Here is a 113484-nt window from a genome sequence, read left to right on the forward strand (position 1 = left end):
GCGATGGCGTCTGCGGATTCGACATTGATGTGACAGGCAGATTGTCATCTGCCAGCAGGCTAGCTCCCACAGGGTTTTTTGTGGTGGGCGCAGCATTTGTGTACGGCAGATATCTCTGTGGGAGCCGGGCTTGCCCGCGATGGCGTCTGCAGATTCGATATTGATGTGGCAGGGGGAAGACAGTTGCTCCCACCCTGGACGCTCTTCAGTTCATGAACATTGTTGACCCGCGTTTTCTTGCTTCAGCACATCAAACAACGCCTGCGCCGCCGCCGACAACTCCACCCCAGGCTTGGTCAACACCCCGATCGCCCGCTCAATCACCGGGTCATGCAGGGTCAGGCAATGCGCACCCAGTTCGCGCATCTGCCCGGCGCACAATGCCGGGACCGCGCTGACGCCCAGCCCGCTTGCGACCATACGCCCCACCGTTGCCAGCTGATGGCTTTCAAACTCCACCGGCAATTTCATTCCACGCGCCTGAAGGTGCTCCTCGAGCATCACCCGTACGGTGGACGGGCGCTGCAGGGTGATGAACGGTTCCTGCAGCAGGGTCTTCCAGGCGATATCGTCAAGCCGGGCCAGCGGTGAATCCAGGGGCACCACCGCGACGAAGCGATCCATGTACAGCGGTGTGAAGGCCAGCGACGAGCTGGTGGTTGGCTCAAACGCCACACCCAGCTCGACCTGTCGATCCCGCACCATTTCCAGCACCTGCTCGTTGATCACGTCATTTACCGTGACATTGACCTTGGGGTAACGCGCACGAAATGTCTTGAGGATCGGTGGCAACAGGTTGCCGGCAAACGAGGGCATCGCGGCCAGCGTGACTCGCCCGCGTTGCAGGGTGAAGCGCTGGCGCAACTCATCCTCGGCGTTGTCCCAGTCGGCGATCAGGCGCCGCGCCAGGGGCACCAGAGCCTCACCTTCGGCGGTCAGTGCGACGTTGCGGGTGTTGCGCGCAAACAAGCGCCCGCCCAGGCCTTCTTCCAGCGCCTTGATGGTCAGGCTCAGTGCTGATTGCGACAGGTGCAGGCGCTCGCAGGCAACGGCGAAACTCAGGCTCTGGGCGACGGCGAGGAAGGCGCGGATCTGTTTGACGGTCATGTCGCTTGGCTCCTGGAATCTCGAGAGTGTGAGCTGCAAGCTTGTGGGTGCATGGCCTGCGTGAGATGGCGCCCTTGGAGTGGCTATCGCGAGCAAGCTTTGCTCCCACAGTGCAGGGTGGCTGTAGCAAGTGTCGGTGCCTGGCCTGCCTGCGATGGCGCCCTTGGAATGGCTATCGCGAGCAAGTTTTGCTCCCTCAGTGCAGAGTGGCCTTGGAAAATGGAAAACTCTATTAGTGAGTTTTATCTATTAATACTTGCTAAAAATCAACTTAACAAATCAATCTTGCGGCGAGACACTTCAGTCATTCGGCTAGCCAGCCGCCCATAAAGAATAAAAGAGGTGCATATGGCAGGTTTCGACAAGCGTGTGAGTTCCTACGAAGAAGCGCTGGCAGGTCTCGAAGACGGCATGACCGTCATCGCCGGCGGCTTCGGTCTGTGCGGGATTCCGGAAAACCTGATCGCCGAGATCAAGCGCAAAGGCACACGCGACCTCACTGTGGTGTCCAACAACTGTGGCGTCGACGGCTTTGGCCTGGGCGTGCTGCTGGAAGACCGGCAGATCAGCAAAGTAGTGGCCTCGTACGTCGGTGAGAACAAACTGTTCGAAGACCAACTGCTCAAAGGCGAAATCGAAGTCGTCCTGACGCCCCAGGGTACCCTCGCGGAAAAAATGCGCGCTGGCGGCGCTGGCATTCCAGCCTTTTTTACCGCCACCGGCGTCGGCACACCGGTTGCCGACGGCAAGGAAGTGCGCGAATTCCACGGTCGCCAGTACCTGATGGAAGAGTCCATTACCGGTGACTTCGCCATCGTCAAAGGCTGGAAAGCCGACCACTTCGGCAACGTGATCTATCGCCACACCGCGCAGAACTTCAACCCGCTGGCGGCCACTGCCGGCAAGATCACCGTGGTCGAAGTCGAAGAAATCGTCGAGCCCGGCAAGCTGGACCCGGCGCAGATCCATACCCCTGGCATCTACGTGGACCGGGTCATTTGCGGCACGTTCGAGAAGCGCATCGAACAGCGCACCGTGCGTAAGTGATCACCTGCCCCCGGCCCGAATTGAAGGAATAACAACAATGGCACTTTCCCGCGAACAAATGGCTCAACGCGTCGCCCGCGAAATGCAGGACGGCTTCTACGTGAACCTGGGCATCGGCATCCCGACCCTGGTCGCCAACTACATCCCCGAAGGCATGGAAGTCATGCTGCAGTCGGAAAACGGCCTGCTCGGCATGGGTCCGTTCCCGACCGAAGAAACCATCGATGCCGACATGATCAACGCCGGCAAGCAAACCGTGACCGCGCGCATCGGCGCGTCGATCTTTTCCTCTGCCGAGTCCTTCGCGATGATTCGCGGTGGGCATGTCGACCTGACCGTGCTGGGTGCCTTCGAAGTCGACGTGCAAGGCAACATCGCCTCGTGGATGATCCCCGGCAAGCTGGTCAAGGGCATGGGCGGCGCCATGGATCTGGTGGCCGGTGCAGACAACATCATCGTCATCATGACCCACGCCTCGAAGGACGGTGAGTCCAAGCTCCTGGCAAAATGCAGTCTGCCGCTGACCGGCGCCGGTTGCATCAAGCGCGTGCTGACCGACCTGGCTTATCTTGAAATCGAAAACGGCGCGTTCATTCTCAAGGAGCGCGCACCGGGTGTCAGCGTCGAGGAAATCGTCGCCAAGACCGCGGGTAAACTGATCGTGCCTGATCACGTTCCGGAAATGCAGTTCGCTGCGCAGTGAGGAATAATTCCATGCAAGACGTTGTAATTGTAGCCGCCACCCGTACCGCCATTGGCAGCTTCCAGGGTGCGTTGGCCAGTGTGTCCGCCGTGGACCTGGGCGCCGCAGTGATCCGTCAGTTGCTGGCGCAGACCGGGCTCGACCCGGCGCAAGTGGATGAAGTGATCATGGGCCAGGTGCTGACCGCCGGCGCCGGGCAGAACCCAGCGCGCCAGTCCGCCATCAAGGCCGGCCTGCCGTTTACCGTGCCAGCCATGACCCTGAACAAGGTCTGCGGTTCGGGCCTCAAGGCCCTGCACCTGGCCACCCAGGCGATTCGCTGCGGCGACGCCGAGGTGATGATCGCCGGCGGCCAGGAGAACATGAGCCTGTCCAACTACGTCATGCCCGGCGCCCGTACCGGCCTGCGCATGGGCCACGCGCAAATCGTCGACACCATGATCAGCGACGGCCTGTGGGACGCGTTCAACGACTACCACATGGGCATCACCGCCGAGAACCTGGTTGAGCAGTACAACCTGACCCGCGAGCAACAGGATGCCTTCGCCGCGGCCTCGCAACAGAAAGCCTCGGCCGCCATTGAAGGCGGACGTTTTGTCGATGAAATCACGCCGATCCTGATTCCCCAACGCAAGGGTGAACCGCTGTCGTTCGCCACCGACGAGCAGCCGCGAGCCGACACCAGCGCCGCCGCCCTGGGCAAACTGCGCCCGGCGTTCAAAAAAGACGGTTCGGTGACCGCCGGTAATGCTTCGTCGCTCAACGATGGCGCCGCGGCCGTAATGCTTATGAGCGCGGCAAAAGCCAAAGCCCTGGGGCTGCCCGTGCTGGCAAAAATTGCTGCCTATGCCAATGCGGGCGTTGATCCGGCGATCATGGGCATCGGCCCGGTCTCGGCCACTCGCCGCTGCCTGGACAAGGCCGGCTGGTCGATCGGTCAGCTTGACCTGATCGAAGCCAACGAAGCCTTCGCCGCGCAATCCCTGGCGGTGGCCAAGGACCTGGGCTGGGACATGAACAAGGTCAACGTCAATGGCGGCGCCATCGCCCTCGGCCACCCGATTGGCGCATCGGGCTGCCGGGTGCTGGTGACCTTGCTGCATGAAATGATCAAGCGTGACGCCAAGAAAGGCCTCGCCACCTTGTGCATCGGTGGCGGCCAGGGCGTGGCGCTGGCCATAGAGCGGGCGTAAAGCATTCAACAGGCGGCGCGGGGACCCACGAAGAACCGCGCAGCCTGGCAACACACCCGGTGTGACACCTGTCGCACCGGGCTCCACGCATCAGCAAAACGATCCCCTGCTCCACATCAACAAAACGATCCCCGTGCTCTACACATCAATAAAACATCCCCCTGCGGCAGCTCCTACGGGGAGTTGGCTACGCCCATCAATTGCTCGCGCAGCTGCGGATTGCGTGTTCGCGGGTCCAGCCAGATATCAAAAAACGCCCGGGCGAATGCCGGGTCGTTCACCTCGTGCTGCAAGCGCTGCCCGACATAAAACCGTGCCCCCTGCCCCGGCAGATACACCCCGGTGATCCGCGTTCCGGCCTGCACATCGACAAATGCCTGTTGCATCTGCTTCTGCCATGCCTCCAGTTGCGCGGCACTCACCGACTCGCCTGACAGGCGCCTGATTTCATCGACGCTGGCCTGAACCAGGTCGTCCCGGGAAATCTTGCGCTGGTAAATGAGTTCAAGGGCGAACGGCTGGTCGCTCGCCAAAGGCTTGGCTGCACTCCACAGGCGGGCGTTATAGACATCAAAACCAAACCAGCGAAATTCGCCGGCACCAATGATCCGCGCCCCAGGCAAAGCCTCCTGCCAGTTGGCCAGCGCATGACCGGCCAACAAGGCCAGCAGCCACAAGCTATGACGCAGAATGGATCGGGAGCGGTTCATGATGGGCTCGATTCAGCGCAGAGGATGCCCAAAATTTATACGCCAAAACCCAAACTGTACAAGCTTTGAATGTTGTATACAAAAACCGCAAAGCTATACAACAATCCGTCCGGCGCATGCTAACGTGGCAGTCTCACACAGGATGGAGACGCGTGCGTGCTATTGCTCAAACTGCTGGTCATTCCCGGATTTCTGCTACTCATCTCCCTGGCGGGCAAACGCTGGGGCCCCAGCGTAGCTGGGTGGCTGTCAGGACTGCCAGTGGTGGTCGGGCCGATTCTGTTCTTCCTGGCCATCGAACAAGGCGAAGCATTCGCCGCCCGCTCGGCCACCGCCGCGTTATCGGCCATGTTCGCGATGATCGCCTTTTGCGTCACCTATGCCCAGGTCGCACAGCGCAGCAACTGGCCGACCGCGCTAAGTCTTTCGTTAGCCGTGTGGGCCATGTTGGCGGTGGTGTTATCGTCGATCCCCGCGTCCCTGGTGTTTTCCACAATCGCCGCTGCGAGCGCGTTGCTGGCGGCGCCTTATCTGTTTCCGTCGGTGCAGCCCGTGATCTCAGGCACCGCCCCCAAGTCTGACAGACTGCTATGGCGCATGGTCGCCGGTGCCCTGCTGACACTGGCGGTCACCTTGTTGGCAAGTACCGTGGGCGAGCGCTGGAGCGGCCTGCTGGCGGTGTTCCCGGTGCTCGGCAGCGTAATGGCCGTGTTCTCCCAGCAAACCCGTGGGCCGGCGTTCACGGCTGCGTTGCTGCGCGCCACGGCGACTGGCATGTATTCGTTTGCCGCCTTTTGCCTGGTCCTGGCCCTGGCCTTGCCGACAATGGGCCTCAGCGCATTTGCCCTCGGCGTCGCGGTCTCGGTGGCCATGCTCGGTGTGACCCGGCGCCTGCTGGCAAAACCTGCGGTCAGCGTGCGCGCCCAGGCTTGCGACGAGTGACTGGCCGAGCACCGGTACTGGAGTGACTTGCACGTGGCATGGGATGATCGCGTCTGAACCGATCGCGGCTGACGCGCGACAACCCCTGGAGATCCCGAATGTCATTGTTGAGCAACAAAGCCGTTGTCCTGTTGCTGGCCGTCGCTGCCAGCCTGGGGGCCCTGAATGCTCAGGCGGCCAAGGCCACCAGCAGTTCCGCATCGTCGCAGAAGGTGTCGATGCTGGGCGGCAAGTTCATCTTTACCCTGCCCAAAGGCTTCGTCGCCACGCCATTGCCGGCCAGCTCATCGGGCGCCAGCGGGACCATGTACGCCAACGAAACCACCAAGACCGTGGTGATCGCCGCAGAAAACACCCTGCCCGAGGGTCTCAAGGTCAAGGACAATGACGGCGCCTTTCTCGACGGTACTGCGGCGGACTTTGACGCGGCGCAGCGCAAGGCCCTCCCCGACTACAACAAGTTGAGCGAGAAAAGCCTGACCCTCAAAAGCACTGGTCTGGGTGTGCGCCAGGTCGACAGCACGGCCACCCAGGGTGGTGGGCAAACCCTCAACACCACGCTGATGGCGGCCTCCGGCAACCACATGGCGGTGGTCCGGGTGATTTCCCGGCCCGGCGACATGGCGGCGCATGAAACCCTGATCAAGCGGATGCTCAGCGGTAAATAAACCTAAGGGTTTAGGCTTTGCAGCCAGGCGTTCAAGTCCTGCATTTCGGCTGCGCTGATGCTGTGACCCACCCCCGGATAGGCATGAAATTGGGGCTTGAGCGACAGGCTTTGCAGAAGGCTGTTGGCGTCTGTGCCATCGACGTAAGGCAGGCGTTTGTCTGCGGTGCCATGGCCGATGAAGATCGCCAGCTGCTGGCGTTTTTCATCGGGTTTGAGCTCGGCCTTGAGCACCGGCAGGATACGCCCGCTCAGCGCTGCAATGCCTCCCAGCGCCTGCGGATGACGCAGCGCCACCTCGTAGGACATGATCGCACCCTGGCTGAAGCCCACGAGGAACACCTTGTTCGGTGCGGTGCGGTATTTGCTGGCGGCTTGGGTGATGAAGTCCAGCAAAACCTGGCTGCTGTTTTTCAGGTCATCGGTTTCGCCGTTGTAGGCACCCTGGCCTTTTTGGCGGAACCACTGGTACCTGCCTTCTTCCATCACCATCGGCGCGCGTACCGACAGGTAGTTGTACTGCTCGGGCAATTGATCCTTGATGCCGAACAGGTCCTCCTCGTTACTGCCATAGCCGTGGAGGAAAATCACCAGGGGCAGATTGCGCGAATCGGCGTGGGTCTGCTCCAGGTATTGGAGCGGCAGATCGGCTTGCAGCGGGGTTTGGGCGTGGACGGCGGTGGACGCCAGGAGTGTCAGCAGAGCGAAAAACTTCAACATAAACCTTCCTTCACAGGAGCTCTTTTTCTAGACGACGATTTTAATAAGAAAGAAAAAATCATTAATCTCAAATAGGTAGAAAACAATTTGACACTCAACCTTGGAATGACTTGATGGGCAGTACTCTGAACCCGCTCTGCCAAACACACAAGCACGGGGTGACGCAAGATATCGGCTACCCGTTAGTCAAAATTATGAAAGGAGCTTTCGACTCTCGCGGCAATGATGCTCGTGAATCTCTGCTCTCGTAATTGCTGGTTGGCTTTGACAGGAGCAGTACTCACCAATGGTGGGCGGTCGATCCTGGGGTCGGGCGCGGTGTGCTCACCACACGCCGAAAGAAGCAAGCACAGAGCAATTGGGGTCAGGGTAAGGCGAGCGTATGTAGACTTCTCAAAACGGCAAATCAGGCATCACTGCCTTGCCTACGGTGTTTGCCGAAGGTTTGAACTGTGCAGTGGGCGGTCGAGTGCCCACTCAGTCTGTCGATCCTGAAGCGGGATTCTACCCAAGCAGGTTGTGCCAATAAAAGACTTGAAGAAGATGCATCGATTCTTTGTCTTCGCGCTGGGAGCCGCCAAGGAAGCGCTGACGTCCGTTACGCATTGATCCCGTTTCCGTTGGGATTGCAGGGACAACAGCAAATCTCGAAATCATCTTCACGCCCTCTCCAAGCAACTCATCACCATTAGCGGCTATGAGCCACTCTCGCAAGCGAGCGCAGTCAGGTTCCGATGAGAAGCACGACCGGACATGAGTCGATTGGATGGATCGCAGGAAATGTTCACCGTCGCTTTTAAGCATAAGAGCCGGAGTTCTCGCTAGCCAATCCCAGCTCCCTCATCAGGCTACGCAGCTTTCACGAGCCGATCTGCTAGCTATGTTGGTGCATTCTCTAAACCAGCTTGCGACAGGCTGCAAGGCCTTCACTCAGCGAAACGAGAAAATACCTATACAAAATGAAATTCTTGTATAGGTTCTCAGCAATGTATGTCACTCTGCCATCAGTCGGTTAGCATCCTCTGCTGCGCTAGTGCCTAGCCAGGCTGTCGTAACTTTCAAATGGGCGGTAGCGGTACACCAGTAGCCCTGACACGGATAGCAAAATGGAAGCACCAAGTCCTGCCCGTACAGGGTCTATCTAAGAGCTCCGCCCATGAAAAACTCAATCTCACTAGCCTCGCGCATAGGCCTTGGCTTCGCCGTAATTGTATCGTTGCTTATCCTAATCACCGCCGTGGGCATTCAACGGGTAGGCTTTATCCACTCCACCCTGGAACACGTGAGCGAAAATGCGGCGAAAATTCAACGCTACGCTATTAACTTTCGGGGGAGCGTGCACAACCGAGCTATTGCCATTCGGGACGCAGTATTAGTGGATAGTGATCAAGACTTAGCCGTCCATCTCAACGAAGTTACCAATCTAGAACAGGCCTACTCCGATTCAGCAACACCAATGGATCAGCTATTCGCAACTGCTGGTGTAACATCGCAGGAGCAACAGCTGCTAAGAGCGATTAAAGATATCGAAACGCAAACGCTCGCTTCCACTAAATCGGTAATCGCCCTGCGCCGCGCCGGAGATATCTCTGGAGCACAAGCTTTGCTGCTGCGCCAGACCTCAGGTGAATACAGCGAGTGGTTGAAACGCGTGAACGCACTGATTGACTACGAAGAAGCCTCGATCAAGAGCCAACTCACTGCTGTACAGGCCACTGCCAGTGAGTTTAGAGGACTGATGCTCATGGCAACCGGCATAGCACTGCTGCTGAGCATCATCCTGGCAATCTCTATCATCCGCTTCGTCAAGTCCACGCTGGGCGCTGAGCCGACTCAGGTTGCGCAGGCTATCCAACGGTTGGCCGCAGGCGATTTGCAACAAGTGATCGTTACCGATTATCCGAACAGCGTGATGGGCGTTCTGAAAACTGCTCTTAGCCGTTTGGCTGATACCATTAGTGAAGTACGTATAGCGGCCCAAGAGGTCAACAATTCATCTCGGCAACTGTTGACCACATCGTCCACCAATAACAATCAAATCAGCCTGCAGACCCGTGAAGCCGAGCAGGTGGCAACTGCAATTACGCAAATGGCGGCAACGGTCAATGAAGTTTCAGGCTATGCCTCTCAAGCAGCGGACGCGACGCGTCTAGCCGATGCTGAAGTTGTAAGCGGAAATCGCGTCGTTGCGGACACCACTCTCGCTATTGAACAATTGGCGGACACACTGGTTGAAACCACCAATACCGTAGAGCAGGTGTCCAAGCGCAGCGAAGAGATTGAAATAGTGATCGAGGTAATCAATTCAATTGCCACGCAAACTAACCTATTGGCGCTTAACGCTGCCATCGAAGCGGCCCGAGCAGGTGAGCATGGCCGAGGGTTTGCGGTTGTGGCCGATGAGGTGCGCTCTCTAGCTAATCGAACTCAGGAGTCGACGCGGGAAATTCGCGAAATGATCGGTACCCTGCAGAGCGGAACTGAAACTGCTGCACAAACCATGCGTAATAGTTGCGAACTGGTAAGCCACACCGTTTCGCAAACCCGCAATGCCCAGGCGGCGCTAGGTAAAATTAGCCAGCAAGTCGGCGCCATAAACCACATGAATGCACAAATCGCCAGCGCATCTGTCCAGCAAAGCGTGGTGGCCGAAGACGTTGCGCAAAATATCACGCGCATCCATAGCTCAACGGTGCAATCGGCAACTGGCTCTCGAGAAGTTGCGACGGCCAGTCAGGAGTTAGCGCAGCTAGCTGATCGCCTTACCCAGAAGGTCGCATTTTTTAGAGTGACTTAAACGCTACCAATTCCCCACAACAGCGCACTTCCCTGATCACATCGCCGCATGCTGCTAGAGAAGACCAGTGGTAGGTGGTTTCAAATGCACAGCTATTCAGGTTTTTCCTATCTGGTCGATACGCTGCACAGAGCACGCATTTTGCGGGCCGCCTATTGATGCCATGTCGAATCAAATTTGATGGTGGCATTTGGCTTCAGCTGAGCAATTATCGGCACCTACTTATCTCTCCGGCAAGGACTGCCCACTAAAATCGCTTTTGCTTGGAATCGGTATGGCCAGGATTTGCTCGCTTCTTTCGCTAGTTACAGCTTTGATATGTGCTGATGTTTGGGCTGGTATAGCCAAGCTTGAGGTCGAAATAAACGAGCAAAACGGCAATCCGCTGTCCGACGCGGTGCTCACTCTTCAAGGGCCAATTGGCCAGCCCTCAGCTCATCGAAACGCCGATATGGATCAGCGCTCTCAACAGTTCGCCCCGCATGTGCTGGCAGTGCATACCGGTACGCCTATCAAGTTCCCAAACAGCGACAACATCCGCCATCAGGTCTACTCGTTCTCGCCGGCAAAACGCTTCGAGCTACGTCTTTACGAAGGCACACCGTCCGACCCAGTCCTGTTCGACAAGACTGGTGTTGTGGTGCTTGGATGCAACATCCATGACTGGATGCTTGGCTACGTTTACGTCACTGACGATCCGCGCTTTGGCGTCACTGACGCTCAAGGAAAATTGACGCTTGATAACCTTCCCGTCGGTGTTTACCAGGTCACTCTCTGGCATCCACAACTCAAAGACATGCAGCCGCTCAGTGCAGGTTCTATAAAAGTACCTGTCGACGGTCTCAAGCAGACCTTTAACCTCACCCTGGAGCCTTTGTCTACGAACGCTCCAACCGCACCTGCACCGAGTACCTTCGGCGACGCGTTCAAGCGAGCTGCCCGTGAAACTGCGCAATAGTTTTCAGGCTCAAGTTACCGCAGTTCTGATCCTGCTTTTACTGGTGGTGATTGGCTCACTTTATTTCAGCGTAAAGGTTGCGACCAACTCAGCGGTGCGTAGCCAGGCCAATACTCAACTGGACGTCGGTACGCGAGTCTTCGAACGCCTGCTTGAGGTGCGAGGGCGACGCTTGGCAGACGGAGTGCAATTACTCGCAGCCGACTTCGGTTTTCGCGATGCGGTGGCCAGCAGAGATTCCGCAACCATACGTTCGGTGCTGCTCAATCATGGCAAGCGCATCAACGCCAGTGACATGATTCTACTCAGTATGGATGGAACAGTTCTCGCTAGCACTCTCGACGATGTGGCGGATGGCTCGCTGTTTCGTTTCGACCAAGCTCTGCGCGAAGCCCGGCGCATGCAACAAACTATGTTGATCGTGCCACTGCAGGGTAAGCCCCACTTGCTTGTTGAAGCGACAGTGCTCGCGCCTCTACCGATTGCCAGGGTGGTGATGGGCTTCAGCATGGACAGTGCATTTGCCCGGGAGTTGCGCTCGCTTACCAATCTTGAAGTGTCGTTTCTGGCAGTGGATAAACAACAGCCGGGGCCACTCGTCAGCACCCAACCTGACATTCTTGGCCCAAGTATCACAGGGCTGATGCTTAACACGTCTATGCGCGACGCGGTTCAGCTGACGGAGCACTTGGAGAATAATTTCCTGAGCCAGTCCTTGGTGTTGGCTGGCGGCGCGGATGGATATGACGGTCAAGTGATAGCTTTATTGCAAAGCCCACTCGATGCTGCCATGCGAGCGTTTGCTCCCCTTGATGAAAAAATCCTTGGCATTGCCTTGATAGCCTTGCTTGCCTCATTAGCGGGGGCTCTCCTATTGGCCCGAGGTGTGTCGCAACCCGTTAGATCTTTGGCCCTAGCAGCGGAGCGAATCGGCCAAGGCGATTATCAAACTCCCGTAATACTAAGGAGAAGTGACGAATTCGGATTACTGGCCAAAGCAGTCAACTCTATGCAGCGCGGCATCGCAGAGCGTGAACAGCAACTGGCTCACAACGCCCTGCATGATCCCCTCACTGGCTTGCCCAACCGCGCTTTAGCAGTAGAGCGATTAGGCAGCGCGATTGCCGCAACACGACCGATGGCATTGATCGTCTTGGGCATTCAAAACCTGCGGTCTATCAACGAAACAGCCGACCCTGAAACGGTTGATCAGTTGCTCCGCCAAACCGGTCAGCGCCTACAGGAATCGCTGCATCCCGGTGATACGGTAGCGCATCTGATCGCCGACGAGTTTCTGCTCTTGCTTGATGGCTTCGACAGTGATGCGGCAGTCGCAGTAGCTGACCGGATTCAGCAATTACTGCTTAAGCCTCAGCATATCAACGGTCACGATTTGGCTCTGGATTGCAGACTCGGTATAGCGGCATTTCCCGCTGATGGGCAAAGCGCGCAGACGCTACTGGAACGCGCCTCCATTGCCATGAAAGACGCTGCGCAGTTGCCCGGCCATTTACAAATTTATCAACACGGGCGTGACTTGGCCCACCGTCGACAGATCACTCTGATTCGTGACCTGCGCCACGCTGCCAGCAAAGGCGAGCTTCTACTGCATTACCAGCCGAAGTTGGATATCCGTAAAGGTCACGTCCGCCAAGCCGAAGCCTTATTGCGCTGGCAGCACCCGCAACTTGGAATGGTTTCGCCTGCTGAGTTCATTCCTTTGGCAGAACGTACTGCAAGCATCCAAGTGCTTACTAATTGGGTGATCAACGAGGGGATGCGCCAACTCTCCGAGTGGAATCAGCGGGGTCTTTGCTTGCAGCTTTCGCTAAACATTTCCGCCGATGACTTACTTAGCGATGAACTGGCCGCTCGCGTCTTGGCATTATTACGAAACTACCGCCTGCCAGCGGAGCAATTGATATTCGAAATCACCGAAAGCGCAGTCATGCGGGAGCCGGAGCGTGCATTAAAAGTCCTGCATCAACTGCGTGATTGCGGCATTAGCTTGTCGGTGGATGACTTCGGTACTGGCTACTCGTCCTTGGCTCACCTCAAGCGACTCCCTGTACAGGAGTTGAAAATTGATCAGTCCTTCGTCCGTGACCTGGATGAAACCAGTGAGGACGCCGTGATCGTCCGCTCGACCATCGAAATGAGCCATAACCTTGGTCTTAAGGTCGTTGCCGAAGGCGTCGAGTATGCACACAGCCTGCGCTTACTCGAACGCTGGCACTGCGATACGGCGCAGGGTTATCTCATCAGTCGGCCACTTACTGCCGCAGCATTTGAAGCCTGGGTGGCCTTGCCTCTTAACTTTCATACATCCATTGTTCATTGATCGCCATGACCTATCGTTTCTCTCTGCTGATCGGCTGTCTCATCGGCCTGAGCCTCCAAACCTCCCTCGCTGATAATGGACGGCTGATTGCCACAGGTGGTGCCAGTAGCCTCGAGGGTGCAGCAGGCGGAGGTATTACACCTTGGGCAATACTTACTGGCTACGGCGAAAAGAACGAGTGGGACGCGACCGCGTTCGCTACTACGGTCAATTTGCCGGACTATCGGCTGGATGTTGCTGGGTTAGCTTTGGCCTATGACAACCGTATCGAGCTGTCTTTCGCCCGGCAGCGTTTTGATCTGGGGTCTTTGGTTAGCAAACTGAATCTCCCTGAAGATAACCTAAGCCAAGACGTACTCGGGCTAAAGGTGCGTTTGTTTGGTGACGTGATCTACGACGATCTCCCGCAGGTGTCGCTAGGGTTGGAGTACAAACATCAGCGCGATTTTCTGATCTCGAGCCTGGTTGACGCTCAGCGTGACAGCGACACTGAGGGATATATAGCCGCAAGTCGCTTGTTCATGGGCGCAGCATTTGGCTACAACCTCTTGGTCAATGGCAGCCTGCGGTACAGCCGCGCCAATGAAACCGGGTTGCTGGGTTTTGGTGGTGACCGTCGAGACACTCGCAGTGTGCTCAAGGAGGGGTCGATTGCCGTGCTGTTCAACCCGCACTGGGCGCTGGGCGTCGAGTACCGGCAGAAGCCGGACAACCTGTCGTTCGCCGGGGAAAGCGATTGGGCGGATCTGTTTTTAGGATATTTCCCCAACAAGCATATGTCGGTGGTCCTGGCCTATGCACGCCTGGGGGAGATCGCCACGCTAGATAACCAAAACGGCACATATCTGTCCTTGCAGGGAAGTTTCTGATGCGATTGTTGCCACTGTTTCTCGTTTTGCTATTGAGTGCTTGTGCGCAAAAAGCTCCTAAGGATGACAGCCTTTATCAAGCCCTGGGCGCACATCTGGGGATCACTCGAATTGTTGAGGGCATGCTGCTAAACATTGCTCGGGACGAGCGAATCGTTGAGCGGTTTCGCAAGATCGATATCCAGCGGCTACGGGACAAATTGATTGAGCAATTTTGTGTTGAAGCGGGCGGCCCTTGTACCTATACCGGTGACAGCATGGCCGAGAGTCACAGGGGGCAAAATGTCAGCCGCAGTGACTTCAATGCGCTGGTCGAAGACTTGATTGCAGCGATGGATGATCTGGGGATCGCGGTGCCGGTGCAGAATCGTTTGATTGCGCGACTGGCCCCTATGCGCGGGGAAGTAATTGAAAAGTGAGCCGGAGATTCGCTTAGAGTTCTGCTAATCGTATAGGGAAGTGATGGAGCGATGCTATCTCACGTCCGTAAATGCGCAACCATCGGCTATCTCATTTATGGATGAGAGGTCTCCCGCCCACTCCCAGCCTTGTGCACGGAGGCGATTCCCGAATGAAGTAGGGAATAAGACACCGCATCATGGGAAATAACTCGATTGGCTGAGTGCTCAAGCACCACTCTGTTACCCCAGTAGCTTTAGCAAATAGTAAATCGCATTGTCCGCTACAGAATGCGAATAGCCTATGCGCAGGGTGATTATCCTCACCGGCCGGAGCCCATTGGGGCACTGCTTGACGAAATGGCTCACTGTTCTTCGTTTCACATAAAGCCACATGACACGAATTTCATTAGCGATTACGGTACAGAAGCACATCGGCATAACCGCATACCCGACTCAGCAACCGCACCGGCCTCCTCTGCCACAGTTGCCCTTTACCCCAGGCAAGAGCTTTGTCAGGTACGAATTTGTGCTGGGCCGGCAGCTAACTGCCGCCTCTGCCGCGCTGGATTTACCAGCGATGAGAGCAATCGAGATCACGGCTGAGCTATCCAAGGGCCGGGCATCACCGTTTACTCAGAATAAAACAGTGACGCCCATTGTAAGTCCAGATATTTCGGAATACCTTGTACAATACCTATACAACATTGGAAGCTTTGTACAATAATGGCCAATGGCATCTAGTGATGCATTTTGCGGGTGAATGCTCACTGCTCCGCCAAGAAATAAAAATTGTGCAACGCCGTGGCCAGGACGCCAAGCTGGTATTTTTTTGACATTAGGCATGCTGAGTTCGGCGCCAAGGCTTTGTGCGCCAATCTCGATCAGATGCAGTCGTCATTGCATGCGAGCTTTGCAGATGGCCGCTGGATTGCAATCCTAGACTCGACCCGATGGAGTGCCAACTGCCCACCTAGGTTTTTGAGTAATTGCACTGAAATGGGGGGCATCACTGCCGCTCCTCTCGTTAGTTGAACGTCTATGCTGCGTACGCCCCGATTTGAAATGGATATTCCATGCTGACGGGTGACGCCGCTGTAGAGAAAATCGCTGCGAGGTGTCAGCGCTAAAACTCAGGGATGGCAAACGGCCTAAATTGTAAAAAGCAGGCTCAACTATTTCCATTAAAAATCGCCAAGTTAAGAAGCTCGGCAATTTTAGGTTTAGAGAGATCCACCTCAACCTGTCAGGTGGTATCTGATATTAGTAAATTCACCAACACCAAGCCATTGTTGTTGATACTCTTAATTTGCGTTCAGTAACAGGTAGACGCGCGCCATCTCCAGTGCGACGTCTTGGCCACGTCATATGCCGATTACAATGTAGGAAACTTCTTGCACGTGCGCCTCAGACGCAAGCGCGCGAGCCACGCTCTTATTTCCTTTGCAATACTGGAGAACTCTGTGACGCTAAGTATTTCTCGTTTGATGGTTTTCTGTGCAGCAGGCTTGGTCGCAACCGCAGTGGGTTTGACCTTATTAATGCACACCCAAATCAATGACCTCGATGACATGGAGCTCAATAGCAAGCAGTTAGGAACCGCTCTTGAATCAACCCAAGAACTGCGTTACGACAGCGCACAAATTCAACAGTTTTATACTGATGCCAGCCTAACCCAAGACGCTGAACCCTTAGACGATGCGCAGAAATATTACACCGCATCGCTTCAGTTACTTGATGAACTTACGCCCATGGTTCCGAGCCTTTCCAGCCGTATTCAGGCTTTGCGCACTCCACTTGAGCAGCTTAACAGTACCGGTATGCTCATGGTGCAGGCCTATGCCCGTAATAAAGTTGATGGAGATAAAGTCATGGAAGACTTTGACCTGCGTTCAGCAAAAGTTATTTCCGACTTTGCCGCTTTTAGTGAGCCGCTGGATAAGCTATATCGTCAGCAGCTAACTGACAGTAAGGCTGAGCGCACAATGATTCGAACCACTAACCTCATCGCGTGGAGCACGGTCTTGGTCATTATGCTTGGGGCATTGTGGTTAATTGCCAATCGGGTACTACCGCCCATGCAGTCTTTGAGTAAGGCTCTGAGCGCGTTGAATGACGGTAGTGGCGACCTGAGCCGCACTATCAAATCGAATCGAAATGACGAAATTGGACAGGTTATCGAGCTGTTCAATGCGTTCCTTGGAAACCTACGCCTCAAAATCACCACAGTTGCAGATGTTTCAACGGGCCTGGAGCGCTCCGCCGAACAATTGCTCCGCGATGCTGGCGCGTCTCAGCGCAGTGCTACGGATCTGCAAGTCGAGGTGGAACAAGTTGCGGCGGCGGCTAATCAGATGGCCACCAACGTGCAGGGCGTGGCTACAAACGCCCAAGCCAGCGCGGCTCAAACTCAAGATGCCGATAAGCAGGCACAAGCGGCGATCACCGTCGTCAATGAAACTATCATCGATATTCGCGCCCTTGCAGATGAAGTGGGTCGTGCTGCGATTGTGATTTTCGATCTAGAAAGCCATTCACGCGAGATAGGTGGGGTACTGGAGGTGATTCGTACTATTGCCGAACAAACCAATTTACTGGCTCTTAACGCAGCCATTGAAGCCGCTCGTGCAGGCGAGCAAGGTCGTGGTTTTGCCGTAGTGGCTGACGAAGTGCGTACGCTCGCTAGCCGAACGCAAAAGTCTACTCAAGAGATAAACGGCATGATCGACCGCCTGCAAAAAGCTTCAAAACAAGCCGTAGAAGTAATGGACGATAGCCGTATCTTCGCGGAGCGCGGCGTGCAGCAGGCGATTAGCGCTGGCGAGGCGCTACAACGAATCAGCGGACTGGTGTCTTCTGTATCAGACATGAGCCTACAGATAGCTCAAGCTGCAAATGAGCAGGCCATGGTTACCGATGAAATTAATCGACGAATCAGCAGTGTGTCGGTCGTCGCGAACACCACTGCAGCGCTAGCGGAAAGCACTCTTAAGCGCGGACGCGAAAGCGGCGGAGACGCCGAGCGTTTATTGAAAATTGTGCATCAGTTCAAACTCTAATCCTGAATCGGCCCAGGTTTTCTAGAAACCTTGCAAACTCTTGAACGGCTTCGCATACCTCGCCCTCTCGAAGCTTGATATCGAAGGGAAGGACGATCCATTGTAACCGTCCGCCCAACACACCGTCCCGATCCCAACGCTTAGGGCAATGATGCCGAATCAATCCAAAATGGGCACCTGAAATGCCACATACCGGCACAATCTCACTCGTTTTGGCTAACGTCAATCCTCAGGGCGGTACCAGCATCGCCATGTTCGATTTCCCACCGGACTCGGTGATGCAGAACCCCATCGATGGTGTCCGGGCCTATGAAGAGTTGGGGGCGGCGTTGCCTGGCTTGATCGAAAGCTTTGAACCGGAAAATCCGGGCATGCACACCACAGCCACCATCGATTACGGAATTATTCTGGAGGGTGAGATATGGCTGGAGTTGGATAACGGTAAGAGCCGCATCGTGAAGGCGGGCGACATCGTCATTCAAAATGGTACACAAAAGCGGGCTGTAACTGCTTGAAAGGCAGGAGCAAGAGCAAGAGCATGTCAAAGAGGCGGGTGTCTAGAAAATGCAGGATTGGGGTGAAGCCTAACACTGTGAGGTATTCGGTGTTGTCCAAGCCGCCATCGCGAGCCTGCTCGCGAAGCGGACTTGCACCCACCGCAGAACCGGGCTATCAGTCGTTGATCAACTTCCCGACCCGAATCGGCTCGCGCCCCGCCACCTTCGCCTGCCATGTCCCGGGCTGGGTGTACCGCCCGCGATCAATGGCGAACAATACGCCACTGGTCCCGGCACACACCGTGGTAGCCCGATCATTCAACGGGTCCACCACTTCGAACAAAGGATCGCCCTTTTCAACCCACTCGCCCGCTTCGCGCAAAAAGCTCACCACGCCATGATGAGGCGCAAACAGATACTCGGTGCCCTCGAATGGCATGCCTTCACAGCATGTGTCCGGTGCTGCCGGCCATTGGCCCTTGATCACACCCTGCTCGGCGAGAAAGCCCAGTATTGCCTCGCAATTGGCCTGTGCCTGATCGACCCGGGTGTCGCCCATGCTCCCCAGTTCCAGTGTGGTGGCCAGGTTGGCAGGTGGAATAGCCGCTTCAGGGAACGCCCGCGCCAGGCGCAACCAGGGCGACGAACAGGACTCGTCGAACGAGCTGCCACCGGAATCTTCGCAGAGCAGTGCCACACCGGCCTGCAATCGCGACGCGAGGGACTGCCACTGCGGCCAGTGTTGCGGCAAGGCATACAGGTGAATCGCCGCCTCGAAATCGCAATGCAGGTCGAGGGTAATGTCGGCATCGCAGGCATGGCGCAGCAGCAGGCGATGCATGGCTTCGAGTTGCGACATGGGGGCGGGCAAGCCGTCCAGCACCTGGACCATGGCCTGGCGAATCAGGGCGATATTGGCGCCGGCATCGGTGCCCAACCGCTCACCGATCAATTGCCCGACCGGTGCGCTCAGTTCGACGAACGAACGGTTGAAGTTCTTGCCGCTACCCAGTTCAAAGCGGCCCATATGACTGCCTTGCACATGCTGATCGAGGCCAATCGGGTTGGCCACCGGCACCAGTTCGATCACCCCTTGCAGCTGCCCCCGGGCCTCGAGTTCGCCCAGGCGCTTTTTCAGTTCCCAGGCGGTACGCATGCCCGGCAATTCATCGGCATGCAGGCTGGCCTGGATGTACACCTTGCGCGTGCCCTCGCCATAACGAAATACACTGAGGGTGCGTTCGGTGCCCAGGTGGCTCCAGGGCAGTGAATGGTCGATGCGTTGCATGAAGAACTCCTGCGTTTGCAAAAAAAAATGGCAACCGCGCCAACGGTTGCCACTTTTTTAAACGGTTTGATTAATGACCGTAAACGTCAAAATCGAAATACTTGTCCTGCACTTGCTTGTACTTGCCGTTGGCGCGGATCTCGGTGATGGCGGTGTTGAATTTTTCCGCCAGTTGCGTATCGCCCTTGCGCACTGCAATACCTGCGCCGCCGCCGAAATACTTGGCGTCTTCGTAGGTGGGGCCGACAAACGCGAAGCCCTTGCCTGCGTCGGTTTTCAGGAAACCGTCGTCCAGGTTGACCGAGTCGGCCAGCATCGCGTCGAGGCGACCGGACACCATGTCCAGGTTGGCTTCCTGCTGCGAACCGTAGCGCACCAGGATGATGCCGGCAGGCTGCAGCACTTCAGTGGCGAAGCGGTCATGCGTACTGGCGCGCAGCACACCGACTTTCTTGCCCTTGAGTTCGGTCAGCGGATCCTTGACCTCGCTGCCCTCCTTCATCACGAAGCGTGCCGGGGTGTGGTAGTACTTGATGGTGAAATCGACGTTCTTCTTGCGGTCGTCGGTGATGGTCATGGACGACAGGATGGCGTCGATTTTCTTGACCTTCAGCGCCGGGATCAGGCCATCGAACTCCTGCTCGACCCAGGTGCACTTGACCTTCATCTGCTCGCACAATGCGTCGCCGATATCCACGTCAAAACCGGTGAGTTTGCCGTCAGGTGTCTTCATGGAAAATGGCGGGTAGCCGGCTTCAATACCGATACGGATCGGCTTGGCGTCATCAGCCACGGCGCCGAGGGACAGCATCGACAGTGCCAGGGCACCGAACATCACTAGCTTCTTCATTCACAACTCCTGTGTGCGGAGGTTTTTATTGGCAGCGTTCGATTGGTCGCTTTCGGTTGGAAAAAACCGAAGTGGCCGGCAGTCTAGAGCGGCTACAAGCCGTTAAATTACGTCCAGGCGACAAATATTTACAAGAACACTGCAAGAATGATCAGCGTGATGATCCGGTGTGGACGATCCGCGCCAACTGGCCAAATGGCCGGGTGGCGCGGTGCACTTATCGGGTTGCTGGCGGGCTCAACATTCGCAGCCAATGCCCGGGGTGACGACGCGCGGCACGGCAACATTCAGGGCAAATCCCTCATCCAGCCATCCGGTCACCCCGCCGATCATCTCCTTGACCGGGTAATCCAACGCGGCCAGCTTCACGGCAGCCTTGTTCGCGCCATTGCAATGCGGGCCGGCGCAATAGACCACAAACAGGCTGGTTTTGGGGTAGTGCGCCAGGCTTTCAGCCGTCAGCAATCGCCCCGGCATATTGATCGCCCCCGGCACATGACCGCGCTCGAACGCCCGTGGCCCGCGGACGTCGACCAGGATGAAATCCACTTCACCGGCCGCCTGGCTGCCGTAGACGTCGGAGCAATCGGTCTCGAAGGTCAGGCGATTGCTGAAATGCATGAGGGCGATGGCCGAGGGTGCAGCGGGGATTTCACGAACGAGGCTGGTCATGGGCAGTAGTCCTGGGTGTTGAGGGGTGTGGGATGACTTTATCGACAGCTCGCTTCGGGCTACAGTGGCGCACAAGACACTTACCGGGAAGTTTCCGCCAAATGCATTCCGCCCCTGGATCGGTCGCGATCCTGGCCTACGATGGCCTGTGCACATTCGAGTTCGGAATTGCCGTGGAGATCTTCGGCCTTGCCCGGCCGGAGTTCGATTTCCCCTGGTACACCCACTGCATTGTCGCCGTGGACCCGGGCCCGATGCGCGCCACGGGCGGTATCCGGGTGCTGGCCGATGGCGGCCTGGATCTGCTGCAAGAGGCCCGCACCATCATCATCCCTGGCTGGCGCGACCGCAGTGCCCCGGTACCCGAGGCGCTGTTGACGGCCTTGCGCCAGGCCCATGCACGGGGCGCACGGTTGTTGTCGATCTGCTCGGGGGTGTTCGTGCTGGCGGCCACCGGCTTGCTCAACGGCCACAGCGCCACCACCCATTGGCGCTACAGCAGCGAACTGGCTGAGCGCTTTCCCGAGATTCTGGTGGACCCGCAGGTGCTGTATGTCGATGCAGGCCAACTGATCACCTCGGCCGGCAGTGCCGCCGGTATCGATGCCTGCCTGCACCTGGTCGCCCGGGACTTCGGTACCCAGGTCGCCAACTCGGTGGCGCGGCGCCTGGTGATGTCGCCCCAACGCACCGGCGGCCAGGCGCAATTCATTCCGGCGCCGGTCAGTGTGGCGGCGCGCAGTGATCTTTCGCGGGTGATGCAATGGGCCCGCGAGCGCGTGCACCAGCCGCTGGAGGTGCGCGACCTGGCCAGTGAAGCGGCCATGAGCGAGCGCACCTTCCTGCGCCGCTTCACCGAAGCCACCGGCCTGTCGCCCAAGGCCTGGCTGCAACATGAACGGGTGGGTCGGGCGCGGGAGTTGCTGGAAGGCACCCGGGAGAATACCGAGCAGATTGCCGAGCGCTGCGGTTACCGGTCGGTAGAAAGCTTCAGGGTGGCGTTTCGCAGTGTCGTGGGGGTGCCGCCATCGGTGTATCGGGAGCGGTTTGGGCGTGGGCTTGCTCGCGAAGGGGCCGGCATGGACGGCGCCTGACTCAAGGCTTGCGCAACAGGTAGGTATCCATGATCCACCCATTGGCCAACCGAGCCGCCTTGCGCACCCGCTCGATTTCCTGCGCCACGTCCTCGAGCTTGCCGTGGATCAGCAGCTCATCCGGCGTCCCCAGATAAGCGCCCCAGTAAATCTCGGTCTGCGGATCTGCCACCTGGTGGTAGGCATCCTGGGCGTCGAGCATCACCACCAGGCTGTCGGCATCGCTCACCTGCCCCGCCGCCAGACGACGCCCGGTGGTGATTTCGATGGACTGGCCAATGCGATTGAGTGGCACCTTATGCCGGGCGCACAGGGCCTGGACGCTGGTAATCCCGGGGATGACTTCAAATTCGAACTCACAGCGGCCCGAATCGAGGATCGCCTGGAGGATCCTGATGGTGCTGTCGTACAACGCCGGATCGCCCCACACCAGGAAACCCGCGCACTCGTCGTCGGCCATCTGCTCATGGATCAGCCGCTCAAAGGTCGACTGCCTGGCCAGGTTCAGGTCTTCCACGCTGGCCCTGTAGTCCACCTCTCCCCGCTCCCGCTCGGGACTTGGGGCCTCGACGAAACGATAGGCCTTGTGGGTAATGTAGCGCTCGCAGATGTCGCGCCGCAGGTCGATGAGTTTGTCCTTGCTCTGACCCTTGTCCATGAGGAAAAACACATCGGCGCTATTCAGCGCCTTGACCGCCTGCAGGGTGATGTAGTCAGGGTTGCCGGCGCCGATGCCAATTACCAGGAGTTTTTTCATGGCTGCGATTCCTCATGCCCCTCGCCTGTTAAACGAAAACGCCAGCGCCCGTTGAACCGCAACTCGACGATCGACAGCGGTTCAACATCAATCTGGTTAAACGCCGAGCTTTGCAGGGCCCAGGTCAACGCCGCACGAATCACGAACGGATGGGTGACCGCCACTATGTGCCCGGGTGTCGCCTCAAGCGCGGTCAGCCAGGCCGCCACCCGGCGAGTGAGCGCGGCGACCGATTCGCCGCCATGGGGGGCCGAATCAGGATTCTGTAGCCAGGCCTGCAGCGCCTGGGGTTCGGCCTCGTGCACGTCATCAATCTGCGCGCCGCACCACCGACCGAAGTCGCAGTCGCGCAGCGCCTCCACAGTCTCCACTTCACGACCGAACAAACCAGCGGTTTGCCGTGCACGCAGCTCCGGGGCAGACAGGAGTCTTGACGAAGTTTTGAATTGGCGACTGCGGGAGCCCTGTGCAGATTGCCAATCCATTTCCAACGGCTCATTTGTAGGAAACCGCGCCAACTTTTGTGCGACGGTTCTCGCATGGCAGATCAAGGTCAAACGGGTCGCCCGCACTTGGGAATGCTCGCTGCAAAAAGTCAGGAAACGGTAACACGCTGCAGCTTGTCTGCAGGCGTTTTCTTGGGTGCAAGACGGCAGTGTCTGACACACGGATTGGCAAGTGGCCTACACGAACTACGACCATGCCTGTAGGCCTTTACTGACAGGCCTCAGGCCGTATTCAAGGGAGCAAAAAGCCTTGAAAAAATCACTAGACAGCCACGGCGCGTTGCATAAATACTGGATCCATCAACCTGTGAATTAAACGAAAAAACATCCAGCAGGAGCCCGGATGCCCTCTCTGAATCTTCAGAATAATGACCTCCTTCACCCCGTGATCTTTGTGGCATAGCGCTGCCGGCCTCAGCGCGTTTAACGACTCGCCGGGACCCTGCCAGCGTCGTGAAAAGCTGAAAAACATGAACAGTGGCGCCTGATACCGATCAGGTGAGCCGCCCCTGCAATGCGTGGAAACCGACAGTGACAGTCAGGTCGGGTGCTTGTCACCCGACCCTTTGATACAGGAGTGCATCCATGCTGGTCTTGCGTCCAGTCGAATTGAGCGATCTGCCCCAGCTGCAACGACTCGCCCGTGACAGCCTGCCGGGCGTCACGTCTTTGCCCGACGACACCGGACGCCTGCGCGAGCGGATTATCGGATCCTGCGATTCATTTGAAAAAGACGCCGCCGTGCAAGGACCGCAGAACTACTTCTTCGTGCTGGAAGACCTCGAGACCCAACGCCTGATGGGCTGTTCGGAAATTCTCGCCACGGCGGGTTTCGAAACGCCCTTCTACAGCCTGCGCCACCGGGATTACACCGCCGCCTCGCGGGAACTCAACGTCGAACATGCCGTACCCGCCTTGTCGCTGTGTCACGACCTGAGCGGGCACACCTTGTTGCGCGGCTTTCATGTCGAGGCGACCCTGGTCGGGAGCCGGTTCAGCGAATTGCTGTCACGGGCTCGCCTGATGTTCATCGGCGCTCACCGCCATCGTTTTGCCGACTCGGTGATTACCGAGATAGTCGGGTTCAGCGATGATGAGGGCCATTCACCGTTCTGGGATGCGGTGGGCAAACACTTCTTCGACCTGCCCTACACCGAGGCCGAGCGCCTGTGTGGCCTGCAAAGCCGGACTTTCCTGGCGGAGCTCATGCCGCATTACCCGATCTATGTGCCGATGCTGCCCCAGGCTGCGCAGGCCTGCATCGGCCGCATCCATCCCGATGGCCAGGAAGCCTTCGATATTCTCGAACGCGAGGGCTTCAAGACCAATCATTATGTCGATCTGTTCGACGGTGGGCCGACCCTGCATGCGCCTCTTTGCGCCATCCGGTCGGTGGCCCGGGGATTCACTGCCAGCGTCAGGCCGGTTACCGCCATCGATGCGCGCGGCCGATATCTGGTCAGCAATGACTCGCTCAGGGACTTTCGCGCGATCGTTGCCGACCTGGACGTGCGTGCCGGGCAACCTGTGGCGTTGCCCCTGCAACTGTGCGCCGCGTTGAATGTGCACGCCGGCAGCCTGATCCGCTTGGTCGCGCTGTGAACAGCCTTCGACGACCCACCCCAGGACGGGCGGCGGGAGCGCCGCAATGATCGTGCGCCCGGTCAGCGCCACCGACTTGCCTGCCCTGCTGGCGCTGGTCCGCCAGGCCGGTCCCGGGTTTACCGGCCTTGCGGCCAACGAAGATCGGCTGGCGCACCGGGTGCGCTGGGCCCGGCGCACCTTTGCCGAGCAGGTCGAACGCGCTGATGCCGATTACCTGTTCGTGCTCGAGGACGACGAGCAGCAAATCGTCGGCGTGAGCGCCTTGAAGGGCGCCGTAGGCCTGCGCGAGCCCTGGTACAACTATCGGGTCGCAATGACCCACAGCTCGTCGCCAGACCTGGGTATCGAGCGTCAGATCCCGACACTGGTCATGAATAACGAGATGACCGGGCAATCGGAACTCTGCTCGCTGTTCCTGCACCCCGACCTGCGCTCGGGCAGCAACGGCAGATTGCTGTCCCTGGGACGCTTGCTGTTCGTGGCCGAGTTCACCCATCTGTTCGGCGACAGGCTGATTGCCGAACTGCGGGGGCATGCCGACCTCGATGGTTGCTCGCCCTTCTGGGACAGCCTGGGCCGGCACTTTTTCAGGAAGGATTTCCACCATGCCGACCAGTTGTCCGGCATGGGCAGCAAATCGTTCATCGCCGAACTGATGCCCCGCCAGCCTCTCTACACCTGCCTGTTGACCGAGCAGGCCCGGGCGGTGATCGGCAAGGCCCACCCGAACACCGAACCGGCGCTGAGGATCCTCAGCGCCGAGGGATTTACCCATCAGGGTTACATCGACATCTTTGACGCCGGGCCGGTCATCGAGGCCCCGGTGTCCGACATCCGCACGGTACGCGAAAGCCAGGCGCTGACGCTGGCCATCGGCAGCCTGGACGGGCAGGCGCCGCTCTGGCTGATCCACAATCGCCGCCTGGAAAACTGCCGGATCACGGCGGCCCATGGGCGGCAGGTGGACGGCAGCCTGGTGGTCGATCGTCTCACTGCCAAGCGCCTGCAACTGCAACCCGGTGACTCGGTACGCGCCGTGCCACTGGTCGACCCGCTGCGAGAGGCGGCCGCCGCCTGATCGGCCCTGGCAAGGGCTTTGCCAGGGCACCCGGTAAATTCGTCATCATTCTTCCTGCGCTCGCGTGATAGCCTTTTGTTTCTTCGGCGTTGACACTTTTGCTCAAGCCCGTCCATTTCAATGGTGGAACTCATATGTCCAGGCTTTCTCATCAAGACTTACGCCGTAACTTCCGCGAGCTGTTCGCCTCCAATGCCTGCTACCACACCGCTTCGGTGTTCGACCCGATGTCGGCGCGCATTGCCGCAGACCTGGGTTTCGAAGTGGGCATTCTCGGCGGCTCGGTCGCATCGCTGCAGGTGCTGGGCGCCCCCGACTTTGCCTTGATCACCCTCAGCGAGTTCGCGGAACAGGCCACGCGCATTGGCCGCGTCGCTCAACTGCCGGTGATTGCCGACGCCGACCATGGCTATGGCAACGCGCTGAATGTGATGCGCACCATCGTTGAACTGGAGCGCGCGGGCATCTGCGCCCTGACCATTGAAGATACGTTGCTGCCAGCGCAATTTGGCCGCAAATCCACTGACCTGATCACGGTCGCCGAGGGCGTCGGCAAGATCCGCGCGGCGCTGGAAGCCCGGGTTGATTCGGAGATGGCGATTATTGCCAGGACCAACGCCGGCATTCTGCCCGTCCAGGAAATCATCAGCCGAACTCAGCAATATCAACGTGCCGGGGCGGACGGGATTTGCATGGTGGGTGTGCGTGATTTTGATCATCTTGAACAGTTGGCCGAGCACCTGACTGTGCCGTTGATGCTGGTGACGTATGGCAACCCGCTGTTGCGTGATGACAAGCGCCTGGCCGAGTTGGGTGTGCGGGTGACGATTGATGGGCATGGGGCGTATTTTGCGGCGATCAAGGCGACCTATGACAGTCTGCGTGAGCAGCGGCAGATTTTCACTCAGGCATCGGATTTGAGTGCTACCGAGTTGACCCATACCTATACCCAGCCTGAGGAGTATATTCGTTGGGCTGAGGAGTTTATGAGCGTCAAGGAGTGATGGCTGGCCCAGCGCGGCTAAACCGGCATCCTTGCCGGTTTCCCCGCTGCGCAATACCTGCGTTCGGCCAGCGTGGTTAACGGGGCGCCTGCGATCAAGAGCTTTGCCGTGGCGGCCTTCGGGCCGACCAAGGCGTCAAGCCGGCGCGCTGCGCTTATCTGATTGTGCGCACCCTCCGGGCTAGCTAGAACTGCGTAGGAGCTGTCGAGTGCAACGAGGCTGCGATCTTTTGGCGCTATCCCTGAGGGAGCAAAGCTTGCTCGCGATGCGGTTACAGCACCGCGCATCCAAAGTCGCTATACCGAATCCAGCAATTCCCACTCGGACCGGCTGTCATTGCTGCAGATAACCCGATTGCGCCCGGTGGTCTTGGCTTCATACAGCGCCTGGTCCGCATCATTGAGCCACAAGATGGCGTCTGTGTGGGTCGGGTTCAATGCTGCCAGGCCAATGCTCAGGCCGACTCTCAGCGCCGGTTCCTGTTCATGGCCCAATTTCGCAAAACGGTCGCGCAGTACATCCATGGCCGCCGCCGCGCTGCTCAGGGGCAGGTCTGGGAGGATCACGCAGAATTCGTCACCGCCGTAACGCCCGGCCAGGTCGGTTACCCGCAGGTTCTGCCGGAGCATTTTGCTCAGCTGGCGCAGGACGATGTCGCCGGCCACATGCCCGTAAGTGTCGTTGATCGCCTTGAAGTGGTCGATATCGATCAACGCAATCGCCCCGCCCTTGCCCTGCCGGCGGCACCGTTGAAACTCCAGTTCCAGCTGGTCTTTCCAGGCACCATGGTTGAGCAGGCCGGTCAGGCTGTCGGTGCGACTCAACGCCAGCAGCTCACGTTTGTGCTGGCCAAGTGTGTGGGCCTGGCGGAAACAGATCCAGCCCAGAGCCAAAGGATAAAGGCACAGCAGGGGCAAGGAGGCGTACAACTGCAGTTGGCTGGTTTCAGGCACGAAGGCAGGCGCGAAGATCAGCAGGCCGACGCCCAGGCCAAGGATCTGCGCCGCCGTGCCGGCCAGCAGGAAACGCAGCCCGCCAATTGCGACGTTGTTCATGGCCATCATGGAAATGGTCGCGGCGCTGGGCAGCGGATTGAATTGCATGGCGGCGACCCAGAATCCGCCGAGAAAGGCATCCACCAGGAGGTTACGCTGTTCGGCGTGGTAAGGAATTTTCCTGCGTCGGGCCCATTGATAAGCCACGTGTGGCCAGACCAGGCCGTTGAATAGCATCAGCGCCCAGACCCAATGCGGCGGATCGAGCGGGTACATGGCTGCGGCCACGCACAACAGGCCCAGGGCCAGGCCTAACGTTCGCGAGGTGTAGAGCCTGCGTGCCAGTGAAAGTCCTTTGACTCCCGATTTTTCCATGGGGCCTCTATGCCACTGAACAGAACCTGCTGACACCTGGGTTGCGTGTGTGCTGAAGTCTATCAGGGCAACGTTAAATAGCCATCACCGGCTGGCGGCCTGAATATCCCGACATTGATGGCAGGCGTGGGCCGAATGTTTGGCTATACATGAAGGGGCGCGCCATCAAAAAAGGAAGTCCATGCAAACTTTTAAAGTGCTGATCATCGGCAGCGGATTCGGCGGCCAGTGCGCGGCGATCAATTTGCTCAAGGCCGGCATCGAAGATTTCCGCCTGCTGGAACGGCGGGATTTCTTTGGCGGGACCTGGTGCCAGAATACCTACCCCGGCGCTGCGGTGGACGTGCCCTCGCCGCTCTATTCCTTGTCATTTGCGCCGTACCGCTGGACGCAGATGTTCGCCGAACAGGCCGAACTGCAACGCTACACCGAGTACGTGATCGAGCATTTCGGCTTGCGGGACAAGGTCGAACTGCAGACCAATGTCGAGCGCATCGAATGGGACGATGACAACAGGCGCTGGGTGGTGCACACCTCGCGGGGGATGTTCCAGGCGCAGTTCCTGATCAATGCCACCGGGCCGCTGAGCCAGCCGGTGGTGCCTCGCTTCGAAGGCCAGGAACGTTTCAAGGGCAAGACTTTTCACACCAATCAGTGGGACCACGCCTACGATTACCGCAACAAACGCGTGGCCATTGTCGGCAGCGGCGCCAGTGCTGCCCAGGTGATCCCGGCGATCGCGCCGCACGTTCAGCAACTGCATGTGTTCCAGCGCACTCCACACTGGGTGCTGCCCCGGGCAGATCGCCGGTTTGGCCGGTTCCAGCGCTGGCTCCTGGGCCTCAAGCCGGCCTACAAGCTGTTGCGCTGGATGATCTACTGGCAATTTGAAGCCCGGGTGATTGCCTTCAAGTACTCCCGGCCGGCGATCCGCCTGGTCCAGCAACAGGCGCTGGGTTTTCTCAAGCGCCAGGTGGCCGATCCCGAACTGCGGCGCAAGCTGACCCCGGATTACGCCATCGGCTGCAAACGGGTGATTGTTTCCAGCACCTTGTACCCGGCGCTCGGGCGCAGCAATGTGACACTGCACAGCCGCGAACAAGGGATTGCCCGTACTGACGAGAGCGGCATCGTGACCAGCGATGGCCAGCACATCGATCTGGACCTGATCGTCTGGTCCACCGGTTACGACGCCACCGACGGGGTGATTTCCTATCCGGTCTACGGAAAGAACGCGACGCGTCTGCAAGATGTCTGGGCGCAATACCCCCGGGCCTACCTCGGCACCAGCCTGCCGGGCTTTCCCAACCTGTTTATCGTCACCGGGCCCAACACCGGAATCGGCCACACCTCGGCACTGTTCATCATCGAATCGCAGATGAACTACATTCTCGACTGTATCGGCACGTTAAAAAAACAGGGTTTACGCAGCATAGAGGTGCGCCCTGAGGCGGAACGTACCTACACTGAAATGATCCACAGAGAAATGGAGCGCACGGTATGGAAGTCTGGCGGTTGCCACAGCTGGTATCACAGCAAGAGCGGTCATGTAATCGCCATGTTTCCGGGGTTCAGTTTCAGCTATCACCGGCTCACCCGGGCGCTGAAACCCGCCGATCACCTGCTCTCCTGATTCGTTAGATAGAAGGAAGACGCTGATGCTTTTATTGGTTGTCGCTATCGCTGTTTTCGTGGCCTGGAGCTGGTTGAGCTACCCCGCTATCGGTTACTTGCTGTATGACTTGAGCACCGCCATCGAAGCCAAGCTGTACCGGCTGCACAAGATCGTCGTGCCGATCCCCGAAATGACGGTCTCGACCTGGCAAGGTGGGCCATACGAGGCCACCAGCAGCGTGCTGATGCTGCATGGCTACAGCGCCGACAAGAACCTGTGGCTGCGCTTCGCCCGGCATTTTGTCGGCCAGTACCGGGTGATCATCCCCGATATTGCCGGCCATGGCGAAACCGGATTCAAGGCCGGTGGCGGCTACGACATCCCGCTCCAGGCCAAGCGCATGATCCAGCTGCTCGACGTCTGCGGCGTGGAAAAAGTGCATGTGATCGGCAACTCCATGGGGGGTTACATGGCGGCCTGGCTTGCCGCCCACTACCCGGACCGCATCGCGTCGGTTGCGCTGATCGACCCGGCCGGCGTCACTGCACCGGAGATCAGTGATCTGGAGCGGCAGCTGGGCAAGGGGCATAACCCGTTCCTGATTCATTCCCGGGAGGAATTCCGCCAGTTCTACGCCATGACCATGGCCAATCCGCCCTGGGTGCCGGGGGTGGTGCTGGATGCCTTTGCCCAACGCTATCAACAGTCTCGCGATGAGCTGGAGGAAATCTTCAGAGACTTTCGCGCCAGCCCGCCGATGGAGCCAAGACTGGCCGATATCAAGTGCCCGGCCCTGCTGGTGTGGGGGCGCAAGGACCGGCTGATCGATGTCAGCAGTGTGGCGGTCTGGAGCAAGGGCATTGCCGACCTGCGGGTGGAGATCGGCGAAGGCGTCGGGCATATGCCGATGGTTGAACAGCCCGCACACACGGCGCGACTGTATGGAGAATTTTTGGCATCCCAACGCTCGCACTTGCCGGTCTGACCCCTGTTTGCAGTCCGTGACAGAATGAAGTTCGGAAGATTCTTCGTTTGTCGGGGACGCTGAAGGCTGCGATCTTTTGCCCATCCTTCACGCCAGCGCCAGGAAAACCTTCCATGAGCCATCCGAGCTTCGTCAGCCCCGACCTGATCCGCCAACGCTTCTCCAAAGCGATGTCCGACATGTACCGCGAAGAGGTCCCGCTGTACGGCGCGCTGATGCAACTGGTGGAGCAAACCAACCGTCACGTGCTGCAAAGCGATCCACAGGTGGCCCGGCAACTGGACAGTACCGGCGAAATCCAGCGCCTGGACCTGGAGCGCCATGGCGCAATTCGCGTGGGCACGGCCGATGAACTGGCCACCCTGGCCCGCCTGTTTGCGGTCATGGGCATGCAGCCCGTTGGCTACTACGACCTGACCCCGGCGGGGGTGCCGGTGCACTCCACCGCGTTTCGCGCGGTGCACGAAGCCGCATTGCAAGTCAGCCCGTTTCGGGTGTTCACCTCATTGCTGCGCCTTGAGCTGATCGAAGATCAGGCACTGCGTACCTTTGCCCAGGCGGTACTGGATAAACGCAGGATTTTCACCCCGGCGGCGCTGCACCTCATCGAGTGCGCCGAACGCGAGGGCGGCCTTGGCGAAGAGCAGGCGCAACAATTCGTCGAGCAGGCGCTGGAAACCTTCCGCTGGCACCACAGCGCCACCGTCACCGCCGAGCAGTATCAAAAACTCAGCGCGCAACATCGCCTGATCGCCGACGTGGTGGCGTTCAAGGGCCCCCACATCAACCACTTGACGCCGCGCACCCTGGACATCGATATCGTACAGGCACAAATGCCCGACCACGGCATCACCCCCAAGGCGGTGGTCGAAGGCCCACCCCGTCGCCAGTGTCCGATTTTGCTGCGCCAGACCAGTTTCAAGGCGCTGGATGAGCCGATCGCCTTTACTGATCAAGCCGACAGTCGCGGCAGCCATAGCGCCCGCTTTGGCGAAATCGAACAAAGGGGCGCCGCGCTGACCCCCAAAGGGCGCGCACTGTATGACCGCCTGCTGAACGCGGCTCGGGATGAACTCGGCGAATTTCCCAACGAAAGCAACGCCACACGCTACAACACGCTAATGGAGCGGCATTTCAGCGAGTTTCCTGACACGCTAGAGGGCATGCGCCAGCAAGAGTTGGCGTATTTTCGGTACTTCGTCACGGACAAGGGCCGGGCTGCGGGAGCGCTGCAAACCATGGCGCTGGAGGACCTTCTACGCGATGACTATCTGCGGGTGGAACCGCTGGTTTACGAGGATTTCCTGCCGGTCAGTGCGGCGGGGATATTTCAGTCCAACCTTGGGGACGCTGCGCAAAGCCACTATGGCGAGCATTCGAACCGCCAAGCCTTCGAGCAGGCCTTGGGACGCGCAACCATTGATGAACTGGCGCTGTACGCAGAAACGCAGCGCCGTTCAATCGAGCAGTGTTTCGCCTGATTCCAGGTCACGCAACCTGGCGCTTTGGCGAAGGGTTAGCGCAGCTTGGCCAATAGCGCCTCGGCCACTGCCTCGGACGACGCCGGGTTCTGCCCTGTCAGCAGCAACCCGTCGGTCACCACGTAACTGGCCCAATCGTCGCCCTTGGAGTAGAGGCCACCGTTGGCCTTGAGCGCGTCCTCTACCAGGAACGGTACGACATCGGTCAGTTGCACCGCCTCCTCCTCGGAGTTGGTAAAGCCCGTCACCCGCTTGCCTTTGACCAGCGGTTGGCCGTCCGCGCCCTTGACGTGACGCAACACACCCGGCGCATGGCAGACCGCCGCGACGGGTTTTCCAGCCTGGTAGAACGCTTCGATCAGCGCGATCGACACCTTGTCTTCGGCCAGGTCCCACAGCGGGCCGTGGCCGCCGGGGTAAAAAACCGCATCGTAGTCCTCGGCCCTGGCGCTGCTCAGCAACGCGGTTGAAGCCAGGGCAGCCTGCGCAGCAGAATCCTTGCGAAAGCGCTCCGTGGCGGCGGTCTGCGCATCCGGCTCGTCGCTTTTGGGGTCCAGGGGCGGCTGACCGCCCTTCGGTGACACCAGGGTCAGCTGGGCGCCGGCATCCTTGAAGGCATAATACGGTGCAGCGAATTCTTCCAGCCAGAAACCGGTTTTCTTGCCAGTGTCACCCAACTGGTCGTGGGACGTCAGAACCATCAGGATTTTCATGTCGTAGTCGCTCCGGGTCGATGTGCCTGTTTCATTGACCATCAGCCAGGTCGGTTCGTTTCAGTCCCAACGGCGCAATTTTCAATTGTGCAAACCAGGCAATCTACAATTAGAGATGACACTCGAAATTTAAAGACAAAAAAGAGCGACCCTGTGATCGCCCCTGTTGTGAACGCCGCATAACCTTGCAATGACGGATGAAGAGGGGTTCGCCCAGTGCAGTGGCCTTGGCAATCCATGCACTGGTAAAGAGCCATGACACTGGGCGAACGAACACTATTTTAATATAGGTTTGAAGATAAATCGCCGAACCCAACATGAAATTTATCGACATGATATTTAACAGGATGTCACTTTAAATATCATGCAAACAAATTTTCGAATTCACCGGTCCGACCAATAAACTTACTGTCACAAACTGTGTGAAAGTTATGTTTGAATAATCATCAGGGATTGTCAGCCGTCTCCTGCGCAGTCGATTCCCCGCTGTCGGTGCCTTTGCCCTGTTCCTTGCGGCGATTGGGGTCAGTGGGCCGCAACGCATCATTATCGCGCTCGACTTCCCCGGGTGGCCGGGGCTCGTCAGGGTGTTCCGTCTCGGTTACCGGTTTCATTGCTGGCCTCCTCAGGCTCAGGATCGTCGACTGTCCCGGCCACGCTCACCGCAGTCATCAAATTGCGGCGTTCCCGGCAGGGGTTCGTACGGTAGAGAGCCGCAGGCGGGTTGGAGTTCCAAGCCGTTTGCGCGGCTAATACCCGGTCATTTCCAGGTAGCCCTGGCCGGCGTGGCTCCCGCTCAGGCGCACCGGTCCTTCCCAGTAGGGAATGCGCAAATCCATCCAGGCATTCGGGTTCAGCGCACGGAGGCGGATGTCGAGTTGCTTGCCCGGAATCCTGATCGACCAGCTGACGGGCATGGTGCGACCGGCCACTTTCGCTGTGCCCTCGGGCGCCAGGCTGATCTCGCTGGCGTGCAACGCCTGGGTGTGGCCCTGCGCATCGATCCAGGTACCGGTCAGGTAAGGCTCGCCGTCCTTTTGCCGCATGCGATAGAGCATCACCTGCTCGCCACTGTCCAGGTGCAGGGAGAACCAGTCCCAGCCCGTCTGGCTGGCGGTCAGTGGCTGGCTACTCCATTCCCGATCGAGCCACGCCGGGCCGCTGACCTGATAGCGGGTACCATCGATCTCCAGTTCGCCGCTGGCCTGGAAAAACGGCTGGCTGTAGTAGTACGACGCTTGGCCCTGTTCCGATTTTTGGCTGAAACCCTGATCGCCCTGCAATACCAACGGGCGTGTGGACGTCAGCCGCAGGTTGTAGCTGAAGTGCTTGTCCCGAGCGCTGAGTTGCAGGTCGGCCAGCGCATCGCGCCCCTGGCTGCTGAAGTGCCAGTCATCGATCCACGCATTGAACGGCGCCAGTGCGACGCCCGCCTGCGCCACCCCTCCCCGGGCATAACGCTCGGCGGCGTGGTGCGCGGTGGCCGAGGTCACTGCCGCGTGCCCCAGCCAGATCACCTGGCTGGCCCAGCCCGCCGCTGGCGGCCCGGCCTGCAGCGCGCTGCGGAACAAGGTCCATTGCACCCCGAACTCGCGGCCCTGGGCGTCCTTGAGGTTGGCGGTCACGTACCACCATTCGATGCGAAAACCATCATGGGGGCCGTGATCAGCCGGAAAGCTGAACAGCCGCCCTGGAACGACAGGGGTAAATGACGACGCTGCAGTGCCCAGACCGGCAAAACCTTTTCCGACCGGCGCCGGCTGATCACAGCCACTGAGCAGGATCAACAGCAGCACTGCGAGCTTAATCCTCATGAGCAAAAGTCCTCAGCAGATCCGCCGGTTGCGTGCGATACAACGAGTACAGCGGCCAGGCCGACGCCAGCAGTGTCGCCAGCAGGGCCAGCCCCATCAGTTGCAACAGCTGCCAAGGAAACACCCGCAGCGGCAGGCGCCAGCCGAACGCCTGGACATTGATCACGGCGTCCAGGCACCAGGCCAGGGCGATGCCCAGCGGCAATGCCAGGATCAGAGTCAGCACCGCCAGCAGCCAGGTCTGGCCCAGGTTGAGCAGCATCAGCTGGCGCCGTGTCACCCCCAGCGCCCAGAGCGGCGCCAGTTGCCCCAGGCGACTCTGGCTCTGGGTCAGCAGGCTGATGAACAAAGCGACGCCGGCAACCGCCAGGGTCAGGCTGTTCAGCGCGGCGGTCGCGGCAAAGGTGCGCTCGAACACCTGTGAGGACCAGTCCTTGAGCCGCGCCTGATCGACGATCCGATTGTCATCCAGAGCAAAGCGCGCCTGCAGCGTGGTGAGGAAAGACGGAATCGAGGCCGGATCGATTCGCAGGTTGAATCGACTGGGCGTCAGCTGTGGCCAATGTCGCAGCAGGTGTCGCTCATTGACCAGTACGTGGCCTTTGGGATTGCCGTAGTCGGCATAGATGCCGACGATCTGCGGCGACCAGGTTCCACCGGGCGTGGTCATTGGCAGCGAATCCCCCAGCCGGACCTTCAACCGGCGGGCCAGCTGTTCGCTCAGCATCACGCTATCGTCGCTCGCCAGGCGCTTCCATGGGTCGTCACCCTGGGCCTCCAGCAGCGGCCAGTGCTGGCGATAGGTTGGGTGGTCGATCACGCCAAAGACGTCCGTGGGCCAACCTTGCAGTTGCGTCGACACCTGCCAGTTGGGCAGCACCGCCTCGACCTGCGGTTGCTGTTTGAGCCAGGCGTACAACTCGACCGACTGCGCCGGGCTCTGTGGGTTGAGGTACAGCTCGGCGCTCAGGCGTTGTTCCAGCCAGTGACTGAAGGTCTCGCGAAAACCGCCGGTCATGCTCCCGGCGCCAATATTCGCGGCCAGCGCCAGCAGCAGCGCCATCAGTGCCAGGCTCAACGCCGGCAACTGCTGGCGGCAATCAGCGACGAACCATTGGCCCAGCACCGAGCGGCTGCGCTGCAATACTGCGTTCAACACCAGATTGAGCACCACCGGCAGCGCCAGCGCGGCACCAAGCAACAACGCAGCCAGCAACACAAAGCCGCTGGCCAGGCTATTGCCCAGGAACAATGCCAACAGCGCGATCACCGCTGCCAGCGCTGCGACCCAGCCCTGGCGGCGCAGCCAGCGCGCGTGGGCCTGGTGCCAGGCCTGGGGATCGGCCAGCGCCAGCAAGGGCAGGCGCGCCGCCCGCAACAGACTATGGGTACCGGCCAGCAACGCCCCGAGCAGGCTCAAGCCGATGCCACTCAACCACCACCACGGGCTCAGGTTCAGTTGCCCGGCGACTTCGGCGCCATACAGGCCCCGCAAGCTGGCGGCGACATCCGGCAACAGCACACTCGCCAGCAGATAGCCGCTGGCGACCCCGGCCACTCCACCGACCAGCGCCAAAGCGCCCAGCTCGACGACCAGGCAAGCGATCAACATCCGCGCACTGACGCCGCAGGCACGCAAGGTCCGCAGCAGACCACGGCGTTGCTCCAGGGCCAGGCCGATGGCCGCATGGACGATGAACAGGCCGACCACGAATGAAAGAAAACCCAAGGCATCGAGGTTCAGGTGAAAGCTTTCGGTCAGGCGCGCCAGATTGTTTTCTTCACCACTGCGCGTGAGTTGCAGCACAGCGCTGAACCGGTCCGGCAGCGGCGCGCTGAAATCCTTGGGCAACAGCAGGCGCGACACTTGACCGGGCTGGTCGAGAATCTGCTGGGCAAAGCCGATGTCCACCAGCAGTACGCCAGGCGCCATGTCGGCCTGGGCATGCAGCGGTGGCAAGGTCTGGCCGTTGGCACTGACCGGCCGTTCGCCCTCATGCAACCCCATGGCCCGCAACGTTTGCGGTGCGACCCAGGTGCTGCCCGGGGGCGTGAAAAACTCGACGATCTGCTCGATCGCCAGTGCCCGCCCGGCCACCGCAGAACCTGCCGGCAGCGACACCGGTTCAATGCCCATCAGTTGCAGTCGCTGTTGTTCCAGTCCCTTGAGCGTCACCCGTCCCTGCAGCACCGGCGAAACCGGCCAAGCAGCACGCCGCAGGTCCACAAACAGTTGCTGGGAAAATGTTCCCCCGCCCGGTGCACTGAGACTGGCCTGGGGTTCGCCCCCGATCAGCTCGCTGGCCCGGGCGTAACTGTCCCGTGCCTGGCTGTTCAAGGCCTGTACGCCCGTGAGCAGGCTGGTGGCAAGCCACAGCCCGGTCAGCACGCTGAAAAATTGCACCGGGTGTTGCCGCCAGTGGCTCAGCAGCGCGCGTAATGCCTGGTAGAAAACCCGCACCTCAGCGCCCGTCCGCGCCAGCCAGGCGACCACGGTGCAGCACCACTTTGTCGGTGAGGCGCGCCGCGACCCGAGGGCTGTGGGTGACCATCAGCAAGGTCGTGGGGCTGTCGTCGAGCAGTTCCAGCAGCAGCTTCAATACCTCATCGCTGGTGCCCTCATCGAGACTGCCGGTGGGTTCATCGGCGAGCAGCAATTTGGGTCTGGACGCCAGCGCGCGTCCCAGGGCAACTCGCTGCTGTTGTCCTCCGGAGAGTTGTTCAGGGTAGCGGCGCAGCAGATCCGCCAACCCCAGGCGCTGCACCAGGTGCGCTTGCCACTGCGGATCATGGCGCCCGGCCAGGCGCGCCTGAAATGCCAGGTTATCCTCCACGCGCAGGCTGCCGATCAGGTTGAACTGCTGGAACACCAGGCCGATTTCACTGCGGCGCCAGTTAGCCAGCTGTCGTTCGTTCATCTGCTCCAGCCGATACTCGCCGCTGGTGATGGTGCCGTGATCCACCTTGTCCAGCCCGGCGATCAGGTGCAGCAAAGTACTCTTGCCGCTGCCGGATTCGCCCATCAAGGCCAGGCTGCTGCCCGGTTTCAACATCAGGTCGACGCCTTGCAGCACCGGCAAGGGCCCTTGCGGCGTTGCGTAGCTTTTGAACACTGCGTGGACTTCAAGCATGGGTCGACCCGTTCGGTGAGCGTCGGCCAAGGATAGCGGCCTGGCAGGACTTTTGTCCGATCACGATTGCCCGGGTGCCGGGCGCCTGCGGCGACTGACGGCGATTTGCGTCCGGCCAATTCCCAGCTACAAATGACATGTGGGTTTAACTGTCCAAAATCTTGACTGTGGTTGTCATGGGTCGGACTTGGCTGGCTGGCGAAAGCTTTAGGGATGGTCAGGCGCATGGCTGAAGGCAAATACCGCTCGGACATCGATGGTCTGCGAGCTGTAGCGGTGATCGCGGTATTGCTGCACCACCTCAATACCAGCCTGCTGCCAGGCGGTTTTGTGGGCGTGGATATTTTCTTCGTGATCTCCGGTTTCCTGATCACCTCCCAGGTGTATTCCGAGGTCAGGCGCAACGCGTTCTCGCTGAAGGGCTTCTATCAGCGACGCATCAATCGTATCGTCCCGGCGCTGGCGACGGTGTTGCTGGCGACGGTGATCGTTGGCGCTTTTATCCTGTCCCCGGCCGACCTGATCCGGCTCAACGTCAGCGCCCTGCTCTCCCTGCTGGGCGTTTCCAACATCTATATCTGGATCAAGTACGGCAACTACTTCGCCGCCGATGCCGGCGAGGCACCTCTTCTGCATACCTGGTCGCTGGGCATCGAAGAGCAGTTCTACGTCATCTGGCCGCTGTTCATCGTGCTGGTTTATCGCCTGGCACCGCGTTATGTCCTGCCGATCCTGGGGATCGGCGTGGTGCTCGCAGTGGCCGTTTCCGAGTACGCGACGGGCGTCTTCGCCACGGCTGCCTACTACCTGCTGCCGACGCGTTTTTTCGAGCTGATGCTGGGCGGGGTGTTGGGGATCTACCTGCAGCAGCCCCGTATCATGGGCAAGCTGACCGCCCATGCCCTGGCGCTGGCGGGCTACCTGCTGATCGGTTTCGCGCTATTTGCCTTGAACGCGAAATCGACCTTTCCCGGACTTAACGCCCTGATCCCTTGCCTGGGTGCAGCGCTGTTGATTCTCGCGGGCAGCGGCGACAGGCACTCGCGATTGCTGACCTGCCGGCCAATGGTGTTTATCGGGCTGATTTCCTATTCGCTGTATCTGTGGCACTGGCCACTGATTGCCTACCTCAATTATCTGGAAATCCCGGTCGACATACCCGTCGGTGCGCTGCTGATCGCGGTGTCGATCGGGCTGTCGTGGTTGTCCTGGCGTTATGTCGAGGTGCCCTTCCGGCGCGCCGGCGCGAGCTGGCATTTTTCCCGGGTGTTCGTTCGCCGATTTGCGCTCCCGGCCCTGGGACTGGCTGCCATTGCAGTGCTGAGCGTCGTTTTCAACGGTTTCCCGCAACGTTTTGGTCCCCAGGTTTCAGCGCTGGAAGCGATGACCCAGAACAGGCCCAACGAAATTCGTCGCGGCTGTCATGTCACCAATGCGCTGTACAGCACAGGGCCTGATGATTCATGCCGCCTGGGCGCGAAAAAAGAGAGGTTGGACGGCATCATGATCGGCGACTCGTTTGCCAATCACTTCACGGGAATGGTCGATCTGCTGGCCAGACCCGACAATCTATCGATCATGGATTACACCATGGACTCGTGCCCGCCGATCCCCGGCTACGACGCCGATATGTCCCCGGTGTACGCCGCCCACTGCGCGAAACGCAACGAGCGAGTGTTCAGCCTGATCGAGCAGAACAAATACCCTTATGTGGTGTTGGCGGCGATCTGGCCAAAGGAAGCCGATGCCAGGGATATCGTTGAGGCGAGCATTCGGCGGGTGGTGGAGAGCAGCGGCCAGGTCATCGTGATCCTGAGCAACCAGCACATCGAAAAGGCCGCCAGTTGCCCGATCAGGCGCTTGATGTTTGGCTCCGAGCGCGATTGTTCGGTAGTCCAGAGCGCGCTCGCACCGTATTGGGCGGACGTGCGGGCGAAATTTCCCCAAGTGCGCTTTATCGACCCCAATCAGGTGATATGCCCGGCGGGGGTTTGCAGCCCGATCATTCAAGGGCAGTTGTTGTATCTGGACGATTCGCACCTGAATGAGGGCGGTTCGCGATTAATCGGCCGCACGCTGCTGGAGCGCGGATATTCGCTGCTGCATGATCCGGTGCGCACTGCACGCACGGAGATGCTCAAGGGGTCGTCCGCAGTGATGAACTGAAGCGCTGCTCGCTACCTAACGCGCCTTGGCATGAGGGTAGATGCAGTATCCGCGCGGTGATTGTTCGCGCGAATCACCTCGAATAACCGCAAGCTTTCTCCCCGAAGAGTTGCCGCCCGGCAACGCAGATTGCCAATAGTTTGTCGGCTATTTCTTGGCGCTGGCACATAGCCATTTTTGCGCAAGAAATGTCGGACTTTTTTACAAAGCGTCAAAAAAAAGTTGACTCAAATCTGACACACCTGAAGCGTCCAAATCCTCCCCAGAATCGCCCAGCGACCGTCTATCGTTTTCTTTGAACACCCCTCAAACCCCTCAAAACCGGGGCAAACGCAGCTGCGACAAGCACTTGATGGCATATCGCCCCCAGCCTTGGGGTTTGTCTTGCCGATGCAACACGTCATTTTGCTGACACGGATTTCCACGGCTGGGCTATACCCATTTTGACAGTCTAATTCTGATCCTCTCCACCGTCTTACGAGGCACGCCAAAATGGACGTGAGCGTATTTGGTACGGGCTACGTTGGCCTGATACAAGCAGCGGCACTGGCCGATGTCGGACATCGCGTCCTGTGCGTCGACATTGATCCGAACAAGATCAAGCAGCTGCAACAAGCGGTACCGCCGATCAGTGAACCAGGACTCTCCGGCACGCTGGAAGAGAACATCAAGGCCGGTCGTTTGCTGTTCACCACCCAGGCCAGCGATGCAGTGGAACACGCCGAGCTCATCTTCATCGCCGTGGGCACGCCCGCCGATGAGGACGGTTCCGCCGACCTCAGCCATGTGCTCAACGTGGCCCGTCAGATCGCCAGTTTCATGGAGGCCGATCGCACGTTGATCATCAAGTCCACCGTACCGGTCGGCACGGCGGATCAGGTGGTCGCCGCCGCCAGCGAAGAATTGCGACGCCGGGAAAGGACAATGTTTAAGGTACGGGTGGTGTCCAACCCGGAGTTTCTCAAGGAGGGCAGCGCGCTGGCCGACTGCATGCGCCCGGACCGAATTATCGTCGGCACCGACGACGAGCAGGCCCGCGAGCAGCTGAGCGAGCTCTACGCCCCCTTCTGTCGTAACCATGAAAAAATCATGTTCATGGACAATCGCAGTGCCGAGCTGACCAAATACGCGGCCAATGCGATGCTCGCCACTCGCATCAGCTTCATGAACGAACTGGCCAATCTCACCGAACTGCTGGGCGCCGACATCGAAGCGGTGCGCAAGGGCATTGGCTCGGACCCGCGCATCGGTTATCACTTTATCTACCCGGGCTGCGGCTTCGGTGGCTCATGCTTTCCCAAGGACCTGCGCGCCCTGCTGCACACCGCCGAACACAACGGCATGCCATTGCGCCTGCTGCGCAGCGTGACCGACGTCAACGACAGCCAGCGTCACATCCTCTTCGGCAAACTCAAAGCGCGATTCCCCGAAGGCCTGGCCGGCAAGTCCATTGCGATCTGGGGCCTGGCGTTCAAACCCAATACCGACGACATGCGCGAAGCCCCCAGCCGCTACCTGATGGAAGCCTTGTGGGCCGAGGGCGCCAGCGTGCAGGCGTACGACCCGGAAGCCATGTCCGAATGCCGTCGCCTCTACGGCTATCGCAACGACTTGCACCTGTGCGCCACTCGCGATGACACCCTGGAAGACGCCGACGCCCTGGTGATCTGCACCGAGTGGAAGAATTTTCGCGTGGTCGACTTCGAGCTGCTAGCCAGCAAGTTGCGTTCGCGGGTGATCGTCGACGGGCGCAACCTCTATAACCCCGAGCACGTGGCGGCCGCCGGCCTGCACTACAGCGGCATCGGCTTGCGTCACATCGTGCCCGAGGCGCTGCGTCCATGAAGATTCTCGTGACCGGAGCCGCCGGCTTCATTGGTGCCCATTGTGTGTTGCGGCTACTGCGCGACGGGCATCAAGTGTGCGGGCTGGATAATTTCAACGACTACTACGAGCCGCAACTCAAACACGATCGGGTGTCCTGGGTGCAGGAGCAGGTCGGCCGTTTCCAGCTCGAAAGAGTCGACCTGGCCGATGCCGCGGCCATCGAGGCACTGTTTGCCCGTGAAAAACCCCAGGTAGTGATTCACCTGGCCGCCCAGGCCGGCGTGCGTTACTCACTGGAAAATCCAAGGGCCTACCTGGACAGCAACCTCAGTGGCTTCCTGAACATACTCGAAAGCTGCCGGCGCCATCCGGTCCAGCACCTGATCTACGCCTCTTCCAGTTCAGTGTATGGCGCCAACCAGCACACGCCCTACTCGGTCAGGGACGGCGTCAATCACCCGCTGTCGCTGTACGCCGCGACCAAGAAAGCCAACGAACTGATGGCCCACAGCTACAGCCATCTGTTCGGCATCCCCTGCACCGGGCTGCGCTTTTTTACCGTGTACGGTCCCTGGGGCCGCCCGGACATGTCGCCGATCCAGTTCGCCCGGGCGATTGCCGAAGGCCAGCCGTTGAAGCTGTTCAACTACGGCGAGCACCTGCGTGATTTCACCTACATCGACGACATCATCGAAAGCATCACCCGCCTGATTGAGCGGCCACCGCAGGCCAACCCTGAATGGGACCGGGAAACCCCGGACCCGGCCAGCAGCATGGCGCCGTGGCGCATTTTCAATATCGGCGGGCAACACCCGGTCGAGCTCAAGGCTTACCTGGCGCTGCTGGAAAAACACCTCGGACAAACAGCCGTGGTCGAGTTGCTGCCCCTGCAACCCGGCGATGTGCTCAATACCTGTGCCGATGCCAGCGACCTGGCCCAGGCCACCGGTTTCCAGCCACGGATCGCGCTGGATGAGGGACTTGGGCGCTTCGTTGCCTGGTTTCGCGACTACTACCCACTGCCTATCGCCCACGCGCCGTTCGCGGCTGAACTTCAGCGGAGGATTCCATGACTGGACATGAGAAAGGTGTACCTCTCAAACAATTGAGGCGAGACAAGCGGCTGGACCCCGAACACCGCATCCGCATGGATGCCGCCATCCACATGCAGGGCCGTGGCTGGATCACTGGTCGCGATGGTGGTCGCCCCTGGACGTTATCGCGCACCAACCGGGTACTGGCTTGCCTGGGGGCGTTGATCATCCTGGTGCTGATCTCGCCGTTGCTGCTGGGCCTGGCGCTGGTGATCAAGTTCAGCAGCCCGGGGCCGGTGATGTTCGTGCAAAAACGCACCGGCTACCGCGGTCGCACGTTCGGCATGTACAAGTTCCGCACCATGGTTGCCAACGCCGAGGAGCTCAAGGAATCCCTGCGTCACCTCAACAAACACGGTGCCGATGCGATCGATTTCAAGATCGACAAGGACCCCCGCATCACCAGCATCGGTGGCTTCCTGCGGCGCAGCAGCCTCGACGAATTGCCCAACCTGTTCAACGTGGTGGCCGGCGACATGCGCCTGGTGGGCCCTCGGCCCACCTCGTTCAATGCCTACCGCTACAAAGACAATCATCTTGCGCGCCTGAGCATTTACCCCGGCATGACCGGCCTGTGGCAGATCTCCGGGCGCAGCAATATCGACTTCGACCAGCGCGTTGAGTTGGACCTCAGCTATATCGCCGAGCAGAGCCTGCTGCTTGATCTGAAGATCCTGTTGAAAACCCCCTTCAAAGTATTCAGCGGCCACGGAGCGAGTTAAATGGACGGTTCAACTGCAAAAAGCCTGACAATCGCGAACCCGAGCGAGTCCAACCTGACTTCGACTGTGCTCGATCAAGATCTGCGGATCCTCTTCCTGACCGCCGCCAACCCCGGCGCGGGCACGACCACCAGCGCCCTGGTGCTGGCCAGTCAACTGGCCCAAATGAGCAGCGGCCAGGTGTTGCTGGTCGACGCCAGCCAGTCCACCAGCAACCTCACCCAACAGCTTGGGCTGACCAAAGAGCGCGGCTTTCGCGACCTGTTGTTCAACACCCAGAGCCCGCCCTTGCTGCAGGACTGTGTGGTGGACGTCTCCAGCCTGCCCTTCCACGTGCTGCCCAACGGACGTTATGCCCGGGGCGACGAACACCTGACCCCTGAAACCCTGAGCCCGTTGCTGGACCAGTTGGGCAGCCGCTACCGCTTTGTCGTGATCGACGGCGACGCGGTGTACTCAGCCGCCGACACCCTGGTCATCAGCACCCAGGTGGACGGCGTGATCATGGTCGTGCGCGCCGAAGACACCCGTTGGGAAGTGGCCCAGGCCGCTGTCCAGCGCCTGACCCAGGCCGGGGCAAAACTGGTGGGCAGCGTGTTCAATCGACGCAAGTACTACATGCCTAAATGGCTCTACAAAAACCTGTGAGCGAACGCCAAAGGATGACGACATGAACGCCAGAATGCTTGTCCTGCTGTTGCTGCCGCTTGCAGGTTGCTCCAGCACCTCCCAAGAAACCCAGTCGATGCCGGTGCAGATTCTTACGGCTGCACCGACCAATGCCCAGGCCACTGACGTGCCCCAGGTCGAGCAGACCCTGCGGCCCCAGGATGTCCTGGACGTGATCTTCCACGTCAGCACCAGTGGCTCTGACGCCTACCGGGTGCAATCGGGCGACATGGTTGCGCTGAATTTCACCGCGGCCAGCCAGCTCAACGGTAACCAGCTGGTACTGCCCGACGGCACCATCGAGCTCCCGGGGGCCAATACTTCGGTGAAAGTCGAAGGCCTGACCCGCGAACAGGCCCGTGTGGAAATCCAGCGTGCGTATGAGCGCAAGCAGCTGTTCCAGCCCAATCGCAATACGCTGTCGCTCAATGTGGTCAGCCCGCTGACCAACGAGCAGAACCTCAAGTCGACACTCAACCACCCCAATACCGGCATGAGCCGCGAGATCATCGTCGGCACCGACGGCTACGCCAGCTTTCCGGAAATCGGCGCCGTACCGCTGCAGGGCATGACGGTCAACCAGCTGGAAACCTTCCTCAATAAACGCTACGCCACCCTGCCGGGACGCATGACCGTGGACGTGCTGCTCAAGTCCACCGCCGGCAACGAGATCTACGTACTGGGCGAAGTCGGCCAGCCGGGCTCCTACCCGATTCGCCGTCCGGTGTCGGTGCTCGAAGCCCTGACCATGGCCCGCGGCTCCAACGTCAAGGCGCGCCTGGACTCGGTAATGATCATGCGGCGCAACGGCAACCAGGTCACTGCCCATCGTTATGACGTGGAGAAGGCGCTGTCCGGCGATGCCACGCAGATCGCCTACCTGCAGCCTGACGACATGCTGTACGTGCCCAAGACCAAACTGGCCAGCGCCGGCGAACTCGCCCGGCAACTGGCGGACGTGGTGCTGTTCCAGGGCGTGGGCATGAGCTTCAGCTACCGCATCGACAACAAAGGCAGCGACAACTAACTCTCAGGTGACCGTCATGAATCCAAAAGAAAACTACCTGCACGAGTTTTTCAGGATCTTTTTCGCCAACAAGCAGTTGGTGAAACGAGTCTTCCTGATCTTTGCAGTGATCGCACTGATCTTGCCGCTGATGCTCAAGCAGAGCTTCGATATCACCGCCCAGGTGATCGTGCAGTCCAAAAAACTCTCCCAGGGAGATGCCACCACCTCCCTCAACCAGGAGAACGCCTCGTTCATTCCGCCATCGCTGGCAGACATGGAAACCGAGAGCAATATCCTGCGTTCGCCGGGGCTGATTCGCGAAACGCTCAGCCAAATGCGCGAGAACAGCGAGTACACGCCGCCGGTGAGCACGTTCAACAAACTGGTAGCGCAGCCATTCAAGGACTACGTCACCACGCCCATTCGCGAACACCTGATCAATCCTGTGCGCAATGCATTGGGCCTGGAAACCGACCCGGTACGGGACACCGAACTGGATGCACTGACGCAGCAAGCCATGAGCGACCTGAAGGTCGAAACCCTGCCCGGTTCCAACGTGATCTCGATCGTCTACAGCTCACCCGACCCGGCCCAGGGCACCAAGTTCGTTGCCGCCCTGCTGCAGAACTACCTGGTCAGCCGTCAGGCTCTGCAATCCATCGACCTGCCGCAGAGCTTTTACGAAACCAAGAAAATGCAGTACCAGGTGCGTCTCGATGGCCTGGAAGGTAACCGGCTGACACTGCTTGAGGGCGTCGGCTCGGCTGATCCTCGGGAGGAAATCACTTTCCGCCTGAACGCCATCAACACCGAGGAGCAGGCACTCAACCTCTACCAGGATCGCCTGCTGCAAAGCAAACGCTGGCTCGACTACCTGAAAACCAGCCTGGCTGCGGCCAAGGACGCCAAACTCAACGACTACTCCTTCCCCTACACCTTTACTACCACCACCGACAACGTGGCGTTCGAGGATCGCGAGGTCAAGCAGCTCGGCGAACTGCTGATCAGCCAGGTCAGCCGTTACATGAATGACCTGTCGGTGTTCCAGCCTGGCAGCGAGCCCATGTTGCTGCAGCGCGAACAGATCACCCGGACTCGCGGGCAGTTCCTCAAAGTGGTGAACAACCGCATTCAGGAACGCACCGCCGACCTGGCCGTGATCGGCTCGGTGATCGACCAGAAAACCGCGCGCATTGCCCAGTTCAAGAACCGCATCCACCAGTTGCAGGAAACCCAGAGCAAGTTGCGCCAGATGGACACAGAGATCGAGGCATTGCACGCCGCGTTCTCCACCTACGCCCAGCGCTTTGCCGAAAGCAGCACCGCCCGTTCGCTGGACAACGACCTGTCCAACGCACGGATTCTCAGCCCTCCGTTCGAGCCGACGGAAGCCGCATTTCCCAAACCGATGCTGATCATCCCATTGGGACTGCTCACCGGTTTGCTGCTGGCGATCGCCTTCGTCTACGTACGTGAGTTCTTCGATCACCGCTTCAAGCATCCAGCGCAAATCACCCACGAACTGGGCTTGCCAGTGCTGCTGGTGATCAACGATCAGAACGTCGAGCCGATCAACCCGCACAAGAACTGGACCGTGCCGCGCTTCGCGCATTGGGTGCGCAATTGAACGCGCCGCTCAGCCAGACTGCACCTGCAAGCACCCTGCCGATCATTCATTTGCTCAGCAGCGGTGGCTTCTATGGGGCTGAGCGGATGTTGCTCGATCACTGCCTGGCAACACCCGGGCAGCACCAGGTGCTGTTTCTGGATGCGCCGCCGGAGCTGATCGCGCGGTTTCGCGAAGCCGGCGTCGACTGCCGCAGTTGCGCGGGGCTCAGGGCCTTGCTCAGGCACCTGCGCCAGCGCCGCACCGAGCGGCCGCTGATCAACACCCATAACTTCAAGGGCCTGTTGTTCGGCTGGGTGGGCGCGACGCTGTTGCGCCTGCCGCTGGTGATTACTCAGCACGGCTTCACCCCGCGCAGTCGCAAGCAGAAGTTCTACACCTGGCTCAGCCTGCAATTGTGCCGCACGGCTTCGGTGGATCGCGTGGTCTGCGTCGCCGAAAGCATCGCCGCACTGCACCGTCAAGCCAGGGTCAGGGGGCTGAAGCTGCAGGTGATTCCCAACGGTTTGCCAGCCGCCACCGGCCAGTTGCTCCCCAGTACCGACCGGCAGCGCTTTCTCGCCGGTTACGTTGGACGCCTGAGCAGTGAAAAAGGCCCGGACCTGTTTCTCGATGCACTGATACCGCTCTGTCAGCAGTACCCGCACCTGGACGCCGTGATGCTCGGCGACGGCCCGGAACGCGAGGAACTGCTGGCACGTATCGACGCAGCGGGTTTGCAGGAGCGCATCCGCTTGCCCGGTTACCAGACCGACATGGGCCAGTGGTGGCGACAACTTGATGCGCTGGTGATCAGCTCGCGCACCGAGGGCACGCCGATGATTCTGCTGGAGGCGATGCAGGCCGGGGTGCCGGTGGTGGCGTTCGCGGTCGGCGGGATTCCCGACGTGCTGCAGGACCGACACAACGGTTTGCTGGCAACGCCGGCCGACAGCAGCGCCCTCGCCCGCCAGATCGGTACGTTGCTGGCCGAGCCGGCACTGACCGGCGAACTGATCGATAACGCAAGACGTACGCAACAGGATCGCTATGACCTCAAGGCCCTGGCCGAACGCTGGTCGCAGCTTTATATCCGTACTGCACGGGAGGCACGCGCGTGATTGTTCCGCTCTCGATCGTCAGTTTGCTCGCCCTGGTCTGCCTTGGTTTGCTGGCCAGCCCTTTTCCTTTCCTGGCGCCGGGGGTGGTCCTGGGCCTGGTCGGCGTCGCGGTCCTGTACCGCAAGCCGACCTGGGGCCTGCTGGGCATCGCCGCCATCCTGCCGTTCGAGGGCCTGTTCAAGGACAGCGCCTTTCCCGGTTCGAAAATCCTGGGTGCCTCGCTGGTGCTGATCCTGATGTTGCAACTGGCGATGCACCAGCTGCCGGCCGAACGCTTGCGCAGCAATATCTGGCGCTTTCTGCTCAGCTTCATGGCGTTGTACCTGCTCAGCCTGCTGAACAGCGACAACATGAGCGTATCGCTTGGGCATCTGCGTGACCTGAGTGTCGGCCTGGTGCTGTTTATCATCACCTTGCTGATTGGTCGCGAACTGAATCTGAACACCTTTGCCAAACTGGTCACCCTCAGCGTCGCGGTGACCTGCGCCATGACGCTATTCTCCGTTAAATACCAGGACGCCGGGCGTGCTGCCGGCTTGTTGAAAGACCCGAACAATTTCGCCCTGATGATCGCCTTTGCCGTGCCCCTGGCGCTGTTTCTGGTCATGCGTAGCTCGAACATGCTGCACCGGCTGTTCTGGGGTGGGTGCACCCTCCTGCTGTTGGTCGGCATTACCAAGACCGAATCTCGTTCGGGCCTGGTGGTGCTGTTTATCAGCCTGTTGATCGGCGCCTGGCACTACCGGGCATTGCTGCCCCGCATCCGTCCACGGCACCTGGGGTTTGCCATGCTGGGTCTGGCAATCTTGATTCCGCTTGCGCTGTACGCGATGCCGGCCAGCTACATCAAACGCATCGAGTCCTTGAGCATTCTGAGCTCCGGCGCCAGGAGCCAGGACGCATCCCTGGGCCGCCGCGCGTCCTACATCGTGGTCGGCAGCGGGATGATTGCCGAGAACCCGTTGATCGGCACCGGTCCCGGTACCTTCCCGCTGCACTACGCAGCCACCGGCTATTCAAAGGCCTTCGCCTTCAACAGCAACCCCGAAGAACTGTACCGACACGCGCACAATACCTACCTGGAGATTTTCAGTGAGCTGGGGATTCCTGCCGGGCTGATGTTTGTCGGCATGCTCGGCGTGGCCATGTACAACCTGACGCGGGCGCGTCGCGCCTGGAGGCAGCGCGGCAATAGCGAGCAAGTCGACATGCTGACGCACCTGAGCATGAGTTTTCTCTCGTTGACACTGTTCCTGATGTTCCTCAGTGCGCCGAACCACAAGTACCTGTGGATCATGCTCGCGCTGACCAGCGTGCTGCGTATCAAAGCTGAAGAAAGCGCTCCGTTCGAGGCTCGGACATGAACAGCATCAGCATCGTCATCCCGATGTTCAACGAGGCGCGGCATATTGGGCGCACGCTGCTCGCCGCGCAGAAGGCCGCGCATGCCGCCGACCTGCAATGCGAGCTGATCGTGGTCGACAATGGCTCCACTGATCGGGGCCCGCAGATTGCCCGGCAGTTCGGCGCCCAGGTGCTGGTGATGCCTGGCCTGGCGATCGGCGCCTTGCGCAATCGCGGTGCCGCCGTCGCCAGCGGTCACTGGCTGGCCTTTATCGACGCCGACATCGAGATGCCCGAGGACTGGCTGACCCGGCTGATCGAACTCGACGCCGGCGGCCAGGCCGATGTATTTGGCCTGGACCTGCACACCCCCGCCGAAGCGCCCTGGTACGCGACCGCCTGGCAGCGCCGTACGCTGCGCCCCAGCGCCCATACCGTACAGACGGTGGACTGGCTGCCCAGTGCCAACCTGCTGATGCAGCGCAGCTGGTTCGACAAGGTCGGCGGTTTCGACGAAAACCTGCGCACCGGGGAAGACAAGGAGTTCACCCTGCGCCTGGGCAAACACGGCGCGCGCCTGCTCACCGCCAACCAAAGCGTGGCCCTGCACTGGGGTTACGAAGGCAGCTGGCGGGAATGGATGGGCAAGGAAATGTGGCGTCAGGCCAGTCATCTGCAATTGCTGCGCACCCACGGCATGAGCTTGCGACTGCTACGCTTTCCGTTGTTGTCGATCATGGCCTGGGTGGTGGATTTCCTCGCCATTTCAGCACTGCTCAACGGCTACCCGCATCACGCGCTGCTGATGTTTGTGCTGACACTGTTGCCGGCGCTGATGCTGAGCTTGCGCCAGAGTGCCAGGCACCGCAGCGTCGGCCTGACGGTGCAACTCTGGGGCTTGCACTGGGTGCGTCTGCACCTGGCCGGCGCCGCGTTCATTCTCAGCCTTTGCCAATGGAATGCCAGGAGGCCCGCCCGTGGCTGAATTCATTTTCTGGATGTGCCTGCTGCTGCCGGTGTACGCCTATCTGGGTTATCCCGTGCTGCTGACGTTGCTCGCACCGCTGTACCCGGCGCGCCGTCCGGCGCCGGCGCCACCGATGGACGTGAGCATCGTGATTGCCGCCCATAACGAGGCGCGGCACATCGAGGAAAAACTGCGCACGCTGCTGGCCCAGGATTACCAGCCACGCTCGCTGCAAATCATCCTCGCCAGCGACGGCTCTACCGACGACACCGTGGCCTGTGCGCACAAGGTTGTCGACCCGCGCATCACGGTGCTCGACCTGCCTCGCGGGGGTAAGGCCGCGACCCTCAACGCCGGGGTCGCACTGAGCAGCGGTGACATCCTGGTGTTTACCGACGCCGACAATCAATGGGCCACCGACACCCTCGGCCACCTGCTCGCGCCGCTGACAGACCCTGCGGTCGGCGCCTGCGCCGGGCACATGGTGATCCCGGTGACCGGCAAAGGCCTGAGCATCGGCGACAGCCTGTATCGACATTACGAAGGCTGGTTGCGCCGGGTGGAGAATCGCACCGGCTGCATGGTCTCCGCCGATGGCGCGCTACTGGCGTTGCGACGCGAGTTGTTCCAGACCGTGCCGGCAGAGGTCAACGATGATTTTTTTATCAGCACCTGTGCGCCTGTGGCGTTCAAACGCATCGTTTACGTGCCCCAGGCCCAAGTGATCGACCAGGGCGTCGACGAGGCAGACAAACAATTCCGCCGGCGCCAGCGCGTGACCGTCGGCGGTCTGCAAAGCCTGGCCCAGCGCCGCGAACTGCTCAACCCGTTCAAGCACGGGCTGTACGCCATCGCGCTGATCAGCCACAAGCTGATCCGCCGCCTGGCGCCCATCCTGTTGCTGCCGTTGTTGCTGAGCAATTTCTGGCTGTGGCAGGAGCATGCTTTCTACCAGGTGTTCCTGGTCGCGCAACTGCTCGGTTACGCGATCGCTATCGCCGGTCTGCTGGACTCGCAACACCGCCTGCCCAAACCCTTCCGCCTCGCCGCCTTCCTGCTGGTCACCCTTGCCGGGATGAGTATCGGGCTGTGGCAGTTCCTGCGCGGTCAACGCTATGCACGATGGAACCCCGAACAAAATCGCTGAGAGGATGGAACCATGGGGATTATGCAATTGTTCAAACAGACCAGCGGATGGCTCTACCTGAACTCGTCAGTGGGGCGCAATCAACTGCACGGCGCCGGGGTGATCCTGATGCTGCATCGGGTGCTGCCCGATGACGACGCCGCCGACCTGCCCCATCGCAACGAACTGTGCATCGGCACCCAGGCCTTTGACCACTTTCTGGGCTGGCTGAGCAGGCACTTCGACTGCGTGCCGCTGATGGACATCCTGCAACCCACCCAAAGCCCGGCGAAGCGGCCAAGAGTGAGCCTGACGTTCGACGACGGCTGGCGCGACAACGCCCTGCACGCCTTCCCGGTATTGCTCAAGCACCAAGTGCCGGCGAGTATTTTTCTCTCCAGCGATTTCATCGGCAGCCGCCAGCGGTTCTGGTGGGAAAGCCTTGGTGAAACGCTCTGGGGCAGTCATGGCGAGGAGGCGCGGATACACCTGATCGAATCCCTGCAACAGGCCGGCCGGCCACTGCCGGCGCAGTTGCACGATGCCAACGAGCAACGCCGCAGCCTGGCGCTGCTGCGCTTTCTGCAAAGCCTGAAAACCCTGCCGCCCCAGGCGCTCAGCCGACTCACCGACGAGTGTCCGGCCGAATCCATGCCCCAGGCACTGGACTGGCAGCAGGTGCGCGAGCTGGAAAATTCCGGGCTGGTGCGCTTCGGTCCGCACGGGGCCAGCCATGCGATCCTCACCGGGCTCGACGATCGCACCCTGGCGGAGGAAATCCGCCGTAGCCGCGATGCGCTGCACAACGGCTGCCAGCGACCGTTGCCAGTGTACTGCTACCCCAATGGCGACAACGATGCACGGGTGCGGCAACAGGTCGCCGACCATGATTTCCCATTTGCCCTGGGCACCGCTGCCGGGATTTACCGTGGCCACCCGGATCCGCTGGCACTGCCCAGGTTCGGCGTCAGCCAAAGGGTGGCGCGCAATCCGCAGTTGTTGTCCTGGCGCATCTGCCGCGGAGCCCGCGCATGAGTCGCAACACGTACCTGAAAAACCTGGCTTTGAGCATGGGCACCAAGCTGGCGATGATCGCCGTGCGCCTGCTACGCAACGTTTTGCTGGCGCGGATTCTGGGGCCAAGCGAGCGTGGTCTGTTTGCCCTGCTCAGTACCCTGCCCGAACTGATCAGCGCCGCCACCAGTGGCGGGCTAAATTCGGCCGTCGGCTTCCAGGCAGCGCAGCATCGGCCCATGGGTGTGTTGCTGAGTCAGGTATTGGTGTACGGCTGCTTGCTCGCCGGGTTGCTGACGTTGGTGGTGGTGGCGCTGACGCGGGAGTTCGGCAGCGAACTGGACATCACCCTGCAACTGGGTTTGCTCGCCTGGTTATTGTTGTTGGCGGTGCCGCTGACGGTACTCAAGAGTGGCCTGTTGACGCTGCACAACGCCTCGGGCAACGTGATGGCGTTCAACGTCTTGCGCCTGATCGAATCGGTGGCGCCGCTGCTGCTGTTTCTCGCCCTGTTCTGGATGTGGAAAAACGCGGCGCTGGAAGCCGCGTTGATCAGTTGGCTGGCCGGGCTCAGCATGGTGGTGCTGACCGGCTGGATCTGGCTCAAGCGAGCCCAGCCGGTGATCTTGCAGTGGGACCGGGCCAGCCAGAAAGAACTGCTGCGCTACAGCGCCCGCAGCCATCCCGACCTGTTGTTCCAGCAGGTGATCCTGCGCTCCGACTATCTGTTCATCGGCGCCCTGTTAGGTACCACGGCCCTGGGCCATTACGCGATGGCCAGCGCGGCTGCCGAATTGCTGCTGATCGTTCCCGAAGCCGTGACCACTCCGCTGATGAAGAACCTGCTGCAGCAGGAAAAGGGCATTGAGAAACTCACGCCCCTGGCATTGCGCCTCACCGCCACGGTGATGATTGGTGCGTGCCTGTCCATGGCGCTGATCGGTGAATGGCTGATCATTACCTTGTTCGGCGTTGCCTATCAACCGGCCTACCCGGCCCTCCTAGCGCTGCTGCCGGGCCTGCTGGGCCTGTGCTACATGAGCATCCTGCGCCTGGACCTGCTGGGCAAGAACCGTCCCGGCGCGATTTCCATGCTGATGGGTTTCAGCGCCCTGCTCAGCCTGCCGCTGAACCTCATACTGATCCCCGCCTATGGCATCGTCGGTGCAGCAGCGGCTTCTTCAATTGCCTACCTGGCGGTGACTGTGGCGCTGCTGCTGCTGTACTGCCACTTGAGCCGGGTGCCTATCTGGCAAACCCTGATCATCCTGCCCAGCGACGTGGCGCCCATGCTGCAAATGCTGCAACGGAAGTCGGCATGAAGTGGCTGTTACTGTTCATCAGTCTGAGTCTGAGCGCCGAAGCCGCCCCCATGCGCTGGGCGCAAATTCGCGACGGCAGCCTGTACCTGCAACCCGATAGTCCTGACACCCTGACCGTGCGCTGGACGCCGGCCTGGCAGGCACAAGCCAACGAAGAACAGTTGTACCTGATCGATGGCCAGGGCAAATTGCAGGCCGAACGCAAGATCGCCGCGAGTGAAACCAGTGGCAGCCAAAGCTGGCCGCTGGCACCGAGCGCGGCCAGTTATCGCCTGGAAATTCCAGGCTACAGCTTCCGCCGGTACACGGTTGAGCACGACGAGCGCACGGTCGCGCTGTTTGCCCCGGCCAAGGTGCATTTCAGCGCCGAACCCGGGGACAACGAGGAGTTGTACTTCAAGGTCGCGGCCGGCGAGCGCGCGGTACTGGCCGGCAAGTTCCACGGCGGTGTGGAGGCCTTACAGGCGCAGCGGCTGGATGACGGCAAGCAGCTGTCGCTGGCCCTCAAACCCTACCCGGCGTATTGGCAGTTCGACAAGGTCGAATTGCCAGTGGCCGCCGCTGACCAGGTCTGGCGCCTGCGCTTGCGCGGCAGTGGCAAAGTGGCGTTCTGGCTCGATGGCACGGCCAACCTGTTTGCCCAGACCCCACAGCAACTCAAACCCTTGCGCGAGGACTTCGGCAAGACCCGCCTGACCCTGCACCCGGGCGTGATCGGCAAGACCCCGAACCTGGGCATCGCCATGCCCTATGCGTTGCCGCCGCCATCGACTTTTGCCTTGTTCGATGCGCTCAAGGCCACAGCCGCGACCCATTACAGCCTGGTCGACATCATGGCGACCCGGCCGCATTACGAAGACAAGTTCCGTCGCCTGTTCCAGGAGCGCTTCGGCATCACGCAGAACCTGACGCTACTGGCCGGCCGGTACCGAGTGGCCGACCTGCGCCTCGATGCCAACAGCACCGCCGGACTCGATGCCTGGCTGGCCGCCACTCGCGCCCTCGGCGGCAAGGGCACGCACTACATCGGCTTCGCCGACGAGCCAAACCTCAACTACCGCGACTACGCGAGCTATCAGGCGATCTTCAACAGCATGGCTCGCCAGGTACGCAGCGACCCGGCCAATGCCAAGGCCGGCGTGCGCATTGTGATGCCAGCGAGCTCGCGGTTCATCAACGGTCCGTTCATCGAAAACGCCGAAGACCGGCGTGGCATCGACTGGGCCAGGCGCCTGCTCACCGAATCCGGGGACAGCATCGATGCCCTGGCCTGGCACGAATGGATGGTACGCGACCTGCTGGCGACCCGGGTCTATCGCGACAGCGTGCGGCGCGCCGCCGATCTGGTCGGGCGGGATGCCCAAGGTCGCCCACGCAAGGCCCTGCTGCTGGACCAAACCAACATGTCCAGCGGGAGCAGCCTCAGCCCGTACGACCAGGAGACCCATTACGCTTCACTGTGGTGGGCCTCGGTAGCGATCAATTCATCCCAGGATGGCTTGCTCGACATGCTCGGCTGGTTCCAGGCCGCCGACGAATCCGACCATCGCAAGGGCATGCTGCGCATGCTCGACGAAGAGCACTACGAGCTCAAACCGGTGGGATATGCCCAGCATTTCATGCAGCAGCACTGGCTGCACGACGTGATGCGCCTGGAGAACGACGCCTTCGAAGTGGATGTGCTGGCCATGGCCAGCGACCATCAACGCAGTCTGTTCGGGGTCAACAAAGGCGCGCGCATCCAGTTGGTCAGCCTGGAGGGCACGGCCTGCCCGCTGAACAACGGCACATTGCATTACTTCGGCGCGGACAATCGCAGCCGCGAAGCACCTTTCAAATGCCAGGGCGGCCGCATCAGCTTCGAGCTGCCTGGGGAAACCTTGTTCGCCCTGCGCTGGAGCGCCTCATGAACGCCACGGACCGACCTGAACCTATGACAGCACGATTTGAATGGCGTACTTCGCTGTGTACACCCGACTTCCCGGCAGCGGCTTATGAAGCGTTGCGCCTGCGGGTCGCGGAGCACACTCCGTTCAACACGCTGGCCTGGATGTGCGCGTCGGAACAGGCCCTCGCCGTCGGATGCCAGGTGCATGTGCTGCTGGCCTGGCGAGGCGATGAGCTGCAGTTGTGCCTGCCCTTGGTGGCATCGGTGGAGCGTTTCGGCGGGTTGCCCTTCCGGGTGCTGCACCACCTGGGCTACCCCCTGGCCGATCGCCTGGCGCTGCTTGCCCGCCTGGACGCCGGGGACGTGCGCCAGGCATTGGCGCAGGTTCGCCGCAAACTGCCCCACGCCTTGCTGCAATTGAACGAGCTTTGCGCTGCCGCTGGCGAAGAAAGCGCCCTGACCCACTGGATGGCGCACAGCTCTACCGGTGAACGGCGCCTGAGTTGTCGCGTGCCCGTGCACCAGATCAGCGAGGCCGACCACCAGGAAATCTCCGGCGACCCGCGCTACAAACTGCGCCGCGCACGCAAACGCATCGCTGCCTGTGGCGCACAAGTGCGGCGCATTACCCCGGATGCGTCGACCATGGGTGCGTTGCTGCAGGCCATCAGTGAAGTCGAGGCGGTAAGCTGGAAAGGTGACGAAGGGGTGGGGATTTTTGCCGATGAGCGCCACCGCCAATGGATGAATCAAGCCTTCACCGCCCTCGCCGCCCAGGGGCTGGTGCGGGTGGTGATCCTCGAGCTGGACGAGCGCTGCATCAGTTACCGCCTGGGGCTGCTCGAACAGGGTCGGTTGTACGATTACAACCTGGCATTCCTGCCGCAATACGCCGACCTGGGCAGCGGCCGCGTCTTGCTCGAAGAGTGGATTCGCTGGGGCCTGGACGACAACTGGCGCTGGATCGATGCCTCGCGCGTCAGTCTGGAAAATTCCAGTCATCAACTGCACGAGCGCATGACCGGGCAACTGGAGCACTGGCGCTGGAGCTTCTATTCCTGGCGACCCAGCGGTATCGCCCTGGGGCTGGCCTTACGGGTCTGGCAGGCGCTCAAGCCACGGTTGCAACAATGGAAAGCGCGGCGTGCGGCCAAGCCCGTAAAACCGGAAGCGGTGCAACCAGTGGCGGCCGCCGTGGCCACGCCCACCCCCGCTGCCAAGCAGGTCAAGGCCAGGAACACCGCCATACTGGAGGGCAAACATGCCACGTCAAGTCATAGTCAACGCTGATGATTTCGGGCTCAGCCCAAATGAAAACGCCGTGATCCTCGGTGCATTCCAGGCGGGCGTTATCAGCTCTGCCACGGCCATGGCCAACATGCCGGCCTTCGAAGCCGCATGCGCCATGGCCCGGCATCCGCTGCTGACCGGTCGCATCGGCCTGCACTTCAACCTCACCTACGGCCAGCCGTTGAGCCTGGGCATTCTTTCGCGCCCGCACTTCTGCGACAACGCCGGGGTGTTCGACCTCAACCTGCCCCGCCATCGCCTCTGGCTCAGCCGCGAAGATCGCCAAGCTGTTCTGGAGGAGCTTGAAGCGCAATGGCAACGCTGCCTGGACAACGGCGTGCGGCCCAGCCATCTGGATTCCCATCAACACGTGCACAACATCTGGCCGATCGGCGAAATCGTCGCGCGCTTCGCCGCCCGCCAGGGCGTGCCGGTGCGCCTGGCGCGCAACCTGGGGCAAAACCTCAGCCTGCCCAAGCGCGTGTTCAAACGATTGCTCAACGCCCGTCTCCAGCAATTGGCCGGCGCCACCGCCGACTATGTGTGCACGCCTGTGGACCTGCGCAACGCAGCAATGCCGACCAAAGGAGTACTGGAAATCGTCGCCCACCCGAACCAGATCGGCACGGATTTCGGCGACGCTTATCTGAATCCCGGAGAGTCGCTTACGCAGTTGCTGGAGCAGCGGATGCGAGGTGTGCCGCGGGTGTCCTATGGGGCGGTGAACAGCGTCGGGCTACCCGGCGGGGCGGTGGTCGTGAAACCGTAAGGCAGAGCATCTTGCAGGCGCTGGCTTGCCGGCGATGGCGAGCTCACGGGCGTCATCGCTGGCAAGCCAGGCTCCCACAGGTCAGGTAATTCTTATAGGCTTGGCAGTGACGTTGGCCGCAAGACCCGGGTGATCTGCGAGGTGTATGCCGATGGCGTGCTGACAGCGGTGGGCGACTCGGTGTTCGTGCGGGTCGATACCGGACAGCTGGCCGCCGCTGCGCATGGCCGCGAGGGTTGAGGCTTCGGTACTTTTTTTGCCGGCGGCGCGCCCACTCTGGTGCAAAATAGGCACTCGGCCGATAAGCTCAGGCCCTGTCGCGAATGCAGTGCAACGAGAGTCATATGAATATCCAAGTTGAGAAGTGTGATGCCCCCCGGACCCAGCGTTTTGGTTCAACGAAGCACATCATTCAAACAATGTCGGGGGTAACCGCATGATCGAGGTCACTGAGGTTTCCATTGCGCAGCTGCGGGCGGCGCTCGAGTCGGGCCAGACCACCGCGGTTGAACTGGTCCAGGCTTATCTCGCCAGGGTCGATGCCTACGACGGGCGCGACACGCCGACAGCGCTGAACGCAGTGGTGGTGCGCAACCCTGAAGCCCTCGCCGAAGCGCGAGCATCCGATGAGCGCCGCGCCAAGGGCCAGACCCTCGGCCCGCTCGATGGTATTCCCTACACTGCCAAGGACAGTTATCTGGTCAAGGGGCTGACGGCCGCCTCCGGCAGCCCGGCCTTCGTCGACCTGGTGGCTTACCGTGATGCGTTCACCATCGAGCGCCTGCGTGGTGCGGGTGCGATTTGCCTGGGCAAGACCAACATGCCGCCCATGGCCAATGGAGGTATGCAACGCGGGGTTTATGGCCGTGCAGAGAGCCCGTACAACGCCGATTACCTCACGGCGCCCTTTGCTTCCGGTTCGTCCAATGGCGCGGGTACGGCAACGGCGGCCAGTTTCGCCGCGTTCGGGCTGGCTGAAGAAACCTGGTCGAGTGGCCGTGGGCCAGCATCGAACAACGGCTTGTGTGCCTATACACCTTCGCGTGGGGTGATTTCGGTGCGCGGCAACTGGCCCCTGACGCCGACCATGGACGTGGTCGTGCCCTTCGCCCGGACCATGGCGGATCTGCTCGAAGTGCTCGACGTGGTGGTCGCGGAAGATCCCGACACCCGCGGCGACCTGTGGCGCATGCAGCCCTGGGTACAGATTCCGAGCGTGGCCTCGGTGCGTCCGGCGAGCTATCCAGCGCTGGCAGCGAAGGCTGAGGCTCTGGCCGGGAAACGCCTGGGCGTACCGCGCATGTATATCAATGCCGACCCCGAGGCTGGCACGGCAGAAGCGCCGGGCATTGGCGGGCCGACAGGCCAGCGCATCATCACCCGGGATTCGGTGATCGGGCTTTGGCAACAGGCGCGTCAGGCGCTGGAAGCGGCGGGCGCGCAAGTGATCGAAGTGGATTTCCCGCTGGTGTCCAATTGCGAGGGTGATCGCCCCGGAGCACCGACCGTCTTCACTCGGGGCCTGGTGTCGAAGGAGTTTCTGCACCACGAACTCTGGGACCTGACGGCCTGGGCGTTCGATGATTTCCTGCAGGCCAACGGGGATCCAAAGCTCAACCGGCTGGTCGACGTCGACGGCCCGCTGATCTTTCCCCACGACCCAGGCACCCTGCCCAACCGCGAAGGCGACCTGGTAGCGGGCATGGACGAGTATGTGCGCATGGCCGAACGCGGCATCACACCGTGGGACCAGATCACCACGGTGCCTGACGGCCTGCGCGGACTGGAACAGACCCGGCGCATCGATCTCGAAGACTGGATGGATCGCCTGGGCCTGGACGCGGTGCTGTTTCCGACCGTCGCCGACGTGGCCCCGGCGAATGCCGATGTCGATCCCCGTTCTGCGGACATCGCCTGGAGCAACGGCGTCTGGGTCGCCAATGGCAACCTCGCTATCCGCCACCTGGGCGTCCCTACGGTGACGGTCCCGATGGGCGTGATGCCGGACATTGGCATGCCGGTGGGCCTGACCTTTGCCGGTCGTGCCTATGACGATTCATCGTTGCTGCGCCTGGCCAGTGCGTTCGAGGCCACCGGCTCCAAGCGCCTGATCCCGCCGCGTACGCCTGTGTTGTAGGGAAAATGCCTGTGGGAATTGGGGCGACATGTTGGTGGCTGGTGTGCGCTGGGTGTTAAAAGATCGCAGCCTCGTTTCACTCGACAGCTCCTACGGGGTGGGGAGTGGGTTGGGGGGCTGGGTGGGGAGCGAGGTTGGGGCGGCGGGGAGTGCTCGGCGTTGCTCGAGCAGATTGACCATCAGGCATGCGTACAGCGTCACGGCGATAAACAACCCCATGCGTATGGCAAAGGCGGTGTAGACGTCCTTGCCCGCTGCGCTGTCCTGCACCGACTGGCCCAACAGAATGATCATCGTGATCAGGCTGTTGAGCCAGAACCCCGGGCTTAAACCCGTTGGGCTGAGCCGGTAAAGCTTGCGCGCCAGCACCAGGCCGAACAGCAGCATCCACAGGAAAAACATCCACAGGTGCACAAACAGGCTCAGTGCACACCACAACAGGATCGCCAGCAAACCGCCCAGCAGGGTCGAGCCGACCAGCTCCCGACCGGCGCTGTGAGTGTGGCTGGTCGAGCTTTGCTGACCCAGGCTGACCGCCTTGAGAATGATCGGCAGGTAACTGGCCGGGTCGATCAGTGCCAGCAGGAAGGTCGGCAGGACGATCAGGGTGGCTCGCAGCGCCACCCGTGCGGCCTCTGCAGGCGGCAAGCCTGGGGGACTGGGCGATGGCGGAGCATCCGCCGGTTCGGCAAACAGCCAGTGACTGCCTGCCACGGCCAGCACCGCGAGCAGCAGGCCCTTGACCAGCGCCTCGATGACCGTCGCCGCCAGGCCGAAATCGGCAACCCCGGCTGACGAAATCATGGTCAGGCCGATGACCAGGAACGTGACGATAAGCGCGTTGCCACCGCGCAGGCCGAAGCGGAATACCAGGAACAGACAGAGGCCAATCAACAGCACGCCACTGAGCGGGTAGTACCGCAGGACCGGAATCAACAACAGACCGCTGCCGGTCGTCAGCAGCGCCGCCAGCGCCAGGACCAGTGCTGCCTTGAATGGCAGGGGCTGATTCAGCGTCGCCAGCAACAACACCGCCAGCACCGGCGCCACGAAAGGAATCGGCAAGCCCAGGCCGAAACTCGCCGCCAGGCACAGCGCCGTGCCCGTCGCCAGGCGCAACGCGCGCCGGGCCCTGATCGTGGTTTCAGTAGACATACGACAGCCAGCTCATGAAACCCAAGAACAGGCGGCCGAGTGGGTTGAGTGGATTGCCCTCGCGGGGAAAGGCCATGACTTCAGCCTGCCCGCCGGCGCGGATCCCGCGACTGTCGCGCAAGTGCTGCTTGGCTTCGGAGGAGAACTCGATAATCACCGGGAAGCGCTGCGCCGGGCGCAACCAGTCGCGGCTGTTCTGCACACTGGGCAGGGTTCCGGGCGCGGGCGCCTGACCGACGCTGACCCCGTAACCCACGCTACGCACGCGCCCCTCGAACACCTCCCCCGGCAGCGCATCCAGCACGATCGCCACCGGCGTATCGATTTGGACCAGACCCAGATTATTCTCGGTCATGTCGGCACTGACCCATACATCGTGGATCGCAATCAGGGTCATCACCGGACCTCCGGCAGCAGCAAACTGGCCGGCATCGGTGCGCAGGTCCGTGATCAACCCGGAGGATCGCGCGCGCACCCGGGTATTGGCCAGATCCAGTTCGGCTTTCGATAACGCCGTGGCGGCACTGCGCAGGGTCGCGTTGTCCTCATCGCTGCCGCCCTCCTGTTCCCGTGCCCGCTGGACTTCGGCGCGGGCCGCAGCGACCTGGCTCACGGCCTGTTCGCGATTGGCCCGGGAGACTTCCAGCAGGCGCACCGAGATGGTCCCCGGATCGTCCCGATACAAGCCTTCAAGGCGCTGATTGTCCTGGCGCGCCTTGAGTTCGTTGGCCTGGGCCGCCCTCAGGTTGGCCTGCGCGGCAGCAATCCCGGCAGTGCCGGCGCCGATCTGGCGCCGGGTCGACTCAAGATCGGCCCGCGCCCGATCCACGGCAATCTGATACGGCTGGGGGTCGACCTCGAACAGCACCTCGCCGGCCTTTACATCCTGATTGTTCCGCACGTTGACCCGAATCACCCGCCCTGCCACTTCCGCCGCCACCGGAATCACAAAGGCCCCTACCCGCGCCTGCTGCGTATACGGCGTGAAGCGATCCGCCAGCAGGTACCAGGCCAGGCTCAGGACAATCAACAGCAACACCCACTTCAGGCCCTTGCGGCTCGGGTCTGGAGCGGGTGCAGGTGCTGGCACCGGCGGTGTTTCAGCCGAGGGCGGGACAGTGTCGCTCATGGTGTTTTGACCTCGTCGGGCTGGGGAAAGGCAGGCTGGGCAACTCCAGGCTCGTCCAGCAGATCGCCCCAGTCGGTGCGCTCTTGCATCTGCCTGCGAGTGGCGGGATCGACCATTGGCTGGGCGCTGGACCAGCCGCCACCCAAGGCTTTGTACAGGGCAATGACATTGCTCACGGCATTGCTGCGGGCCACCAGGTAGTTGTCCTGTTGCTCCAGCAGCGCCCGCTGCGCATCCAGCACTCGCTGGAAGTCCGAATAACCTTCGCGGTACTGCGCGCTGGCCAGCACCAGCGAGCGCTTGGCGGCCACTTCGGCCTCGCCCAGGATACGCTCGCGCTCAAGGGATTTGATCAAGCCGCCAGCGGCATCATCGGCTTCCCGTGCCGCCTGGCGAACCTTGTCGCGATAGACTTCGATCAACTGCTGCAACCGCGCATCCTGCACTCGCACGTTGTTGCTGATCTGGCCATGATCGAACAGATTCCAGCGCAGGCTCGGCCCCCCTATCAGGTCCAGGCTGCGCGGGGTGCCATCCAGTGAATCAGCGGACCAGACGATGCTGCCAAGCAAGGTCAACGAGGGATAAAAATCGCTTTCGGCCACGCCGATCAGCGCCGACTGCGCAGCGACATTGAGCTCGGCAGCTCGCACGTCGGGGCGACGCAGCAGCAGGCTGGCGGGCACATCCTGCAGCACCGCCCGATCCACCAGCGGAATCAGCCCGTCACTCGTCGCCAACTGCGGCACGCCGCCGGGTGGCTGGCCGATCAGTACGGCCAGGGCATTGCGGGTGCGTTGCAGCTGGTCCTCAAGACTGGGGATGGTGCTCAGGGTGCCCAGGTATTGAGTCCGGGCCTGCTGCAGGTCCAGCTCGGCATTCTGCCCGCTGTTGAACAGCTTCTCGGTGATCTCGAAATTACGCTGTTGCTGCCGGGCATTCTGCTTTGCCACCCGCAACCGCGCCTCGGTGGTGCGTAAGGCAAAATAGGTATCCGCCACTTGCGCGTGCAGCAGCACCAGCACGTCTTCATAGTTGGCACGCGCGGCGAAATAGCTGGCGTCGGCCGACTCAATGGCGCGGCTGAAGCGGCCCCAGAAATCCAGCTCCCAACCCACATCGAAACCCACGCTGTGCTGCCAGAAGTGGCTGTCCTGCGAATTGCTGCCGCCGGATTGCCGGCGGTTGAGGTACAGGCTGTCGGCACTGGCTTGCTGCAGCTGCGGGTAACGCCCGCTTTCGGCAATCCCCAGCCGCGCCCGGGCTTCCATGACCCGCAGCCCGACGATTTTCAGGTCTGCGTTACCCGCGTCCGCAGCGGCAATCAGGCGATCCAGCAACGGGTCGTTGAACACCTGCCACCACTCACGCAGGTCCGGGCTCTGTTCGCGCTGGCTGGCCTGTTCCAGGGCCGGGCTGCTCCATTGCCGGCTCCATGCTTCGCCCGGCGCCTGGAAATCCGGTCCCAGACGCACGCAGCCGCAAAGGCCGAGCACGCCAAGGATCAGCAACTGGCGCGGGCGTCTGAACGGGGCTGCGCTTGAGGGCATGGATGTCTTCCGATGCGACGGTCAGTCAAGCATAGCCACAGAAAGCCGAGACCAACGGAGTTCCTCCGGGGCGCGCTTCAACGCTACTTCACAAGGCGCTTTTCCTTGGAAGGCCGGTAACCGAAGTAGGCGCTGTAGCACTTGCTGAAATGGCTTGGCGAGACGAACCCGCAGGCCACCAGGACTTCGACCTGAGACAACTCGGTGTGCTGCAGCAGCCGGCGCGCCTCGGTAATGCGCAGCTCCAGGTAATAGCGTTGCGGCGTGGTGCCCAGCTGCTCCTTGAACAGGCGTTCGAGTTGTCGCCGCGAACGACCGGCGTAGACCGCCAGTTGCTCCAGTTCCAGCGGCTCTTCAAGATTGGTGTCCATGAGTTTGACCACCTCGCGCAACGGCGCGCTGACGCAGATGTTCTCCGTCGGCTTGATTCGCCGGTAACGCGATTCCTCGAAGGCCAGGATGTCCTCGACACCCTCGACCAGGGCTTTATCGTAAAGACTTTTTATCCAGTCCAGGGCCATGTGAAAGGCGCCCGAAGGACTGGACGCCGTGAGGCGGTCGCGATCAATGACGTAGGGTTCACTACTGACCTGGGTCGCCCGGGAGATCTCCGCGAGCGCCGGGCGGTGTTCCGGATGAATGGCGCAGCGATAGCCCTCGAGCAGGCCCGCCTTGCCGAGGAACCAGGCGCCGTTCCACAAGCCGGCGAGCATCACGCCCTGCTCCGCTGCGGCCTTGAGCTGAGTAATAAACGCTTCATTGGCCTTGAGTTCGGTTCGATAACCACCACACACCACCAGCAGGTCCAGCCCCTTGATCGCTGAACCGTCGAGACGAGCGTCCGGGCGAATGACCAGCCCCAGATCGCTGACTACTTCGCCGTCGCTCAAGCCGAAGGTGCGCGTGGTGAACACCCCTGGACGCAGCAGATTGGCGGTCACGAGCGTATCCAGCACCTGCGTGAAGGCCGGCAGCGAAAAATGCTCAAGCAGCAGGAAACCGCAGCGCACCACTTGAGGTGTCGCGCTGGCATTGTCATTCAGGTAACGAAGGTTCTTGCCCTTTAACCCTTCACTGAACTGGCGTCTTTCGATCAATGGTCGACCTGCTTTGCAACGAAAACCAATACGTTATGGGCCGCATGGAGAAAGCGCAATGGCGGCACCTGGAAAGATATTGAAGCCGCTGATCCTCGCTGCCCGGTGCTACGCTGTGAATGCCTGAAAGAAATAGCGCGCCCTTTTGCATCCGCTCGAGAATCCACCCATGAAGCCGATCCTGATAAGCGGTATCACCCTGGCAATGGTCGGCACGCTGACGTACTCACTGCTGCAGTGGCGCGATGTGCAAAACCACACCCAGGAATTACGCTGCGGGGAAGCCAGGGAGGCGTTAAAAGGAGTCGAAGTGCGGGCTCGGGCGTTGGCGGCAGGTTTGACGGTGGATGCCTATGCCAAGGCGGAAGAAGAGGACGTGGCGAAACTCGTCGGCGCCCTGGATGCCGCCAAGAGCAATGTCGAGATTGACTCGGTGATGGAATCCCACGCCACGGCGATCGGTGCCGAGGACGCCGCCATTGATGCCGAAGTCGACAGTCGGGGCAACCAGGCCTTCCTGGAGCAAACCTTGCGCAAGCAGCGAATACCGGTTGACGTCAAACAGGAGCTGGAACGTGCCGCCAAGGCAGTCAGGCTGATCTGCAGCTGAGCGGCTTGAAGAGGGAGTCTCCAGAACCTCATAAAGTGCATTTTTTTTCCTGAAAATAAGCGCTTAACGCCGCCGGGAAATTGCTTTGAATTTTTTCTGACACCACCACTCCTTTGTCTATGAGCATAAGGAGGGTCCTCATGAACAGCACCGGTCTCTACATCATTGAATACCTGCTCCACGGGGAGCCGAGGTCGTTCATCATTCGTGCAAAAGTGATGAGCAATCGCGATGCCTGGCATTGGGCAAGCTGTGATGCCGGCATAGCGCCCATCCCCAAACCCGGAAGGCCGCCGCTCAAGGTGGTATCCAGGCCCCAGGCGGAAAAATACGGCGTCGTCGAAGTGCGCTGGCGCGAGTCGGCCAAGCTCGACTGGACCGAGGCGACGCCGTCCTGATTAGCCGGGGGCCGGCGGTCAGCGGGTATGAAAAATCCCGAACTCGACCTGCACCGTTGCATCCAATGTGAAAGCCGATGGAGGTATGCGACATGAACGACAATGATGAACGCAGCAATGATGGCGAATCACCCATGACATCCAACGCACCGCCCAGGGACTCGTCCGGCAAGCCGGTGAATGTGGTGCAGAGGGATCTGGCGGACACGGACGACGATACCCGCGCAGTGGACGAAGTCATCACGCCCTCTTCCACCCGCACCAAGGAGCAGGACACCCAAGAGCTGCAGAAAAAGGTTGACGAGATAGAGCGCAAAGTGGCCGATGGAAACTGACCACACGTGTGACACGAAATCGAGGGAGGCCTGATGCAGGCCTCCCTTTTTTCACACCTGCTGTCAGGAAGTACCCAACCCCCCGGACAAGTCCGCTGGAGCGCTGGAGGCAGTGCGTTGTTGCCCGTTCGGGACGCTCCTGTTCATATCCGTCTGGGCGGTCGTTGGCGCCTCGGCATGATCAGTGGTCTTGGTGACGGTATCGCGCACCGCTTCAAATCCTTCACGCGCCTGCTGCTTGACCTTGTCCGTCAGTCCCGCGCTGGTCTTGCCCAGGTAACGTTGCTCGGTAGCCGTCGAGGGGATCGCGGCGCCCAGTAACGCGCCTAGCGCGATGCCCGCCGCAGCGACCATCAACGGCTGTTCCCTGAGTAGATGTGTGAACTGATCCCCCATTGCCTGCGTACCGCGTGCCAGCCGATCGCTGGCGTCGTGCATGGCGTGACTGACGTTGTCAGTGGCGGCCCCCAGGCTGTCGCCCAGGTGCGAGGCCTTGCCCTTGACGGACTGGTAGCCTTCCTTCATGGAATCTGCGGTGTGGTGCAAGCGGTCCCGCGCGCTGTCAATGCCGTCCGACACGCCATCGGCCCACTCGCCGACCCTGCTGTGCTCTGGGCCACTGCGATAACCGACATTCGGGCTTGGGGGGCGATTCTGGCTCATCATCAGCCACAGCAACCCCACGGAGGTCAGCACGGCGGGCACCGGATTGTTGCGCACGCTGGTACCCAGGTTGGAGAGGAACGCGGTGCCGTTGCCTTGCATCACGCCCCACGCCTGGTCAAACATCTGGCCTGGGGTGAACTTGCTTTCCAGCGCATCGACGATGTTGCCAATGCTGGCGCGCTGTGCATCGATTTCACGCTCGATCGCTTCCGGGCTTTTTTCCGATTCCAGTTCGAATTCGCTTTTCATGAGACTTTCCTCCGCAGGGCTTCCTGGTCCTTGTTCAAGGCATCCAGGGTGCGATCAGGCTTGAAGTGGGATGGCTCGAATTGTTTTTTACCCGACTGCAGCATGGCGAATCCGACGATCATCACCACCACGCCCACTATCAGTGCCGCGAGCCAGGGCGCCATCACCATCGACAGGCCGTAGACCACCGACATCAACAGGATTATGAAGCCCGCCAGCAGCACAATTGCCCCGCCGGCCACCCCGGCAATGCCGGCCTTGAGCGTAGTGAGACTGGCCTGCAGCTCGGCCTTGGCCAGGGCCAGTTCCTTGGTGAACAGGGCCGGCACCTCACGTGACAATTGGCGCAACAGGCCGACGACTGAAGCGTCGGTTTCAACCACGGGTACGGGGCGTGCGCCCGGCAGATCTGGGTTTTCTCTGTTCATCACAGTGCTCCCTTGAAGTCATTCGAACCTGGAGTTTTCGGGGTCGCAAAGTCGGTGGGATGGTCCTGCTCGCCCGGCGCGGACGGGGTGATGCCGGTGTCCAGCCCGGTGTGCGCAGCGACCGATGTTTCGTACGGGCGCTGCGCACCAAAGCCGCCGGGCGCAGGCGCAGAGCTGCTGTTCTCTGACGGCTGTTGCGCGCTGGCGGTATAGGCCGCAGCAGTACCAGCCTTGAGGAATCGCGACAGGCCAAAGCCCAGCGCGACGCTGCCTGCCAGGAACAGGGCAGGATTGTTGCGCGCCAGGTCGGCCGCATCGTTCAGCAACTGCTCGGCGCTTTTGCCGCGTAGATTACCGGCCAGGCCGGTCATGGATTCCGCCATGTCGGCCAGGTAGTCGGACATGCCGAGGCTGTCCTTGTCTTCGATCTCCGAGACAAAGGACTTTGCCCCTTTGGCCAATGCCTCGATCTGGTCGGCAGCGGTATCGCGGTACTGCCCGAACTGCGCATCCGCTTGTTGCCTCGCGTCACCGAGCGCCTCGGTGACGCCTTCCTTCAAATGTTGAAAATCGGCCTCCGGTCTTGCGGAGCCCTGATGATCGTTCTGGCCTTCAGTCCTGCTGTCTGGAATATTCATGACGTCCCTCGCCTTTCGAAAAATGCGTTTTCGGGTGCGCCACGACAGTTTCGCAGCCGCCCTCAGTTCAGATGACGGAGCTGCATTAACAGGAGTTCCAACAGAATGATGAGCGACAAACGCGCCGACGGGTGACCCAACAAGTGGTCTGAAAGCCACGTAAATAAAAAGAATTCAGGACACTGACTGCGGTCTGCGCCTGACTGTTGCACAGTCAGGACCGGGTACTCCAATGCGCGCTGACAGTCGGCCAGCCAGCTTGGATTTCGACTGGCCCAAGGTGATAGCGAGCAAGCTTTGCTTCTGCAGAGGGTGCCAGTCGGGGTCAGCTGCCATCGCGCAAAATCAGCGCATGCCCCCCCTCCCACTCGGCGAACAGGCTCTGCCCGCAATGCACGCCCAGGTGGTTGTAGTCGGCATGGGTCTTTTGCACCTTCAGCTCCAGGCCGCCGCAGGCTTCGAGATACACGTTAACCATCGAGCCAATGAACTCCTCCCCGACGACAGTGCACGCCAGCCGATTTTGCCGCACCGGCCGGGTGGTCAGTTCGATATGCTCGGCGCTGACACAGACCGTGACCGCCTCCCCCGCACTCACCGATTTTCCCTCCGGCAGTCTTGCGACGAAACTACCCTGCGCTGATTCCAGCCGCACCAGACCGCTGTCGTCGAACCCTGCCACCGTGCCGGGGAAGATGTTCTTGCCGCCGACGAACTCGGCCACGAAGCGATTGTGCGGTTCAACAAATACCGCCTGGGGCGTGCCAATCTGCTCCACCCGGCCACGGCTCATGATCACCACGCGATCCGCCATCGCAAAGGCCTCGGACTGACTGTGGGTGACGTAGACAAAGGTAATACCCAGGTCCTTTTGCAGACCGGTGAGCACCCCCTGCATGCGCACACTCAGGTGCGCATCGAGGGCACTCAATGGCTCGTCGAGCAGCAGGATTGGCGGTTCCGTGACCAGTGAACGGGCCAGCGCCACACGCTGGCGCTGGCCCCCGGACAGCAGGCTGATGTCCCGAGTGGCGAACTCCCCGAGGTCCAGACGCTCAAGCCAGTGCAACGCCTTTTTGCGCCGCTGCGCCTTGGCCATGCCGCGCATGCGCAGGCCGAACTCGACGTTTTCCAGTACATTCAAAAATGGGAACAACGCCAGGTTCTGCCACACCAGTGGCGTCTCCCGCTGCCAGGAATACAGGTCATTGATGCGCTCGCCGTTCAGGCGGATTTCGCCCTCGCTCGGTTTGTCGAGCCCGGCGAGCATGCGCAGTGTCGTGGTCTTGCCGCACCCACTGGAACCCATGATGGCGACGAATTCGCCTTTGTAGATCTCCAGGTTGAGCCGCTCGACAGCCTGGTAGCTGCCGAAATGCTTGACCACGTTGTCAAATACCACCAGCGGTTGAGTCATGGCGTAGTCCTTCGGGTTGGAGGGGTGTAGGGGCGCTGGTCGCGATCAGGCGTTGCGCCGACGCATCAACAGCATCTGCGCGAAGATCACCAGGCTCATGGTGGTAATGAAGACAATCGTGCCGATGGCGTTGATGGTCGGGCTCACCTGGCCTTGCAAGGTATTGAGGATGCGCACCGGAACGGTCTCGTTCAGGCCCGAGACGAACCAGGCCACCGCGAACTCGTCGAAGGACACTGCCATGGTCACGAACAACGCGGCGAAGATGCTCGGCGCAGTAAATGGCAGGATCACGAAGCGCATAGCCTTCCACTGGTTGGCTCCCAAGTTCCACGCCGCCGCCTCGATATGGGGATCCATCTGCGCCAGACGCATGCGGATGACTGCCATGGCGAACGGCGTGCACATCACGATATGGCTGATCATCACTGCGTAGATCGACCCTGACAGACCTACCCGGGAAAGGAACGCCAGCATCGCCAGGCCCATGATCACCACCGGAATGGTCGGCGGCAGCGTCGCGAGCGCCATGTAGATCGACTTGCCGAAAAACTGGTAACGAAAGTCGGTATAGGCCGCAGTGAAACCCAATAGAGTCGAAACCAGTGACACCACCACGCCCACCAGCAGACTGTTCCTGAACGCCTGCCAGACTGCCGGATCCGCAGCGATGACCTCGTACCAGTGCAGGCTGAAACCGCCCAGGGGCAAGGACGGAAAGCGGTCGATATTGAACGAGAACACAAAGCTGCCGGCGATGGGCGTGAAGATGAACATGAACACCAACACGACAAAACTGCGCAGCAGGAAGTTGATCAGGCGATGCTCGTTCATGGGCGTCTCCGATAAGCGAAGCGAACCGCAGCAAAGGCCGTGATCAGCAGCGTGATGATCATGACCGTCGCAATCACCGCTGCACGGGGCCATTGCTGACCGGACTTGGTGGTGTCGGTGATCAGGGTACTGAGGGTCGGTGGTTGACCGCCGCCCAGGTACAGCGGGCTGACAAAATCACCGAAGGTCAGGATGAAACAGAACAGCGCCGCCACGACGATGCCAATCCGCGCCGAAGGTATGACCACCAGCAGCACGGTGCGCCAACGCCCGCTGCCGAGGTTGTGCGCGGCCTCGATCAACGAACGATCGATGTACATCAGGCTGAACAATTGCAGCACCACCACCAGGGGCAGGCACAGGGTGAAGTAGCCGACATAGGTGCCGACGGTGGTGTTCAACATGGCCACCGAGCCGATGCCGAGCAGCCCCAGCGCCGCGTTGAGAATGCCGTTGTCGCTCAGGAATACCTGCCACGAATACGTGCGCACCAGATAGCTGGTGAAAAACGGCGTGATCAGCAGCAGTACCAGTAGCTGCCGGGCAGAATCGCGAAACTTGAAGGCAATGGTGTAGGCACACGGAAACGCCACCAGGCTGACCAGTACAGTGGCGCCCGCCGCCATGGCCAGGGTGTGCACATAAGCGTCCCAGAAGAACCCGCGACTGAACATGTAGCTCCAGTTCAGCCACTCGAAGGTCGGTACCATCCGAAAGTTGCGCACCACCCAGAAACTGATCGCCACCAGGAAGGCCAGCGGAAACACGAAAAAAACCAATTGCCAGATCAGGATCGGCAGCGAAAAACACAGCCCGAACCACGGCACGTGCACGGCCTTTCTGGTGGTGCGCTGGCGTATGGCGGGGCTGCTGTCGGACAGTACCGGCGGTGAAGTCTTCAACTTGTCTGAAATCATTGCCACCTACTCCACGCGTCTTGTCAGGCACCCTTGTATTGCGACCAGAAGTCGTTCCAGTCTTCCAGGCTCTGCTGGACCGGCAGCTCGCGATATTTGATCCGGCCGTCGCGGATGTCATCCATGACGTTGCGCTGTCCCAGCACCATGCCCTGGCGCGTGGCTTCGGCGAGATCGGTCTGGTTGAGCAACTCCCAGCCTTTTTTGCTGGGAATAAGCGCGGGGTACGCGGCCATTTTTGCCGACTTGACCTGGCCCTGGGGTGAGGTGATGTACTGGATGAACTTCTTCGCCAGGTCCGGGCTGTGGGCTTTTCGGGCGATGCAGTAGGACTCCGTCCATTGCAGCCCGCCCTCCTTGGGCAACACGGTTTTTACCGGAGCGCCTGCGCGCTGCAGGACCCCGGTGATCCAGTCGCCAATGCCGCACATGGCATGCACCTGGCCGTTTTTCAGCGAGGAAAAGGTCCCGCCATAATCGAAGAAGCCGCCGATCTGCGGGCGCAGGCTCATGAGTTTCTGCTGCACGCTTTGCCAATGCGCAGCGTCGATGTCGTAAGGCCGCGCGTTGCCGTTGAGCAGGCTGATCTGGCCCAGGTTGGGCAGGTGCCAGTCGAAGTGCCCGACCTTGCCCTTGAGGCTTTCGTCCCAGAACAGGTCGTAGCTTTGCACCTTGGCTTCGGGAACCAGTTGAGTGTTGTAGGCAATGCCCAGGAATCCGAAGCGGATCAGCACAGAATAAAGCTTGTCGCCCTGCCAGTGCCCTGGGAAATGCTGGAACTCGGGGTAGAAATCATCAAAGGGGTAATCCGCCGGGTCGAGTTGCTCGATGTATTCGGCAGCGTTGAGTTGTTGCACGTATTCAGCATCGGACAGGATCAGGTCAAAGGTGCCGGGCGGCGATTGCGAGATCAGCCCCAGCATGTTGTCGCCGCCGGTGTAGTACTTGGCCCGGACCTTGACCCCGTACTGGCGCTCGAAATCGGCAACGATGTCCGGCTCAGCGTGACCGGCCCAGGCCAGGATGACCAGTTCTTTTTCCGCAGCGGCGAAGCTTCTCGCCGGTAGCAAGCCGCACAGCGCCGCGGTGCCTGCGAGGATGCCGGAAGTCTTGAGGAAGGTACGGCGTGAAAGGTCGATGCGCTTGTTCATGACATTTTTCCCCAGGTGTTGGAAGTGCCTCATTCCTGTCGCGGCCAACCCCACGCATCCTTGGCTGGCTGGCAGCATTGCAGCAGATCGCCATCAGTGTTTTTTGTGCACGCCCGACCTGCAATTGATCAGACCCGACCTGTGGCCGGCGCAAGGAGCTGCATGAGGCCGTATTGCCAACTACGGGTCGGATTTGGACAAATCGGCCACCTGCCAATCTGATCGAATCGTTCTACCCGCCACGGCCTGAAAATGACCTGTGGGTCAATTACTTAGATGGGTGTACAGATGAACAACAGCGTCGTCATTGGAGAACTCACCTGGCCGGAATACGCGGCAAAAGTCGCGACCGGATGCCCGATCTTCCTGCCGGTGGGCGCTCTGGAGCAGCACGGACACCACATGTGCATGGAGGTCGATGTCCTGCTGCCCACCGCGATCTGCAAGGCGGTGGCGCATAACGTCAGTGGCCTGGTGTTGCCCGCACTGGCGTACGGCTACAAGTCCCAGCAGAAATCCGGCGGTGGCAATCACTTTCCTGGCACCACCAGCCTCGATGGCGCCACCCTCACCCACACCGTGCAGGACATCATTCGCGAGCTGGCACGCCACGGAGCGCGCAAGCTCGTGCTGATGAATGGACATTTTGAAAACTCGATGTTCATCGTCGAGGGCATCGACCTGGCGCTGCGCGAACTGCGCTATGGCGGCATCACCGACTTCAAGGTGGTGGTGCTGTCCTACTGGGATTTCGTCAACGATCCGGCCGTCATCGCCAAGCTGTATCCCGAGGGATTCCTCGGCTGGGATATCGAGCACGGCGGCGTCTTCGAAACTTCGCTGATGCTGGCCCTGCACCCGGACAAGGTCGATCTCGACCGGGCGGTGGATCATCCCCCCGCCACCTTCCCGCCCTACGACGTCTTCCCGATCATCCCTGAGCGCACGCCCGCATGCGGCACGCTGTCTTCGCCCAAAGGTTCCAGCCGCGAGAAAGGCGAGTTGATCCTCGACGTCTGCGTGTCCGGTATCAGCGCTGCGGTACGCGAAGCCTTTGCTTGAATGACTTGAACAGCGCACGGACGTGCCCGACCAGGTAACACTGCGGTTAACGCTTCACCCTCTCAAATACAACAAAAAAAGGGTAAGTCTCATGTCCAGTTCCTCAACTCTGGCGCCAGGCCTCAAGCAGCGTCACGTCACAATGTTGTCCATCGCCGGAGCCATTGGCGCCGGCCTGTTCATCGGCTCGGGCCACGCCATCGCGTCGGCCGGACCTGCGGCGATTCTGGCGTATATATTTTCCGGCACCCTGGTGGTGCTGGTCATGCGCATGCTCGGCGAAATGGCTGTGGCCTCGCCCGACACCGGGTCGTTTTCCACCTACGCCGAACGTGCCATGGGCCGTAGTGCCGGTTTCACCATCGGCTGGCTCTATTGGTGGTTCTGGGTGCTGGTGATTCCCATCGAAGCCATCGCTGCCGCCGCCATCCTCCACGCCTGGTTCCCGTCCATCCAGACTTGGGAGTTCGCCATAGCGGTCACCGGGCTGCTGACCCTGACCAACCTGTTCAGCGTGGCGCGCTACGGCGAGTTCGAATTCTGGTTCGCCATGCTTAAAGTCATCGCCGTGCTGGGGTTCATCGCCCTAGGTGCGCTGGCGCTGGTGGGTGGGCTGCCCGAGACCACCGTCAGTGGCGTGGCCCAGCTCAGCAAGGAGTTCGGCGGCTTTATGCCCAATGGCTGGACCGCCGTCATCGGCGCGATGCTCACCACGGTGTTCAGTTTCATGGGCACCGAGATTGTTACCATTGCCGCAGGCGAATCGCAGAACCCGTCGAAGCAGATCACCCGTGCGACCAACTCGGTCGTGTGGCGAATGGGGATTTTCTACATCGTCTCGGTGTTCCTGATCATCTCCATCGTTCCCTGGAATGACCCGATGCTGGTGACAGTGGGCTCGTATCAACGGGCGCTGGAGCTGATGAACATTCCCCACGCGAAGATGATCGTCGACATCGTGGTCCTGATTGCCGTCGCCAGCTGCCTGAACTCCGCCATCTATACCGCCTCGCGCATGGTCTACTCCCTGAGCAAACGGGGCGACGGCCCGCGCATCCTGCAAAAAACGTCAGGCTCCGGCGTACCCTACATCGCCGTGCTGGCCAGCACCGCAGTGGGCTTCCTGACCACGGCACTGAATTACTTTGCCCCCAACGAGGTGTTCGCTTTCCTGCTGGCCAGTTCCGGAGCCGTGGCCTTGCTGGTGTACCTGGCGATTGCCGTGTCGCAGCTGATATTGCGCCGCAAGATGAACGCCTCGGGACACCCGATCGTCTTCAAGATGTGGTTCTACCCGTGGCTCAGCTACCTGGTGATTTTGTGCATTCTGAGCATCCTGACCGTCATGCTGATTCTGCCGCAGCACCGCATGGAAGTGCTGGCGACCGGTGCGCTGACCCTGTCCATCGTGTGCATGGGCGCGATTTTCAACTCCAGGAAACGTCCTGCGCCAGCACCTGCTGAAACCCGCAACGCCTGAGGTCAAACAGCGTCAAGCTGCCCCCCGCTCACCTCTTTCCGGCCGCTTTCGCACCACGAAACTGGCCGGTTTTTTATTTGTACAAGCGCAGAACAAGAGGATGGTCCATGTCTGCCTACGAACAACGGCCAGTGAAAACCGTGGGTTTTCTGGTCATCCAGAACTTCACCACCATCGGCTTCGCCTCCGCCGTGGAAACCTTGCGCATGGCCAACATGGCCGCCCGCCAGCCGATGTACCGCACCCTGATCATCGCCGCCAGCCTGGAGCCGGTCACCGCCAGCAACGGCATGCGCATCCTGCCCGATTACTCGATCGAAGACGCACCGAAACTCGACATGTTGTTTGTGGTGGGCTCCAACCCGATCGTGTCCAATCACAGCAGCCGACCGTTGCTCGGCTGGCTGCGCAAACTGGCGCATCTGCAGGTGCCCTTGGGCGGCATCTGCACCGGCAGCCACTTGCTCGCCCGGGCTGACCTGCTCAAGGGTTACCGCTGCACGATCCACTGGGAGGACTACGAGGCGCTGAGCGAGCGCTTTCCCGGGATCGTCATTTCCAACCAGTTGTTCGAACTCGATCGCGACCGCTACACCTGCTCCGGCGGAGTGGCGGCCATGGACATGACGTTGCAGTTGATCGCTCGCGAACCTGGCGGGCGGGACATCGCCGCCCATGCCGCGGAACTGCTGTTGTGTGATCGCGCCCGAGGCGCCCAGGAACGCCAGCGCGTGCCGCTGCGGCAGAAGCTCGGCACCTCCCAGCCCAAGCTCAGCCAGATTGTGGCGATCATGGAAGCCAACATCGAGGAGCCGTTGGGGCTGGAAGAACTGGCGCGCTTGAACGAGGTGTCGGTGCGGCAACTGGAGCGACTGTTTCACAAACACCTCAAGCGCACACCCAGTCAGTACTACCTGGAACTGCGCCTGTCCCGGGCCCGGCAGTTGCTGCTGCGTAGCGAGGCGAAGGTCCGCGATGTCGCCCTGGCGTGCGGCTTCGTTTCACCGGCACATTTCTCCAAGTGCTACAGCCGCTATTTTGGTCTGTCGCCGATGGGGGAGCGCCGGCAGGTAGCGGTGCACTAGACGTCTTGTGTTGGCTGCACTGACGCCTTCTCACTCCAACCCATCCGCATGCACAAAGCACAATTTGTTGCCCTCCGGATCCCTGCAATAGGCGCCGAAATAATCCGGTGAGTAATGCGCGCGTATCCCGGGGGCGCCCTCATCCGTCGCGCCTGTGGCGATGGCCGCTGACCAGGCGGCCTGCACCTGCTCGCGCGAGCGGCAGGCAAAGCTGACCTGGGTGCCATTACCCCAGTTCGCCGGTAACCCGTTGTAGGGCAACTGGATGAAGAACTGTGGCCAGCTCTTGCCCGGATACTGCCAGCCCGAGCCCGGTGGGCCGCCATCGTTTTCGTCGGGCATGCGCTCCAGGCCCAGGGGTTGGAGGATCGTGTCGTAGAAGGTGGTCATGGCGGCGAGATCGCGGGCGCCTAGGATAATGTGGCTGAACATGGCTGGGCTCCTGGGGTGGAGTGGGCTGTTGCTGGATTGCTGGATTGCTGGATTGCTGGATTGCTGAGATTAGCGCAAAGGCAAGATCAAGAGATCGCAGCCTCGTTGCACTCGACAGCGCCTGCGCAGCGCCTGCGGGAATTGGGCACGCGGGTTCCCCAAGGGCAGCCGGATCGACTACCATGCCGCCGCCGGTTTCCACATGGGATTAATAGGGAATCCGTGATGCTCGCGCAGCATCAAACGGAACTGCCCCCGCAACTGTAGGTGCTGAGCCTGCTCCACGATTGCCACTGGGATCGCTCCCGGGAAGGCCGGAGCCAGGTGATGACGCACCAGTCAGGAGACCTGCCGGCAAAAAATCACTAACCGGCGGGGTGTCCGGGAAGGACATCCTTGGCGCGCGGGTCACCTTGGTGATCAGCAGTGCACTGCATTTGCGGCAGCGTTCGATGATGTGTTTCCAGTCCGTATTGCCCTGCTCCGTTTACGGTTCAACTGGAGATCGCCCATGCTGCTGCCCCGCTTCGCCACCCTCTGCACGGGCCTGGGTCTGTGCGCCCTCGCCCAGGCGGCACCGACGCAATACCCCCTGACCGTGGAGAACTGCGGCAGCACGCTGACGTTCCAGCAGGCGCCGAGCCGAGCAGTAACCATCGGCCAGGCCGGCACGGAAATGCTCTACGCCATGGGATTGAGCGACCGGCTGGTGGGCACCTCGCTGTGGTTCAACGACGTGCTGGGCCGCTACAAGACCGAGAACGACAAGGTGCCGCGCCTGGCTGACAACGAGCCGAGCTTCGAGGCGGTAATTGGCAAGCGCCCACAGCTGGTGGCAGTGGAACTGGAGTGGATGGTCGGCCCGCAAGGCGCAGTCGGCACCCGCGAACAATTCCATGAGTTGCAGATTCCCACCTACCTGATGCCTTCCGACTGCGAAGCCAAGGACAACCTGGTGGGCGCCGACGGCACGCGGCTCGAAGCGTTTCGCATCGACAGCCTGTACAAGAGCGTCAGCCAGCTGGCGGCAATCTTCGATGTGCAGGAGCGTGGCGAGAAGTTGAACGCCGAGCTCAAGGCCAGCCTGGCGAAGTCCATTGCCATGGTGCAAAACAAGGACCTCAAGCACACCAGCGCGCTGTTCTGGTTCTCCAGCGCCAGCCTGGATATCGACCCCTATGTCGCCGGCCACAAGGGCATTCCCGATTTCATGCTCAACACCCTGGGCGTGCGCAACGTGGTGCAGTCCGACGAAGAATGGCCAACGGTGGGCTGGGAAACCATTGCCAAGGCCAACCCGACATTCCTGGTGATTGCCCGTATGGATCGGCGCCGCTTCCCGGCTGACGACCACGAAAAGAAACTGGCCTTCCTGCGCAGTGACCCGGTCACGCGCAACATGGACGCGGTGAAAAACAATCGCATCATCATCCTCGACGCCATGGCGATGCAGGCCAGCCTGCGGATGTTCGATGGCCTGGAAACACTGGCCACCGCCATCAACGGCTACGACTTGCCGAAATGACCGGGACGCTGATTCGCACGCTGCTGGCCTTCGTCACACTGCTGCTGGCGGTGATCGCCGGCGTGGCCATTGGTGAAACGCCGATCGAGCCGGGCGTGGTGTTCCAGGTATTGGCCAACAAATTGTGGGCAGCCGGTCATGTGCTCGACCCGATCGACGAAGGCATCGTCTGGAACTACCGCCTGACCCGGGCACTGGTGGCCGCGGCTTGCGGTGCAGGCCTGGCCACCTGTGGGGTGATCCTGCAATCACTGCTGCGCAATCCACTCGCCGATCCCTACCTGCTGGGTATCTCCGCCGGGGCTTCCACAGGGGCGGTTCTGGTGGCGTTGCTGGGGCTGGGCGCGGGGGCCATTTCGTTATCCGTCGGCGCTTTCGCCGGGGCTGTCGCAGCCTTCGTGCTGGTGATTTTGCTGGCGCGGGTCAGCGGATCGTCCAGCGGCACCGGGCAGATCATCCTGGCCGGCATTGCCGGCTCGCAACTGTTCAACGCGCTGACGGCGTTCCTGATCACCAAGTCCGCCAGTGCCGAACAGGCTCGCGGCATCCTGTTCTGGCTGCTGGGCAATCTCAGTGGCGTGCGCTGGCCGTCGGTGTGGTTATCGGTGCCCGTGGCCCTGCTTGGCCTGGCGGTGTGCCTGTGGCACCGGCGGGCGCTGGACGCCTTCACGTTCGGGGTCGATTCCGCAGCCTCCCTTGGTATCCCGGTGCGCCGCGTACAGTTCATATTGGTGGGCAGCGCGGCGCTGGTGACGGCCGTAATGGTGTCGATCGTCGGCTCCATCGGTTTTGTCGGGCTGGTCATTCCCCATGCCGTGCGCCTGTTGCTGGGCACCCGTCACGCCCGCTTGCTGCCTGCCAGCGCGCTGGGTGGCGCGCTGTTCCTGATCGCGGCAGATGTGTTGTCGAGGACGTTGATCAAGGGCCAGGTGATTCCGGTCGGGGTCATCACCGCTCTGGTGGGCGCACCGGTGTTTGCGTTGATCCTGGTCGGGCGGAGGAATGCCCGATGAGCGGCGAAGCGTTGGTATTGAGCTGCGCCGGGCTGGGGTTCGATGTCCGCGAGGTGCAGTTGTTGCACGACATCGATCTGCACATTCAACGCGGGGAAACGCTGGGCATCGTCGGGCCCAATGGCTCTGGTAAATCGACCTTGCTCAAGTTGCTCGCCGGGGTACGCGAGCCGTCCCGGGGCGAAGTGTTCCTGGGCGGCACACGCCTGGGCAAGCTGCCGCGGCGAACGATTGCGCAAATCCTGGCGGTGGTTGAACAGCAGGCGACCACCGATGATGCCATCCGTGTGCTCGACGCCGTTGCCCTGGGGCGAACCCCCTGGCTGTCAGCGTTGCGCCCGTGGTCCCGGGAAGACGCACACATTGTCGAGCAGGCGTTGGTTGACGTCGATGCCGCGCACTTGAAAAACCGCACCTGGCGCAGCCTCTCCGGCGGGGAGCGCCAACGCGTGCATATCGCTCGCGCCCTGGCCCAGCGGCCGCAAATCCTGCTGCTGGATGAGCCCACCAATCACCTGGACATCCAGCATCAGCTGTCGATTTTGCAGGTGGTGCATGCCCTGCCCGTCACCACGGTGATCGCCCTGCACGATCTCAACCAGGCACTCACCTGTGACCGCCTGGCCGTGCTCGAACGCGGTCGACTGGTGGCGCTGGGCGCCCCCGTGGAAGTGCTCACGCCCAAGCGCCTGCAAGACACATTCGGCGTGCAGGCGCATTACCTGATTGATCCGTTTGACGGGGCGCAGATCCTGCGTTTTCGCGGTGCGGCTGGTCTGTGAATCGCGCCAGTGCGGCAATATTGGCGCGATCGAGAAACCCGGTGATCTGCGACTCGGGGAAAATCACGATATCGGTACCTGGCGCACAGGCCGCAACGGCATCCAGGGTGCGCTGCAGGTTGTAGGCGACATCGCCATCGCGACCCGCCATCTGTATGAGTTCAAGCTTCATTGTCGGACCTTTGAGGTGAAATACGTCCCGGCCAGGAAACGAATGACTTTTGCCAGAGGCCAGGCAAGTATGCGTATCACCCGCCTACGAATACGCCTCCACCATCCACTTCACCCGAGCCAACGCCTGCCCAAGCGTATCAATGTCCACCGAGCCCAACGCCAGGCGAATTGCATGGGGCACATGCGCCGAAGTGGCAAACGGCTCGGCCGTCGAAACGGCAATATTCTCCTCCATCAACGCCTTGGTAATCTGGTCCGCCCGGGCATCTTCGCCCAGCGGCAACCACAGGAAATACGACGACGGATGCGTCACGCAGCGCAGCCCATCCAGCGCACGCAACGCAACGATCTGCCTGGCCTGGGCGTCGGCCCGCTTCTCGGCTTCCAGTTGCATCACCGTGCCATCGTCCAGCCAGGCACAGGCAATCGCAGTCATCACCCCCGGGGTGTTCCAGGTGGTGGACCGGATAGCGCGCTCGATGGCGGCCACCTTGTCCAGAGGCGCGGCGACAAAACCGATGCGCAGGCCGGTGGCGATGCTCTTGGATAAACCGGACACATAGACGGTCCGCTCCGGCGCCAACGTAAACAGCGGTGGCGGCGGGTTTTCGGCGAGGAACGCGTAGGCTGCATCCTCGATTATCAGCAGCCCGTGCTTGCGCGAAATGGCCACCAATTGCTCACGTTGCGCGGCAGGCATCACCCAGCCCAAGGGATTGTGCAGCGTCGGCATGCTGTACACCGCCCGCACTCGCCGACTGCGGCAAAGTTTTTCCAGGGCCTCGAGATCCGGCCCGTCGGCGCCACCAGGAATCGGCGCGATTTCCAGGTGCAGCGCTTCGGCCAGCACCTTGAAGCCCGAATAGGTCAAGGCGTCTGCGGCGATCACGTCGCCCGGCTTGAGCAACGCCATCATCGTCACCGCCAGGCCATGCTGGGCGCCGCTGACCATCAGCACTTGATCGGCATCGACAGCCAGCCCGCGCGCGCCCAGGTGCCGAGCCACCGACGCACGCTCGTGCATGCGCCCCGCATGGGGTTGATAGCGCAACAGCGCCTCCAGGTCACCGCCAGCGGCCAACTGGCGCAACGCACTGCGCAGCATCTCGCCCTGCCCCGGCAGCGACGGATAGTTGAAGTTGAGGTCGATCATGCCAGCGACGACCTCCTGCTGGTCGATGCCCAGGTTGGGCGGCAGCGAAGTCTCCCGGACAAAGGTGCCGCGCCCGGTTTCGCCACTCACCAGGCCCATGGCTTCGAGCTCGCCATACACCCGACTCGCGGTCACCAGCGCCAGACCTTCACGGGTGGCCAGTTGGCGGTGAGTCGGCAAGCGGGTGCCCGGCAGCAGGCGACCGGCACGGATATCGGCGGCAAAGGTATCCACCAGGGACTTGTAACGCGAGCGCGGCATGGGCGATGTATCCATGACAATTTTTTGATTGTTATTGATTCTCGACCCTAGGATGGCTTTCTGCAAATTTGAGTGTGACGAAATGGAACGTGCATCAAGCCTGCAAAATCCTGGCCGGGAAAAGTCCGCGAGCGGCTGGCTCAACGGTTTTATCGGAGTGCTGATCTTCAGCGGCTCGCTGCCCGCCACCCGCCTGGCCGTGCTGGAGTTCGATCCGGTGTTCCTCACGGTGGCCCGCGCCAGCATCGCCGGGTTGCTGGCGCTGTGCATGCTGTGGCTGTTCAGGGAACAGCGCCCGGCGCGGCATCAACTGCTGCCCCTGGCCATCGTCGCGTTGGGTGTTGTCCTGGGTTTCCCGTTGTTGACCGCCCTGGCTTTGCAATATGTGACATCTGCCCATTCGATCGTCTTCGTCGGCCTGCTGCCCCTGGCCACCGCGGTATTTGGCGTGCTGCGCGGCGGTGAACGTCCGCGACCGGTGTTCTGGTTGTTCTCGATTCTGGGCAGCCTGCTGGTAGTCGGCTTTGCTCTCTCCCAAGGCGTGACCGCCTCGCCCATCGGCGATTTATTGATGTTGGCGGCCATCCTCGCCTGCGGCCTCGGATATGCCGAAGGCGCAAAGCTGTCCAGGACCCTCGGTGGCTGGCAGGTAATCTGCTGGGCACTGGTGCTGTCGTTGCCGGTGATGGCGCCACTGGCCTGGTGGCTCGCGCCGCCGACCCTCTCGGGCATCACGCCCTCGGCGTGGGTGTGCCTGGGGTACGTGTCGATTTTCAGCATGCTGGTGGGTTTTGTGTTCTGGTATCGCGGACTGGCGCAGGGCGGTATCGCGGCAGTCGGCCAGTTGCAATTGCTGCAGCCGTTTTTCGGCCTGGCTCTGGCAGCCACGCTGCTGCATGAACAGGTCAGCCCGGGCATGCTGGTGGTGACGGTGGCGGTGATTTTATGTGTGGCCGGGGCGAAAAAGTTTTCCAGGTAAGATTAGGGCCAAGGCGATCCGTGATTTCATAGCACTTTGATTGGCAATTATTGAGGAAACATCGTGGTCACTTGTTATCTGAAGTACGTGCTTGATCCCTATCAGCTCAAAGCGTTCGAGTACTACGCGAAGTTATGGATTCCGCTGGTTGAAAAATTCGGCGGGCAGCATCACGGCTATTTTCTGCCTTCCGAGGGCGCCAACAATATCGCCATGGCGATGTTCACCTTTGCGAGCCTGGCGGAGTATGAGCGTTATCGCCAGGACTCGATGCAAGACCCGGAGTGCATCGCCGCCTTCAAGTACGCTGAGGAAACCAAGTGCATTCTCAGCTATGAGCGCAGTTTTTTCCGGCCGGTGTTTGGGGGTTAACTCAGGTTTTGCGTAAAACCAATCCTGCTTCGACTGCCGAATCGATGATCAAGCTGGCAGGGACATTGATCCAGGTCGCCGCGTCAATGTCGCCTGCCCCCGCCAGCCACTGCTCCACTATCTGATAACCAAGGGTGTAGCCCAGCCATCTTGGATGAACTCCGGTGCCGAAGAACCTCGCGCTGTGGTCGTAGTACGTGGCGTCGAGGGCCTGGCGATCGGTCGGAGTGCGCAGCAGATCAGCGCGGTTTACCGCGCTCTCCCAGGGTTCTGCGGTGCTGCCGAGCAGATGCCGGACGAACTGTCCGGCCAAGCCCTCGCTGACCAATGCCTCGCCGAGGGTCCAGCCGTAGCCGGGACCCGCCATGCGCAGGCAGTGATGAACCTCATGGATGATCTGCCGGTGCAGCGTCCATGAGCCCATTCATCTATCCCTTCTATCGTTGTGGAGGCTAAGCTCAGCCAGCCAAGCGGCCAATCATATCCACCGGAAGCCACTCTGACCATGCGCCTGAGAACTGCAATTTTCGCCCTTCTGAACCTTGCCATGGTGGCCACGGCCAGCGCCGAGTCCCGGCCCGGGCACATGGTGTATTTGCGCACTATCGACCCGAGCATCGAGCAGGACATGCGCTACGCCAGCGCCCATAACTTCACCGGTCGCGCGCTTGAAGGGTATGGCGCCGCCGAGTGCCTGTTGTCCCTGGAGACCGCCCAGGCCCTGGCACGGGTGCAGTCATCCCTGCGCGCAGAAGGCTATGGCTTGAAGGTTTTCGACTGCTATCGTCCCAACCGCGCAGTGGCCGACATGGGACGCTTTGCTACAGAGCCCGGCGACCCGCGCAAGACCGAGTTTTACCCTCGGGTAGATAAGCAGGACTTCTGGCGACTGGGTTATGTGGCGCGGGTTTCTGGCCACTCCAAAGGCTCAACCGTCGACCTGACCCTGACCGGACCGCAAGCGCTGCCCGCCGCCAAATGGACGCCGGCGGCTTCGCAGGCAGACTGCACCGCGCCATTTGACCAGCGCTGGCATGATGGTGCTGTCGACATGGGCACCGGTTTTGATTGTTTCGACGAGCGCGCCCACAGCGCCAGCGCCGCGATCAATGCCACGGCGAAATCCAATCGCCAGCGCCTCACCAGCGCGATGGAAAAGGCGGGCTTTTCCGGCTATTCGAAGGAGTGGTGGCACTTCACCTACGCGGGTGAGGGGTCGAAAAAACAGGTGATGGATTTCCCGATCACCCACCTGGGCGCTCGCGATCTGATCGACGCCAGCCAGCAGTTGATCGTGGTCACCAGCAAAAGCTGGGACGACACCCAGGGCAGCGCCCAGCGCTATGAACGCGAGGGCAGCACCTTGCGCAAAGCCGGCGACGCCTTTGCGGTGGTAGTTGGCAAGCACGGGATGGCCTGGGGCAAGGGTTCGTTCGAACCCGGTGCAGGCCCGGTCAAACGTGAAGGCGACGGCAAGGCACCTGCCGGTGTATTCACCTTGGGCACGGCATTCGGTTTCGATCCAGCCGCGCCGACAAAGCTGCCGTACCTGGCGCTGACGCCGTCCACCGAATGCGTGGATGACAGCCAATCCCCGCGCTACAACGAACTGGTCGACGGCGCCGCCATTGCCAAAGATTGGAACAGCTCCGAGCGCATGCGCAGCGAGGACGTGCTGTATCGCCAAGGCATCTTCATCGATCACAACACCCCGGCGACTCGCGGCGCAGGCTCGTGCATCTTCTTCCACATCTGGCGCAGTCCCAACTCGCCAACGGCGGGTTGCACGGCCATGGACACGGCGGACATCACCCGCTTGCTCGGCTGGCTGGACCCTGGTCAATTGCCACTGCTGGTGCAGATGCCAGAAGCACAATACGAACAGGTTCGCGCTTCCTGGGGCCTGCCGGCCCGCTGATTTCAGCGCTGCTGCAAATCGAGGCAGTAGGTGTAGTAACCGCTGTCGCGCACGTAACCCAGCGACTCGTACAAGCGCTGGGCGTTAACGTTATCGGTAGCGGTTTCCAGCACCATGCCTTTGCCGCCCGACAACACGGCAAAGGAGCGTGCCGTATTCATCAGCAAAGTACCGACTCCGCGACCGCGGGCATTGGCCGTGGTGAACAGGTCTCCAAGCAGCCACGTACGGTGCGCGTCGATGGAGGAAAAGGTCGGGAACAGCTGGACAAATCCCAGCGCCTCGCCTGTGTCGTCCTGGGCAAGGAAAATCACCGACTCATCCCGGGCGATGCGCTCGGCGATGAAAGCTCGCGACTGCGCCAGGTTGGAAGGTTGGCGGTAGAAAACGCGATAGGCGTCGAACAACGGAGCGATGAGGTCGAGGTGACTGGCGTCGGCGCGCAAGGCGTGTAGGGACATGGAGGATTGTCTCCGTGGGGTTGGATTGGGGTATTGTTGGTAGGCAAGGATAGATCAAAAGATCGCAGCCTCGTTTTACTCGACAGCTCCTACAGCTCCCCCTCATCGCAATGGCGCAGGCCTGTGCGGAACTGGTGAGGCCCGAGACAGTGCACCTGGCAAGACGGGCCCCTCGACACCTTCGCGAGCAGCCCGCGAATCTAAAAATCCCTGCCCGCCGCAGATACCCTGTAGGAGCTGCCGAGTGAAACGAGGCTGCGATCTTTTGATCTGGCCTTTCAGGGTCAAAAGATCGCAGCCTCGTTTCAAGGCAGGTCCTGCGAAGCGTCCCGCAACTCAGAATGTCTTGCTGACGCTCGCGACCACCGTGGCGGTGCACAGGTCACCATAGCCGTACCAGCTCGCGCACTCGCTTTGCGACAGGTCGGTGTCGATGTAGCTCAGGCCCCAGGTAACGCCGACGAACTCCCGGGTGAGCTTGGCTTCCCATTCGTAGTAGGCGTCGCGGTTGTCACCGCTGCCGGACCAGTAGGCCGGGTCCTTGACGTCGCCGCGACCCACGCGCAGGTCCAGCCCCGCGTCAGCCGGCAACTCGATCTTGTAGGCGAGGTAGGTGTAGAGCGTGTCCTGGTCTTCGCCAAACCCGTTGGGCGTGTCGTTGGAGTAGTAAACGCCGAGTTTCACCCCATAGACGTCGAGAATCCCGTACACCTCACTGAAATTGAACTGCCCCTCCTTCGGGTAACTGTACTTGAGATAACCGAGGTCCAGGCTGATGGCGTCGCTCGCCTGCCAGTAGTAACCGGCGTAGTACTCGAGCTCCTGGCGGGTCTTGAACGGGCCGCCGAAATCCACGTTGGAAGTCCAGGCGCCGACATACAGGCCGCTGCTATGCACCAGCGTGGCGCCGGCCTGGATCGCCGGATCACCCAATGTCTGAGAAATCCCCCGGGTACGGTAGTCGCTGAGCGCGGCCAGGCTCATGTCCAGGCTGAAATTGTCGTCAAGGGCCATGGCCTGGGAGGTCAAGGGTGCCAGAGCCAGGCTGGCAAGGGTGAGCAATGCGCGCGGGTTCATACGAATCTCTTGTTTTTATGAGTGGCAGGAATATCGGGCGTGCGGCTGCCGAGCCCCTCGCGGTGCGAGGGGCCAGACGGTTTTTTCAGGGGTGGTGAAGGAGCGGTCAGGACGCCGGGGTGTAGACTTCTTTGCCGGCGAAGAAGGTTTTCAACACCTGGGTGTCGAACAATTCTTCGTCGCTGACCTTGAATACGTCGCGGTCGAGAATGATCAGGTCAGCCTGTTTGCCGGGTAACAGCGAGCCGATCTGTTTCTCCAGACGCAAGGCTTTGGCGGCGTTGATCGTGTAGGCATAAAACATGCTTTGGCGATCGATGCTTTCATTGGCATTCAACACGCCCAGCGGACCTTTTCGGGTACTGGCCTGAGCGATGGCATTCCACGGATTAGGGCTGGATACCGGCCAGTCACTGCCGCCGGCGATCAGCGCCCCTGCGTTATGCAACGACCTCGCTGGGTACTGGTAGCCGTAGGCAAAAGCGCTGATGTACGGCTTGACCAGTTCCACGGTATAGCTCTCACCCGTGGCCCACAGTAATTGCATGGAAGCGATCACTCCCAGTTGCTTGAAGCGCGTAAATTCCTTGGGGTTGACCAGTTGCAGGTGGCTGATGCTGTGCGGCATGGGGGTCGGGTTGAGCTTACGCGCATATTCAAACGCATTAAGCGATTCGCGCACCGCGCGGTCCCCGACGGCATGCATGTGCACGATCCAGTCGCGCTGCTCTGCGGCCACCACCAACTCGCCGAAGTGGGCGGGATCAATCAGCAGTTGACCGTCTTTGCCACTGTTCTTGAACGGCACGATCACTGCAGCCGTCTGGCCAGGGAACTCCAGCACGCCATCGGCAAAGACCTTGAGGCCCGGAAATGTCAGGTTGGGCACGCCGGCAAATTTCTGCACGACCTTGTCCAGCACTGCCAGGTCGGCCGGTTTGCTCCTGGGATTGGTCAGCAGTAACGCCGCTACATGCGCCGTGAGTTCGCCTTGTTGCGCCAGTTCGCGGTACAGCGGCAGCACGCCGTAGCTCTGCTCGGTGGCATTGAAATCGAACAGCGAGTCACCGCTGCCGGCGTTCGCCGCAGCGTCCATCCAGGCGGTAACGCCGTATTGATTATTGACCCTGACAGCTTCCCGCGCCGCCTTCAGCATGACCTGCTGGCTGGGTGGCGGAATCTGGCTGCGGACCAGGTCCCAGCGCGATTCGGCAAAGTAACCGGTGGGGGTGAAATCCTTCTCGTGTCCCACGTAGCTGCGCTCGGATTCCGACAGGCTCTTCACGAGCGCGGCGTCGATCTTCAGGCGGTTGAGCATGGCGTTGTTGGCCCAGCCGGTATGCCCGTCGATCCCACTGAGCACCAATGGCTGATCAGCCCAGCGGCCCTGATTGAAGCGCTGGCCGAGCTGCCGGCTGTTCTCCCAATAGGCCGAACTCACCCCGGCGATGCTGATCACATCACCGGCCCGGGCGCGTCCGGCCCGGTCCTGCTCGATGATCCATTGCTCAAGCTCCGGCAACGGTTTGACCTCGTCCAGCAACGTGGCGCCCATGCTGTCGAACGCAGCCACCACCGGGTGGCTGTGGCTGTCGATCATGCCGGGCATCAACACCTTGCCCCCCAGGTCGATGCGCCGGGTGCGCTCATCGGCCAGGGCATTGATCTGGGCATCGGTGCCCACCTGAAGAATCTTGCCGTCTTGCACGGCCACGGCCTGCACCAGGCCCTGACCTGGTTCGGCGGTGAATACTTTGCCGTTAAACAACATGAGGTCGGCGGCAGCCATCGCTTGCAGCGAGGTCATAGCCAGCGAGGCGGCCAACAGGTTGGGGAGAAATCGTTGCATGGGAATGCTCTCTGGTTTTTTTTATTGAGCGGTCGGAGTGACTGAAGCCTGTGAAGCCTGGGGCAACGCTTGCGGGTCAAGGCCCACAAACGGCGCCTTGGCCCACACCACCTTGCCGCCGACGACAGTCAACAGCACTTCATTGCGGCCCAGTTCTGCTTCCGGCACCTGCATGAAGTTTCTCTTCAGGACGATCAGGTCGGCGAACTTGCCGACTTCAAGCGAGCCGGTGACGGCCTCCAGCTTCAGCTGTTGGGCGGCATTCAAGGTGATGGCCCGCAGCACTTCGCTGCGCGACAGCGCCGGGTCGCCATTGAGTTTGCCGGCATACTCGGGCCCATAGCTGTGGGGGTTCAGCGGATCGCCGGCGCGGGTCACGCCAATTTTCAACGCGAGGAACTCGTCGAGCGGATCGACCGGCCAGTCGCTACCATAGGCAATGCGCCCACCGGCGTTGGCAATGCTGCCCGACGGTTCCATGCGGGCAAAACGTGCCGACCCCAAATGTTCGTGGGTGCCGTCAATGGTGGACGGCGCCTGCTGGGCCCACTGAAAGGACATGGTTGCCGTCACATCGAGCGCCTTGAAGCGCGGGTAGTCGGCGGGGTCCACCGATTCTGCGTGGGCGATGGCAGGCCGAAAGTCGCTGCCAGGCAGCTGACGGCGCACGTATTCGACACTGTCGAGCGAGGCGCGCACTGCCCGTTCGCCGGTAGCATGCAGATGTGGATCAAGTCCGGCCTGGACAGCCCTGAGCAACAGCGGGTTGAGCGTCTGAGGCGGGAAATATAACTCGCCGAGATTCTTGCCGGGCGTCCACTTGGGGGCCTTCTCGGTCCCGCTGTTTTGCAGATAGGGCGTCAGCATCGCGCCGGTGTCCGCAGGCGCATTGATGATCCCGTCCATGAACAATTTGACGTGACGCATGCTCACACCAGGAGCCGGTTGCGCGTCGCCCTGGTCATAGGTGGCGGCCAGGGCCTTCGCTTCGGCGATGGTCTTTGCCGGGTCCGCTGCTGCGGCGGCCGGGTCCAGTTTGATGGCCAACAGTGCTCGGGAAGTCAGCTCGCCCGACTGCTGCAGCTGAGTGAATGCCTTGGCGCTTTCAGCACCGGACAAGGCATCGAAGAAACTGGTGATGCCTTGCTGGCGCATGGCGTCGAGTGCGGCGCGAGTCTGAATCAACTTCTGTGCATCGCTGGCGGGAGGCACTACGGCGGCCATCGATTCGGCGGCGCCGTCTTCGCAGATGCCAGTGGGATTGCCCGCGCTGTCACGGGCGAACTTGCCGTCGCCGGGATCAACGGTGTGCTTATCGATGCCGGCGAGCGCCAGGCCGCGTGAATTCACCAGCACGGTATGGAAATCGCTGGAGCGTACCTGGATGGGACGTTTGGTGCTGAGGGCGTCCAGCGTCGACTTGTCCGGGTCGCCATCGAGCCCGTCCATGCCCATGCGGTCCCAGCTACCGACTTCCAGCCAGACATCCGGTCCTTTGTCCGGCTCGGCATCCAGGCACGCCTGAATCCGTTCCTGGAATACTTTGCGGGTCATGGTCTGGTATTTCAGATCGCACAAGGTCATCGCCCGACCACCGTCACCCGGGTGCATGTGCGCGTCGATGAAACCGGGCATCAGCATGCGCCCGCCCAGGTCGAGCTGCCGGGTCTGCGGACCGACAAAGGCGGCCACCCCAGCCTCGCTGCCGACGTAGACGATCTTGCCGGCCGTTACCGCAATTGCCTGCTGCACGGAATTCTGGCCATCGACGGTATAGACATAACCGTTGCGCATGACCATGTCGGCGGCGTTGGAACCTTGGGTCTGACACCCCACCAGCGACATGAAGGAAAATGCCGTCGCCGTCGTCACTGCGATACCCAGCCTGGAGAATTTCACGTGTCTCACCTCTGTTTTTATAGTTTTTAAAGCGCCCGATCAGACTGCCGTGCTCGCCCCGTAGTGCAGGAGCTACCCTATAGGGCGCGGCGTTTGAATGGACCTCTACAAATGAGGAGGGTGAGGAAAATACTTGTGGATGCAGCGCGCCGCAGAAGAATCTGTTATCCGGATTTGGCCAGAGGGTTCGCAGAGGGGGAGCGCAGTGCCGACCCCAGTTCGACCTTGCTTCTCACCCCAAGCTGCACATAGCAGTTGCGCAGGTAAGTGCGCACGGTGGCCGGGCTCAAGGCGAGGATTTTGGCGATTTCCTTGTAGGAATGGCCGGCGGCAAACAGCATCGCTGCGGTGCGCTCCCGGGGTGCGAGCATCACCCCGCGTGACAGGGTTTCCAGGGACAGGATCACATGCTCGCCGTTAGGCGAGAGTGTCAGGGCGCAGCGTCCCAGGCGCATCACGCACGGCGCTTTGGCTAACTGGACAATCACCTCGGGCGGCAGCGTCGAACCGTCCCACTGCGGCAATTCGCGCTGGATGGCCACACCCAGGGCAGCGCCGATATACAGCAGGCTGCCATCCATGCGGGCCACGCCGAAGTCGCTTGCCCCATTCCCCGTGTCGACGCGAATCATGTCCTGCACCTGGAACCGCCACAGCTGCAGCAGATGATCGCAGAAGGCGCTGAACAAACCGGCCGCGTCTTGTTCGAACGCGCACTCATGCTGGCCGCGATACAGGCACACGAAGAACATTAGTCCGCTTTCGGGCAGCTCAAAGGTGATGCACATCGCATGGAACAGATCGTGGCGCCGGGCAAAGGCACTCACGCCTTCGTCCAGATCGTCATAACCGCTGTCGCGCACCACGGTGCCGGGCTTGCTTAAAGTGTCATGGGAAAAACTGTCCGCATCGGCGCCCTTGTGCCATTCCACGGCAAAGGATTCAGGCAGGTCGATCCGCCCGTGCATCCAGCTTTTCGGAGGAATATTGACGCCCGACACTGACATCTCCCCCCACCAGGCCGACGCAAAGGGCACCAGTGAACGAAACGCCTGCAGGCCATCTTCGATGAAGCGGGTTGAGCGATGATCCCGGGCCAGCCGACCCAGTTCCAGCACGCAAAGATTGAACGCCTTTAGCGTTGCCATCGATACCTTGGTGCCGACCTGGTCCCCCTCCTCCATTGGTTCTTATCCTGATCATTACACGACGTATTAATTTGACGATGCCATAGGCGTGCCGGTGCGTCCAGTTCATGACCCGCTGACGTAGGCTAAGGGTTTGCGCCCACGGCCTGAGCGTGCCGATCTTGCTGGCGATTTCGCGCAAAGGCATCACGATCAGGTCGCCGAGCGTGTGGTAACGCTCAGGGCCCTGGCCGGCGAGGCCGAACTGCAGCGACTCAGGCTTGGACGTGGTGACGTAGAGCGTGCCAAACATCCAGTCCCACAGGGACAGGTTGACGCCAAAATTCCTGTCGAAGTGGCGCGGCGCATCGCTGTGATGGATCTGGTGCTGGGCCGGGCTGTTGAGCACATGCTCGATGGCCGGGCCGAACGATAACCACACGTGGCTGTGGCGCAGGTTCGCCGCCAGCCCGTTGAGGATGAACACCAGGTAGGTCACGCCGAACAGGGTGTAGCGGCTGATCTCGCCGCCACAGGCATACCAGAACACACCGGCATAGGCACCGACGATCACGCTGATGGAGAGCTTTTCCGCCACCTTCTCCAGGAAATGCACGCGGCTGGCTGTTGCCGGTACCAATACCTGTGCCGAATGGTGGACCTTGTGGAACGCCCAGAGCCAGCGCGTATGAAAGGCGCGGTGGGTCCAGTAATGGGTGAAGTCTCGCGCCAGGAAAACCCCCAGTCCGTACAGCAATGACAGGCCGAGGTGTTGCTGCACTTGCACGCGAGCCCCCCACAGGTTGGTGAAAAAACCAACGTAGTCGGCCGAGCGCAGGATGTGCGGGTCAACGATGCCGACGATGGGCAGCACCAGCGCGACCTTAAGGATGGCGCGCACAAAGTAGTAGCGGTAATCCAGTAACGCAGAGGGGTGAAAATGCACCTTGCCGGCGCCGATGAATTGCCAGAACGATGAAGCATCAGTCAAACCGCGACGCCTGCGGTAACGAAAAAGGCTGTAGGCGACCGAGTAGGACACGCCAAGGAACAACAGGCCAAAGCGGCCATTGAGGTCGAAGATGCCAACGAACTGGTGGGCGACCGGCTCGATCACCCACGCCATCAGGTAGCCAGAGAGAAGCGCGACAACTTCCACGACAGATTCGCCTCATGCCAAGGAAGGACGTGGGTTGGAGGAACAGGCGATAAGTGTAGCCGTGGTTCGGCTTTAAAGTTTGATTTCGTTGGCCGCTGTTATGTCGATCCGGCCTACCGGGCCGGTCAGGTGGGCCAGGATTTTGTTGTGTTCGGCAATAATGTCTTCGGCGGTGGTATTGCCGTTATCGACCGTGGAATGCGCGTCGCCGGCGAGTACCACGTCGTAGCCCAGGGCATGCGCCTGGCGGACGGTGGCGTTTACGCAATAGTCGGTTTGCAGGCCGCAGATGATCAGGCGATCAACCTCACGCTCCAGCAGCAACGCTTCAAGTGGGGTCTGGTAGAAGGAGTCCCCAGTGGTCTTGCCTATTCGCAGGTCCTCGGGCGAAGTGTCCAGTTCCTTGGCGAGTTGCCAGCCCTCGGAGCCATGTTGCAGCAAGTCGCCCTTTTCCTGGTGCTGGATGAGCACGACCGGGATGCTGGCGGCCCTTGCCCTGCCGCTGAGCGTGTTGATGTTGGCAATCACCCGTTGAATATCGAAGCATTGGTACTGGCCGGTGCACAAGGCGTGCTGTACGTCGACGATCAGCAGTGCGGTGGTCATGATTGTCCTTCCTTGAGTGGGTGGTGCGGGGGAACAGAAAATAGATCTGTCCCCCTTTAAATACAACCTTCAATAACCAAGTGACAGGCCGGTATTGCGCCGCGGGTCGTTGGCTCCGTAGAAGCAGCTTTCGCCAACCGGCTTGCCCTCAAGCGTCAAACCAAGGATCAAAAGATCAAAAGATCGCAGCCTTCGGCAGCTCCTACAGGGTTGCATGCGAAATTCGAGGCGAAGAAGCCCTTCAGGATGCCTGATCGAGCTGCTCGTCGAACTCCTTCAAGTACTGCCCTGCCAGCGTCTCCTTTTGCTTGTCGCTCAGTAATTTGCCGGCCATCTGGAAGAACTTCTGCTCCTCCTCTTTCAAGTGGTGATGGACCTTCTCGGACAATTTCTTCGCAGTGGCCAGCCAGGACGGGCTGGACATCTCGGTCTCGTCGAGGGTTTCCATCATCTCGTCCATCTCGTGGTGCTCGGAAATGGCGTGACGGCTGAGGTCAACGCCATTGTCGAACTCCATCAACGGGATGTAGAAATGCCGCTCCTCGGCGGTTTCGTGCGCCTGCAGCTCGGACTTCAGGCGCTTGTAGGCCTCGGCACGCTCCGGGGTATCGCCGCTGGTCTGGATCAGCGCATCGGCATAGGTACGTTGACGGTCATGGCTTTCGCGCAAGGCTTCAAAAATATTCACGGTGGTTCCTCATCGGCTGCGTTCTCGAATGACGCTGTTAAGGCTAGACATTTGCGCTTGCACGACAGTTCCACGCCAGGCTGGATCAAACCGCACGCGTCGCGCTACGCTGCTGCCGATTCACTCATGGCCATAAGGATGTAGCTGATGACGCTGCGCATAGAAATCACGCAAGACCCCACTGAAGAGCAGCACCAGGCGATTCTCCTGCCGTTGCGTGCCTATAACGCCTCCAAGGCAGGTGTCACGAAAGCGCAGCCGATCGCCTTGCTGGTGCGCGACGAGCACGACCAGGTTCTCGGCGGTTTGTACGGCAAGGTGTTTTACCAGTGGTTGTATATCGAATTGCTGTCGGTGCCGGAAAATGCCCGGGGACAGGGATTGGGCTCACGGCTGATGCAAATGGCCGAGGATCACGCCAGGGAGAAGGAATGCCTGGGGATCTGGCTCGACACCTTCGAGTTCCAGGCCCCGGGGTTCTACCGCAAGATGGGTTATAGCGAGTTCGGGCATATCGCCGATTACCCGCCGGGGCACAAGCGCTTCTTTTTCCAGAAGCGCCTGACCATCGCCTGACCCTCCAGGCGTTACACAACAACCGTGTGGGGGCGAGCAGGCTCACTCCCACAGGTTGAAATGTGTAATTTCGTTGAATCAGAGGCAGGTTGCCAACGCAGCCAAGCGGCGCTTGGCCACGAAATCGTCCTGCTGGGCGTAATAGCTCAGCACGGTCCCCGACGCATCCGTGGTCACGTCCACGAACGACTCCGCGGCACGGGTGTAGACGGTCGACCCGCCCTTCTCGCCCGGTTGCAGGTAGGCACCCGCATCGACGCCGAACACCGCCTCGTCCTGCCAGGAAAACTGCACGCACTGGGCGACGACTTTTTCCGGTTTGTCCGACTTCAGGGTCTGGTACGGGGTTTTGGTCCTAGCATCGTTCATCACCGAGCCGGCGCAGCCCGCCAGCAGGGTAGCGGCCAGGGCCAGCAGCAGAATTCGCATTGCGTTCACTCATCAGGAAAAAGCCGACTGTATCATCCAGGCAGGACGTTTCATTCTGCTTTACTTCATTTATACCGCGACACCGCGAGACGATTCGCGCACCCTGTCGCGCCATAAACGTCCGATTGCCCTATTTGCGGGCCATTTTCTGGAAAGGTCATGACACCCAACGCCGAATACTACAAACCTACCGCCGAATACGCCGACAAGCTGATCAGCCAGATTGGCCAGACCCCGTCCTGGATCGCCAAGCGCATCGGTGTGACCGACAAGCGCATCCGCTACATCCTAGAAGGCGAACGCACCGTCAAGGGCGAGACCACGCCAATCCAGATGACCTACCCTGAGCAATTTGCCCTGGAGTGTCTGGCGGCAGCGGCCAAGGCCAGCAAAAAGCAGACTTCGTAAGCCCTTGCCAAGGAGCGACCATGGCAGCAACCGAACAGCAACATGATCAGGCACTGAAGAAGTTTCTCGACGAGCGCCCTGAACTGCGCGTCGAACTCGACACCCTCAACCCTCTGCTGGCCCAGGCCAAGGGCGAGACCGCCGCGCAGTACCGCGAAGAGCGGCTGCACGAAGCCTTCGAAGCCGAGGCCGAGCACCTGGGTTTGTTTGCCTGGGAGTTGACGCTGCAATTGACCGCAGCGACTGAAGCTGACTATCAGGCGCAGCGCCTGGAAGTTCACCGCGAAGTGGCCGAGATGGCGGGCATGGACTGGTTGGAGTATTGCGAGTTATATGGGTTGGCCCACTAACCCATCACACAAGGATGCCCGCACCGATGTTGCCATCGTCCTCCAGTAACCGAGCCAGCGACGGCCATCTGCACGCTCGCAAATGGCGTGGTCGCATCGGCCTGTCGCTGGTCGCCAGCCTCTCGGTGCTCGCCGGCATGACCGATGCCATTGGCTTCATGGCCAGTGGCGATTTCGTCTCGTTCATGAGCGGCAACACCACCCGCCTCGCCGTGGCCATCAGTGACGGCGATGTGGGCCTGACCTTGCGCCTGGTGATCCTGGTGGCCACCTTCGTCGTCGGCAATGCCCTGGGAATTGTTGTCAGTCGCCTCGGCGGCCGCCGGGCGCTGCCGTTGTTGCTGTGCATCGCCATGCTGCTGTGCGGCGCGGCGGCCTGGCCTTATGCAGATCAGCTGCCCGCCCTGCTGGCGGCGATCATCGCCATGGGCATGCTCAATGCAGCCGTGGAAGAGGTCAATGGCCTGCCGGTCGGGCTCACCTACGTGACTGGCGCCCTCTCGCGGTTTGGTCGTGGATTGGGCCGATGGATGCTGGGCGAACGGCGCAACGGCTGGCGGGTGCAGTTGATCCCGTGGACCGGGATGTTCGCCGGTGCGGTGCTGGGGGCGCTGCTGGAGCATCATCTGGGGCTCAAGGCGCTGTTTGTCAGCGGGCTGCTGGCGGGGGTGATCGGGGTGCTGTCGCTGAGGATTCCACGGCGTTGGCAATTGGGGTATATGCCGCGGTAGATCCAAATGTCGTTGTTGAGGCGCCGGCCGCTTTCGCGGTGCAAGTAGAATCGTCGCACCGCCGCTCCCACAGGGTATTGGTGGTGTGCGCAGTATTTGTGGATGGCCGACACCTCTGTGGGAGCAAGGCTTGCCCGCGATGGCGTCTGCACAGCGCCTCGGCCTCTGCAGAAACCTACTTCGCCGCACAGCCGATAAAGCTTTATCATGCTCGCAGTTCCGCTGATCGAGTCCGTCATGAAGTTCGCCATCGCGCTGTTTTCCGCCGCCCATGCGCCCTCCTCGCGCCGCGCCCTGTTGTTCGCCCAGGCCGCGCTGGCCGGGGGGCATGAGATTGTCCGGCTGTTTTTCTACCAGGACGGCGTCTATAACGCATCGACCAGTGTAGTGACTGCCCAGGATGAGCTGGACCTGCCCCGGCAATGGCGCGAATTCGTCGCCGACCATCAACTCGACGGCGTGGTGTGCATCGCCGCCGCCCTGCGCCGCGGTGTGTTGAATGAGGAAGAAGCCAGTCGTTACCAGCGTTCGGTCGCGGTCGGTGCGCCGTGGGAGCTGTCCGGCCTTGGCCAGCTGCACGACGCGGTCCAGAACGCCGACCGCCTGATCTGTTTCGGGGGCGCGTAAAATGGCCAAATCCTTGTTGATCATCAGCCGCCAGTCGCCCTGGTCCGGGCCGAGCGCACGGGAGGCGCTGGACATCGTGCTCGCCGGTGGCGCCTTCGACCTGCCCATCGGCCTGCTGTTTCTCGATGACGGAGTGTTCCAGCTCGCCACCGGACAGGACGCCAGGGCCCTGCAGCAGAAAGACCTCAGTGCCAATCTGCAAGCGCTGGCGATGTTCGGTGTCGAAGAGTTGTTCGTCTGTGCCGACAGTGCCTGCGCCCGGGGCCTGAGCAATTTTGCGCTGGAAGAGGCCCAGGGGCTGGCCGCCCACGAAGTCACTGCACTTATTGACCGTTACGATCAGGTGATTACCCTCTGATGTCGACCTTGCACGTATTGTCTCATTCCCCCTTCGGCGATGACCGCCTGACCAGTTGCCTGCGCATCATCGGTACTGACGATGGGCTACTGCTCTGTGGCGATGCGGTCCATGCCTTGCAACCGGGCACTGCCCCCTTCAACGCACTAAGCACTCGCGCCCTGAAACTGTTCGTGCTGGCCGAAGACGCCCAGGCCCGGGCGGTGAACGTTCCGGACTGCGCCGCCAGCATCGACTACCCGGCCTTCGTTGAACTGTCTGTCCATTACGACAAGGTCAACAGCTGGTTATGAATGCGCTGACAGTCGGCGCCCGCGCCATCGAACTGGACAAGGACGGTTTCCTGGTTGAACTCAGCGACTGGTCCGCCGAAGTGGCCAGCGCCCTGGCCGCCGCCGAAGACATCGAGCTGGGCCCCGAACATTGGGAGATCCTCGAACTGTTGCGCAGCTTCTATGCCGAGTTCCAGTTGTCACCGGCTACGCGACCGCTGATCAAGTACACCGCATTGAAGCTCGGCCCGGAAAAAGGCAACAGCCTGCACCTCAACCGACTGTTCAAAGGCACCCCTGCCAAACTCGCCGCAAAACTGGCGGGCCTGCCCAAACCGACGAATTGCTTATGACCGACTACCCAGCGCTGACCCTCGAAACGCCCGCCGAACACCCGTTCGCCCAGTTCGTGCGAATTCTCGGCAAGGGCAAGCGTGGTGCCCGCGACCTGACCCGGGTCGAAGCACGGGTCGCCATGGGCATGGTGCTCGACGATCAGGTCGAGGACACCCAGCTGGGCGCATTTCTGATGCTGTTGCGCCACAAGGAAGAAAGCGCCGAGGAAATGGCCGGCTTTACCGAAGCCTTGCGTGAGCGTTTGCAGGCGCCAGCGTTGAATGTTGACCTGGACTGGCCGACCTACGCCGGCAAAAAGCGCCACCTGCCGTGGTACCTGCTGGCGGCCAAGTGCCTGGCGCAGAACGGCGTGCGAATTTTCATGCATGGTGGCGGCGCGCACACGGCCGGCCGGCTGTACAGCGAGCAGTTGCTGCAACACTTGCAGATCCCGCTGTGCCGCACTTGGCAGCAGGTCGGTGCCGCGCTGGAGGATGGCGGCCTGGCGTTCATGCCGCTGGTGGACTGGGCGCCGCAACTTCAGCGCATGATCGACTTGCGCAACACACTGGGCCTGCGTTCGCCGATCCATTCCCTGACCCGCATTCTCAACCCGCTGGGCGCGCGCTGCGGCCTGCAAAGCATCTTCCATCCCGGTTACCAGGCGGTGCACCGCGATGCCAGCGGCCTGCTCGGCGACACCGCGATCGTGGTCAAGGGCGATGGTGGCGAAATCGAGATCAACCCGGACGCCGACAGCCACCTCTATGGCACTACCGGCGGTGTCAGCTGGGATGAGGAATGGCCACAGATGTCCAGCCAGCGGCACGTCAAACCGTCTGCACTGGACCCTGAACACTTGAAGGCGGTGTGGCGCGGCGACGTGGTCGACAGCTACCCGCAAATGGCCCTGATCTCGACCATGGCCTTGGCCTTGCGCGGCCTCGGCCAACCCCGGGAGCAGGCGTTCGAAACGGCCCGGCAGTACTGGGAAGCCCGGGACAGATCGATTTAACCGATCATAACCGCCCAACCTTTGCGCTTTTTGTTCGAACCTATCGGAATAGACTCCTCTCCAATGCTTATTGGTTGAGGAGTCTTGAACATGGGTTTGTTAGTTGAAGGTCGCTGGCAAGACCAGTGGTACGAAAGCAGCAAAGACGGCGCATTCCAGCGCGAGCAGGCCCAGCGCCGCAACTGGGTGACCGCCGACGGCCAACCCGGCCCCAGCGGTGTCGGTGGCTTTGCCGCCGAGGCCGGGCGCTATCATCTGTACGTTTCCCTTGCCTGTCCCTGGGCCCATCGCACATTGATCCTGCGCAAACTCAAAGGCCTCGAAGGGCTCATCGACGTGTCGGTGGTCAGTTGGCTGATGTTGGAAAACGGCTGGACCTTCGACGAGAATCTCGGCTCCACCGGTGACAAGCTCGATCACTTTGATTTCATGCACCAGCGTTACACCGCCGATACCGCCAACTACACCGGTCGCGTCACGGTGCCGGTCCTCTGGGACAAGCAGCAGCAACGGATCGTCAGCAACGAATCGGCGGAAATTATTCGCATGTTCAACAGTGCGTTCGATGACCTGACCGGCAACGACCTGGACTTCTACCCAGCGGCGCTGCGCAGTGAGATCGATGGGCTGAACGAGCGAATTTATCCGGCAGTGAACAATGGGGTGTATCGCGCGGGCTTTGCCACGTCGCAGCAGGCCTACGAACAGGCATTCGACGAAGTGTTTGCGGAGCTGGACCGGCTGGAAGCGCTATTGGGCGCCAATCGCTACCTGGTGGGTGAGTACCTGACCGAGGCTGATGTTCGGCTGTTTACTACGTTGATTCGGTTCGATGCGGTGTACCACGGGCATTTCAAGTGCAACCTGCGACGGATCGCCGATTACCCGAACCTGTCGAACTGGTTGCGGGAGATGTATCAGTGGCCGGGGATTGCCGAGACGGTGGATTTCACCCACATCAAGCATCACTACTACGGCAGTCACAAGACCATCAACCCGACTGGGGTTGTGCCCAAGGGGCCGCAGCAGGATTTTACTGGCGGGCATGATCGGGCGCGGTTGAGTGGGAAAGGGGTTTGGCAGCAGCATTAAGATCAAAAGATCGCAGCCTTCGGCAGCTCCTACAGGGGATCGGATAATCCTGTAGGAGCTGCCGAAGGCTGCGATCTTTTTCCCCCAGACTCCGCAATTGCAGATTCAGACCTGCGCCTGAGCCCCTTCAAACCACGCCAGTTTCTCGCGCAGTTGCACCACTTCCCCAACAATCACCAGGGTCGGGGCATGCACTTCATGCTCCGCCACCAGCCGTGGAAGATCGGCCAGGGTCCCGGTGAACACCCGTTGATTGACCGTGGTGCCCTGCTGGATCAACGCCGCCGGGGTATCTGACGCGCGGCCATGCCTGATCAGTTCTTCGCAGATGATCGGCAAGCCCACCAGCCCCATATAAAACACCAGCGTCTGCGCCGGCGCGACGAGGTCGGCCCACGGCAGGTCGGTGGAGCCATCCTTGAGGTGACCGGTGACAAAGCGTACGGACTGCGCGTAATCGCGGTGCGTCAGCGGGATGCCCGCATAAGCGGCGCAGCCACTGGCGGCAGTGATGCCGGGCACCACCTGGAACGGGATGCCATGGGCTGCCAGTTCCTCGATCTCTTCACCGCCACGGCCGAAGATGAACGGATCACCGCCCTTCAACCGCACCACGCGCTTGCCCTGTTTGGCCAGATCCACCAACTGCTGGTTGATCTGATCCTGGGGCACCGCATGATCGGCCCGACGCTTGCCAACATAGATCCGCTCGGCATCGCGACGGCACAAGTCGAGAATCGCCGGCGCCACCAGGCGGTCATACAGCACCACGTCGGCTTGCTGCATCAGGCGCAGTGCACGAAACGTCAGCAGGTCCGGATCACCCGGGCCTGCGCCCACCAGATACACCTCGCCGGTCGCCACCGTGGCTTCACCGTCGATTTTCGCCTGCAGCAGGCGCTCGGCCTCGCTGCCCTGCCCGGCCAGTTGCCGATCGGCGATGGGGCCCTGGAACACGTCTTCCCAGAACGCCCGGCGCTGCTGCACGTCCGGGAACAGCCCTTTGACCTGGCTGCGAAAACGCGCCGCCAGACCGGCCAACTGACCGTAAGTGGAGGGAATCCAGGTTTCCAGTTTGGCGCGGATCAAGCGCGCCAGCACCGGTGCATCACCGCCGCTGGAGACCGCGATGATCAACGGCGAACGGTCGACGATCGCCGGGAAGATCACGCTGCACAGCGCCGGTGCATCCACCACGTTGACCGGCACACAGCGCCGATGGGCATCGGCGGAGACTTGTGCGTTCAACGGTTCGTCGTCGGTGGCGGCAATGATCAGCCCGCAACCGTGCAAATCCGACTCGACGTAACCGCGCAGCACGCACTCGCCACCGCTGCCAGCCACGAGCTCACGCAATTGCGATTCGATTTCAGGTGCAACCACTCGCAGCAGGGCACCGGCTTCGGCCAGCAGGCGGGATTTGCGCAAGGCAATCTCCCCCCCACCGACGACCAACACACGACTGCCGCGAAGGTTGTGAAACAGCGGCAGATAGTCCATTTAGCCGATGACCTCGAGGCCACCCATGTACGGCTTCAGCACCTGCGGCACGCGGATCGAACCGTCGGCCTGCTGGTAGTTTTCGAGCACGGCAACCAGGGTACGACCGACCGCCAGGCCAGAACCGTTGAGGGTGTGAACCAGCTCAGGCTTGCCGGTTTCCGGGTTGCGGAAACGCGCCTGCATGCGTCGGGCCTGGAAATCGCCACAGTTGGAGCACGACGAAATCTCGCGGTACTTGTCCTGGCTCGGAATCCACACTTCCAGGTCGTAGGTCTTGACCGCGCTGAAACCCATGTCGCCCGTGCACAGCGCCAGGGTGCGGTAAGGCAGCTCCAGCAGTTGCAGGACTTTCTCGGCGTTGGCGGTCAGGCCTTCCAGGGCTTGCATGGAAGTCGATGGCTCGACGATCTGGACCATCTCGACCTTGTCGAACTGGTGCTGGCGGATCATGCCACGGGTGTCACGACCCGACGCGCCAGCTTCACTGCGGAAGCATGGCGTGTGGGCGACGAACTTGATGGGCAGCAGTTTCGAGTCGACGATTTCGCCGGCTACGATGTTGGTCAGCGACACTTCGGCCGTCGGGATCAGGTACAGATCGGCTTCGCCTTCGCGAGCGATCTTGAACAGGTCTTCCTCGAACTTCGGCAACTGGCCGGTGCCTTGCAGCGCAGGCGCCTGGACCAGGTAAGGCGTGTACGCCTCTTCATAGCCATGCTCGCTGGTGTGCAGGTTGATCATGAATTGCGCCAGGGCTCGGTGCAGACGAGCGATCGGCCCGCGCAACAGGGCAAAGCGTGCACCGGACAGCTTGGCGGCGGTTTCGAAATCCAGCCAGCCGAATTTTTCGCCCAGGGCCACGTGATCCTGAACCGGGAAATCGAAAGCGGTCGGCGTACCCCAGCGGCGCACTTCGACGTTGTCGTCTTCATCCTTGCCGACCGGCACGGACTCGTGCGGCAGGTTCGGAATACCAAGCAGGATCGAGTCCAGCTCGGTCTGAATGGCGTCCAGCTCGACTTTGCCGGCGCCCAGTTCGTTGCCCATGCGCTCGACGTCCGCCATCAGCGGCGCGATGTCTTCGCCGCGCTGCTTGGCCTGACCGATGGACTTGGAACGCGCATTACGTTCAGCCTGCAGTGCTTCGGTGCGGGTCTGGACGGTCTTGCGCTGTTCTTCCAGCGCTTCGATGCGCGCAACATCCAGGGTGTAGCCACGGGATGCCAGGCGGTCCGCTACGTCCTGAAGGTTGCTACGTAACAGTTTGGAATCGAGCATGTCGGTCTCTCGTTATCAAAGTTTGGTCAGGGACAGGCCGGCCCAGGTGGCGAGCAGCCCGCCGAATACGCTGATGGCTGCATAGCCCAAGGCTAGCAGGACTTGCCCGCTTTCCAGCAGGCGCACCGTATCCAGTGAAAAAGATGAAAAAGTCGTCAGCCCCCCAAGGAAGCCAACCATCAACCCGGCGCGCACCTCTATCGGCACTTCCGGGCGTATCAGAAACAGGCCGTACAACACGCCGATCAGCAGACAGCCCACGATATTAACGGCCAGCGTAGCGGTATAGAAGTGCCGCGGCCAATTTGCGTTGACCCAATTGCCGGTGGCGAAGCGTAACAGCGTGCCGGCGACGCCGCCGATCGAAACGGCGATAACCAGTGGAATCACTATTTTCTCCGCTGCCTGGGGCTCAGACGATCAAGTTGGGCAAGGTGGTTGAGCTTCTCGCCGATCTTCAACTCCAGTCCCCGAGGCACGGGTTGATAGAACGGTTGTGGCTCGAGTTCTTCAGGAAAATAATCTTCGCCGGCCGCGTAAGCGTCCGGCTCATCGTGGGCATAACGGTACTCGTCGCCATAGCCCAGTTGTTTCATCAGCTTGGTGGGTGCGTTGCGCAAGTGCAGCGGCACTTCGAGGGAGCCATGTTCGGTAGCACTGCGCATGGCGGCCTTGAAGCCCATGTACACCGCATTGCTCTTCGGCGCGCAGGCCAGGTAGGTGATGGCCTGCGCCACGGCCAGCTCGCCTTCCGGGCTGCCCAGGCGCTCCTGCACTTCCCACGCCGCCAGGCACAGGCTCAGGGCGCGGGGGTCGGCGTTGCCAATATCTTCGCTGGCCATGCGCACCACGCGCCGGGCCAGGTAAAGGGGGTCGCAACCGCCGTCGATCATTCGCGCGAACCAGTACAGCGCACCGTCGGGATTGGAGCCGCGCACCGACTTATGCAGCGCGGAGATCTGGTCGTAAAACGCTTCGCCACCCTTGTCGAAGCGCCGACGGGTATCGCCGAGCAGGCTCTGCAGCAGGTCGACGCCAATTTCGCTGTGGTCTTCGGCGAGGTCCGAGGCGTTTTCCAGCAGATTGAGCAGGCGCCGGCCATCGCCATCGGCGGCGTTCAGCAGCATCTGGAAGCCTTCATCGCTGAGGGTCAGTTGCCGTTTGCCCAGGCCGCGCTCTTCGGTCAGGGCGCGCTGCACCAGCTTGCGCAGGGCCGCTTCGTCGAGGCTTTTGAGCACGTAGACGCGGGCACGGGAGAGCAAGGCGTTGTTGAGTTCGAACGAGGGGTTTTCGGTGGTCGCGCCGATGAAAATCAGGGTGCCGTCTTCAACGTAGGGCAGGAACGCATCCTGCTGGGACTTGTTGAAGCGGTGCACTTCATCGACGAACAAAATGGTACGTTTACCGTACTGCCCGGCCTGCTGCTTGGCGATTTCCACCGCCTGGCGGATTTCCTTCACCCCGGCCAGTACCGCCGACACCGTTTCGAAATGCGCGTCCGAGACTTCAGCCAGGAGTCGCGCCAGGGTGGTCTTGCCCACACCCGGCGGGCCCCAGAAGATCATCGAATGCAGCGCACCCTGCTCGAGGGCTTCGCGCAGGGGCTTGCCGCGAGCCAGCAGGTGTTCCTGGCCGACGTACTCATCCAGATTGGCCGCACGCAGGCGGGCGGCCAGGGGTTGAGCTATCGGGGCGCTGCTGAACAGGTCCATCACTGCTTATGAAACCTCACTGGGTCCTGATGCCGATCACTCTATTATTTGAACGCTGCGATCCCTGTGGGAGCGGGCTTGCCCGCGATGACGACATTAAATTCAAGATCATGGTTTTCTGACCCGACGCCATCGCGGGCAAGCCCGCTCCCACAGGTTCTGCGTCTTACTCTTGAATGACGTCCGCGCCCTTCGGAATGTCGAACTTGAACCTGGACGCCGGGATCGGCTCGTTGGCCTTCACCCCGGTGAACAGGATATTGGTGCGCTGGCCGACGCTGTCGATCAGTTGCATGTCATTGACCAGGCCATTGCGGAACGACAGGCGCAGGCTGTCGAACAGGGTGTCCTTGGTTTTTGGCTTCAGGGTGAAGTCGATCACACCACCGGCTTCCTTGGCGCTGATGTCGAAGCTCTGGCTGATCTTGGACACGTCACCGGACAGCAGCAGCGCCGGAGTCTGGGTCAGGCGCTGGTCGAGGTTCTTGATGGTGACCTGCTCCAGGTCCGGGTCCCACAGCGAGACCTTCTTGCCATCGGACACCATCAACTGTTCCTGCGGCGCATCCGTGTGCCAGTAGAACAAGCCCGGGCGTTGCAGCGACATCTGCCCTGCGGTTTCCTGCAATTGGGTGCCACCGCCATCCAGGGTCAGCTGGGAGAAGCGTGCGCTCAGGGTCTGGGATTTTTCCAGGAGTTGGGTCAGGCGCGCCACGTCCTTGTCATCGGCGTGGGCCGAAAGCGTGGTCAAAGCCAGTACCGGCAGCAACAGCATGCGGATAAGACGCATGGGAGTCCTCTTGATATTCGTGGGAGTGCGGGCGGAGCGCGGGGCGCCGCCCTTGCAAAATCAGATCAGTCGCGAACCGGGCCAGGTGCCAGGACTTCGCGGGAACCGTTGGTGTTCATGGACGTCACGACCCCGGCCATTTCCATGGCTTCGATCATGCGCGCGGCGCGGTTGTAGCCGATCTTCAGCTTGCGCTGGACCGCAGAAATGGACGCGCGACGGCTTTCCAGCACGAATTGCACTGCTTCGTCGTACAGCGCATCGGTTTCGGCATCGTCATCACCGCCACCACCGCCGTTTTCAAAACCGCTACCTGCCTCTTCGACACCGGCGAGGATCTCATCGTTGTATTCCGGTGCACCCCGCAGTTTCCAGGCTTCGACCACCCGGTGAACTTCGTCATCGGATACGAACGCACCGTGGACCCGGATCGGCAGGCTGGTGCCGGGCGGCATGTACAACATGTCACCGTGGCCCAGCAGTTGCTCGGCGCCACCCTGGTCGATGATGGTCCGCGAGTCGATCTTGCTCGACACCTGGAACGCCATCCGCGTCGGAATGTTGGCCTTGATCAGACCGGTGATGACATCAACCGAAGGCCGCTGGGTCGCGAGGATCAGGTGGATGCCGGCAGCACGGGCTTTCTGGGCGATACGGGCGATCAGTTCTTCAACCTTCTTGCCGACGATCATCATCATGTCGGCAAATTCGTCGACCACCACGACGATGGTCGGCAGCTTGGTCAACAGCGGCGCTTCATCGTGAATGTTTTCGCGCTTGTACAGCGGATCGGTCAACGGCTCGCCCGCGTCCTGGGCTTCCTTGACCTTGGCGTTGAAGCCCGACAGGTTACGCACGCCCATCTTCGCCATCAGCTTGTAACGACGCTCCATCTCCGCCACGCTCCAGCGCAGGGCGTTGGCGGCGTCTTTCATATCGGTCACCACCGGGCACAGCAGGTGCGGAATGCCTTCGTAGATCGACAATTCCAGCATCTTCGGGTCGATCATGATCAGCTTGGCGTCTTCCGGGCCGGACTTGAACAGGATCGACAGGATCATCGCGTTCACGCCCACGGACTTACCCGAACCGGTGGTACCGGCCACCAGCAAGTGCGGCATTTTCGCCAGGTCGGTGATGACCGGCTTGCCACCGATGTCGTGGCCCAGGGCCAGGGTCACCGGCGACTTGAAGTTGTCGTATTCCGGGGTCGAGAGCACTTCGGAGAAGCGCACGATCTGGCGGTCCTCGTTCGGAATCTCGATACCTACAGTGGTCTTGCCCGGAATCACTTCCACGACCCGGACGCTGGTGACCGCCAGGGAGCGGGCAAGGTCCTTCGCCAGGTTGGAGATGCGGCTGACCTTGACGCCGGCTGCCGGCTGGATTTCGTAGCGGGTAATGACCGGTCCCGGGTGAATGGAATCCACCGACACTTCAACGCCGAATTCCTTGAGCTTGATTTCCAGCAGGTGGCCAACCGCAGCCAGGGATTCGGGCGAGTAATTGAGCTGTTTCTTTTCCGCCGGGTCGAGGATCGAGATGGGCGGCAGGGTGCCTTCCACGGCGCTGTCGACGAACAACGGCGCCTGTTTCTCTTTTTCCACTCGCTTGCTGGGTGCAGCAGGCTTCGGTGGCGCAGGGGCGATAACCGGCGGCACCTGCTTCTCGCGGTCCGACATGTGCTTGCTCAAGGCCTGCTCGCGCTCGATCAGGCGTTCCTTGACCTTGGCCTGCTCGCGCTTGTCGGTAACGGTTGGCGCCACCACGTCGTGCACGCGGTCATCGACTTCACGCAATTGCGCGACCAGTTGCTTGCGCTCCACCCGAGCGGCCCACCAGCGATTGGCAGCGCCCTGGAACAGTTCGAACAGGTCGAGGGTAATCTTGCCGGTGACGTCCATTACCTTGAACCACGACAGGTCGGTGAACACCGTCAGGCCGAACAGGAACAAGGCAATGAACAGCAAGGTGCTGCCCTGGATATTCAGCGCGTTGCGGGCCAGGTCGCCCAGGCTCTCGCCCAGCGCGCCACCCGCGCCCGCCGGCAGACCGGTGGCCGCGTGGAAGTGGATATGGGCCAGGGCCGCACCCGACAGCACCAGGAACACCAGGCCGATCAGGCGCCAGGAGAACAGCCAGCCGCTCCATTCCCAAGGCTGGTGGCGTTGGCGGAAGATCTGGTAGGCCTTGACCGCCAGCAGCAGCGGGAAGATGTAGGCGAAGTAACCCAGCACCATGAACAGGATATCGGCGCTGTAGGAGCCGGCAGGACCGCCGAAATTCTGTACGTCGTCGATCTTGCTGTTGTGGCTCCAGCCCGGATCGTCCTTGCCATAGGTGAGCAAGGCCATCATCAGGAACAGGCACAAGGCGCCGATGGCGATCAATGCACCTTCCTTGAGTCGGTAGTGCAATTGTTGCCGCCAGAGCGGAACGACGACTGTTTTTGGTGCTGCGGTGGATTTCTTCAAAACGCTACTTTTCCTGCGCCTGTGGCGCGTCCATCTGTTGAATGACTATAAAACTGCCCAATCCGGGCAGGCAAAAAAATTGACAGGCGCAACCGGAACTACTTTTTACCACTGCATCGCGCATTTTATAAACACGGCGCAAGCTCAATAATCTGTAACAGCCCCGCATTGTACGGGTTTGTACGGCCGATGCCATGCTGGCAACTTCAGTTTCAAGCATAGCCAAGGGCGTGCGACCTGCAGTCCAATTTGAGCATGCATTGTCTTTCGTGACAAAGGGTTATGAGGGATTCATCTACGACCACATTCACAACGCCAAGTTGCAGTGCCGGGCCTTTGTTGCAGGAGTGGTTACAAGACGGCACAACCGCAAAAAAATACATCGACGACATTTTCACCGTTTGACGGCAAACTTGATCACGGGCCAACCGGCTCGATACCGCCCTCCCCTTCTGCAAGCCTGGATGCCATGCTGACCTGGTTACAACGCAACTCACTGACCTTCCCGCCGCTGGAACGAGCGATGCGCGATCCCAACGGCCTTCTGGCTGCGGGTGGCGACTTGTCGGCCGACCGCCTGATCCAGGCCTATCGCCATGGGTGTTTCCCGTGGTTCTCCGAAGGCCAGCCGATTCTCTGGTGGTCACCCGACCCTCGCACGGTGTTGTTTCCCGACGAATTGCATGTCTCGCGCAGCCTGGGCAAATTGCTCCGGCAACAGCGCTATGAAGTGACCTTCGACCAGGATTTCGCTGCAGTCATCCAGGCTTGCGCGGCCCCGCGTGATTATGCCGACGGCACCTGGATCACCGCCGCGATGCAGGACGCCTACCTTGAACTGCACACGCGTGGCTTCGCCCACTCGGTGGAGGTGTGGGACCAGGGTGAGCTGGTGGGCGGCCTCTATGGCTTGGCGATGGGGCAGCTGTTTTTCGGCGAGTCGATGTTCAGCCGCGCCGACAATGCCTCCAAATATGGCTTTGCCACACTGGTGCGACATCTGAAAGACTCAGGGTTCATACTGATCGACTGCCAGATGCCGACCGACCATTTGCACAGCCTCGGCGCCCGGGCGATTCCCCGTAGCGAATTCGCCCGCTACCTGGCCCTGCACCTGGATCAACCCAGCCGCGCCAGCTGGGTTTGCTGAGCGACTTTCGCGCGCTTGGCTTACACTTATTTAAAGTTTATCCCCGAGGGTTGATCATGACCGAGTTGGCGCGTTTGAAGTTCTATGCCACTCAACCCCACTCTTGCAGTTATCTGCCCGAAGAGCAGGCCACCACCCTGTTCCTCGACCCTAGCCAGCCCATGGATGTGCATGTCTACGCAGATCTGTCTGAAATGGGTTTTCGTCGCAGTGGTGATCACCTGTACCGGCCGCATTGCCAGAACTGCAATGCCTGCGTGCCCGCGCGTATCCCCGTCGCGCAGTTTGCACCCAATCGCCAGCAGAAACGCATTTTCAGGCGCAACCTCGATCTGCAGGTGCGCCCGGCCAAACCACAGTTCAGCGAAGAATACTTCGACCTGTACCAGCGCTACATCGAACAGCGGCATGCCGATGGCGACATGTACCCGCCCAGCCGCGATCAGTTTTCCACCTTCCTGGTGCGCGACCTGCCATTTTCGCGCTTCTATGAATTCCGCCGCGACGGCCGTCTGCTGGCTGTGGCCGTGACGGACTTGCTGCCCAATGGCCTCTCGGCGGTCTATACCTTCTACGAACCCGCCGAAGAACGCCGCAGCCTGGGCCGGTACGCAATCCTGTGGCAAATCGCCGAGGCACAGCGCCTGGGGCTGGACGCGGTGTACCTGGGGTACTGGATCAAGAACTGCAAAAAGATGAGTTACAAGACGCAATATCGACCCATCGAACTGTTGATCAACCAGCGCTGGGTTCTTCTAAGTTAGAGCAATCCCTAAACCCCTTGGCGTAAACACCATTTTTCGGGCACAATGCACGCCGCTTTTGCCTGGCGCAGTTGCACCGGGCCATTCATTGGACACCGAGGGCTTTACTGCATGTCGAAAGAAGACAGCTTCGAAATGGAAGGCACTGTCGTCGACACCCTGCCCAACACCATGTTTCGTGTGGAGTTGGAAAATGGGCACGTCGTAACCGCGCATATTTCCGGCAAGATGCGCAAGAACTACATCCGTATTCTTACCGGTGACAAAGTGCGCGTCGAGCTGACGCCCTATGACTTGAGCAAAGGGCGCATTACTTACCGCGCCCGCTAATCAGGTCAATACAAGACGCCCGGCTGATGCCGGGCGTTTTTGTTTGTCTGCAATTCGACGAACATCCCCGTAGGAGCTGCCGCAGGCTGGGATCTTTTGATCCTGGATTTTTTAAGATCAAAAGATCGCAGCCTGCGGCAGCTCCTACAGGGGATTCGCGCGCAGACAGCAAAAAGGCGCCAGTAGGCGCCTTTTTGTTTTGCTACTAAACGTCAGGCCATTTCTGCCGTGGTTTCGAACTCGAAGGTCAGCTCGCCGTCCTTCAAATCGATGTGGACCACGCCACCATGGTCGGCCAGTTCGCCAAACAGGATCTCTTCCGCCAGCGGACGCTTGATCTTGTCCTGGATCAGGCGTGCCATTGGTCGAGCGCCCATTGCCGAGTCGTAGCCACCTGCCGCCAGCCAGCTGCGTGCGGCGTCGGTCACTTCCAGCTGCACGCGCTTGTCTTCCAGCTGCGCCTGAAGCTCGGTAAGGAACTTGTCCACCACACTCTTGATGACCTCATGACTGAGGCGACCAAACTGGATGATAGTGTCCAGGCGGTTGCGGAACTCTGGCGTGAAGCTCTTCTTGATCACTTCCATCGCATCGGACGAGTGGTCCTGATGAGTGAAACCGATCGAAGCGCGCGCTGCGGTTTCGGCACCGGCGTTGGTCGTCATGATGACGATCACGTTACGGAAGTCCGCCTTGCGCCCGTTGTTATCGGTGAGCGTACCGTGGTCCATCACCTGCAACAGCAGGTTGAAGACTTCCGGATGCGCCTTCTCGATCTCATCGAGCAACAGCACGCAGTGTGGCTGCTTGGTGATGGCTTCGGTCAGCAGGCCGCCCTGATCGAACCCGACATAGCCTGGAGGTGCACCGATCAGACGCGATACGGTGTGGCGCTCCATGTACTCGGACATGTCGAAGCGAACCAGTTCGATACCCAGCGCCTTGGCCAGCTGGCGCGCCGCTTCGGTTTTACCTACACCGGTCGGGCCTGCGAACAGGAACGAACCGACTGGCTTGTCAGGCGACTTGAGGCCGGCGCGGGACAGCTTGATCGCAGTCGACAGCGAGTCGATTGCAGCGTCCTGGCCAAACACCGTCAGCTTGAGGTCACGCTCAAGGTTACGCAGCAGCTCTTTGTCCGAGCTGGTGACGTGCTTTGGCGGAATCCGCGCGATCTTCGCCACGATGTCCTCGACCTGAGGCACTTCGATGCGTTTCACGCGCTTCTCGACCGGCTGCAGGCGCTGGTAGGCACCCGCCTCGTCAATTACGTCGATGGCCTTGTCCGGCATGTGCCGGTCATTGATGTAGCGCGATGCCAGTTCGGCAGCCGCACGCAGGGCCTCATCGCTGTACTCGATGCTGTGGTGCGCTTCGAAACGCCCCTTCAAGCCGCGCAGGATACCGATGGTGTCTTCCACCGAAGGCTCCGACACATCGACTTTCTGGAAGCGCCGGGCCAAAGCACGGTCCTTCTCGAAGATCCCGCGGAACTCCTGGAACGTGGTCGAACCGATGCAGCGGATATCACCGGAAGACAGCAGCGGCTTGAGCAGGTTCGAGGCATCCATGACGCCACCGGACGCGGCACCCGCACCAATGATGGTGTGGATTTCGTCGATGAACAGGATCGCCTGCGGACGTTTTTTCAGCTCATTAAGCAACGCCTTGAAGCGCTTCTCGAAATCACCGCGATATTTGGTCCCGGCCAGCAGTGCGCCCAGATCAAGCGAATACACCACGCTGTTGGCCAGCAGATCAGGCACCTGGTTATCGACAATACGCTTGGCCAGGCCTTCGGCAATCGCGGTTTTACCCACGCCTGCCTCGCCCACCAGCAGCGGATTGTTCTTGCGACGACGCGCCAGGATCTGCGCGACACGCTCGACTTCCATTTCGCGGCCTACCAGCGGGTCAATACGACCCTGGCGTGCCAGTTCGTTGAGGTTGCTGGCATAAGCATCCAGGGGATTGCCAGAAGAAGAAGACTCGCCGCCCTCGTCGTCCTGCATATCTTGCTCACCTTCAGAGTGATCGCCATGCCCGGGCACCTTGGAGATGCCGTGGGCGATGTAGTTGACGACATCGATGCGCGCAACGCTCTGCTGTTTCAGCAGGAACACTGCCTGACTCTCTTGCTCACTGAAGATGGCGACCAGCACGTTGGCACCGGTCACTTCGCGTTTGCCCGAGCTCTGTACGTGAAACACGGCGCGCTGCAGCACACGCTGGAAGCCCAGGGTTGGCTGGGTCTCACGATCCTCGTCATGCACGGGGATCAGTGGCGTGGTGGAGTCAATGAACTCCTGCAGGTCATGTTTGAGTTTGTCGAGGTTGGCGCCGCACGCACGCAATACGGTGGCGGCAGCCTCATTATCCAATAGGGCCAGCAGGAGGTGTTCGACGGTCATGAATTCATGACGTTTCGAACGAGCCTCCTTGAAGGCAAGATTGAGGGTGACTTCGAGCTCGCGGTTTAACATAGCTTCACCTCATACCCAAGTGGTCGGCGATTAACCGTCCTTCTCGATTTCACAGAGTAGCGGATGCTGGCTTTCCCTGGCGTACTGGTTGACCTGCATGGCCTTGGTCTCGGCGATGTCGCGGGTAAACACTCCACATACTGCCCGTCCTTCTGTATGGACGGCCAACATGACCTTGGTCGCCAGCTCCCGATTCAGGTTAAAAAACACCTCGAGCACTTCGACGACGAAATCCATCGGTGTGTAGTCATCATTGAACAAAACCACCTTGTACATCGGTGGCGCCTGTAAAGCAGGCTTTGCCTCCTGAACAGCAATGCCTGCGGAATCGTCGTCGTGGGTCCCCGGACTGTCTTGCTGGAGAACCGGATGATCCTGATTGAATGTTAGTCGAATCTGGCTGATTGCATGCATGGAAAGAAAGGTTCGTCAGTTGTGCGAATACAGTGGTGGGGGCGGCTATGGACGATTTCAACTGCGACTGCCCGGTCACCTTGACTATCGGCAAAACGGTGTTACAACCAATAGAGCCCACAGTGGGTAAAAAAGGTCCGCGGAGTCAATCTTATTTATGAGATTCGACTGCGGATTATCTGGATGATACTCCAGTGATGGAGTCAGTTGCAGAGGGATATGGGTATGTCAGGTGTCAAGGTCAGTGGCAAGGTGAAATGGTTCAACAACGCCAAGGGATACGGCTTCATCAATGAAGACGGCAAGAGCGAAGACCTGTTCGCCCACTATTCGGCCATCCAGATGGAGGGGTACAAGACCCTGAAGGCCGGCCAGGCTGTGGTGTTCGAGATTATCCAGGGCCCCAAGGGCCTGCACGCCGTGAGCATCGGCGCGCCTGAGGATAGCGCGAAAGTTGTCGCAGCCAGCGAGCAACAAACCGTTATTGCATGATTTTTGCACCCACCCTTCTGTTATAAAAAAACCGCCCAACTCATGATTTGAGCGGGGCGGTTTTTCGTTACGAGTTGCTTCTTACATGTGCGAAATCAGCGCATCGCCGAACGCCGAGGACGACAACAGCGTGGCGCCGTCCATCAGACGCTCGAAGTCATAGGTCACGGTCTTGGCGGAAA

General features: G+C 60.7%; 107 protein-coding genes, 6 pseudogenes and 1 riboswitch (1 of these 114 only partly in view). Of the genes and pseudogenes, 65 read left to right on the forward strand and 48 right to left on the reverse strand.

All coding sequences use genetic code 11. From position 1 onward, the window contains the following. Nucleotides 1-210 precede the first annotated feature (210 nt). Entirely contained in the window at nucleotides 211-1107 is an 897-nt protein-coding gene (locus tag AAEZ09_RS12585) for a LysR family transcriptional regulator (protein ID WP_045060545.1), read from the reverse strand. A gap of 348 nt (nucleotides 1108-1455) precedes the next feature. On the opposite strand from AAEZ09_RS12585, the gene AAEZ09_RS12590 reads away from it, so the two are divergent. From AAEZ09_RS12590 to AAEZ09_RS12600, 3 genes are read left to right on the forward strand one after another with little or no spacing between them, the layout of a single operon-like run. Then, a complete protein-coding gene (locus AAEZ09_RS12590) occupies nucleotides 1456-2154 on the forward strand; it encodes a CoA transferase subunit A (protein WP_350599635.1) in 699 nt (232 codons plus the stop codon). 37 nt (nucleotides 2155-2191) lie between these two features. After that, entirely contained in the window at nucleotides 2192-2857 is a 666-nt protein-coding gene (locus tag AAEZ09_RS12595; RefSeq protein WP_045060542.1) for a CoA transferase subunit B, read from the forward strand. 11 nt (nucleotides 2858-2868) lie between these two features. Beyond that, complete coding sequence (locus tag AAEZ09_RS12600; RefSeq protein WP_122839164.1) at nucleotides 2869-4050, forward strand: acetyl-CoA C-acetyltransferase; 1182 nt, start codon at nucleotides 2869-2871, stop codon at nucleotides 4048-4050. A gap of 173 nt (nucleotides 4051-4223) precedes the next feature. On the opposite strand, the gene AAEZ09_RS12605 is transcribed toward AAEZ09_RS12600, so the two are convergent. Further along, nucleotides 4224-4760 carry a chalcone isomerase family protein gene (locus tag AAEZ09_RS12605; protein ID WP_350599636.1) on the reverse strand — a complete coding sequence of 179 codons (537 nt, stop codon included), beginning with the start codon at nucleotides 4758-4760 and terminating at the stop codon, nucleotides 4224-4226. 156 nt (nucleotides 4761-4916) lie between these two features. On the opposite strand from AAEZ09_RS12605, the gene AAEZ09_RS12610 reads away from it, so the two are divergent. Next, nucleotides 4917-5702, forward strand: coding sequence for a hypothetical protein (locus tag AAEZ09_RS12610; RefSeq protein WP_205894241.1), 786 nt, complete (start codon nucleotides 4917-4919; stop codon nucleotides 5700-5702). A gap of 98 nt (nucleotides 5703-5800) precedes the next feature. Beyond that, nucleotides 5801-6370 (forward strand): DcrB/PsbP domain-containing protein, encoded by a 570-nt coding sequence (locus tag AAEZ09_RS12615; protein ID WP_045060538.1) that lies wholly within the window; start codon nucleotides 5801-5803, stop codon nucleotides 6368-6370. Nucleotides 6371-6372: 2 nt separating this feature from the next. Here AAEZ09_RS12615 and AAEZ09_RS12620 read toward each other — a convergent pair whose 3' ends face one another. Then, nucleotides 6373-7089, reverse strand: coding sequence for an alpha/beta hydrolase (locus AAEZ09_RS12620; protein WP_045060537.1), 717 nt, complete (start codon nucleotides 7087-7089; stop codon nucleotides 6373-6375). 1156 nt (nucleotides 7090-8245) lie between these two features. Between AAEZ09_RS12620 and AAEZ09_RS29425 the strand changes: the two are divergent. The 9 genes and pseudogenes from AAEZ09_RS29425 to AAEZ09_RS12655 all read left to right on the forward strand — a co-directional run. Then, nucleotides 8246-8758, forward strand: a pseudogene (locus AAEZ09_RS29425) (MCP four helix bundle domain-containing protein); the annotation flags it as partial. A gap of 600 nt (nucleotides 8759-9358) precedes the next feature. Beyond that, a pseudogene (locus tag AAEZ09_RS29430) lies at nucleotides 9359-9886 on the forward strand (methyl-accepting chemotaxis protein); the annotation flags it as partial. 274 nt (nucleotides 9887-10160) lie between these two features. Beyond that, entirely contained in the window at nucleotides 10161-10844 is a 684-nt protein-coding gene (locus tag AAEZ09_RS12630) for a methylamine utilization protein (RefSeq protein ID WP_502947580.1), read from the forward strand. Continuing rightward, nucleotides 10828-13185 (forward strand): putative bifunctional diguanylate cyclase/phosphodiesterase, encoded by a 2358-nt coding sequence (locus tag AAEZ09_RS12635; protein ID WP_350599639.1) that lies wholly within the window; start codon nucleotides 10828-10830, stop codon nucleotides 13183-13185. The genes AAEZ09_RS12630 and AAEZ09_RS12635 overlap by 17 nt, the downstream gene beginning before the upstream one ends. Before the next feature lie 5 nt (nucleotides 13186-13190). Further along, nucleotides 13191-14054 (forward strand): DUF3034 family protein, encoded by an 864-nt coding sequence (locus AAEZ09_RS12640; protein WP_045060533.1) that lies wholly within the window; start codon nucleotides 13191-13193, stop codon nucleotides 14052-14054. Beyond that, nucleotides 14054-14473 (forward strand): group I truncated hemoglobin, encoded by a 420-nt coding sequence (locus tag AAEZ09_RS12645; protein WP_045060532.1) that lies wholly within the window; start codon nucleotides 14054-14056, stop codon nucleotides 14471-14473. The genes AAEZ09_RS12640 and AAEZ09_RS12645 overlap by 1 nt, the downstream gene beginning before the upstream one ends. A gap of 2012 nt (nucleotides 14474-16485) precedes the next feature. Then, nucleotides 16486-16653 (forward strand): annotated as a pseudogene (locus AAEZ09_RS29435) (HAMP domain-containing protein); the annotation flags it as partial. Nucleotides 16654-16776: 123 nt separating this feature from the next. Further along, nucleotides 16777-17511, forward strand: a complete 735-nt coding sequence (locus tag AAEZ09_RS29440) for a methyl-accepting chemotaxis protein (RefSeq protein ID WP_414704667.1) — start codon at nucleotides 16777-16779, stop codon at nucleotides 17509-17511. 182 nt (nucleotides 17512-17693) lie between these two features. Next, nucleotides 17694-18026, forward strand: a complete 333-nt coding sequence (locus AAEZ09_RS12655) for a cupin domain-containing protein (protein ID WP_350599641.1) — start codon at nucleotides 17694-17696, stop codon at nucleotides 18024-18026. A gap of 157 nt (nucleotides 18027-18183) precedes the next feature. Here AAEZ09_RS12655 and AAEZ09_RS12660 read toward each other — a convergent pair whose 3' ends face one another. From AAEZ09_RS12660 to AAEZ09_RS12670, 3 genes are all read right to left on the reverse strand, one after another. Then, entirely contained in the window at nucleotides 18184-19296 is a 1113-nt protein-coding gene (locus tag AAEZ09_RS12660; RefSeq protein ID WP_045059729.1) for a succinylglutamate desuccinylase/aspartoacylase family protein, read from the reverse strand. 70 nt (nucleotides 19297-19366) lie between these two features. Further along, nucleotides 19367-20146 carry an L-arginine-binding protein AotJ gene (gene aotJ, locus AAEZ09_RS12665; protein WP_045059728.1) on the reverse strand — a complete coding sequence of 260 codons (780 nt, stop codon included), beginning with the start codon at nucleotides 20144-20146 and terminating at the stop codon, nucleotides 19367-19369. 237 nt (nucleotides 20147-20383) lie between these two features. After that, nucleotides 20384-20818, reverse strand: a complete 435-nt coding sequence (locus AAEZ09_RS12670; RefSeq protein WP_350599642.1) for a rhodanese-like domain-containing protein — start codon at nucleotides 20816-20818, stop codon at nucleotides 20384-20386. A 101-nt stretch (nucleotides 20819-20919) separates the two neighbouring features. Here AAEZ09_RS12670 and ftrA point away from each other — a divergent pair, with 101 nt between their 5' ends. Continuing rightward, on the forward strand, nucleotides 20920-21912 hold the full coding sequence (ftrA, locus tag AAEZ09_RS12675) for a transcriptional regulator FtrA (RefSeq protein ID WP_350599643.1): 993 nt from the start codon (nucleotides 20920-20922) through the stop codon (nucleotides 21910-21912). A 1-nt stretch (nucleotide 21913) separates the two neighbouring features. Here ftrA and cobF read toward each other — a convergent pair whose 3' ends face one another. Beyond that, nucleotides 21914-22669, reverse strand: coding sequence for a precorrin-6A synthase (deacetylating) (cobF, locus tag AAEZ09_RS12680; RefSeq protein WP_045059725.1), 756 nt, complete (start codon nucleotides 22667-22669; stop codon nucleotides 21914-21916). Next, nucleotides 22666-23241 (reverse strand): histidine phosphatase family protein, encoded by a 576-nt coding sequence (locus AAEZ09_RS12685; RefSeq protein WP_350599644.1) that lies wholly within the window; start codon nucleotides 23239-23241, stop codon nucleotides 22666-22668. The genes cobF and AAEZ09_RS12685 overlap by 4 nt, the downstream gene beginning before the upstream one ends. A 519-nt stretch (nucleotides 23242-23760) precedes the next feature. Here AAEZ09_RS12685 and AAEZ09_RS12690 point away from each other — a divergent pair. From AAEZ09_RS12690 to AAEZ09_RS12700, 3 genes are all read left to right on the forward strand, one after another. Next, entirely contained in the window at nucleotides 23761-24777 is a 1017-nt protein-coding gene (locus AAEZ09_RS12690; protein ID WP_045059722.1) for an arginine N-succinyltransferase, read from the forward strand. A gap of 46 nt (nucleotides 24778-24823) precedes the next feature. Beyond that, entirely contained in the window at nucleotides 24824-25858 is a 1035-nt protein-coding gene (astA, locus tag AAEZ09_RS12695) for an arginine N-succinyltransferase (RefSeq protein WP_350599645.1), read from the forward strand. A 134-nt stretch (nucleotides 25859-25992) separates the two neighbouring features. Further along, the gene (locus tag AAEZ09_RS12700) at nucleotides 25993-26862 is read left to right on the forward strand and encodes an oxaloacetate decarboxylase (RefSeq protein ID WP_045059720.1); all 870 of its coding nucleotides are present in this window, start codon (nucleotides 25993-25995) and stop codon (nucleotides 26860-26862) included. Nucleotides 26863-27158: 296 nt separating this feature from the next. On the opposite strand, the gene AAEZ09_RS12705 is transcribed toward AAEZ09_RS12700, so the two are convergent. Next, a complete protein-coding gene (locus AAEZ09_RS12705) occupies nucleotides 27159-28232 on the reverse strand; it encodes a diguanylate cyclase (RefSeq protein ID WP_350599646.1) in 1074 nt (357 codons plus the stop codon). A 181-nt stretch (nucleotides 28233-28413) separates the two neighbouring features. On the opposite strand from AAEZ09_RS12705, the gene AAEZ09_RS12710 reads away from it, so the two are divergent. From AAEZ09_RS12710 to hglS, 3 genes are all read left to right on the forward strand, one after another. Continuing rightward, complete coding sequence (locus AAEZ09_RS12710) at nucleotides 28414-29865, forward strand: flavin-containing monooxygenase (protein ID WP_350599647.1); 1452 nt, start codon at nucleotides 28414-28416, stop codon at nucleotides 29863-29865. Between the two features lie 25 nt (nucleotides 29866-29890). Then, nucleotides 29891-30832, forward strand: coding sequence for an alpha/beta fold hydrolase (locus AAEZ09_RS12715; protein ID WP_045059717.1), 942 nt, complete (start codon nucleotides 29891-29893; stop codon nucleotides 30830-30832). A gap of 113 nt (nucleotides 30833-30945) precedes the next feature. Next, nucleotides 30946-32313 (forward strand): 2-oxoadipate dioxygenase/decarboxylase HglS, encoded by a 1368-nt coding sequence (hglS, locus tag AAEZ09_RS12720; RefSeq protein ID WP_350599648.1) that lies wholly within the window; start codon nucleotides 30946-30948, stop codon nucleotides 32311-32313. Between the two features lie 35 nt (nucleotides 32314-32348). Here hglS and AAEZ09_RS12725 read toward each other — a convergent pair whose 3' ends face one another. From AAEZ09_RS12725 to AAEZ09_RS12745, 5 genes are all read right to left on the reverse strand, one after another. After that, complete coding sequence (locus AAEZ09_RS12725; protein ID WP_045059715.1) at nucleotides 32349-33026, reverse strand: type 1 glutamine amidotransferase domain-containing protein; 678 nt, start codon at nucleotides 33024-33026, stop codon at nucleotides 32349-32351. Nucleotides 33027-33472: 446 nt separating this feature from the next. Continuing rightward, nucleotides 33473-33640 (reverse strand): hypothetical protein, encoded by a 168-nt coding sequence (locus AAEZ09_RS12730; protein ID WP_177328588.1) that lies wholly within the window; start codon nucleotides 33638-33640, stop codon nucleotides 33473-33475. A gap of 135 nt (nucleotides 33641-33775) precedes the next feature. Further along, nucleotides 33776-34840, reverse strand: a complete 1065-nt coding sequence (locus tag AAEZ09_RS12735; RefSeq protein ID WP_350599649.1) for a lipocalin-like domain-containing protein — start codon at nucleotides 34838-34840, stop codon at nucleotides 33776-33778. Next, entirely contained in the window at nucleotides 34830-37301 is a 2472-nt protein-coding gene (locus AAEZ09_RS12740) for an ABC transporter permease (protein WP_350599795.1), read from the reverse strand. The genes AAEZ09_RS12735 and AAEZ09_RS12740 overlap by 11 nt, the downstream gene beginning before the upstream one ends. Nucleotide 37302: 1 nt before the next feature. Further along, nucleotides 37303-37971 carry an ABC transporter ATP-binding protein gene (locus AAEZ09_RS12745; RefSeq protein WP_350599650.1) on the reverse strand — a complete coding sequence of 223 codons (669 nt, stop codon included), beginning with the start codon at nucleotides 37969-37971 and terminating at the stop codon, nucleotides 37303-37305. 225 nt (nucleotides 37972-38196) lie between these two features. Between AAEZ09_RS12745 and AAEZ09_RS12750 the strand changes: the two genes are divergently transcribed. The 18 genes and pseudogenes from AAEZ09_RS12750 to AAEZ09_RS12835 all read left to right on the forward strand — a co-directional run bounded on the left by AAEZ09_RS12750 (nucleotide 38197) and on the right by AAEZ09_RS12835 (nucleotide 60042). Next, a complete protein-coding gene (locus tag AAEZ09_RS12750) occupies nucleotides 38197-40137 on the forward strand; it encodes an acyltransferase family protein (protein WP_350599651.1) in 1941 nt (646 codons plus the stop codon). Nucleotides 40138-40629: 492 nt separating this feature from the next. After that, nucleotides 40630-41982, forward strand: coding sequence for a UDP-glucose dehydrogenase family protein (locus tag AAEZ09_RS12755; protein WP_045061557.1), 1353 nt, complete (start codon nucleotides 40630-40632; stop codon nucleotides 41980-41982). After that, a complete protein-coding gene (locus AAEZ09_RS12760; RefSeq protein WP_350599652.1) occupies nucleotides 41979-43037 on the forward strand; it encodes an NAD-dependent epimerase in 1059 nt (352 codons plus the stop codon). Before AAEZ09_RS12755 ends, AAEZ09_RS12760 begins: the two co-directional genes overlap by 4 nt. Next, entirely contained in the window at nucleotides 43034-43780 is a 747-nt protein-coding gene (locus AAEZ09_RS12765; protein ID WP_045061559.1) for a sugar transferase, read from the forward strand. The genes AAEZ09_RS12760 and AAEZ09_RS12765 overlap by 4 nt, the downstream gene beginning before the upstream one ends. Continuing rightward, nucleotides 43781-44428: a CpsD/CapB family tyrosine-protein kinase gene (locus AAEZ09_RS12770; RefSeq protein WP_045061560.1), complete on the forward strand. Its 648-nt coding sequence runs from the start codon at nucleotides 43781-43783 to the stop codon at nucleotides 44426-44428. A gap of 22 nt (nucleotides 44429-44450) precedes the next feature. Then, on the forward strand, nucleotides 44451-45476 hold the full coding sequence (locus AAEZ09_RS12775) for a polysaccharide biosynthesis/export family protein (protein ID WP_350599653.1): 1026 nt from the start codon (nucleotides 44451-44453) through the stop codon (nucleotides 45474-45476). Between the two features lie 16 nt (nucleotides 45477-45492). After that, nucleotides 45493-47085 (forward strand): GumC family protein, encoded by a 1593-nt coding sequence (locus tag AAEZ09_RS12780; protein WP_350599654.1) that lies wholly within the window; start codon nucleotides 45493-45495, stop codon nucleotides 47083-47085. After that, nucleotides 47082-48185 (forward strand): glycosyltransferase family 4 protein, encoded by a 1104-nt coding sequence (locus tag AAEZ09_RS12785; RefSeq protein ID WP_350599655.1) that lies wholly within the window; start codon nucleotides 47082-47084, stop codon nucleotides 48183-48185. Before AAEZ09_RS12780 ends, AAEZ09_RS12785 begins: the two co-directional genes overlap by 4 nt. Continuing rightward, nucleotides 48182-49549 (forward strand): O-antigen ligase family protein, encoded by a 1368-nt coding sequence (locus AAEZ09_RS12790; protein ID WP_350599656.1) that lies wholly within the window; start codon nucleotides 48182-48184, stop codon nucleotides 49547-49549. The genes AAEZ09_RS12785 and AAEZ09_RS12790 overlap by 4 nt, the downstream gene beginning before the upstream one ends. After that, nucleotides 49546-50514 carry a glycosyltransferase gene (locus AAEZ09_RS12795; protein WP_350599657.1) on the forward strand — a complete coding sequence of 323 codons (969 nt, stop codon included), beginning with the start codon at nucleotides 49546-49548 and terminating at the stop codon, nucleotides 50512-50514. Before AAEZ09_RS12790 ends, AAEZ09_RS12795 begins: the two co-directional genes overlap by 4 nt. Beyond that, nucleotides 50507-51643, forward strand: coding sequence for a glycosyltransferase (locus AAEZ09_RS12800; RefSeq protein ID WP_350599658.1), 1137 nt, complete (start codon nucleotides 50507-50509; stop codon nucleotides 51641-51643). Before AAEZ09_RS12795 ends, AAEZ09_RS12800 begins: the two co-directional genes overlap by 8 nt. 12 nt (nucleotides 51644-51655) lie before the next feature. Then, a complete protein-coding gene (locus AAEZ09_RS12805) occupies nucleotides 51656-52657 on the forward strand; it encodes a polysaccharide deacetylase family protein (protein WP_350599659.1) in 1002 nt (333 codons plus the stop codon). Beyond that, nucleotides 52654-53958, forward strand: a complete 1305-nt coding sequence (locus AAEZ09_RS12810) for a lipopolysaccharide biosynthesis protein (RefSeq protein ID WP_350599660.1) — start codon at nucleotides 52654-52656, stop codon at nucleotides 53956-53958. The genes AAEZ09_RS12805 and AAEZ09_RS12810 overlap by 4 nt, the downstream gene beginning before the upstream one ends. Beyond that, nucleotides 53955-55868: a hypothetical protein gene (locus AAEZ09_RS12815; RefSeq protein ID WP_350599661.1), complete on the forward strand. Its 1914-nt coding sequence runs from the start codon at nucleotides 53955-53957 to the stop codon at nucleotides 55866-55868. The genes AAEZ09_RS12810 and AAEZ09_RS12815 overlap by 4 nt, the downstream gene beginning before the upstream one ends. A 23-nt stretch (nucleotides 55869-55891) precedes the next feature. After that, a complete protein-coding gene (locus AAEZ09_RS12820) occupies nucleotides 55892-57136 on the forward strand; it encodes a GNAT family N-acetyltransferase (protein WP_350599796.1) in 1245 nt (414 codons plus the stop codon). After that, on the forward strand, nucleotides 57108-57905 hold the full coding sequence (locus AAEZ09_RS12825; RefSeq protein WP_045061569.1) for a ChbG/HpnK family deacetylase: 798 nt from the start codon (nucleotides 57108-57110) through the stop codon (nucleotides 57903-57905). The genes AAEZ09_RS12820 and AAEZ09_RS12825 overlap by 29 nt, the downstream gene beginning before the upstream one ends. A gap of 96 nt (nucleotides 57906-58001) precedes the next feature. Continuing rightward, a pseudogene (locus AAEZ09_RS12830) lies at nucleotides 58002-58145 on the forward strand (PaaI family thioesterase); the annotation flags it as partial. 196 nt (nucleotides 58146-58341) lie between these two features. Beyond that, nucleotides 58342-60042 (forward strand): amidase, encoded by a 1701-nt coding sequence (locus tag AAEZ09_RS12835; RefSeq protein WP_350599662.1) that lies wholly within the window; start codon nucleotides 58342-58344, stop codon nucleotides 60040-60042. Between the two features lie 90 nt (nucleotides 60043-60132). On the opposite strand, the gene AAEZ09_RS12840 is transcribed toward AAEZ09_RS12835, so the two are convergent. The 4 genes from AAEZ09_RS12840 to souR all read right to left on the reverse strand — a co-directional run bounded on the left by AAEZ09_RS12840 (nucleotide 60133) and on the right by souR (nucleotide 64973). After that, nucleotides 60133-61197, reverse strand: a complete 1065-nt coding sequence (locus AAEZ09_RS12840) for a DUF2955 domain-containing protein (protein WP_350599663.1) — start codon at nucleotides 61195-61197, stop codon at nucleotides 60133-60135. Next, nucleotides 61187-62326 (reverse strand): HlyD family secretion protein, encoded by a 1140-nt coding sequence (locus AAEZ09_RS12845; protein ID WP_350599664.1) that lies wholly within the window; start codon nucleotides 62324-62326, stop codon nucleotides 61187-61189. The genes AAEZ09_RS12840 and AAEZ09_RS12845 overlap by 11 nt, the downstream gene beginning before the upstream one ends. Further along, complete coding sequence (locus AAEZ09_RS12850) at nucleotides 62323-63876, reverse strand: efflux transporter outer membrane subunit (RefSeq protein ID WP_350599666.1); 1554 nt, start codon at nucleotides 63874-63876, stop codon at nucleotides 62323-62325. The genes AAEZ09_RS12845 and AAEZ09_RS12850 overlap by 4 nt, the downstream gene beginning before the upstream one ends. A gap of 83 nt (nucleotides 63877-63959) precedes the next feature. Beyond that, nucleotides 63960-64973 carry a transcriptional regulator SouR gene (gene souR / locus AAEZ09_RS12855; RefSeq protein ID WP_350599667.1) on the reverse strand — a complete coding sequence of 338 codons (1014 nt, stop codon included), beginning with the start codon at nucleotides 64971-64973 and terminating at the stop codon, nucleotides 63960-63962. A 169-nt stretch (nucleotides 64974-65142) separates the two neighbouring features. Between souR and AAEZ09_RS12860 the strand changes: the two genes are divergently transcribed. The 3 genes from AAEZ09_RS12860 (at nucleotide 65143) to AAEZ09_RS12870 (ending at nucleotide 66316) form a co-directional block, all read left to right on the forward strand. After that, complete coding sequence (locus tag AAEZ09_RS12860; protein ID WP_350599668.1) at nucleotides 65143-65583, forward strand: hypothetical protein; 441 nt, start codon at nucleotides 65143-65145, stop codon at nucleotides 65581-65583. Nucleotides 65584-65723: 140 nt separating this feature from the next. Next, a complete protein-coding gene (locus tag AAEZ09_RS12865; RefSeq protein ID WP_045062182.1) occupies nucleotides 65724-65981 on the forward strand; it encodes a DUF6555 family protein in 258 nt (85 codons plus the stop codon). A 92-nt stretch (nucleotides 65982-66073) separates the two neighbouring features. After that, nucleotides 66074-66316 (forward strand): hypothetical protein, encoded by a 243-nt coding sequence (locus tag AAEZ09_RS12870; protein WP_350599670.1) that lies wholly within the window; start codon nucleotides 66074-66076, stop codon nucleotides 66314-66316. 63 nt (nucleotides 66317-66379) lie between these two features. Here AAEZ09_RS12870 and AAEZ09_RS12875 read toward each other — a convergent pair whose 3' ends face one another. The 7 genes from AAEZ09_RS12875 to AAEZ09_RS12905 form a co-directional block, all read right to left on the reverse strand. Then, nucleotides 66380-67231 carry a DUF3618 domain-containing protein gene (locus tag AAEZ09_RS12875; protein ID WP_350599671.1) on the reverse strand — a complete coding sequence of 284 codons (852 nt, stop codon included), beginning with the start codon at nucleotides 67229-67231 and terminating at the stop codon, nucleotides 66380-66382. Continuing rightward, nucleotides 67228-67659, reverse strand: a complete 432-nt coding sequence (locus AAEZ09_RS12880; RefSeq protein WP_205892431.1) for a phage holin family protein — start codon at nucleotides 67657-67659, stop codon at nucleotides 67228-67230. The genes AAEZ09_RS12875 and AAEZ09_RS12880 overlap by 4 nt, the downstream gene beginning before the upstream one ends. Next, nucleotides 67659-68297 carry a hypothetical protein gene (locus AAEZ09_RS12885; protein ID WP_350599673.1) on the reverse strand — a complete coding sequence of 213 codons (639 nt, stop codon included), beginning with the start codon at nucleotides 68295-68297 and terminating at the stop codon, nucleotides 67659-67661. Before AAEZ09_RS12885 ends, AAEZ09_RS12880 begins: the two co-directional genes overlap by 1 nt. 325 nt (nucleotides 68298-68622) lie before the next feature. Next, entirely contained in the window at nucleotides 68623-69714 is a 1092-nt protein-coding gene (locus AAEZ09_RS12890) for an ABC transporter ATP-binding protein (RefSeq protein WP_205892430.1), read from the reverse strand. A gap of 45 nt (nucleotides 69715-69759) precedes the next feature. Next, entirely contained in the window at nucleotides 69760-70548 is a 789-nt protein-coding gene (locus tag AAEZ09_RS12895) for an ABC transporter permease (protein ID WP_122839203.1), read from the reverse strand. Beyond that, the gene (locus AAEZ09_RS12900) at nucleotides 70545-71465 is read right to left on the reverse strand and encodes an ABC transporter permease (RefSeq protein ID WP_350599674.1); all 921 of its coding nucleotides are present in this window, start codon (nucleotides 71463-71465) and stop codon (nucleotides 70545-70547) included. The genes AAEZ09_RS12895 and AAEZ09_RS12900 overlap by 4 nt, the downstream gene beginning before the upstream one ends. Before the next feature lie 23 nt (nucleotides 71466-71488). After that, entirely contained in the window at nucleotides 71489-72616 is a 1128-nt protein-coding gene (locus tag AAEZ09_RS12905) for an extracellular solute-binding protein (protein ID WP_045062198.1), read from the reverse strand. Nucleotides 72617-72904: 288 nt separating this feature from the next. On the opposite strand from AAEZ09_RS12905, the gene AAEZ09_RS12910 reads away from it, so the two are divergent. The 3 genes from AAEZ09_RS12910 to cahR all read left to right on the forward strand — a co-directional run bounded on the left by AAEZ09_RS12910 (nucleotide 72905) and on the right by cahR (nucleotide 76243). Next, the gene (locus AAEZ09_RS12910) at nucleotides 72905-73678 is read left to right on the forward strand and encodes a creatininase (RefSeq protein ID WP_045062201.1); all 774 of its coding nucleotides are present in this window, start codon (nucleotides 72905-72907) and stop codon (nucleotides 73676-73678) included. Between the two features lie 91 nt (nucleotides 73679-73769). Then, nucleotides 73770-75158 (forward strand): GABA permease, encoded by a 1389-nt coding sequence (gabP, locus tag AAEZ09_RS12915; protein WP_350599675.1) that lies wholly within the window; start codon nucleotides 73770-73772, stop codon nucleotides 75156-75158. Between the two features lie 107 nt (nucleotides 75159-75265). Beyond that, nucleotides 75266-76243: a transcriptional regulator CahA gene (gene cahR, locus AAEZ09_RS12920; protein WP_350599677.1), complete on the forward strand. Its 978-nt coding sequence runs from the start codon at nucleotides 75266-75268 to the stop codon at nucleotides 76241-76243. Between the two features lie 30 nt (nucleotides 76244-76273). Here cahR and AAEZ09_RS12925 read toward each other — a convergent pair whose 3' ends face one another. Further along, a complete protein-coding gene (locus tag AAEZ09_RS12925; protein WP_045062210.1) occupies nucleotides 76274-76675 on the reverse strand; it encodes a VOC family protein in 402 nt (133 codons plus the stop codon). A gap of 175 nt (nucleotides 76676-76850) precedes the next feature. Next, nucleotides 76851-77045, forward strand: a riboswitch (cobalamin riboswitch). Between the two features lie 141 nt (nucleotides 77046-77186). Here AAEZ09_RS12925 and AAEZ09_RS12930 point away from each other — a divergent pair. From AAEZ09_RS12930 to AAEZ09_RS12940, 3 genes are read left to right on the forward strand one after another with little or no spacing between them, the layout of a single operon-like run. Further along, complete coding sequence (locus AAEZ09_RS12930) at nucleotides 77187-78200, forward strand: ABC transporter substrate-binding protein (protein ID WP_350599678.1); 1014 nt, start codon at nucleotides 77187-77189, stop codon at nucleotides 78198-78200. Then, complete coding sequence (locus AAEZ09_RS12935) at nucleotides 78197-79213, forward strand: FecCD family ABC transporter permease (RefSeq protein ID WP_205892427.1); 1017 nt, start codon at nucleotides 78197-78199, stop codon at nucleotides 79211-79213. The genes AAEZ09_RS12930 and AAEZ09_RS12935 overlap by 4 nt, the downstream gene beginning before the upstream one ends. Next, nucleotides 79210-79995: an ABC transporter ATP-binding protein gene (locus AAEZ09_RS12940; RefSeq protein WP_350599680.1), complete on the forward strand. Its 786-nt coding sequence runs from the start codon at nucleotides 79210-79212 to the stop codon at nucleotides 79993-79995. Before AAEZ09_RS12935 ends, AAEZ09_RS12940 begins: the two co-directional genes overlap by 4 nt. Here AAEZ09_RS12940 and AAEZ09_RS12945 read toward each other — a convergent pair. Then, nucleotides 79889-80167, reverse strand: a complete 279-nt coding sequence (locus AAEZ09_RS12945) for a nitrilase-related carbon-nitrogen hydrolase (protein ID WP_350599682.1) — start codon at nucleotides 80165-80167, stop codon at nucleotides 79889-79891. The two genes, AAEZ09_RS12940 and AAEZ09_RS12945, sit on opposite strands and share 107 nt — an antisense overlap. An 84-nt stretch (nucleotides 80168-80251) precedes the next feature. Continuing rightward, nucleotides 80252-81583: an aminotransferase-like domain-containing protein gene (locus AAEZ09_RS12950; RefSeq protein ID WP_350599683.1), complete on the reverse strand. Its 1332-nt coding sequence runs from the start codon at nucleotides 81581-81583 to the stop codon at nucleotides 80252-80254. Between the two features lie 82 nt (nucleotides 81584-81665). Here AAEZ09_RS12950 and AAEZ09_RS12955 point away from each other — a divergent pair, with 82 nt between their 5' ends. Then, entirely contained in the window at nucleotides 81666-82562 is an 897-nt protein-coding gene (locus AAEZ09_RS12955) for a DMT family transporter (RefSeq protein WP_045062341.1), read from the forward strand. Nucleotides 82563-82625: 63 nt separating this feature from the next. After that, nucleotides 82626-82934, forward strand: a complete 309-nt coding sequence (locus AAEZ09_RS12960; RefSeq protein WP_045062221.1) for an NIPSNAP family protein — start codon at nucleotides 82626-82628, stop codon at nucleotides 82932-82934. Between the two features lies 1 nt (nucleotide 82935). On the opposite strand, the gene AAEZ09_RS12965 is transcribed toward AAEZ09_RS12960, so the two are convergent. Then, on the reverse strand, nucleotides 82936-83358 hold the full coding sequence (locus AAEZ09_RS12965; protein ID WP_350599685.1) for a DUF2268 domain-containing putative Zn-dependent protease: 423 nt from the start codon (nucleotides 83356-83358) through the stop codon (nucleotides 82936-82938). Nucleotides 83359-83439: 81 nt separating this feature from the next. On the opposite strand from AAEZ09_RS12965, the gene AAEZ09_RS12970 reads away from it, so the two are divergent. Continuing rightward, nucleotides 83440-84852 carry a M15 family metallopeptidase gene (locus AAEZ09_RS12970; RefSeq protein ID WP_350599686.1) on the forward strand — a complete coding sequence of 471 codons (1413 nt, stop codon included), beginning with the start codon at nucleotides 83440-83442 and terminating at the stop codon, nucleotides 84850-84852. Between the two features lie 2 nt (nucleotides 84853-84854). On the opposite strand, the gene AAEZ09_RS12975 is transcribed toward AAEZ09_RS12970, so the two are convergent. The 9 genes and pseudogenes from AAEZ09_RS12975 to AAEZ09_RS13010 all read right to left on the reverse strand — a co-directional run bounded on the left by AAEZ09_RS12975 (nucleotide 84855) and on the right by AAEZ09_RS13010 (nucleotide 93718). After that, entirely contained in the window at nucleotides 84855-85313 is a 459-nt protein-coding gene (locus AAEZ09_RS12975; RefSeq protein WP_350599688.1) for a GNAT family N-acetyltransferase, read from the reverse strand. Between the two features lie 336 nt (nucleotides 85314-85649). After that, nucleotides 85650-86390 carry a TorF family putative porin gene (locus AAEZ09_RS12980; protein ID WP_045062227.1) on the reverse strand — a complete coding sequence of 247 codons (741 nt, stop codon included), beginning with the start codon at nucleotides 86388-86390 and terminating at the stop codon, nucleotides 85650-85652. Between the two features lie 106 nt (nucleotides 86391-86496). Then, nucleotides 86497-88239 (reverse strand): amidohydrolase, encoded by a 1743-nt coding sequence (locus AAEZ09_RS12985; RefSeq protein WP_350599689.1) that lies wholly within the window; start codon nucleotides 88237-88239, stop codon nucleotides 86497-86499. A gap of 21 nt (nucleotides 88240-88260) precedes the next feature. Continuing rightward, nucleotides 88261-90138, reverse strand: a complete 1878-nt coding sequence (locus tag AAEZ09_RS12990) for an amidohydrolase (protein ID WP_350599690.1) — start codon at nucleotides 90136-90138, stop codon at nucleotides 88261-88263. A 164-nt stretch (nucleotides 90139-90302) separates the two neighbouring features. After that, nucleotides 90303-91322: a helix-turn-helix transcriptional regulator gene (locus AAEZ09_RS12995; protein ID WP_350599692.1), complete on the reverse strand. Its 1020-nt coding sequence runs from the start codon at nucleotides 91320-91322 to the stop codon at nucleotides 90303-90305. Nucleotides 91323-91431: 109 nt separating this feature from the next. Continuing rightward, nucleotides 91432-92391 (reverse strand): annotated as a pseudogene (locus tag AAEZ09_RS13000) (sterol desaturase family protein); the annotation flags it as partial. 105 nt (nucleotides 92392-92496) lie between these two features. Beyond that, on the reverse strand, nucleotides 92497-93030 hold the full coding sequence (locus AAEZ09_RS13005) for a cysteine hydrolase family protein (protein WP_350599693.1): 534 nt from the start codon (nucleotides 93028-93030) through the stop codon (nucleotides 92497-92499). A 69-nt stretch (nucleotides 93031-93099) separates the two neighbouring features. Then, nucleotides 93100-93186: pseudogene (locus tag AAEZ09_RS29445) on the reverse strand (gamma-glutamyltransferase); the annotation flags it as partial. Between the two features lie 85 nt (nucleotides 93187-93271). After that, nucleotides 93272-93718, reverse strand: a complete 447-nt coding sequence (locus tag AAEZ09_RS13010; RefSeq protein ID WP_045062241.1) for a hemerythrin domain-containing protein — start codon at nucleotides 93716-93718, stop codon at nucleotides 93272-93274. A 147-nt stretch (nucleotides 93719-93865) separates the two neighbouring features. On the opposite strand from AAEZ09_RS13010, the gene AAEZ09_RS13015 reads away from it, so the two are divergent. Continuing rightward, nucleotides 93866-94294, forward strand: a complete 429-nt coding sequence (locus tag AAEZ09_RS13015) for a GNAT family N-acetyltransferase (protein ID WP_045062243.1) — start codon at nucleotides 93866-93868, stop codon at nucleotides 94292-94294. Nucleotides 94295-94372: 78 nt separating this feature from the next. Here AAEZ09_RS13015 and AAEZ09_RS13020 read toward each other — a convergent pair whose 3' ends face one another. Continuing rightward, nucleotides 94373-94723, reverse strand: coding sequence for a hypothetical protein (locus AAEZ09_RS13020; protein WP_045062245.1), 351 nt, complete (start codon nucleotides 94721-94723; stop codon nucleotides 94373-94375). A gap of 159 nt (nucleotides 94724-94882) precedes the next feature. On the opposite strand from AAEZ09_RS13020, the gene AAEZ09_RS13025 reads away from it, so the two are divergent. From AAEZ09_RS13025 to AAEZ09_RS13065, 9 genes are all read left to right on the forward strand, one after another. Then, nucleotides 94883-95131: a hypothetical protein gene (locus AAEZ09_RS13025; RefSeq protein ID WP_045062247.1), complete on the forward strand. Its 249-nt coding sequence runs from the start codon at nucleotides 94883-94885 to the stop codon at nucleotides 95129-95131. A 20-nt stretch (nucleotides 95132-95151) separates the two neighbouring features. Beyond that, entirely contained in the window at nucleotides 95152-95481 is a 330-nt protein-coding gene (locus AAEZ09_RS13030; RefSeq protein ID WP_350599695.1) for a DUF6388 family protein, read from the forward strand. A gap of 26 nt (nucleotides 95482-95507) precedes the next feature. Next, nucleotides 95508-96212 (forward strand): YoaK family protein, encoded by a 705-nt coding sequence (locus AAEZ09_RS13035; RefSeq protein WP_045062252.1) that lies wholly within the window; start codon nucleotides 95508-95510, stop codon nucleotides 96210-96212. 237 nt (nucleotides 96213-96449) lie between these two features. Further along, nucleotides 96450-96839: a sulfurtransferase complex subunit TusD gene (tusD, locus tag AAEZ09_RS13040; RefSeq protein ID WP_045062346.1), complete on the forward strand. Its 390-nt coding sequence runs from the start codon at nucleotides 96450-96452 to the stop codon at nucleotides 96837-96839. A 1-nt stretch (nucleotide 96840) separates the two neighbouring features. Further along, nucleotides 96841-97197: a sulfurtransferase complex subunit TusC gene (tusC, locus tag AAEZ09_RS13045; protein ID WP_350599697.1), complete on the forward strand. Its 357-nt coding sequence runs from the start codon at nucleotides 96841-96843 to the stop codon at nucleotides 97195-97197. Continuing rightward, nucleotides 97197-97490: a sulfurtransferase complex subunit TusB gene (tusB, locus tag AAEZ09_RS13050; protein WP_045062255.1), complete on the forward strand. Its 294-nt coding sequence runs from the start codon at nucleotides 97197-97199 to the stop codon at nucleotides 97488-97490. The genes tusC and tusB overlap by 1 nt, the downstream gene beginning before the upstream one ends. Continuing rightward, nucleotides 97487-97822, forward strand: coding sequence for a TusE/DsrC/DsvC family sulfur relay protein (locus AAEZ09_RS13055; protein WP_045062257.1), 336 nt, complete (start codon nucleotides 97487-97489; stop codon nucleotides 97820-97822). The genes tusB and AAEZ09_RS13055 overlap by 4 nt, the downstream gene beginning before the upstream one ends. Further along, nucleotides 97819-98820, forward strand: a complete 1002-nt coding sequence (locus AAEZ09_RS13060) for a glycosyl transferase family protein (protein ID WP_045062260.1) — start codon at nucleotides 97819-97821, stop codon at nucleotides 98818-98820. The genes AAEZ09_RS13055 and AAEZ09_RS13060 overlap by 4 nt, the downstream gene beginning before the upstream one ends. Before the next feature lie 90 nt (nucleotides 98821-98910). Next, nucleotides 98911-99912, forward strand: a complete 1002-nt coding sequence (locus AAEZ09_RS13065; protein WP_350599698.1) for a glutathione S-transferase family protein — start codon at nucleotides 98911-98913, stop codon at nucleotides 99910-99912. A 105-nt stretch (nucleotides 99913-100017) separates the two neighbouring features. Here AAEZ09_RS13065 and cysG read toward each other — a convergent pair whose 3' ends face one another. From cysG to AAEZ09_RS13095, 6 genes are all read right to left on the reverse strand, one after another. Next, complete coding sequence (cysG, locus tag AAEZ09_RS13070) at nucleotides 100018-101412, reverse strand: siroheme synthase CysG (protein ID WP_045062264.1); 1395 nt, start codon at nucleotides 101410-101412, stop codon at nucleotides 100018-100020. After that, nucleotides 101413-102693 (reverse strand): serine--tRNA ligase, encoded by a 1281-nt coding sequence (serS, locus tag AAEZ09_RS13075; RefSeq protein ID WP_045062266.1) that lies wholly within the window; start codon nucleotides 102691-102693, stop codon nucleotides 101413-101415. Between the two features lie 15 nt (nucleotides 102694-102708). Continuing rightward, entirely contained in the window at nucleotides 102709-103083 is a 375-nt protein-coding gene (gene crcB / locus AAEZ09_RS13080) for a fluoride efflux transporter CrcB (RefSeq protein WP_045062268.1), read from the reverse strand. After that, nucleotides 103083-104405 carry a replication-associated recombination protein A gene (locus AAEZ09_RS13085; protein WP_045062270.1) on the reverse strand — a complete coding sequence of 441 codons (1323 nt, stop codon included), beginning with the start codon at nucleotides 104403-104405 and terminating at the stop codon, nucleotides 103083-103085. The genes crcB and AAEZ09_RS13085 overlap by 1 nt, the downstream gene beginning before the upstream one ends. Nucleotides 104406-104571: 166 nt before the next feature. Continuing rightward, nucleotides 104572-105195 carry an outer membrane lipoprotein periplasmic chaperone LolA gene (gene lolA, locus AAEZ09_RS13090; protein ID WP_045062272.1) on the reverse strand — a complete coding sequence of 208 codons (624 nt, stop codon included), beginning with the start codon at nucleotides 105193-105195 and terminating at the stop codon, nucleotides 104572-104574. A 65-nt stretch (nucleotides 105196-105260) separates the two neighbouring features. Next, nucleotides 105261-107669 (reverse strand): DNA translocase FtsK, encoded by a 2409-nt coding sequence (locus tag AAEZ09_RS13095; protein ID WP_082069251.1) that lies wholly within the window; start codon nucleotides 107667-107669, stop codon nucleotides 105261-105263. A gap of 469 nt (nucleotides 107670-108138) precedes the next feature. Between AAEZ09_RS13095 and aat the strand changes: the two genes are divergently transcribed. The 3 genes from aat (at nucleotide 108139) to infA (ending at nucleotide 109913) form a co-directional block, all read left to right on the forward strand. Continuing rightward, nucleotides 108139-108819 carry a leucyl/phenylalanyl-tRNA--protein transferase gene (gene aat / locus AAEZ09_RS13100; RefSeq protein WP_045062277.1) on the forward strand — a complete coding sequence of 227 codons (681 nt, stop codon included), beginning with the start codon at nucleotides 108139-108141 and terminating at the stop codon, nucleotides 108817-108819. A gap of 56 nt (nucleotides 108820-108875) precedes the next feature. Continuing rightward, the gene (locus AAEZ09_RS13105) at nucleotides 108876-109583 is read left to right on the forward strand and encodes an arginyltransferase (protein WP_045062278.1); all 708 of its coding nucleotides are present in this window, start codon (nucleotides 108876-108878) and stop codon (nucleotides 109581-109583) included. Between the two features lie 111 nt (nucleotides 109584-109694). Next, nucleotides 109695-109913, forward strand: a complete 219-nt coding sequence (infA, locus tag AAEZ09_RS13110; RefSeq protein WP_002553999.1) for a translation initiation factor IF-1 — start codon at nucleotides 109695-109697, stop codon at nucleotides 109911-109913. A gap of 212 nt (nucleotides 109914-110125) precedes the next feature. Here the strand turns inward: infA and clpA are convergent, their stop codons facing one another. Both clpA and clpS read right to left on the reverse strand, forming a co-directional pair. Then, on the reverse strand, nucleotides 110126-112396 hold the full coding sequence (clpA, locus tag AAEZ09_RS13115; protein ID WP_045062279.1) for an ATP-dependent Clp protease ATP-binding subunit ClpA: 2271 nt from the start codon (nucleotides 112394-112396) through the stop codon (nucleotides 110126-110128). Nucleotides 112397-112426: 30 nt separating this feature from the next. Then, the gene (gene clpS, locus AAEZ09_RS13120; protein WP_045062280.1) at nucleotides 112427-112810 is read right to left on the reverse strand and encodes an ATP-dependent Clp protease adapter ClpS; all 384 of its coding nucleotides are present in this window, start codon (nucleotides 112808-112810) and stop codon (nucleotides 112427-112429) included. Nucleotides 112811-113035: 225 nt separating this feature from the next. Here clpS and cspD point away from each other — a divergent pair, with 225 nt between their 5' ends. Continuing rightward, the gene (gene cspD, locus AAEZ09_RS13125; protein ID WP_045062281.1) at nucleotides 113036-113302 is read left to right on the forward strand and encodes a cold shock domain-containing protein CspD; all 267 of its coding nucleotides are present in this window, start codon (nucleotides 113036-113038) and stop codon (nucleotides 113300-113302) included. Between the two features lie 81 nt (nucleotides 113303-113383). Here cspD and icd read toward each other — a convergent pair whose 3' ends face one another. Then, on the reverse strand, nucleotides 113384-113484 hold the 3' portion of the coding sequence (gene icd / locus AAEZ09_RS13130; protein ID WP_350599700.1) for an NADP-dependent isocitrate dehydrogenase. It continues 1156 nt past the right edge of the window; 101 of the gene's 1257 nt are visible here — the last part of the coding sequence; the start codon falls outside the window, past its right edge; the stop codon is at nucleotides 113384-113386.

Origin of the sequence: Pseudomonas sp. 65/3-MNA-CIBAN-0223, from assembly GCF_040310425.1 — a bacterium.
Classification (GTDB): Bacteria; Pseudomonadota; Gammaproteobacteria; order Pseudomonadales; family Pseudomonadaceae; genus Aquipseudomonas; species Aquipseudomonas gregormendelii.

Bases quoted from the DNA above. Each gene is read 5' to 3' on its own strand.
- AAEZ09_RS12585 (WP_045060545.1), bottom strand. From the start codon at position 1,107: ATGACCGTCAAACAGATCCGCGCCTTCCTCGCCGTCGCCCAGAGCCTG.
- AAEZ09_RS12590 (WP_350599635.1), top strand. From the start codon at position 1,456: ATGGCAGGTTTCGACAAGCGTGTGAGTTCCTACGAAGAAGCGCTGGCA.
- AAEZ09_RS12595 (WP_045060542.1), top strand. From the start codon at position 2,192: ATGGCACTTTCCCGCGAACAAATGGCTCAACGCGTCGCCCGCGAAATG.
- AAEZ09_RS12600 (WP_122839164.1), top strand. From the start codon at position 2,869: ATGCAAGACGTTGTAATTGTAGCCGCCACCCGTACCGCCATTGGCAGC.
- AAEZ09_RS12605 (WP_350599636.1), bottom strand. From the start codon at position 4,760: ATGAACCGCTCCCGATCCATTCTGCGTCATAGCTTGTGGCTGCTGGCC.
- AAEZ09_RS12615 (WP_045060538.1), top strand. From the start codon at position 5,801: ATGTCATTGTTGAGCAACAAAGCCGTTGTCCTGTTGCTGGCCGTCGCT.
- AAEZ09_RS12620 (WP_045060537.1), bottom strand. From the start codon at position 7,089: ATGTTGAAGTTTTTCGCTCTGCTGACACTCCTGGCGTCCACCGCCGTC.
- AAEZ09_RS12630 (WP_502947580.1), top strand. From the start codon at position 10,161: ATGGCCAGGATTTGCTCGCTTCTTTCGCTAGTTACAGCTTTGATATGT.
- AAEZ09_RS12640 (WP_045060533.1), top strand. From the start codon at position 13,191: ATGACCTATCGTTTCTCTCTGCTGATCGGCTGTCTCATCGGCCTGAGC.
- AAEZ09_RS12645 (WP_045060532.1), top strand. From the start codon at position 14,054: ATGCGATTGTTGCCACTGTTTCTCGTTTTGCTATTGAGTGCTTGTGCG.
- AAEZ09_RS12655 (WP_350599641.1), top strand. From the start codon at position 17,694: ATGCCACATACCGGCACAATCTCACTCGTTTTGGCTAACGTCAATCCT.
- AAEZ09_RS12660 (WP_045059729.1), bottom strand. From the start codon at position 19,296: ATGCAACGCATCGACCATTCACTGCCCTGGAGCCACCTGGGCACCGAA.
- aotJ (WP_045059728.1), bottom strand. From the start codon at position 20,146: ATGAAGAAGCTAGTGATGTTCGGTGCCCTGGCACTGTCGATGCTGTCC.
- AAEZ09_RS12670 (WP_350599642.1), bottom strand. From the start codon at position 20,818: ATGACCAGCCTCGTTCGTGAAATCCCCGCTGCACCCTCGGCCATCGCC.
- ftrA (WP_350599643.1), top strand. From the start codon at position 20,920: ATGCATTCCGCCCCTGGATCGGTCGCGATCCTGGCCTACGATGGCCTG.
- cobF (WP_045059725.1), bottom strand. From the start codon at position 22,669: ATGAAAAAACTCCTGGTAATTGGCATCGGCGCCGGCAACCCTGACTAC.
- AAEZ09_RS12690 (WP_045059722.1), top strand. From the start codon at position 23,761: ATGCTGGTCTTGCGTCCAGTCGAATTGAGCGATCTGCCCCAGCTGCAA.
- astA (WP_350599645.1), top strand. From the start codon at position 24,824: ATGATCGTGCGCCCGGTCAGCGCCACCGACTTGCCTGCCCTGCTGGCG.
- AAEZ09_RS12700 (WP_045059720.1), top strand. From the start codon at position 25,993: ATGTCCAGGCTTTCTCATCAAGACTTACGCCGTAACTTCCGCGAGCTG.
- AAEZ09_RS12705 (WP_350599646.1), bottom strand. From the start codon at position 28,232: ATGGAAAAATCGGGAGTCAAAGGACTTTCACTGGCACGCAGGCTCTAC.
- AAEZ09_RS12710 (WP_350599647.1), top strand. From the start codon at position 28,414: ATGCAAACTTTTAAAGTGCTGATCATCGGCAGCGGATTCGGCGGCCAG.
- AAEZ09_RS12715 (WP_045059717.1), top strand. From the start codon at position 29,891: ATGCTTTTATTGGTTGTCGCTATCGCTGTTTTCGTGGCCTGGAGCTGG.
- hglS (WP_350599648.1), top strand. From the start codon at position 30,946: ATGAGCCATCCGAGCTTCGTCAGCCCCGACCTGATCCGCCAACGCTTC.
- AAEZ09_RS12725 (WP_045059715.1), bottom strand. From the start codon at position 33,026: ATGAAAATCCTGATGGTTCTGACGTCCCACGACCAGTTGGGTGACACT.
- AAEZ09_RS12730 (WP_177328588.1), bottom strand. From the start codon at position 33,640: ATGAAACCGGTAACCGAGACGGAACACCCTGACGAGCCCCGGCCACCC.
- AAEZ09_RS12735 (WP_350599649.1), bottom strand. From the start codon at position 34,840: ATGAGGATTAAGCTCGCAGTGCTGCTGTTGATCCTGCTCAGTGGCTGT.
- AAEZ09_RS12745 (WP_350599650.1), bottom strand. From the start codon at position 37,971: ATGCTTGAAGTCCACGCAGTGTTCAAAAGCTACGCAACGCCGCAAGGG.
- AAEZ09_RS12750 (WP_350599651.1), top strand. From the start codon at position 38,197: ATGGCTGAAGGCAAATACCGCTCGGACATCGATGGTCTGCGAGCTGTA.
- AAEZ09_RS12755 (WP_045061557.1), top strand. From the start codon at position 40,630: ATGGACGTGAGCGTATTTGGTACGGGCTACGTTGGCCTGATACAAGCA.
- AAEZ09_RS12760 (WP_350599652.1), top strand. From the start codon at position 41,979: ATGAAGATTCTCGTGACCGGAGCCGCCGGCTTCATTGGTGCCCATTGT.
- AAEZ09_RS12765 (WP_045061559.1), top strand. From the start codon at position 43,034: ATGACTGGACATGAGAAAGGTGTACCTCTCAAACAATTGAGGCGAGAC.
- AAEZ09_RS12770 (WP_045061560.1), top strand. From the start codon at position 43,781: ATGGACGGTTCAACTGCAAAAAGCCTGACAATCGCGAACCCGAGCGAG.
- AAEZ09_RS12775 (WP_350599653.1), top strand. From the start codon at position 44,451: ATGAACGCCAGAATGCTTGTCCTGCTGTTGCTGCCGCTTGCAGGTTGC.
- AAEZ09_RS12780 (WP_350599654.1), top strand. From the start codon at position 45,493: ATGAATCCAAAAGAAAACTACCTGCACGAGTTTTTCAGGATCTTTTTC.
- AAEZ09_RS12795 (WP_350599657.1), top strand. From the start codon at position 49,546: ATGAACAGCATCAGCATCGTCATCCCGATGTTCAACGAGGCGCGGCAT.
- AAEZ09_RS12805 (WP_350599659.1), top strand. From the start codon at position 51,656: ATGGGGATTATGCAATTGTTCAAACAGACCAGCGGATGGCTCTACCTG.
- AAEZ09_RS12810 (WP_350599660.1), top strand. From the start codon at position 52,654: ATGAGTCGCAACACGTACCTGAAAAACCTGGCTTTGAGCATGGGCACC.
- AAEZ09_RS12815 (WP_350599661.1), top strand. From the start codon at position 53,955: ATGAAGTGGCTGTTACTGTTCATCAGTCTGAGTCTGAGCGCCGAAGCC.
- AAEZ09_RS12820 (WP_350599796.1), top strand. From the start codon at position 55,892: ATGACAGCACGATTTGAATGGCGTACTTCGCTGTGTACACCCGACTTC.
- AAEZ09_RS12825 (WP_045061569.1), top strand. From the start codon at position 57,108: ATGCCACGTCAAGTCATAGTCAACGCTGATGATTTCGGGCTCAGCCCA.
- AAEZ09_RS12835 (WP_350599662.1), top strand. From the start codon at position 58,342: ATGATCGAGGTCACTGAGGTTTCCATTGCGCAGCTGCGGGCGGCGCTC.
- AAEZ09_RS12840 (WP_350599663.1), bottom strand. From the start codon at position 61,197: ATGTCTACTGAAACCACGATCAGGGCCCGGCGCGCGTTGCGCCTGGCG.
- AAEZ09_RS12845 (WP_350599664.1), bottom strand. From the start codon at position 62,326: ATGAGCGACACTGTCCCGCCCTCGGCTGAAACACCGCCGGTGCCAGCA.
- AAEZ09_RS12850 (WP_350599666.1), bottom strand. From the start codon at position 63,876: ATGCCCTCAAGCGCAGCCCCGTTCAGACGCCCGCGCCAGTTGCTGATC.
- AAEZ09_RS12860 (WP_350599668.1), top strand. From the start codon at position 65,143: ATGAAGCCGATCCTGATAAGCGGTATCACCCTGGCAATGGTCGGCACG.
- AAEZ09_RS12865 (WP_045062182.1), top strand. From the start codon at position 65,724: ATGAACAGCACCGGTCTCTACATCATTGAATACCTGCTCCACGGGGAG.
- AAEZ09_RS12870 (WP_350599670.1), top strand. From the start codon at position 66,074: ATGAACGACAATGATGAACGCAGCAATGATGGCGAATCACCCATGACA.
- AAEZ09_RS12875 (WP_350599671.1), bottom strand. From the start codon at position 67,231: ATGAAAAGCGAATTCGAACTGGAATCGGAAAAAAGCCCGGAAGCGATC.
- AAEZ09_RS12880 (WP_205892431.1), bottom strand. From the start codon at position 67,659: ATGAACAGAGAAAACCCAGATCTGCCGGGCGCACGCCCCGTACCCGTG.
- AAEZ09_RS12885 (WP_350599673.1), bottom strand. From the start codon at position 68,297: ATGAATATTCCAGACAGCAGGACTGAAGGCCAGAACGATCATCAGGGC.
- AAEZ09_RS12890 (WP_205892430.1), bottom strand. From the start codon at position 69,714: ATGACTCAACCGCTGGTGGTATTTGACAACGTGGTCAAGCATTTCGGC.
- AAEZ09_RS12895 (WP_122839203.1), bottom strand. From the start codon at position 70,548: ATGAACGAGCATCGCCTGATCAACTTCCTGCTGCGCAGTTTTGTCGTG.
- AAEZ09_RS12900 (WP_350599674.1), bottom strand. From the start codon at position 71,465: ATGATTTCAGACAAGTTGAAGACTTCACCGCCGGTACTGTCCGACAGC.
- AAEZ09_RS12905 (WP_045062198.1), bottom strand. From the start codon at position 72,616: ATGAACAAGCGCATCGACCTTTCACGCCGTACCTTCCTCAAGACTTCC.
- AAEZ09_RS12910 (WP_045062201.1), top strand. From the start codon at position 72,905: ATGAACAACAGCGTCGTCATTGGAGAACTCACCTGGCCGGAATACGCG.
- gabP (WP_350599675.1), top strand. From the start codon at position 73,770: ATGTCCAGTTCCTCAACTCTGGCGCCAGGCCTCAAGCAGCGTCACGTC.
- cahR (WP_350599677.1), top strand. From the start codon at position 75,266: ATGTCTGCCTACGAACAACGGCCAGTGAAAACCGTGGGTTTTCTGGTC.
- AAEZ09_RS12925 (WP_045062210.1), bottom strand. From the start codon at position 76,675: ATGTTCAGCCACATTATCCTAGGCGCCCGCGATCTCGCCGCCATGACC.
- AAEZ09_RS12930 (WP_350599678.1), top strand. From the start codon at position 77,187: ATGCTGCTGCCCCGCTTCGCCACCCTCTGCACGGGCCTGGGTCTGTGC.
- AAEZ09_RS12935 (WP_205892427.1), top strand. From the start codon at position 78,197: ATGACCGGGACGCTGATTCGCACGCTGCTGGCCTTCGTCACACTGCTG.
- AAEZ09_RS12940 (WP_350599680.1), top strand. From the start codon at position 79,210: ATGAGCGGCGAAGCGTTGGTATTGAGCTGCGCCGGGCTGGGGTTCGAT.
- AAEZ09_RS12945 (WP_350599682.1), bottom strand. From the start codon at position 80,167: ATGAAGCTTGAACTCATACAGATGGCGGGTCGCGATGGCGATGTCGCC.
- AAEZ09_RS12950 (WP_350599683.1), bottom strand. From the start codon at position 81,583: ATGCCGCGCTCGCGTTACAAGTCCCTGGTGGATACCTTTGCCGCCGAT.
- AAEZ09_RS12955 (WP_045062341.1), top strand. From the start codon at position 81,666: ATGGAACGTGCATCAAGCCTGCAAAATCCTGGCCGGGAAAAGTCCGCG.
- AAEZ09_RS12965 (WP_350599685.1), bottom strand. From the start codon at position 83,358: ATGGGCTCATGGACGCTGCACCGGCAGATCATCCATGAGGTTCATCAC.
- AAEZ09_RS12970 (WP_350599686.1), top strand. From the start codon at position 83,440: ATGCGCCTGAGAACTGCAATTTTCGCCCTTCTGAACCTTGCCATGGTG.
- AAEZ09_RS12975 (WP_350599688.1), bottom strand. From the start codon at position 85,313: ATGTCCCTACACGCCTTGCGCGCCGACGCCAGTCACCTCGACCTCATC.
- AAEZ09_RS12980 (WP_045062227.1), bottom strand. From the start codon at position 86,390: ATGAACCCGCGCGCATTGCTCACCCTTGCCAGCCTGGCTCTGGCACCC.
- AAEZ09_RS12985 (WP_350599689.1), bottom strand. From the start codon at position 88,239: ATGCAACGATTTCTCCCCAACCTGTTGGCCGCCTCGCTGGCTATGACC.
- AAEZ09_RS12995 (WP_350599692.1), bottom strand. From the start codon at position 91,322: ATGGAGGAGGGGGACCAGGTCGGCACCAAGGTATCGATGGCAACGCTA.
- AAEZ09_RS13005 (WP_350599693.1), bottom strand. From the start codon at position 93,030: ATGACCACCGCACTGCTGATCGTCGACGTACAGCACGCCTTGTGCACC.
- AAEZ09_RS13015 (WP_045062243.1), top strand. From the start codon at position 93,866: ATGACGCTGCGCATAGAAATCACGCAAGACCCCACTGAAGAGCAGCAC.
- AAEZ09_RS13020 (WP_045062245.1), bottom strand. From the start codon at position 94,723: ATGCGAATTCTGCTGCTGGCCCTGGCCGCTACCCTGCTGGCGGGCTGC.
- AAEZ09_RS13025 (WP_045062247.1), top strand. From the start codon at position 94,883: ATGACACCCAACGCCGAATACTACAAACCTACCGCCGAATACGCCGAC.
- AAEZ09_RS13030 (WP_350599695.1), top strand. From the start codon at position 95,152: ATGGCAGCAACCGAACAGCAACATGATCAGGCACTGAAGAAGTTTCTC.
- AAEZ09_RS13035 (WP_045062252.1), top strand. From the start codon at position 95,508: ATGTTGCCATCGTCCTCCAGTAACCGAGCCAGCGACGGCCATCTGCAC.
- tusD (WP_045062346.1), top strand. From the start codon at position 96,450: ATGAAGTTCGCCATCGCGCTGTTTTCCGCCGCCCATGCGCCCTCCTCG.
- tusC (WP_350599697.1), top strand. From the start codon at position 96,841: ATGGCCAAATCCTTGTTGATCATCAGCCGCCAGTCGCCCTGGTCCGGG.
- tusB (WP_045062255.1), top strand. From the start codon at position 97,197: ATGTCGACCTTGCACGTATTGTCTCATTCCCCCTTCGGCGATGACCGC.
- AAEZ09_RS13055 (WP_045062257.1), top strand. From the start codon at position 97,487: ATGAATGCGCTGACAGTCGGCGCCCGCGCCATCGAACTGGACAAGGAC.
- AAEZ09_RS13060 (WP_045062260.1), top strand. From the start codon at position 97,819: ATGACCGACTACCCAGCGCTGACCCTCGAAACGCCCGCCGAACACCCG.
- AAEZ09_RS13065 (WP_350599698.1), top strand. From the start codon at position 98,911: ATGGGTTTGTTAGTTGAAGGTCGCTGGCAAGACCAGTGGTACGAAAGC.
- cysG (WP_045062264.1), bottom strand. From the start codon at position 101,412: ATGGACTATCTGCCGCTGTTTCACAACCTTCGCGGCAGTCGTGTGTTG.
- serS (WP_045062266.1), bottom strand. From the start codon at position 102,693: ATGCTCGATTCCAAACTGTTACGTAGCAACCTTCAGGACGTAGCGGAC.
- AAEZ09_RS13085 (WP_045062270.1), bottom strand. From the start codon at position 104,405: ATGGACCTGTTCAGCAGCGCCCCGATAGCTCAACCCCTGGCCGCCCGC.
- lolA (WP_045062272.1), bottom strand. From the start codon at position 105,195: ATGCGTCTTATCCGCATGCTGTTGCTGCCGGTACTGGCTTTGACCACG.
- aat (WP_045062277.1), top strand. From the start codon at position 108,139: ATGCTGACCTGGTTACAACGCAACTCACTGACCTTCCCGCCGCTGGAA.
- AAEZ09_RS13105 (WP_045062278.1), top strand. From the start codon at position 108,876: ATGACCGAGTTGGCGCGTTTGAAGTTCTATGCCACTCAACCCCACTCT.
- infA (WP_002553999.1), top strand. From the start codon at position 109,695: ATGTCGAAAGAAGACAGCTTCGAAATGGAAGGCACTGTCGTCGACACC.
- clpA (WP_045062279.1), bottom strand. From the start codon at position 112,396: ATGTTAAACCGCGAGCTCGAAGTCACCCTCAATCTTGCCTTCAAGGAG.
- clpS (WP_045062280.1), bottom strand. From the start codon at position 112,810: ATGCATGCAATCAGCCAGATTCGACTAACATTCAATCAGGATCATCCG.
- cspD (WP_045062281.1), top strand. From the start codon at position 113,036: ATGTCAGGTGTCAAGGTCAGTGGCAAGGTGAAATGGTTCAACAACGCC.